Below are 113,273 nucleotides of genomic sequence, written 5' to 3' on the forward strand. Positions count from 1 at the left end.
ATGGAGTAAAGAGCGCATGAAACTGGTTACTGCGATTATCAAGCCTTTCAAACTTGATGACGTGCGCGAAGCTCTGGCCCCTTTAGGTATTCAGGGGTTAACAGTTTCTGAAGTGAAGGGCTTTGGTCGGCAACGCGGCCAGACCGAGATTTATCGTGGTGCAGAATATCGCATCAGTTTTCTGCCCAAGATCAAGGTTGAAATTGTTATCAAAGATGACATGGAAGACATGGTTGTGGAGGCCATTGCCACAGCAGCGCATACTGGCAAAATTGGTGATGGCAAAATTTTTGTAAGTGATATTTCACGCGCTGTTCGTATTCGCACCAAAGAATCTGGCGAAAGTGCTCTGTAAGCAAGTTTTCACGCGCTACGTTACTTTAAAAATACATTACTGAAGGAAAATATATTCCCTTCAGTAATGTCCTTTTGCTTCCAATCAAATAATATAATCAATTGGCGGCAGTGTCTGATCCATATTCAGGGCGGGCATGCGCCCGGTATGGCGCACACCAACCTTACGGGCTGGGTTACCTACAACCGTTGTAAAGGGCGGCACGGGTTCCAGCACAATGGAACCAGCTCCAATTTTGGCACCCTCACCAATTTCAATATTCCCCAAAACCTTGGCACCGGCACCAATCAACACGCCACGCCGCACCTTAGGGTGCCTGTCTCCAGAATGCTTGCCTGTGCCACCCAGTGTAACGTTTTGCAGAATGGAAACATCATCTTCGATAATGCAGGTTTCCCCTACAACAATGCCCGTACCGTGATCGAATAAAATACGCCGACCAAGGCGCGCTGATGGGTGAATATCGACTGCAAACAACTCCGATGCGCGGCTTTGCAGATGTAACGCCAGATGCCGCCGCCCCTCTGCCCACAACCAATGCGCCACCCGATATGTTTGAACTGCCTGATAGCCTTTAAAGAACAGAAACGGCGTTACAAAATCCGGGCAGGCGGGATCTCTTTCTCGAATCGCCAGTAGATCAGCCGCGGCGGCACATACAATATCCGGCTCTGCATCAAAGCCTTCTTTAACAAGCTCTGCCAAAGCATCGGATGCCACAGACCGATCCCCCAGCTTGCGCCCGATCAACGCCGCCAGTGCAGAAGAAAAATCTGAATGACTGCGCACGCCTGTCGCCAGCAACCCTTTCACCAACGGATCATGGCAAACACAGGCCTGCTGTGTCATCTGTTGCCACAGAACATTTAGCTGAGGTGCGCAGATTGAGCTGTCTTCATCAAAATGGCTGGCTTTGACGGCAGCCTGAGCACCGTCATGCGTTGCTGCATCCATTTTCACAATCCCATAGCGTGCTTTACAAAGGCTTTACGCAGGGCGGGCAAACGGTTTACCCCTGCAATACCCACATCACGCGCAAACCTTAAAACTGGATTATTGTTACTGAACAGCCTGTCCAGCACATCGGTTGCTGCAAGCATAAGCATGTTGGCTGGGCGGCATTCTGCCTGATAACGCGCCAGCAACTCAGGCGCTCCCAGATCTTTGCCGTGATGATGTGCTGCAATCAAAATCTTGCTTAACGCAATAATATCGCGAAAACCCAAATTAAGCCCCTGCCCGGCTATGGGATGGATACCATGCGCGGCATCTCCCACCAGAACCATGCGGGTATCCGTATAACGTTGGGCATACTGGGCAGACAGAGGATACGTCCACCGCCGCCCCACAGGCTTGACCTGCCCTAAACGATTATTGCCCATCCGGCGCTGAAGCTGCATGGCAAACACATCGTCCGGCAATGCGGCAAAACGCTCTGCCAAGCCATCATGATCGCTCCAGACAATAGCGGACATGTAAGGGTGTTCTTCATTCCCCGGCAAAGGAAGTTGCGCAAATGGTCCTGCGGGTAGGAAATGCTCAAGCGCGCTGTTATCATGCGGGAATTCATGCGCAATGGCGCAAACAATAGCCGTTTGCCCATAAGACAAGCGCGTAAGCGGAATGCCCGCCTGAGAGCGCAAACGGCTTTTACGCCCATCAGCCGCCACAATCAGCTTTGCCTTAAAACTGCGCCCGTCATGCAGGGTTACTGTTGCCCCTTCCTTATGCCGCACAATACTGGCTTCAGCCGGGGCCAGCAGTGTAATTTCTGGCGTAGTGTGCAGGCTGGCGTTTAACGCTACACGCAAAGAGCGTGCCTCAATCATCCATCCAAATGGCTGATTGGCATCTTCCCGCGTGAACTCCAGAAATAACGGCGATGCAGGCTCACCCGGCCGCCCATCCGTTACAAGAATATCCTCAATCGGGCAGGATGGCAGAGGCAGAGCCTCCCACACACCGGCTTCTTCCAGATACGCTTTGGGGCCAGCAGCAATAGCATAGGCCCGGCCATCAAAATCTGGGTCTTCCATGGGCGGCAGATCCGCCTTGTCCACCACAGCCACTTTGATACCCGCCTGCGCCAAGTGGCACGCCAAGGTTCCCCCAACTGGCCCAGCACCAATAATGCAGACATCTACATCTGAAATGGGCATCTGCGCGTGTGCTGCCGCTGCGGGCTCAGCATGGGCTGTCTGATGCATAGGTTCGTTCCTTAGCTCATAAGCGCCACACGTTTGGGGCGCATCTTCTCCAATTCAGGAACAGTCTATACACCAGCCCCCTGCTCTTGTAATGAATTTGTATCAAACAACCAAAAAAGTCATGACATTACAGGCAGTTAGGTTCTCCTGAAAATCCACATAACACCCAGCAAATCCATAATGGCTGAAGGTGCAATCTTGCCATGCGCGAAAGTCACTAGCCCGTTTTTTTGGATTCCATCATGGTTTGCCAGCTTTTTCACGCTTCATTGAACACTCTAAGGATTATTTCCCCTGCTTGAGCATCTCGACTATCTGCTGCAGCATTATGGATATGGAATTATCACCATCATTGTCATGATGGAGAGCATGGGCCTGCCCTTACCAGCGGAAACCTGCATTATCACGGCTGCGCTTTACAGCCTTAAAACCCACCATCTGGGTATTGAGGGCATTACTGCGGCTGCGATTTTGGGGGCCATTATCGGAGATAATTTCGGTTATCTAATCGGACGCCATGTTGGGCTACCGCTTTTACAGAAACATGGCGCAAAAATTGGCCTGACAGCAGATCGCCTCCTGTTAGGGGAATATCTGTTTCACCATCATGGCGATGCCATTGTTTTCTTTGGGCGCTTTATCTCTGTTGCACGCGTGTTTGTGGCATTGCTTGCAGGAGCCTGCCAATTGCGCTGGCCGCGCTTTATGCTGTTTAATGCCCTTGGCGGCACTTGCTGGGCTGGTGGCTATGCTATTGGCACGTACATTCTGGGCAATCAGATTACCAAATTGTCCGGAACAGTCGGAACATGCGTGGGCGTTATTGGGATTATCTGTATTATCGGGAGCGCCATCTTCCTTAAAAAGAACGAGAAAAAGCTTATGCAGCGCGCCCTTGCTGAAGCCAAGACAGGCCAATTCCCCCCAGCCTGAAAGGTGTATGCTGATACTACCCTAGAAAATTATAAATTTTTACCCTAAATGCCTTTGCCTCTGCACGCTTTCCAAATTCCATTGGCAAACACGTAAGGTAAAGAAAGCACACAATATGAGATGGTTTAGATCCCGCCTGATATGTCGCCTTCTTGGCCACAAATGGTCACCTTGGCAGCGTGAAAATTCATGGGGCAACAATACAGAGTTTTTGCACCGCCACTGCCTGCGACATGGATGTTTGGCTACCGAGAAAAAGGATCAGGCACAGTAGGAGGCTGGGCCTTCTGCGTTGGCGGCATGGCTTGCTAAGGCGGCGTGCATGGCAGCGGTAAAGGCCACCATGCAGGAAAAAAGAAGGTTACGCGCCATAACCCTGCGGGTGGTTTTTGCGCCAGTTAAAGGCTGTTTCCACAATCCGATCAATATCCGTAAATTCTGGCGCCCAACCTGTTGCTTCCATCAGGCGCGCTGGGCTGGCCACCAGGCTGGCCGGATCACCCGCGCGGCGTGGGCCTGCCTGCCAAGGCACTTCCAGATTGCTCACGCGGCCAACGGCATCAATAATTTCGCGGTTGGAATTGCCGCGCCCTGTGCCAACGTTAAACACCACGCTTTTATCATTCAGAAGCGGCAGCACAGCCAGATGGGCGCGCGCCAGATCTGTAACATGCACATAATCACGGATACAGGTGCCATCTGGTGTGGGGTAATCCTCACCAAACAGCGTAAGGGCTGGGCGACGCTTCAGGGCGGCATCAATAACCAGCGGGATCAGATGCGTTTCAGGGCGATGGTCTTCCCCCGCACGGCCAGCCGGATCAGCCCCAGCGGCGTTGAAATAGCGCAGGCAGGCACTTTTTAGCCCATGAATTTTGTCAGCCCAGTACAGGGCGCGTTCCACCATATATTTGCTCTCGCCATACGGAGAGCCGGGGTTGATGGGGGCATCCTCGTTAATCGGGCCTTCCCCAGCAGAACCAAACAGGTTGGCTGTGGAGGAAAACACAAAGCGTTTTACACCGTGGCGCACGCAGGCATCAATCAGCCCAAAACCATAGCCAGCATTGGCTGTCATGTACATCATGGGGTTTTGCATGCTTTCTCCTACCAAGGAGAGGGCTGCAAAATGCAGAATGCCATCCCACGTGCCGGAGGAAAGAACCTTATCCAGACAATCAATGTCTGAAATATCACCTTGCACGAAGGTCGCCTGTTCTGGCACCGCGGCGCGGTGGCCAGTGCGCAGGTTGTCCAGCACAACAACGTCGTGCCCATCATCCAGCAGGGCAAGAACAACGTGGCTGCCAACATACCCAGCGCCACCGGTTACCAGAAAACGAGCCATACTCTCTTTTCGCTCCGTGCAATGTAAAAAGTCATACCCGGTTATCTTGCTGATAAGTCCAGGAAAGAGTTCGCTTCATTTCCGCCTTCAGAACGGCTTAAGCAAACGGTCAAGATAACTTATATGCTCACTTAGTACCGTCGATATTTTCATAATGCAAAAATTGCCGCGTAATTTTCTAGAAAAATCCATTTTTCAATAAAAACTCACAGAGCATTTTCTAAGGCTTTTAGACTCTGCGATCACATGCGCAAGATGCGGTCTGTCAGACGTTTAATATCTTAACAGATTGATTTTATGGAAAAGTCTTTCTTTTGATGGCGGATGGGGTGTCCGTAATAAATTCAATCTAATACATTGATAAAACTATATAATAAAAAAATCATAATGCACATTTGCCCATAAAATTACCCACAAATTTTTAACATTTAATTCGAGGATAAAACATAACTAAATTAACTCATTGGGAACATTTGTTCACCTTCCGCCCGTTACGCCAAGGGATCAGGGATTGCATCCCGCGTGGAATCTTCTCACAAATACACACCATGCGTATTTTATCCTTGACGAATAATACATACCGTGTGTATATATATTTCATGAACAGCGCAGCACTCATTAAAGAAATGAAAAAGGCAGGATGGACAGAAATTCGAGTTCGTGGCTCTCACCACCAGTTCAGGCACCCCAATCACCCTCACACGGTCACGGTGCCCCACCCTAAAAAAGATTTAGGTAAGGGACTCGTAGCTGCCATCAAAAAACAAGCTGGGCTGAAATAGGCCCGGAAAGGAGATAAAATGCGCTATCCAATCGTAATTGAGCCGGGATCTGAAACCACATCTTACGGTGTTGTATTTCCAGACCTTCCCGGCTGCTTCTCTGCCGGTGATACATTGGATGAGGCCGTTAAAAATGCGTCTAAAGCTGCTGCGCTGTGGATTGAAGATGCATTGGATAACAGCGAAAAAGTTCCTGCGCCTTCTCCGCTAGAAAACGTGCGAGACAACCCAGAATGGAAAAACTGGATTGTTGGTTTCGCTGATGTTGATCCTATGCTGTTCGATACAACGGCGGAGCGTGTGAATATCACCCTGCCCCGGCGTGTTCTGACCCGACTAGATAGGCGCGCAAAGGAAGAAGGAGAAACACGCTCTGGATTTATTGCCCGCTTAGCTATGGGCGCATGATACGGAAAGTATTGCCAAGGGCCTCTCCGATATCTATGGCAGCCCTTGGTTAAAAAAGTGCAAAAACTATATTTTCCTGTTGACTATTAGGAACATTGTTCCTATATAAAGTTTATCAGCACAACGCTGAAAGGCGCGCCTCGGCATACGGGGGCAGGGAAAATAACATGGTCAACCATCCTAATCGTCGTCGCATTGCTCTCCACAACTATGATGTTTCCCTGGGAGATATTGTGTTCTTGGTTGAGCATATTGACCTCAATACCAACAAAACATGGCTGTCTGTCCAGAATTCCGCACCGATTGATAATGCGCGCGTTCAAAAAGAATTCGGCCCTCTTGGAACGTTCAACAACAAAACGCGCTATGCGCGGGGACGTGTTGAACTGACAAAATGGGGCGCTAAAGAAGAAACGGTGATGTTCAAGCGCGTCAAATAGCTGTTTGGCCGGAGAAATCCGGCCCTCTATCTACCTCAAGTTGCAGATATTTTTAGAAGAATAAAAATGGATTTAATCGAAATTGCGCGGGGGCTTTCCCCCGCAGACTCGCGCGCTTTATCCCGTGGCGAAAATGTGTTTGTCCCACAGATTGTAAATGGGCCAGATGAAGACATTTTGCGTCATACGCTCCGATTCGTATGCGCCACACTTAATTCCAAAGCATTTCGGCTTGCAGGCGTGCAGGAAACACTAGGCGTTATCGCAGAAAATGCGCCTCAAAACGCAGAGGCAAAGCGGGCAATGACGGCGCTACGGGCAATACTTGATTACCAAGAGGCAGAACAGACCGAGCTGGTAGCAACATTGCGCCGACTGAAAGCCGCAAAGGCACCATTGATTGACCCGGATGATTTTATCGCTGCCATGCGGGTTGGTGATAACCCCGGGAATGAAAAAATGGCGCATTGGCTAGATAAGGCATTTAGGATTGCCGACAAAAATAACGGGATCGCATGAATGGATAGCCCAACACCCGAAATGATAGCCGAGACGAGAAAAAATAAAAATCTCACACAATCAGATGCTGCCCGCCTCGTCCACGTTGCCCCCAGATCGTGGCGCATGTGGGAGGCGGGCGATAGAGCAATGCACTCAGCATTTTGGGAATTATTTTTGATGAAAACCGCGAAAGCACACACAATGACACCGATCAATATCAATGCCATAGATGCCAATCTCCTGGCGGACATTGCTGGCCAAGAAAAAGAATTTTCTGCATATCAGGTGCCTGTTGAGGGCCGAGATGTGGCCAATCAGGCCTACCAAATCGTTTTCTCCGATGCGATCCAGCGCGGCGGCATCGTGATGGTTGGATCTGGTTCCAGCGGTATGACATTTTGGACGGACGCAAATAGTGCGGATGACGTGCTGCGCCGGTATCTAGCAGATGAGATGATGGGGTAATCAGTAACAAGTACCGTTTATTTTTCGCGTGGCTGCATTTTTCCTGTTGACCAATAGGAACAATGTTCCTATATGAATGTTTATCAGCACAACGCTGAAAGGCGCGCCTCGGCATACGGGGGCAGGGAAAAGACCATGATTAAAATGAGCAAAACGGTTCGTGCAGCAATCATCACTCAGGTTTCTGACAGCGCAGAATACGACGCAAGCACGGTTCGGATCAGCAGAAACGGCGAAGTGACGGCAAAAAAAGACCAGAATAAAACATCCTCTTACGACAACGCTCGTTATCTGGTCGGATATATCGAGAACATGGTCTGAATAGATCACCCACAAATCCCGCCCGGTGGCAAACGTGCAGATGGGCGCAACGCTGACAATGCGCGCGAATATCAGAGAAAACGCAGGAAACGTTAATTTATCCCCTGATTTTCCGCCAAAAATCAGACCTCACTACCAGCATCCGCCAACCTACCGCCAGCGCGATAGTGGCGAGGAAAACTCCCCCGCCACCAACAATCATGCCGCACTCAAAGTCTGGCGTCATGCGGACTGGATAGCCGCATTATCGGCCTGACACTTGGCAAAAATGGCTTCAATATCTGCCACGCTTGGCCCAGTCTTGCTCTTGGACTGCTCCAGAGCCTCTTTCACCGTCTCGTAAACTTCCGGCCCGTATTTTTCGGCCAAACCGGCTACGGTACCGACTACACCAAGGATGGCACTGATTTCTGTTGCGTTCATGTTATTTGCTCCCGCCAAGGGCTGCGCAGGCATCCGGCGTGGTGCCGGTTTTCAGGCCTGCCCAGCAGGTTTCGAATGAAAGAAAATCGGTCTGGAGTGCGTTCACACCCGTCTGGGTGATGCTGTTGCCGTGCTCAATGGAGGCTTCCAGAGACGAAATTTCATTAAACACGGTCTGGCTTGCCCGCTTGGCAAGATCCTTTTGCGTGTCTGTTAAGGTGATGCCTGGCACGTTGCCTTTAATGGCATCGGGAATCGGCTGCGCCAGAACGTGATAGGAACTGTCCACATCGTAAACAGTCTGGTTAAACTTGGCTTGTGGCGTTGCGCCACAGGCAGCCAGAAGGGGCAGCAGCCCCAGAGCAAGGAGTGCTTTTTTCATTTCGTATCGTCTTTCGGAATGGTCACAACAGAACCCGGCCCAGCCTTGGGCGGTTCGGATTTGGAAGAAACTGCTCCGCGCAAAATAATCGCAGCATTGGCAGCCTGCTTCCAGTTGAGGGCAAGGAAGTTGATAATCCGATAAACCAGCCACAGCTTGCCGGACTGATTGGCCGGAAGTGGGATCTGCGTTGCTGCCGCCCCTGCTGCCGCAAACACAACACAGGCATAAAGCACCCATGTTGCTTCGGGCTGTGGAAGTGCCGCCACCATAGCGGGCAAGGACAGGCCAGCCGTAATGGCCTTGGCTGTTTGTGCAACAACAGTAGAGCGTTTTGGCGCTACGGGAGCGGGTGCATCAGTCATGCGACACCCCTCCTCGCAAGCTGACAGGCAGTGTGTTCACTTCCACAACGTCAATTACGAGGCTTCCGTTTGGGCTGCGGTGGATGCTGCGGCGGAGTTCTGCCAGCACGATATCTGCGGTGCGTTTTGCTATACGCTCGCATTCCGTTTCGGTGAGAAACACCGTATTTGTCCTTTCTGAGTAATCGCCATGCCAGTTGGCGCATGAGCGGCAGGAGAACCCGCCTCATGCATTGATGGCCTGCTGGAATAGAGATGTGTTTGCACTGGCATTGGCCTGCCCCAACGCCGTGTTGTAGTAATTCTTGTGATAGGCGCTGAGGGCGTCAGCATTGTTTGCATCAGGTAGCGGCGCTGGAACACGCAGGTATTTCACACGTGCCATCAAAACGGCATACCGCAGGTTCCAGACCATCACGCTCGCATCAGGCAAACCAGAGAGGCCGCACGTTGCGAGGATTTGGTTTGCGGTATCCTGTTGGTAGCGCAGGTAATTTACCCAGCAGTCGTCGTGTGTTGCGGGTTCCATTTGCGCGATACCAAGGGCAGGCCCCCTGACCTGCTCCAGCCAAGAAAGGCCGCTTTCGACAAGGCAGGTGCCGGTTAGCAAATTAACTGCCGCCTCACCGCCAAGCCCAGCCCCTGCAAGCGCAGGCCGCACGATGAGGGATTTAAACTGAGATAAGTTTAGTCCGGTCATGTCGCCTCCATTTCACGCGGGGGTAGAATGAACTGCGTTTCCTGCGGCTGCGGTGTGGGCTGTGTGGTAACATCCCACGGTTCGCGCCAGTGCAGCCATTTTACCCAGATCGTGCTGGCTACCTCCTGATCTGAGAGCAATGTGGACCCAACCGCAGCACCAAGTGTGCAGAAAATCCCCACAATAACCGCCAACTTTTTCCAACGCCGCAAACCGTCTTCTGCCAGTCTGTTTCGCTCTTCCTGCGCACCCGTATGGGCCGCCAGTTGGCGGGTAAGGTCAGAAAGCTGGATACCAATCCGATCCATTCCGGCATTTGTAGCTTGCTGGCGGGCGTTACCTTCTGCCCGCACAGCCGCAATATCTCGGCTGATGCTATCCAGCTTGCCATCTGTCACGTCCTGCCGCCTTTCTACAGCGGCAAGGCGTTCTTCGTGATCATCCAGACGTGCGTGCACGCCATCAGCAACGCTGGGGGTGCCCGCGCTCTGTTCATCTGTCATTCAATTTTCTCAGTTTTTTGCGGTTTTACCCGACAACAAGGCCGTTTTGTTTCAAAACACGACGGATTTTTGTTGCCATATCCTGCACCTCGGTCTGCGTCATAGCGCGCTGGAAACCGGCCCAGAATGAGAGTTTTGCACCCAGACATGGAGCGTTTCCATTCTGTGCATCGTATGAGCTGCCAACCAGCAGATTGGTATCAGCAACGTTATACCCCGTGCCCAGCGCGCCCGCAGACAGCGCATTGCCCGGTGCATTTGTCAGATCGTAAAACGTGAGTGTTTTTGTCGAAACTGTTTGTGTCAGCGCCAACAAAATGGGGGTTTCAGCAATGGAAACTGCGGCGGGCGGTGTGAATATTGGATGCAGCGTGCTGAATCCCGAATAAGCACCTTGCGAATATCCTTGCCACTGAAATGTATTGGCCGAGAGCGCGTTTGCCTGCACTGTCACGCCCTGCAACGTTGACCCGCCAACAATATTGCCAAACGGGATAACGCCGCACATACCTGCTGTAACCGGATTGCCCTGAGCGGTTGGAGACGTTGTAGCGTTAAAAAAATCTGGGACTACAACAGCAAACGCAGTAAAATCCGAACCGCCCGCTAGATTGCTGACAATCTCAGATTTAACGTTATCAATAACAATATTGTTTTGGTTGACAGCAATGCTGCTCTCGCCTGTAACTGTCGGCGCTTTTGCACCTGCGGCCTGATTGGTCAGGCTGCCTGTGATGCTGCCCGCGCCTGAGCGATCACCAAACACGTACCAGTCAGTAATTGTGCTATCGCCTGCGGGATCAAATCCGACTGACCCTGCAAATGATGCACCTGCAATAGTGAGAGAAAGTCCAGCCATTTTATACTCCAAAATTTGGAATTGGGTTGCGGATGCACGTGCCGTGCTGCGGATTGGACGGTACAGTCAGGAGTTTTGGCGCTGACCATTTTCCCGTCAGCACATCGGGCCATGCGCCAACGGCGTCACTGTATGAAATGCCCGCGCCCTGAGCGTCGATATAAATCCTAAACATCGTGTTCCCGGCAGCATCTTCGCCCAAAGGCATCACGCTAGGCCCCTCGACACCACTGCCCCATCCAGCCCAATCGCCTGTTGTCAGGACTGTGTATGGGCCTGTGGGTACAGATGCTGTGGCAATCTGGATCTGGCGGGCGCTTTCATCTTTGAAAAACAGAACCCAACGATCTTTGTAGTAGAGAGGAAAACTGTCGATCACATTCGAATAGTTGGTCAGCGAAATCAGAACCGGTGTTGACCAGTTAAGCAACGTTTCGTCAGTCGGGTGCATTTCGTAAATCTGACTAGCAGCCGATCCAATATCGAGATGGACTACTAGACGCAAAACGCCATCTGCTGGGTTGTGGAACCACTCGGGGGCCCATGTCTGGTGTGACGTAACACCGCCAACTGTGCAAATAACGTCAGTCACAAACGACCAGTGCCGCCCGTCTGTAGACTCATAAACGGAAAACCGATCCTGATACCCGTTGCCAAATGATCCAGCAGTGCAGGCCAGTAAAAAACGCCCATTGTGATACGTGATTGTTGGATCGCGCATTGTATGTGCGCTGTCAAAAATCAACTCTGTTGGGACATGCTGCCACTCAACGCCGTTGTCAGACGAGAGCATGACAAGCCCCTCAACACCGCCTGATTCTAGTCCCGCTTCCGTTGTCTGAAACGCGCCGTACAAAAACCGCCCGAATACAGGCTGTAACTCGTATTTGCTCTGCAACGATGCGACGACAGCATTGTATTCGCGCTGGCTCAACGCGCGTTGCCAGATGAGCAGTTCGCACAGGTCGCCGGTGAAAAAGTCAGTCAGGGCACCAGATGCATTATATGTTGCGCCAATCGTCCCAGATTTCCCACCGGGGGCTAAAACAGTTGCGGCTGGGGATTTTACACATGGGATACTGTGTGTTTTTCCGGATGCCGTGGTGACTGTATCGTTGGTATATGTTGCACCGAGCACTTGCCAATGCCCAAGAGCACCGGACACACGGCCTGCAAACTCGGTACCAGATACACTGGTGCCGACCTGATAGCCTTGCGCGCGAGAAAATCCACCGCTAACGCCCATCGGGATAAACCCACGCAATGCGTATGCCGGTGTGCCAGCAGTGGCGCTGTCGCACGCAACAATTGCAGGTTGCGCTGAGCCTGCGGTGGTTGTGTTGCGGTAAACTGCGATTACAGTGCCTGGTATAAATGGCAGCGCATGTGAGAGCGCCGATGCACCGTCAAAATGGATTGCCGGCAGATCACCGATTGCGTTTGCAATTTTGACAGGATTTCCTGCTGCAATCGTTGCATTCCACGGCGATGCCGTTTTGCTGCTCCACGACTGGACTGCGCCAGACGCTGCGCATGTTAGCCCGCTCGCTGCGTCTAGCCAGAGATCAGGGGCGGTCTCTACAATAACCGGGTCTGTGTCTGGCAGGCCGATATCGAGATATGTGCCGTCAGAGCCGACCAGCCGTAATGGCGCATCCTGATTTTCTGCGACTTGCAGAATAGAGCCATCAGGTAACGTGAGATTGAGAGCCAGCATATTGCCCGAAAAATCAATCTCAAATGCAACATTGCCGGTGTCGTCAGAGATGGAAAACCCCGTGCCGCCCGCAGATAGCCTGTGATCGCCCACCCCCAGCGCATTGATGGCCACAATTTCTTGCGCTACAGCAGCCCATCCGGCGCGGGCAAAATATACCCATTTGCCGCCCGTGAACCACGCGCCATCGCCCACTGACCACGCGGCATTGCCATCTAGGTTTGTGGTCCCGGCGACTGAAACGATATAGAGATCGCCCTCAGTCCCGGTGCTGCTGGCTAACGCGGGGGAGTTTGTCGCGGCATCCCAATAGCCGCGGTATTCCAGCGGCGCAGATCCGGACAGAGCGGCTGTCAGAAGCACTTTGGCCGCGTTAGCATCTGCCGTTACGCCTGCAACTGCGTTTTGAGCGCTGGTGGCTGTATCGTTAACACTGGATGCAATAGTTGCAACCTGCACGCCTGTTTGTGCTGCCTGTGCGGCGCTTGTCGAAGCCGCCGCTGATGCTGTCTGAGACTGATTGGCGGATGTTTCTGAGGCTGCTGCATGTGTGGCGGCCTGCGTGACATACTGGTTTAGCGCAGAGCCAGACAGCGCGTCATCCAGATCAGCCGTTTTTACAACGTCTGATGGTAGTCCGGCCTTAACAATATTGGCAGGTGTCGCAAGCTGCGCCTTGCCGCTAAATACGCCTAAAATACTGTCTTCGGCTGCGACATTTTGCGCTTCAGGCAACGCCGAAATCGGCTGGCCACTAGGCGTGGTCGCCGTTGAGTTAGTTCCTGACATGAGGATTCCGATTATTTATGCAATGAGGAGAGGCTGATCATTATCGCCAAGAAGAATTGATCCACCTGCCAACTGGATAGAATTCGGTGGTATCGGCGTTCCGTTCGACAGTGTCGGCGTTTTTTGCGGAGCGGTGGCAGAAAGCGCATTGCTAACGGGCAGCAATATACTAACCGCAGCGCGCCGCCCTTGCTGCGTTAGCAATCTAACGTTGATATTTTGTTGTGTTCCTGGCTGTCCGCTACCAATCATCAAACATGCCATGCCGTTTACTATACTAGACCACAGGCATTTTAGGTCATCAGCCTCACCAAGAGATGTGGTGATTTCAACGCTTTCGATATTTGCCAAATAATCACTTGTTCCAGACAGCCAATCACTTGGATCTAATGAATAATCTAGGTTATCTGCGCTAGTTTTTTTAGGCCAGACAAGCTGCGTAGGTGGAGAGGTAACAGCACCTCTCACCTGATCCATACTAGGTAACAGTAGTGTACGCCCAGGAGCTGGATACCAGTTTGGGGATGGAATAGGTGCGGTCATGCTGGACCAACAGCCAGAAAATTAACACTGGTTGACCCATTGGTTTGGATCTGGAACCCCGTTGCCGTCCAGCCGCTCAAAACAGAAACAGGATCATTACTCCCATTTGTGAGGCCGTGGCTGATAACAATAGTTGTTGGAGTGCCTGAAAATGCCTGCGGAAATGTTATGTCGTGCACGCCGCTGCCCTCAACTGCAACGACAAAATCCTGCATGATTTTACCTGCGGAAAGTCCGGTGACATAATTCCCTGCTGGCTGTTTTGCGCTCACCTGCGCCTGTAGATTGTTATCAGCGTTTACCCGCGCTGTAGTCTCTGCTGTTACGTCCGCATACCACGCCAATGTGCCGATTTTGGCATTGCTATTGTAGGCAAAATACGCGCGCCCATCAGACGGATTTACACATAGAGATGTACCGGAAATAGCGCCGGAGATACCAGTATTGGTGTTCGCAACATATCCCGAAAGATCAGACTGAAACGCAACAAGGCCTTTTGGCGTGGTGATGTTACCATTCCACGCAAAATACCACTGATACGTTTTGCCAGCAGAATCATAACCCGTGAGATTGAGACCGGAAGAATTACTACTACCGTCGTTAAGGACATCAGCTACAGACCATGTTCCACGGTATTTTCCGTCATCTGCGGGATTGCCAAACTCTAGGCCATTCGTCCACCCGTAATCGCCTGTATTTGCGCGCGCACCATTCCAGCCACCGTTTATACCACCGCTGAACCAACCGGAGCTATATTGCGACCCTGTAGATGTATCACCAGATTTTTTTACATAACGCCCATCAGCATCCACAGCGTTTACTAATTGGCGCTGTGACCAATCCGAAACAGCAATACCGATTACAATGCCGGTTAAAGTGCCGCCAGAAAGCGGCAAAAAAGCACTTTCTGATCCTGCCGCAATCTGACTGATGGCCTTAAATAACTGAGTATTGTCCGTTCTATCCGGCGTTAACTTTGCTCCGACGATAACATTATAAATCTCTGCCAAAATTGCGTTGTATGCATATGCAGGAAAAATCGTGCGGCCAATTAGCTGAGCTGGATTTCCATCCGTTGCCCAACCTGGCGTGCCAGTTGCGGGTGCAGTATCAGCTTTGCTGGCATCAACAGTTCCAGGAGCGATTAAAAGATCCATCGTTTACCCTGTATATTCGAAATATATGGTTGTTCCCGATTGGGATGCGCGGCGCATTTCGTATTCGAACACCGTATGATCATCAGAGGCGGGAGAATCTACAGTGATGATGTAGACAAAATTCCATCCCTCTCCCCCAAAGGAGGATCCAAATGGCATGCCAAAATAAAATGCACTGCACGGCGTAACTGTTGCGCTATATCCAAGCGTTTTTGCTAGATCCTCTAATGCAGGGATGCTTATGTTTTGGTCCCCACACAGCCGCGCCACTACCTGACCTTGCGCCTGTGCAAGCGTAGGCGTTGTAGTTTGGACAGCATCTGGCAAGCCCAGCGTTTTTTGCCATTCTGGCAGGAGTTCATCTGTTGTGGCAGGGAACGCGTCTACCAGCAGATGAGCTGACCGCTCTCCATTACGCTGGAACGTCTGCGCCCACACACCAGCCAATTTGTACAAAACGCCATCAACAGCGCGAGACCATATAGGGCCACGCGGTAGGAGAGACAGAATGGCACTGCGGAAATTCTCAACAGAGAAAATAGGAGCAGCCATGTATTAACTCTCCGTTGTCAGTGTCCCCAAAACTGGCATGGCTCCTGCTACCGTAGGAACAATGGGGCCATTGGGGCTAGTAATATCGTAAGATGCCAGGCCGATGGCTGCTATAGCCTCCTGCCAAGCGTTTTCGTGGATGGTCACACCCGGACCACTCAAACGCAAAAACATATCCTGTAGTGCAGATTTGATGAGCGCTTTATTAGCGTCGGTATTTTCATCTCCCAGATCTGAGATCACAAAATCTGTTGCCTGAGCAATGGGTGCACATACAACCACTAATGGTGTTGCAGGTTCTTTCTGCCATACAGCATTTGCTACCGTGAGCTGGTCACCTGTAGCGGTTGTGTAGCGTGTATCATTGCTGGATGCGCCGTCTGTTCCCTGCGGGAATCCACCCTCTGCGGCATTTGCATCATCCAGCATAACGTAGATAACTACAGATCCAGATCCAAACCCGTTAGGCACAACCCACGCACGAGTTACGCCAGCAACTGCTTCTGCCCATCCTTTGTAATCTGCTGCTGTGCCGTATCCACCAGGGTTCTGGTAGGCATCCAGAACGCGGGAGCGAAACTCATCCTGCGTTTCAATATCTGCCCCCCCGGTAAACGCAGTGGCTACAGTTCCTGTTGTCTGCACACCCTCAACCGGGCTGGACAGTGTTGCCAGAGATCCGGCTGCAATGTTTCCCGCAGACCCGGTGCTTGAGCACTCTGCTGGAGCAACTGTCTGCCCATTTGCGGTAACTGAGTCTGCTGTTGTTATGGCTGACAGCGCCCCGCCCAGAATAATAGTGGTTCCGGCCGGGATAATGTTGGTGCCTGTAACTGCAAATGTAACGCTGCCAGAAGCCGCTGTGGCATCTTTGAGGTAAATCCCCTTCAATGCCCCCCACGCGGCTAGATACTCATCTGTAGCTGTCCAGGGTACGGCCTGCTTGGCTATCCAATCCAGATATCCGTAATGCAGCCAGGCAAGGCCCGCCAATGCGTAGGTGATGACAGTAATAACCGAAAAACGCAGAACGGCGGAAACATTGCTGATCCCGCCGTCCAGAACATCCTGTAATGCCTGCTGGCGCAACTGCGTCAGCGTAGGCCGTGCGTATGGCATATGTTAGTTTATCCCCTCCCATGCCCACGAAAACAGAAATTCCTGCGTGGCTGTTTTTCCGGGTTCTGTAATTTTCACTGCGAACAGAAGTGCTGGAGAGTTTCCGCTGGCCCATTCTGCTGTCACGCTAATTGATTGAGCCACGCTATCTATTACAAGCCATTCAAGCGCCTCGTAACAAATAGCCTCAACCTCACGTAGCGCAGATGTTTGCCCCGCTTTAATGGTACGTGCCATTTGCCATAATCGAGATCCAATAGGCATTTCTGCATATGCATCCGCCCACCACCCACGCCGATCATCCTGATTAGATCCGGCAGCATCAGGGGCACCACGAATACCAACTGCCGCGGCATCTGTTGTAACTGTTTCCGGTGCCACGCGATCAGTAAATAAACTGACCATAACCGCAGATTTTAATGGGCTATCTAGGGCAATGTCTCCGCCCTCAATAACAAAATCACCACGGCATTGGCTTGGTATCCACCGGATTGCAATATCCATATTATCCCTCTGGTGCGCCGGTTTCCCCTGGGGCAGCCGTAACTGGGTGTTTGTGATCCGTTAGGCTGATACTGCCAGCAACAACGTCTTTTTGGCCGGTAATTGTTCCCGTGCTGGTGATATCTCCAGAAACATTCAGGCTCTCACAGGTTACGTTGATTTTATTCTGGCCTGCATCAATAGAAATACTTCCATCAGCCTTCATAATAACAGAACTGCCCATTGTAGGGCTGAAAATGCAGACCTCTCCTGATTGCAGGTTAGGAGGCGGATGCCGTTGGTCTCCTGTGGCAATCACAATGCCACGCGTTCTGTCTCCACCCTGAAACAGCACAACAGCATCACAACCTGCATTTGGCCTGCTGCGGAATCCATATTCCTGCATAAGAGGAACATCAGAGCGCATTTCACCAGCAGCTAATGCCAACTGCATGGTAGGGGTGGATTTGCTTTCATCCGTATCCGATGTCTGGCGCGCCAGCCCCAACGCCATCATCACCCGGCGACCAAGGCGTTGCAAAGGTGATGCCATCAATCCCTGCTTACAGCAGCGGTGGCTTCATTTTGCTCAGCAGGCAGAACTAGCGGCTCTGGAACAAATGCACTGGATGGCATCAGAACCATGTTGGCATGCGTGCCATCCTCCCCCTGCACCAGCTCTATTTCTCCTAGCAGCAGATCTGTACGAGTGCTGGATGCACGTGTGAGAGGTATGAGTGCATTCGGCCTCCACAGCGCCCCAGATGTATCGCGCCAACTGCTAACTGTAACCTCGGTTGCCTGAGAGCGCCCATAACGCCGCGCCACCTCCCACTGCACCCGTTTGCGGGCAATACTATAATCAGCATCTCCGAGTTCAACTGGGATGAGGAGCGGCCTATGCCGTGTTACACCCGGATCCGAAGCGCTTGCCTCAGCAGGTGCAGTTTGCGCGTGCATCTGCTGGCTCAATTTGTCTCCATCAGCGGGCGGTGTAAACAAAATGGCAGGATTCTGAATAATAGCCTGCACATCGGAAAACCGGCCTTCGAGAGATGAAAGCGAAACCATTCGTTCCATATTGACACCCTGCCGCACGCCACCGCTCACAACTGTTGTTCCCACAGGGCTAAGAACAATGGAACCATCCGGCTGATCGTAGAAAATGCAGCCAGCTAACCGGCATACACGTTCAATAACCTCGTAGGCTGTTTCCGTCAGAATAACGGAAAACTGCTGTATTTGTATGTCTCCTGCGCCGCCAACGGCGCTTACAGCCACACCAAATGGTTTGCAAACCTGCTGGGCAATGCCCAATGCTGTTGTGTTGTTCATTTGGTAAGTTGAAAACTCAGCCGAGCATTCCACCAGATCAACAGATTTGGATGCAATTGCTACACGATAAACATGCTCCTGTGGCGTTAGCTCCTCTGATACGCTCTGCACGTATCCAGTTAAAACTGTATCTCCACCAATAGACAGGACACAGGCTGCACCGGCAGGAATATCTACAGAAACCTGTTGATCTGGCTGATAGAGTGTTGTTTCCAGCATGGCTGTCCAGGGCATGATATCTACCCCCATGCGGATAGAAACTCTGTTCCAACCAGAAATCTGATACCCATTCACCGTTATGGACACAGCATTGGAGGGTGTCTGATCATACCCAACAAATTCAGATACCGTTGATAATGCAGACATCATGCAGAAAGCGCCTCAAACTGTGTGGGCATAAATGCCGGATGTATCGGATCTGCCCGCCGGATCAGATCTGACGCCCTACTGGCATCTGCATATAGCTGCTGCCCCAGAACCAATGCTGGAATTGGCGCATTACGCGTGACAGTAATCTGATCAGGCAGTTGGCTGGCACGCTGTGACAGATCTGTGGTGACCTGCACACGCAGGGAGCGAAGGGCTTGCCACATATTATCAAACCCGGCATCTGCTGCAGATGTTGCGGCATCATCCAGCAAAGTTGCTACACGCAACCGGAGATTTTCGGCTTCCTCAGCAGATGTAGGCTGCCAGTTTGCACACGCCAGCGCGATAGAGGTAAACGCCATCCAACTGCATATCTGCGCAGTAGATGTGGATGCAGTGGCAATAGCTGAACCAATGGGTGCGGATGATGGCATAACATCAATTTGATAAGTGGCCATTGGCAGCAATACGCTAATTTGCGTGCCTGGATCATTGATAGATTGACGCAACTGCTCGGCAACATCCAGCACAGCAGTAGCGAGAGAGTCTGCTGTAGTTTGCCCTTGAGCAGTTGTAATCAGGCTATCAATTTTTGTGCGGGATGCCGTTAGGTTTTGCAGGACAGAATCAACAGTTGCAGTGCTATCTATCGTTCCGGCATTACCCGCAGCATAACGCCCATTATTGCCCGGCAGCGTAGCAATAGCTGCACTATTTACGCGGGGCGAGCATATAGCTGCACTTGCTAAACTTCCCCATCTACCAACAACCCCTTGTGCCGCAGAAATAACTGGGCTGCCTACAGATAGAGATGATGACGCTGCACTGGAATATGTGCTTCCGCCAACCTGCTGCGCAACCAACGCCGCAGCGCCAATGGCTGCATCTAACGATGTTTGAATGATTGTGTTGAGATAGTTTTTCTGCTCAAGAAAATCGAAATCAACATCAATCCGGCCCATAATGCCGTCTGGTTCTATCCATGAAAAATTGCTTAATGTTACACGCAAAATTCCTAGAGTTGGATGAACCAACAAACCGGCATCAGCAGCCTCTGCAGCGTTAATCAGCACATCTCTCTGCGCTATATATTCAGACCCACATAAAAACCCACGGACATGATATATTCGGGCGCGACGGCCCAGATCTTCTGCCCACACACCATCACGGTATGGATAATCATGCACAGCCTGTTTGCGTCCGGCCTGCCCACTGCTGCCTACAACAACAAACGGTACACCCCGAAATGAGCATTGCAAATACTCCTCTGCTAAAGTGATCAGGGTGCCTGACATAGCGTTAATTCCCTATAGAGCTGTTTTCAGGATCCATGGCCCGCTGCTGTTTAACACTGGCAACATGCAGATTATCGCTGCGACTTGTTGCTTTTACCGTGGTGCCTGCTGGTGTTTTTGCAGAAATATGCAAATCAAGAAGCATTTTATCGTAGGGTGATTGCCCCTGGGGAGATGCTGATTTGGGAGCAATATCCGCCTGGAACCCAGAAATGAACCCGCGACCACGTTGGATATCACCTAGCGTTCCGTCTCCTGGTCGCAGAAAATCCGTTGTGAAGCGGCTCATTGCCTCTTCAGGACTACGAGAGGTAGCAAACCGTGCAAACTGCGATGGATAATGCTTTTTGTAATAAGCAAGGGCAGCCTGTGTTTGGGTAGGCACATCGGCACCCCACACATCTACCCCTTGCTCATTAAGAATTTCATCACGTGTGCCTTGCAGAAACTGATAAGCGCCTCGCGCAGATGAATCTGGATTAGCTGCATTTGGATCAAGATGTGATTCCGCAACACCTGCTGCGGCTGTCCCTATGATGGCATTATCATTGATCCCCATAGGATTATTCTGCCGCAAATATCCTACAAGGTTTCCACCGCGAAGCTGATCTTGTGCTGACGATCCATAACCAGGGGGATCATATCCGTACACCTTCCTGAACATCCATGCGTAACCGCTCTCAATTTGAGAGACGCCAGGAAGATTTTCTATCCAATCTCTATTTGCTGCTTGTTGATCTGGCGTTGTGCCTTGTTGAAGAGTTTTCCATGCCTGGAACGCTGTAATCAACGTCAAAACGCGGCTTAAACCGCCACGCTTGGCAATAATGCCTCCAACCGCTTTGCTAACGCCAAGAAGCCCCAATGTTAATGAGGCAATTCCAGAAATAACTGGAGCAGCCCACAAAACTGCTATGCCAATAAACGCATCTTTTGCGGCAGCTTTCCATCCTCCAAGATAGTCCACCACATCTTTGATGCGATGCATTACGCCAGAAATCTGGGATTTTATTTTATCCCAACCACCCACTTGCAGCCATTGCACCACACGCTTGACATAACCCGCAAGATCTTGCGCTATCCATTCCCGATTGGCAGCAATCCATTCTGCCATCTGATGCAGAACTGGTGTGATAACTGGCGCCAAGGTTTGGGCTATGGAATAGCCAAAACCCTCCACTGACATGGAAAGTTCTTGCTGGGACTTTTGAAGCTTAGCGGCGGCATCAGCGCCTTCCTCGTTCATCACGCCGTAGCGTTTAGCCAAGCGGATGTTGTCTTGGAATGCACGCCCTGTTTGCTGGAAGATAGGAAGCAGGCTGGCCCCTGCTTCTCCAAACAGTTTGGTGGCCGCTATTGTTTGGGCCGCTGGTGTTTTGAGAGAGCGGATGCGGGCAGCAATACGGGCAAAAATCTGATCTGGGGAAAGCTGCTTCAGCTCTTTCATGCTGATGCCCAGCGCCTGAAATTGTGCAGCAGCTTCAGGAGCAAACCCGTTTACGGCTTCCCACTTCTGGGTGGAAATTTGTCCCAGGGCACTGCTCATGGCATCGGCAGATCCACCAGAAAGCCGAGCTGCATTGCGCAGCGCCATCAGTCGGCTTGGGTTCATACCGATACTACGCGCAGTTGTGCGCAGATTAGTGCCAAAAGTAGCCCAGGCAGAAGACAGCTTGTACACACCAGCGATAGAGGATGCACTGGTTAGGATACCCATTTCAGGCACCAGACGCCCAACAGATCTAAATGCGCCCAGTGTAGAGCGCGATAGATCCGCCATGCCCTTACGCATACGCGTAACGCCGGTAATATCAAAAAACCGCTTGAGGCTACGCTGCGCATGACGCACAGGAGCCTGCAGAGAGGCTATTTTGTTATTTATCCAATCTAGTTTGCGACTTAACTTATCATTGGCGCTGAGAGTGAGACTAACGGCTGCGCCCACGGGCCATGCTCTCCTTACGCTGTTTTTCTGCTATACGATTGGCCTGCTTAACCCAGAACAGCATCTGGCTACCGCTCAGCCCCTCAACGTCAGATAGAGACCAGCCAGAGAACACGGTGCAGAGATCTGCTGTCAGTTGTTCCCAATTATCCGGCCATGCATAAAAAAACCTGTCAGATAATCCGCTGCACAAGCAAATTTACTGATCGGCATTTTAAGGACTGCGGCCTTTGGCCAGCCACTAATCCGTTCTACCAGGTCAATTTCGCCGGATATGATGCCCTCAAACGTCTGGCGTGATTCAAACGACTTGAATGCCCGGCGCTCTGCCACAACGGGTTCGCGCAGTTCCATCATGTTAAAGGATTTACCCACCGCCTCAATTCCAGGCTTAAACGTGAGCATCAGCTCTGGCGTAAAATCTGGTGTTTCATCTGGGTTACGCCGCGCATCTTCCTCAAAATGGTTAAGGAAATCTATCGCCTCGTCCAGAATATGAGACGGTAGCTGATCTACAGCCAATTTTGGCCATTTGCTGATCTGGCAAACCATATTGATTTGCGAATCATAAATACTTTCTAGCGAGGGTTTGCGACCAATAATTTTGGTAGCCGTGAGCGCATGGAATACAACGGGCTCATGCAATTCCAGGGTTTCGAATGTTTCTCCACCCTTGAGTGTAATGGGCTTTTCCAGATGAAACACACCAGGGCGTGTCTCAACGGAATCCGTATCTTCCTGAACATCGCTCACAGCGAGAAGAACATCATCATCGCTCAATGTCATCACGATACGGTATCCTCGGTTACGGTGTCACTTTCCACCCGGAATTCAAACGTGCCTTCCTGGGTGTTGACGTTGATGGCTTCAACTTGCCAGCCATTAACGCATGTAATGACTTTTCCATTCGCCTGCACTGCCACGACATTGAAACCACTTCCGCCCTGTAGGTCAGAAATGCTCACGTCACGCCGGTCTCGCAGGGTTGCCTGGATAAAACCTTGATTGGGCATGGCCGAAAAACCCTCAACGGCTGACTGCCCCTTGAGGGTTTCATTCTGGTTTCCAGAGGGCTGCCATTGCAGCTCTCCGACCACATTGAACGAAACGCCATTGATAGTAAGTGTCGCAAGACCCGCGAGGGGGCCACGATAAAGAGAACCGGACATTTTTCCCCCGCTTAGGACGTTACAAACTGGGCATCACCTGCGATAACCCAGAGCTGATCTGCAAATTTGAATGGCAGCAGCATTTTGACCACACCATTCCCGGCATTTTCAGAAACCAGATTAGCGGCGAATGTGCTGGGGTCTTGCGCCCAGAGCTGCTGACACTGCCAGTTGTAGCGGGCAGAAGCAGCTTTACCGATCAACTGCGCTGTGGTGGCTTTGGCACCAGCCGGAATTTTGCTGCCATCTGCAACCAAAATGAACCGGCTGTACAGTGATGCCAGATACGAGCGCATATCCTGCAGGCAAACTTCTGCGGTCAACAGGCGTTCAATATCCAGATAGCTATTGTCAGACACACCCGCGCTGTTTGTCTGATAGGTGGTAATCAGACGATCTGTCAGCACTGTGTTATCGTCTGCCACGGTGAAAGTGGACAGGCCATCATACAGCAGGCTGGCACGTTCATCGAACATGAAGCGCCCTGCATCCGTTGGCGGCAAAACAGAAAGAGAGAGGCCACGAACAGGCAGAGCTGGATTTTCTCGCATGGAAACTGCCGTAACGGCCATGATCTGGGCTGCCCAGATCATGGGATCAGACGGGCTATCTGAAATAGGCATAATGGTGGCATGCGAATCATTCTGCGTTATGCCGAATGCCGTTGCCTGCCCATACGTGCCACGATACGCCGTGATGTGGTGCCCGTAGAGCTGGCGCATAGGGGACCAGTTGCCACTTGTATTATCAAACAACTGCTTAAAAGTGGTCAGGCTCGCGGTATCAACATACGGATGGGCGTATAGGTCATAAACACGCTCACCCAGATTAGCCAACGCCGTAGCCAGCGTGGTGGGGTTTTGTGTGCCACCAGACATTTGAGTGATAACAACTGTCAGGCCCGCAGGAACAGACTGCCCCCCAGCGGTGCCCAACAGGCACGAACCCAACAGGATATCATTCCCCGCCAAACCCTTGTTCAGAGCTGTTGCCGTAACTATTCCATCTGCCGCGGTAACGGAAACTGGCAGCGTGGTAACAGATTTTGCCGCCGTGACGACATTAGCTGCAACAGTTGCTGCTGTATCTCCAGACGCAACGCCAACTGGGATCAGCACATCCCCAACATATAGGGGTAATGTGCCATCTGCCGTGGCTGTGCCGGTAATGGCCCATGTGCCGCTGGCAGGTTTTGCAGCAGCATCATCTGCCAGCGGCAGAACCCATAGCTCGCCCGAGCTATCCAGGGCACGGTAGGCCTTGACCATCAATGCGCACTGGGAGCCCACGCCATATTTGGCTACGGCATCTGCATATCCACCAGAAATTTCAGCCACATTTGGTGTGGCGCTGCCGGTGATGAGCATCTGAGCCACAATAATAGCGCGCCGTGCAGCGCTTGCTGTGTTGGCTGCGGAATTGTCCAGGGCAAAATAAAAACCCGGAACACGGTTATTATCTGAATAACCTGGGATTGTAATAGTCAATCACGCCCCCTTTTCTGCTGGTGCTGCAGCTAGGGTTGCCGCCGGCACATTCTGGCTGGTTTGTGGAGTAGCTTTCTGCACATCGCCACGCGCCAGCGCACGCAGCCAGAAGCTTGTGTCGGGCACGTTTTCACCTGCTGCATTCAGCAGGCGCATTGTGCCAGGACACCGGACCGATCGGCCCTGTGCCGGTTTTACAAACATAGAATATTCCTATTGAGGAAAATCAACGCGTAGGCCGGGAGCGGTGATGCCTTCTTCCGTTCCTACGAGACCAGTAATTTCTTGGAGCGCCACACCTGAAACAGGATAATCCTGCTGGTATTCCAGACCGAATGTGATTTTAACACCACCTAGATGATCCTCTGCATCATCCAGCAATCCTTGCTCCAGATTAAAATCTGTTACCTGCGATATGGATCTTTGTAGATCCTGATCGCACATCACAGACATTTCTATCTGTTCGGCAATTCGGTCCATATTCTGCTGCACCGCCTGGGGCGTGCCGCCAGAAACTTTTGCCACCACTTCAACTTTTACAATTTTATTGAAGCCTGGCTGACATCGCCCAAATGACGATCCTGCTTCGGACGGGATGGCAACAAAAATAACAGGCAGCAGTTCAGGTTTTACAGGTGCGGTGCGATGCGTAAAAACATTCTGCCCGGCATCAGTAGTCGTCCGGAGTAATTCCGCTATTTTTTCGCGGAACATGACCCGATAGAGCATTTTCACCATCCGCTTTGTTCAGCAGAATATCTGCTGCGCCATGGCTATCTGGCTGCACCTCGCGCACGCGGTATTGCTTCCCGCGTATGAGGAAAATATCGCCTTGCTGTGGCTCAGAAACAAACTGCGAGATCTGCACACCTAACCGTGCATCTGCCGTAGTGACATGCGTTGGGGAAAGTCCATCCACAATTTCAAGGGGCATGGCTTTGTAGCCGTTATCGAAAATACCGGTAACGGAAATAGGATCTGGATACAGGGAGGAAATCCACTGAACTTCCTCCCCGAACGCATTCTGGCACGGATCCAGCACCAGATTATCCCAATCTACTGGACCAACCATATCAGCCCTGTGTGGCCGGTGCTGCTTTCATGTCCGGCGCAGGGGGCATGGAAGCAGCCTGTAATGTATTGGGAGCAGGCTGCTCACCATCACGGGCAACACGGGCAATCTTGCGCGCTACCCACAGATCTGCCCGATATTTGGGGATGCTCATTTTGGTGCCCACTGGCCATGGGCGGCGACCCGTTTGCGGGTAAACAGGAATGAGCGTGACAACATCAACCATGTCACCCTTTTGCGCCGTTTTTTTGGGCTGATCAGGCGTTGTGTTCTGTTCTGTCATTTATCAGGTTCCTGTCGGTCCAGACACTGCCGCACCTGCTTCCATAACCGTTGCAGACAGGGAGCAGTTAACACGAGACGGAATGACGATTGGTGCAGACTGCATCAACAGATTGATGGTTGCAGGGTTTTCTTTGTACCAGACCTTTGGCGCGTAAGCGAGCGGGCCATACGCAAAAGCTGGATCCAGAATAAGACCAAAACCACGAGTACCTTCCAGACCAGGGCCTGTCAGAATAACCGTCCCATCCGGGATCATGGGTTCTTCTTCATCCGTATCTGGATCAACATACCAATCATTATACAGCCAAAGATTAAACTGGCCCCATTTCCCCATGTAAATGGCGCCTTTATCAACGCGGCCACCGAGATCAACATCGGAGCCACCGACCTTACCAGGCCAGATAATGGCATTCAGAACCTTGATATCGCTCTTAAACGCATTCCATGTGGAATTTGTAAACACGATATCCCGTGGTGCAAGACCACATTTCTGCAAGACCAAGGCTGCCCAGGCCGTGATGTAATCTGAAGGATAAACACCACTTTGCCCCCACTGAGCTGCACCTGTAAGCGCAATGGTAAGGGCTGGATCACGTTGGAAATCAACGACTGTGGTCGGGTAACCTTCGCCTTTAATGGTGACTGTCCCATAAACCAAGGCAGACGCGGCCATCCATTCGAGACGACGATTGATCATATCCATCTGGTCTGTCATCTCATACGCGAGATTGGCTTCCAGACGTTGTGCCGGGGTCATGGCACCCATCAACCGTTCGCCAATGTTCCGGCGCACGGGTTTCAACAGATCTGGATTACGCCAGTCTTTAACGTAAGCGGGCTTGAAGAGGTTAGTCTGCCACCGGCGACTTTCCACCATTTTCCCCTCAACCAAGGGGGAGCAGAAAGGCGACATACGCCGCTTACCAACATCGACATCAATCGCCACTTCTGGCGCATCAGATTCCACGATATTAGGGAAGAAATTGTCCAGCAAAAAGGTCTGTGCCGTTTTGGCATTTTGGACATAATAAACAAGCTCAGCTAAGCTATATGCACTGAGCAGCGGCAGAAGCGCCTGCTGCACTCCTGCTGCACCGGTTGTTCCGGACATTCAGTTTTTTCCTGAAACTATTTGGAAAACGCTATCACACGATAGCGTTGGACTCTCCGGTCTTCACAAAGATGGAGAACTGACGCAGAGCTGATTTCAGGGTATCCACCGTCCAGCTTGCATCAAAGATCATGTAATTAGAATTGAACTCGCCCATCTCATAGATGGCACCAGTTGCATCAGCAGCAGAGGCATCCACTGTATCAACTACAATGCCGCAGGGGGTCTGGGATCCATCTGTGGCTGTTTTGACGCATGGGATGTATTTGCCTGTAGCAGTTACCTGCCCAACAACTTGCCCACGCTGGAGCGTGTTGCCTGCGGCAAACGTGACTGTTTCTGTGACGAGCTTGAGGTTACCGGCAATAAGCTGATCCGGAACGAACGTAACCTGCTGTGCGCTGGGGTAAAAACCATAGCTCATCGGCTATCTCCCATACGGGCATGATTCAGGCGCACCATGCGGGCACCCGGACGTTCATCTGACTGTCCACCGCCCTGCGGATTTACGGGCGGCTGCCCTTCTGCCTGCATGCGGGTGCGCAATGCAGCATAACCTGCCTGATCTGCGGCGGGCGCAGGTTCCTGCTGTGCAGATGCTGCGGGAGCAACAGTGCGTAACAGGTTGACTGCCGCCGTACGGGTCATGCTGGTGCCAAACGCAATTTCAGCGGCAGCCGCAGGGTTGCGACCGGCAGCGGCAGAACGGAAAATGGCGGCGCACCGGCCACGTTCACGCATACGGATGGCGCGGGCCTTTGGATCTTTTTCGTCATCCTCATCATCATCGTCGGTGCCGTCAGGATCCTCACCATCCGTCTCTTCGGCACGCTTGGATTTTTTGCCCTTTTTGCCGCCCTCGCCTTCCTGATCACCCTCGCTATCAGGATCCTTGTTTTCTGGATCAGCATCAGCGGAAGGGGTGGTGCTTGCCCCCGCAACATTTGCACCCGCTCCGTGGGATGCAAGATGTGCAAATGGACTGATTGCAGAGCTGTTCATCAGCGCTGATTTTGCCATGCTCTATTTTCTCCGGTATGGAAAATTTTACTTTAGGTGCGCCAAAAAATCTAAAAAGGCGCTATCGCGTGACATGACAGCATCTGCCAAACCTGCAGATACGGCAGCCTGCCCATAAAAAAGTCCGGCTTCCATGTCCTGCACATCTTGCGCAGACAACCCACGGTTTCGTGCCACTGTTTCAAAAAACAGCTTGCCCATGCTCTCAATGTCGTTCTGGATGATTTTTCGGGCATCTTCGGACATGGGCGTGGTTGGATATGTATCCGTTTTACGCGCCCCTGTCTGAAATGTTGTGACTTTGATGCCTGTTTCGTCCAGAAATTTCGTAATATCGGCGTGGAGATAAACCACGCCAATTGATCCCACCTCACCCGTGCGCGGCAGGACAATTTTTTCGGCAGAGCAGGCCAGAGCATATGCGGCAGAGCACGCTTGCTCATCCACAATTGCGATAACTGGTTTGCTTTCACGCGCTGCGTAAATGCGGTCCCCGGTATCAAAACATCCGGCAACTGCACCGCCTGGACTGTTCACATGCAGGACAATACCGCGAACGGTTTCATCCTGCGTAGCCAAATTGATGGCGTTGCTGATATCATCGTAAAATGTTGCATTCAGCCACCAGCAGCCATTGCTGCTCCCCGGCAGCAAAATGCCGTTGATAGCAATAACGGCTATGCCAGAAACATTCTCTGTGATGCTCTGGGCTGCATAGCGGGCATTATCATCAACAGGGCCGAACAGCATTTTATCATCAGCACCGCTGGCGAGAAGGCCGCGGACTATATCCAACTTGCGGCTGGAAAGTGCGATTGGTGCCCCGATAAGCGCCTGTGTATGCGCGTATTGTTTCATTCTGCGTCTGGCTTCTTATCTGTTTTGTCTGCTGGATCTCCGCCGCTCCATTCAGGCAATGGCAAGCCACGGTCTTTGAATGCCTGCATTTCAATGGCACGCTGCGCGATATTTTCTTCCCAATCGCGCCCCTCATTTTCAGCGCATTCGTCTTCCAATGTGGACAACGCACCATCCATGCCAAGAATGGCCCCCTGACGTTCGGCAACCGGATCAATCCAGCCGCGACCAGGACCAAGCCACCGGCACCGTGCATACGCATGCCGTGCCTCTAGGAATTTGGGGGCACCTGACGGCAACGGCAGGTTGTCTGCCTCCATAGATTCTTCCAGCCATGCCAAACGCACAGGAGAGGCAAACCCAATGGAGAATTCTTCACGCCTCCGCTTCATGGTTTTCCATGCCTCAAGCAGCGCACCACGGGCCGATGAGTAATTGACATCGGACCAATCATTACTGAGCTGCATCGGGGCAAGGCCTGCGCCACTGGCGATATTGTTCAGGGTGGCTCTCTCAAACTCCCTGAAGTTGCTGGCTGGACGCGCCGCAGTGACTGTGTTGATTTTTTCTCCAGGGAACAGGATAGGCAAGCGCGAGCCCTGCATGGAGATATTATGCTGTTTGTGAAACACTCCACGCATTTCCTGGTATGCGCCTAGCGTTTCATCTCCACCCTCTAGGGCCTCCGCTGTCATGCCCTGGTCATATGGGCTTTCAATATATGCGGCGAAAATAGCGTTCAGAATGGCTGAGTCCATTTCAGCGCCATCATATTTGATCAGCATTTTCAGGCGTTGCAGGACAGGCGTGAGCATACCCGTTCCGCCTGTATGCTGGCCACCACGATGATGTTCGAAAAAATGCACAATCTGTGGACGCCCCCATGAGGTTTCACGCGGGATACGAGACCATGTTACGGCCTCGGAGGCACTATACCAGTCGCACTCATGGGCATTCCGAATGTGGTAGGCGATGGGAACGCCTGCATCATTGATCTCAACCCCATTGCGCATGTTTTTTAGATCAAACTGATTCTGTGGGTTGCTGAGCCTATCTGGGTCAATGATCTGCACCGCCGTACCATATCTGGCCCGACCTAGGCCAATATTCCCCTCTAACCACGGGATATGGGCAAGCGCATCTCCATCTACGATGAGGTGGCGAAATGCCAGATGCATTTGCTGGGAGAACGTGAGCATCCGTTCAGCATCGTTGAACCGTAACGGATCATTCGCCCATGAACGCCAGTTACTATCTACGGCACGTGCAAACTCATGCGCCCAGGTGGCATCAAACGCTGTGTTGCCGGTAATATGAGCAAGAAATCGGTAATCTGGTTTGCTGATCGGGCGTAATGTAACGCCAACAGCATTATCCAGAACACGCGTGACAGCCCCAGAGGCCCAGCCATCATTGCGCACCAGATCGCGCACACGGCTGACAATCCGGTTACGCCACGGGCTACGTTCAGTATCGGCAGAAAACAGGGGTGGGTTCCACCCCTGCATACGTTGCCCATAAATGTCCGCCGCATCATACGGGAGACCTGGCCAACCTGTGAGAGCACTAAACCCCCTGCGAGAGGGCGGGCTCTTTTTACCTGCATCGTTGCCGAACAAGCGCGCGACTGTATCGCGCAAACCCATCAGAACACGGGCCTAAGTGCGCGCCTACGTGTGCCTGGCATGCCAAGCTGGCGCTGCAACGTTTTAATCATTGCAGACAGATCACCAACATCTGCCTGACTATACGTAACAGCTCGGCTGCCATCACCCTGAGAGTAACTGACAGAGGCCACACGCTGACCACCCTGTAGAGCAATGAGAGCCATTTGACAGTTGGTAAGCGCCTGCTGCAACTGGGCCTTGCTCAGGCCCGCTAATAGGCTACTGGATGGCTCAAAATGAGCCTGCGGCAAACTATACCCAAACGGGCCATAACCACACATGCTGTTACTCCTACCCTGCAAGTTTGGCCGCGAGCCGTTCCATGCGGGTCATATTTTTCTTTGGTTCTGCGGTTTTGCTCTGTGCTGGCGTATCCGTTATCGCCATTTTCACGGGCTCTTCCGCAAAAGGATCCACCTCTTCCTGCACTGGCTCTGGTGCGGGTGGATGTTCTGTTGTTTCGGCATCCAGGGCATCGGCCCGTTTATTGAGTCTCAAGCCCATGTAGATCAGGCCACATAGGGCAGCGTAGCTATAAACCGCTATATCCAGCGCCTCATTCCGTCGCCCTGGCAGAAGCTCCCAAACACGCACGATTGTGCCATTTATGCTTTTACGCACAGACCTCTCGGAAACCAGTTGTGCGAAATAGTTTACATCCCGGTCTGCCGGGAAATGCATATAGCCAGGCGCTGGTTGGCCCGGCTCTGGTTGGGGTAGATGCAGGCGTGCCCGGATAACGTCTTTGGCAGCATTCACCCCAATAATGACCGGGCGAAAACTTGACTTGTTACGAGCGCTTGGCCGTTTGGTTGGCCATACCGGAGATCTGGCACCCCCGCGCGCAGACTCGCCCTTGATCGCCCAAATGCGACGGCCTAGCCGAGCCCGGCAGAATTCATACACCCGCTGGGTGTGGTGGCCGCCTGAATCGATACATGCCGCCATAATGGTAAACGGCCTGCCATCTGCACGGTACCATGTGCGTTTCAGCACATCGTCCACCCGCGCCCATGTTTCGGGCATTTCGGGGTCTCCATCCACCACAATAACAGCGATAGACCAGCGTTCCTCGTTACGGCCCCAGCCGACAACCTCTATTTCGATACGATCGTCCTGCGTATCTGCACCGGCTGTCAGCACCACAACACCCGAAGGGATTTCGCCTGCCCATACCTCTACACGGGCTGCCAGTGACAGCTCATTCAGAGCGCCGTCCCCCTTGTCTTCGTAAGGCAAGCCAAGGGTTGTGTTGATGAATGTCTGGCGCCGAATTGGATCCCGATAAACATCCAGCCATTCTTCCACTAGCTTCGCCCATGTGGCATTTGGAGAAAGGGAATATCCTGTCCAAATGTGGAAAGAGGCATGCCCTTTGAACGGCTTGGAAGCTATCCATTCCCCTTTCGCCACCATGTCGGCCTTTTCGGCCTCTGTGATGATGCAGCCGTTATGCCGGCACACGTAATAAGCTGTTTCCGGTAACGGCTTTCCGTTCTCGTCACAGTCCCATTTTATGCCATATGGGGTTTCCTTTTCGCCCCATTCCAGAACCTGCATATCTCCACAATGCGGACATGGAACATGAAACTGGCGGCAGTCGCCTTCCTCATAGAGTTTTTCTATTCGGCTCAGGCCGGCAACCGTAGGTGTGGATCCTGCGATGATTTTGCGGTTCCAAAATGTCTCCGAGCGTTTTGAGCCAAGAGAAATTTGATCACCCTCAGATCCAGCGCCGCCAACCGGATAACCGTCTACCTCATCAAAAATAACGATACGCACGGTAATACGGCGGAAACCACCCGGAGAGTTTGCCCCCACCAGTTTGAGAGATGAGCCATTCCGCATTGTCTTGGACAGCAGAGTGTTCTCGCCACTTTTGGCTTTGGTATCCGGAGCAATGGCCGCCAGCACAGGAGTATCCCTGAGCATGGGAGCTATTTCCGTTTTACTGTAATCCTCGGCATCAGTTTCGCGAGGCTGCACAACCAGAATGGGGCATGGATCCTGCTGCAGAAAATATCCTACCGCGTTATCTACAATCTTTGTGTAGCCAACACGTGCGGACTTCATCACGGACACTTTTTCTACGGTATCATCCGTAATCGCATCCATGATTCCGATCTGATAGACGTAGGCTTCAAATCGCCCAGTCTGCGCACTGGTCTCCCGAGAGAGCACTGCATATTCGGCTGACCATTGGCTCAACGTCAGCCGTGGTGGGGGTTTTAGGTTCTCAAGCTGCGCTCGGTCTAGGAGCTTGAGGAAAAAATTATACCCCTCTGGATAATCCGTCTGTGGGATCTGCATCCAGCGTCAGTTCCTCTAAGGCACGAAATATCAGTTTCTCCAGACGGTCCCGCAGTTCCCGCGGCGTTTTGCACCGCGCCAATGTAGGGGCTTGCTCAGCAGGGATGGCCAGGAGTTTAGTTCTAACTGTGGCAAACTTTACCCCCACAGCTTTGGCAATCAAGTCGGCATCTACAACACGCCCAGATTTTTGATCATATTCCAACTTGCGTTGCAGAGCTTTGTAATTCTGCTCAACCCGAAACGCTGTTGCCGTGGGCATGAGCCCTTTTGCCAACAGATCAGCAGCTTCTCCTTCTGCAACCCCGGTTGCATCCGGTTGCAGGTTTGGTTGCACCCCTGAACGGGTTGTCATCCATTCTTCAAAAGAAGCCAGGATTACGCGACCGCCGTCTGATTTAATCTTGCCGGCATCAATATTTTTTTTGATAGCGGGACGGCTAATGCCAGCGCGGCGCGCTGCCTCGCTCTGGCTGATCGTCGTCACTATCTCACCTGCAACTGCAACCTAAAAAAATTACCATATCTAGGGAACAAACGGGCTGGCGCAATCCCCGCGTTTCAAGGGGGCCAGGAAGGACCCAAGCCCCTAGGGGAGGGGGCACCATCCAAACGCATAGCAGCCATGCGCTTCATCGCGCCGTCCTCACGGCCCTCTGGATGGCGTCTGCCAATGCCTGACCCCCTCGGGTAGCGACGATCTCCATGCCCCTCTCCGCAAAGCCTAGGCGTTTATTGACTGGCCTGTTGGGAGCAAAGCGAAGAAGCAGCCGCCGCCTATGTTTTTCAGCCCCCTGCCCAGATCCTGCTTTACCCCGACGTTTGCGTTTCGGCTCCGGCAACCGTTGCCAGACCAGACCACGTGCCTTGTCAATATATACGTCAGTGCGAGCACTCAGGAGCGCCATAACGCGCTTGAGTGTAGCTCGTGGTATCTGCCCATATGGATCGCGCTTGATATCAACCGGCACAAACAGGTTACCCTGGTTGCCGTTGGTTGCATGCTCTCCGCCTGTCTCATACGGTTGCAGGTATCGTTCCTGAGCAGGTCGCAATGAGACAACTGCTGTCAGATCGCTTTTGGTCGCCTTCTTTTCAACCTGCGTTGCACGCAACGTAAACGGGCGCGGATGTTCGAAAATCTTGCTGAATGCATCGTTCTCACCGCGCATGATCTGAAATGCCAGATCATTCAATGCAGAGGCCTGCGCGAATGGGATTTGCTTTTGCATGTCTGATAATGCGCGCTGGGCTTCTGATGTATCCAGCTTGATATCAATATCAGCCAATTGGCAGCTTATCCATTACGCACAGCAAAGGCATGCGCAGAGCATTCCTGAGCACGCTGTTTAGCCCACACCCGAATACCAGGAAAACGTGCACGAGATGCCAGGCGCTCATAATGATCTGCTGCCCGTGCCCACACACTGTAATCAGATGTCATTTTGGTGCCGCGCGCAGGGCCATGCTTTTGTGGTCGCCGTGCGCCAACAGCCCCAGAATGGTTCATTTTTTTACGTCGCATGACATCCCCGATTTTATGATGATGGATTGCAGCCGCCGTATTTCACGGTGCTGCTCTTCTAACTGGCGAGATTTACGGCCCATTTCCCGGCGAAGTTTGAAATTCTCACGCCGCGCAGAAAGCACATCTGTCAGCCAGCGCTTCACGCCTTTGCCAGATCCAGCGATAACATTTGCCAAGACTGCTCCGGCGTTTCCCGAACATGAAGCCGCAGATACGCTTTGGTGCTGTCGATACGAATGCTGTCAGCAATCGCGTCCATGGCCTGCTTCCACTGTGGCTCGTCTATATTATGCCGGCGAAGACCAAGGATTTTCGTGACGGAAAGTTTGCCTTCTTTCCCCACATCGAACGCTTCCATCACAATGGTTTTTAGGTTCGCGTTCGCGCCCTCAGCCCACTCCTCAAAAAGCTCGTCTAGCAAACTCTTGGCAACCTGCAGTTCAGGGCCAAAGGAAATGTTCTCACCCATACAAACAGACACGCGCAACCGGCCATCGTAGCTGCTCAGCGTCGTATTGCCTTTCGGTCCACCAAGCTTGGCATGATATTTTTCATGCAGCAGAGATTGCAGCGCAGAAACCTCACTGAAACCGCGCTTCTTGAATTCTGCCAACTCTCTCGCCAGAAGATTCGCTTGCGCATGAATGGCGCGAACCAGCTCATCTTCCAGAAGATTTTGCGGCTTTACCTGCGCAAATGGAACCAGACGCCCGTAAGCATCTTTCATGTAGCCCTCGGGCACATCGTCCACGGGCTGGGGTGTGTCTGTCATGATGTCAGTCCAGATATTTTGCAGAGCCGTCACCCTCACGCACATGAGAGTAACGTGTGGTTGTGGCGAGAGAGGCATGCCCCAGCGTGGCGCAAACCACATGGGCAGGCGCATTGTTGTCCAATGCGTGCGATGCGTGGGCGTGCCGGAGCCAATGCGCTGAGACACGCGATGACAATCCGGCACGCCGTGCTGCCCGCTTCACGACACGATGCGCCGCATCTTTCGAAAGCGAGCAGCCATCATGGCCGGGGATAACAGGCGCATCTGGCCCGCTATCAACCCTGAGCGCCATAAGCTCCTTGAACAGTTTGGCAGGCACCTGCACAGGTCGCGTCTTGTTTCCCTTACCGAAAACGGAAGCAACTGCGCCCTGCTGGCGGCGCGTCAGATCTCGCCAACGCAAAGCGCAGGCCTCCGAAATGCGCAGCCCCATACGGTACAGCACATTCAGCAGCGCCCGCTTGCGTGGCTCTTCTTCACCGTCAATCAGCGCAATCACCTGCTCACGGGTGAGAATGCGCTCATGCAGCGTGTCTCTCCCTCGCGCTATGCGAAATGCAGATCCTGCATCATGAGAAAGAACGCCCGTCCCCGCGCCGTAGGAAAGCAGAGATTTAACGGCTGATAGCTTTCTTCTGCGCGTGGCATCGGAAGCATTGCCCATGCTGTCAAACCACGCCTGTAGATCTGGCAACACAATCTCGTTCAGTGATTTCCCGGCAAATGCCAGCAGGTCGCGCACGTCTCTCTCGTATGCGCGGCGCGTGTTCTCGCCACGGTTATGCAGCCACGTCCGGATGCACAGTTCATCGGCAGAAACTGGGGCGGACTTCACCGCCTCTGGCGCGGGTGATCGGTTACGATCTCCGCTAACCATTTGTTTTCCCTACATTATGTGGTGTTTTTCACCCCATTAAATCCGCAAGATAACTACACTTATCTTGCGGGTTTTAGGGGTGCTGTACGACTTATCTTGCGGGTGCCCAATACTGGGGTGCCAGATAAGTCAGCATTATCATTGCGGGTTAATCAGACGGCGCACCGCCAATTTTCCTCCCGCAACCACCCCACTTTGGGGGCCTCCAGCCGGAGCGAACTGTGCCCGCAGGAATTTGTTCGCCTGTCTGGAGCATCATCTCCCGTTGCACCGCAATTTCCACACGCAGCACATCCGCTTCGGCTGCCGGGCCAATGTCAGCAGCCATATGGCGCAATGCACTTTGCGCCACATGGGCAACACGCGCCGCGCGTGCGATGCGATTGCGCAACAGCAAACTACTACTGCCCAGATCAACATCACTGCGATGATACGGAGGATTGGTGCTGATCAACTGGACAACAATGCATTCAGGCCCATCAACACCTAAAACCAGAACCGGCTTTTTCCCGCGCAGCACAATAGAGCCCCGGCAGATACTCCGCCGCTTGGCCATATGTATGCTCGTATTGTATTCGGAAATAAAAAAAGCCGTGGCCCGGATGGGCACACGACTTCGAAGAGGATACCAGAATAGGAAGATTATTTGTGGACAGTCAAGATAATTCTAAAAAATCAATTATCGGTTTTTTTTAACCTATTTTGTTGAACCACATTTTCCCAGGCATATCTGCATACACATCTGCCAACTGCCCTAGCAGCAATTCAATAGCACCAGAGATCTGCCGCCGATCACGCTTACGCTGCCCTGCAACCTGCGAAATGCTCATATGGTCGATAAGGAAGCTATAAAGAAAATCTTCTGAACGTTTCCCCAGACATTTCACCACATATCGGCACCGATCAGCAGCAGCAATGCGGGATAAAAGTGCATATTCAGGATCAGGATTTCCTCCCTTGCTAGAGGCTTCCGGATCCTTGGCACCCATGATTCCCGTTTCATAATCCCGCGCCCACATTTGGGCTGCCGTTACCTCAGCGTCACCAATTACGCCATTGGTATGCAGTTTGTTTAACAGCCCGCATGAGCTGGCAACCTCGACTGCCGGTTTTCCTTTCTCTTCCAGCCAGATGGTTGCAACGTCACCACGCTGCTGGCGTTCCGGAAGAACTTCACCTGATAGGCCTGAATGCAATGTAAGTTTTTCAAGTGCATCAACATGTTCATCATCACTAACGTGACGGAATAGTTTGCATTCTCGCAGTGGAAAGGATTTCTCGCCTAATCCAATACCAAATACACGCATGCCATCATTATAAGCGTACTGGAAATGAAAGGCATTTGTCTTCCCTTCCCGATATGTAATCCAATCTCCTGCCCGAAACTGAATGTCGGGTCCCCTTTTTTTTGTCACGTTGCTGCCCTGCCTATTCTGGTGTACCGTCCTCGGGCATCACGTGGTTGTTCGTATGCAGCTAAACGGCGTTGCAGAGTGGTGATTTCGAGTTCAGCCTCTGCGCGCCGTTTTTGTTCCTGAGCCAGATTGGCCCGTAGCTTTTCCATTGTATCAATCGGGTTTGGCTTGCCTTCGGCCTTCAACCGCAGGTTTCTCAAAAGTTGCGTAAAACTCATGGCCACTGCTTCCACTTTTTCTTGGCCCGCTCTTGCATGCGGCCAAGTGAAAGCAGGCTACTGCACAGCAAACACACACCCAAAAATTGGATCATGGAAAAGATTAGTCCATACCAGCAGGAAGCCCCCCTTGCTTGAGCAGTCACAGATCCCAGAAGAAAGAAATTATTAAGGAATAATCCTGCCCCAACGCCAAACAATGGGAGAACCCATTTCAGATTTTTCCTATTCATGCTGATATCTCACCAACTTTAGGCAGGAACTTCACAACAGGGTCGCCTTTCCACCCGTGCTCAAAAACAAACCATGCGTAAGCAATGGCGCCACCCTTTGCAGGGATGTCTGTTCCACCCGGCGGCATGGAAATGCGTTTGCTGGACACCCACACACGCGCCAATGGCACATGCGGGAACCATTCCCCACGCTGAATGCCTTCCAGAAAGGCAAGGCGCAGCAGCACGCACACCCGGTCTTTCGTCTCATCCAAGCAAGCCATGATAAACTCCTGAGCCACTCCATACGGGGGATTGCTGACAACGCTGGTTGGCCTGAGAGCGTGTAATGATTGTTCATAATTCATGCGCGGATACATACCGTCTGCGCGGTCTCGTATATCTGCGCCCATAGCCTCAATTTCATTGCTGCACAGGGATTGAACTATGTTTCCGCCACCGCAGCACGGATCCAACACAGTTCCCACAAATGGGCGCTCCCCTTTCACCAAGGCATGCACGCACCAAGCAGGCTCAACATACCAATCATCCGTGTGTCGCTCATAACCAGAGTGCCTCATCCCACAGTCTCCATCATGGCCGGGTGATCACGGTAATAGGCGGCATAATCCTCAACGTGGCGTTTGATATCTGCTGGGGGAAAACCGTGCTTTTCTGCCTGCTCAGCAAATGCGGCATTCGTACGCCCTATGTTTCTGTCATTGAGGTGGAAAAGGCTTTTCCAGAAGCGCTGGGCTTCCTCAAGGCGTTGGGTAGCGTAGGATTTTACAGGGTCAGCCACAGTCTGTGGCTCCTGCTCCTGAGCCACTGCAAGTTTATCTCTCACATTCTGCAACTCAATCTGGCGGAAAACCTCGGCCTCAAAAACCTTGAATTTCCCCGGCTCATCGCCCCTGCCGCGCATTGTCTCAGTATGCTCACGAATAGCGGCGATGATTGTGTCAGGCTGTGCCCCAGCCTTTAGCCATTTCTTGGCAAATGAGACCGCATAACCAGCCTGATTTTGCATGCCCGTTACAGCAATCATTCGCGCTACGGTCTGCGAGACCAGCTCAGGGGAGATATCCGGGTTTGGGTTTTCGGTTTCCCCAGAAATAGAACTAGAAGAAATATTATTATCTCTCTCTAATTCTAGATCTATGGAAACCGAAGAAACCGGATTTTCAGAAACCGAAACCGAATTGGGTTTTTGGTTTGGGTTTTCGGTTTCGGTTTTTCCACCCTGAATAACAGATGCTAACGGCATATGCCGTTGCTGAGGGTTAGGCGCAGATTTTTTACCTGTGCCTGGTGGGCGGCCGCCTTTTTTACCGTTTTCACGCGCAGTAATTTGTTTACGCGTCAGCCCGTCCGGAACATCACCGTTTTCCTGCTGCTGCTGCCAATAGGCATCTGCGGCAGCTTTGCGGGCGGCCCGCTCTTCTTTGCGTAACAGCTTGTCATATAGATGTGGGCTAAACAATGCGCCCTCATCATCCCGCGCCATAAACCCGGCCTGCACAACGGCAGGCAAAACGCGGTCCAGTTCAGAACGTGGCATCCATGCCTGTGCGGCAATCTGGCTATCATCCAGAACCAGATCTCCAGCACGGAAAACCGTTGTGCGCAGCCCTTTGAGCGCATCATGCAAACTCTGCACAACACCGCGCATTTCTGCTGGCATGCTGCGCAGCATATTCCACGGGGTTAGTGTGCTACGGTCAAATTCAGCAATAACAGGCCGCATTATATTTCTCCCGGCGTGTATTGCGTATCATGGCAGCACCCGGCAGCGTGGCCTGCTGCCTGCTGCCTGCTGCCTGCTGTGCGTTGCTCAACCATGCGCGGCATCCTCCATAGGGCGCACAATGTGCGGCTTGGCAGATTTCTGAACCGCGCGGCCAAACGCTATAGCCTGCTCCAGAATACGCTGGGCATGCAGCATTTTGGGAATGATCTCGTCTGCCTCTTCCGGATCTAACTGGTTGTCTTCCAAAACCTTCATGGCCGTGGCCATTACATCCACAGATGCCATGCCAAACTGGCTCATATCCTTGCCAAAATCGCTGGTGCCAACACGTAACGGCATCAACACATAGCCCAGCGCGTGCGCCATAGATTCCAAAATGAACGGGTGCTCAGCACAGTGGTCCAGATCCACAGCCACATCCACTGGCACCACGCACGCCTTGGTGCGGTTTTGGTAATCGGAAAACTGCGTACGCCCCACGCGGGAAATACGCTCCGCAGCATCCACACCACCCACAACAGAAAGCGCCGTTTTAGTGGCCGTTTTAATGGCTGGCACAAATACAGAGGAAAACGGAGTGCTCATGCTGTAATTCCCTGCATAGGCGCAACGCGGGCGGAAACATTGCCATTCCCGCCCGTGCGCCTCACGATAGGGCTGCTAGACCTAACTATCGTGAGAACTGATGAATGAAGATTGAAATAGGAAAACCCTCTCTGCCACCCGTGACCATCACTGAAATCAAGCAGGATTTTTTGATGCGTTACGCGGGCACAAAGGGCGAGAGCGAACGCCGAATCACTATGAATGGGCTGAAAGGCGAGCAACTTCCGGATGGGAGCATCCGCATCCTGAGCATTAACGCCTACTGCCATGAGCGCAAAATGGCGCGCACATTCAAAATGAGCAGCGTGAAAGAACTTGTTGTTCCTGAAACCGGAGAAGTCGTAACAAATCTTCTGGAGTGGCTGAAAGCCAATGCGCCCTAACCGAACCACATTCGGCTGATAGGAAATATGGCGTGCAGCATGGTTGTTCGTATGGGATACGATCATGCCGCAGCCTCCTTACCATTCTGGAGGGCATCTACAGCGCAGGCGGGAATATTGTCATTCCCGCCCGTGCGCCTCACGATAGGGTTGCTAGACCTAACTATCGTGAGAACTGATAAATGATTTTTCTCTGTGTCGTAGCTGTGCTGGGGATGATTGCCTTGGCTGGCATTTGGTGGATAGGCATAATCCTGTACGCAATTGTTTCCACCCTGTTCGGTAAGGAGGAAACGCATCCCCAGGCCAAGATAACAGTCACCCACAACCAGCCTGCGGCAACTAATCAAGAAGATACGCAAACCCTGCCGCTCAAGCCATCTCGGATTATTATCCACTATCAGGATGGAAAAAATGAGGAGACAGAACGCACTATTCGTCCGGAACACATTGAATACCGGATGCGGCGAAATGGAATGCCAGATATTCTGTATCTCACAGCCTATTGCGAATTGCGCAAACGGCCCCGCACCTTCCGTGTGGATAGGATAGAAGCCGCCTATGATGCTGATACAGGAGAGGTGATTCGCAACGTGCCTGCGGCCTTGTGGCGCCAAACGGGAAAGATGTTGAATATCTAAACCCAGAGTAGCCCGAACCACATTCGGCTGACAGGAAATATGGCGTGCGGCATGGTTGTTCGTATGAGATACGATCATGCCGCATCTACTTTGCATTCTCGGCCATCGAACAAGTCAGGCCGCAGCTTTCTCGGAGCTATCCCACATACAGCAGCAACTGTTTGCAGATGCCGCTTAGGCACACGCTTCCATTGAGCCACCGCTGCAGTGGACAAGCCGCATGCTTTGGAAATCCGCTTATTTGCGCCCCGCCGCATCATGATCTCATTCAGGATGGCATCTCTCATGTTTATTTCCTTACCGCTGCTAAGGTTTGTATGCAACAGAAATAAGGTTCCGATGCCCTGCGTGCATGGCATCAGACAATCATGAGCACGAAACCCAGCAAAAAGCTGCCCCCAACCTCTAAAGCAATCGCTATGGGGCAGCGAATGAGAACACAAAGAGAACTTTTAGGGTTTACTCAGGCAAAACTTGCAAGCATTATTGGCGTTTCAGAGAACGCCATAACACAATATGAATCCGGGCGTTCCTCTCCTAGGAGGGAGCGTTTAGCAGCGCTTGCACAAGCATTGGGAAAGTCCATAGGATGGCTATTAACCGGCAACGAGCCAGAAGAGGAAGTGAAAGCGCAGACCGTTGCGGAAAAAGACATCCTCAAGGCAGTTCGCGATTTACCCCCAGAACAGCAGGACTTTATCCTGAAAATGGTTCAAGGCTTAAAAAAATAACTTAGTAGCGGTAAGTTTTTTCTTGCCCCAAAACATTACCGCTACTAAGGTTTCTCCATCACAACTCGTGGTGGAGAAACAACATGCCGCCTACACAGGCACAGCAAACAGATCGGTACCAGTTCTCAGCAGATGAGATCCGGAATATCGAAAGTATTGTCCGGCGCGTAGTTAATGGCTCTAAGGCCTCTAGCGTAGCCTCCCGCAACAATATTTACGATAAAACCAAGCGTTTGCTGCGTGTATGCCATGCCCGCGTGTGCCAGCTAGATCTGGCAGCCATGGTTGATGCAGATCTCCAGATAGTTCTGGAGGATCTGGGCACCCTGCGGCGCAACCTAAACCCCGCTACAGCGCATATAGATTACGGCACGCGCCTGCACTTTGCCCTCAACACGGCTTACCGCAGTAAAAGGCAGGCAGCATGAACGCTATCCCCTGCCCAGCACATCGCATCCCTTGCCAGATCTTTAACGTGCCAAAGCACAAGATCATTCTCATTCGTGCGCAGGCAGATGCTCTTCTTGCCCATGCGCATTCTCTGGAATCCTTCCGCCGCGCATGTGCCGATAGCAACAATTCATACGGCGCAGAGGCATGGGCTTACCTTGCTGGCCAAGCACGCCTGCAAGCCGAGCTGCTCTACACCCGCGCTAATATCATCGAAAGCTACATCAAATGACCAACCAAACATTCCAAGCTGCCCGCACACAGTTGGAGCAGCTCATCCACAACAATGTGGGAGGACAGGAAAAGCTGACCATGCTTGCCCTGGTAAAAGATATGGCAACCGCAATGGAAGCCGAGCAGGACATTGCAGATGCCGCCTGCCGCATAGGCTACGCCAAACGCCGCACACCCCTAGCACGCGTGCAGGATTTCATTCTGGGTGAAGTGAGGGCTGCATGATGACAAATAAAGAAAAAGCGCTTTTTGATCTGGATCGCACATATGCTGAGTTCAAAAAACTTATCCAGTCTGCCCCTGAAAACGCTCGGTTCAGCGTGGCCGCAGTTGCCACAGAAATAGAAGATGGTGGCTATAGACCTACCATATCTATATTTGGAGATACACCCGGCGATATTGTTTTGGCTGCTGCAACTGTATTTGGTTTTTCTTCTGGCCTGTCTACACAATTCAAAAATCCAGAGGATTTTGTAGAGATTGTAAATTCTGGAATTCAATGTGGAACAGGCGAATTTTCTAACAGAAAGGTGGATGCGCCATGCTCCGCAACCAAACACTAGGCTGCCACCATGCACAACCCTGCCCCCACCCAGCGTCTAGTTATTCTGTGGTTTGTTCTGTCGGTTATCGGCATATGCGGAAATACGTTCTTATGGCTGCACAGATAGATCTGGAGCAGATCCTCGGCACCTACGCACCACCACCACAGGTAGAAGCGCCAAAACGCATCAGGAATGATAAATGCTTGGGATTTCGCATCCGCCAACGCCGCCACGAACTGCGCATGAGCTTGGAACAGCTAGGCCACGCCATAGGCTGCACCTACCAGCAGATACAGAAGTATGAAACCGGCAAAAACGCCATAAAGGCAACACTTCTGCCTACATTCGCCACTGCACTGGACGTACCACTGACATGGTTTTTTGAGGGATTAGAGGCATGAGCACAACAGAAGCCACAGAAAAATTCCTGACCCGCAAAGAGGTTCTGGAAACCGTAAAGGTGGGCACTTCCACCCTGTACCGCTGGATGGAACAAAACCGCTTCCCGCGCCCCCTCAAATTTACAGCAGGTTGCGTGCGCTGGAAGGAAAGCGCCGTAAAAAACTGGATTTCTGCACAAGAAGAAATGAGGGCAGTGGCATGACCGAAAAAAACTATCTGCGGAACGATCTAGACACACACGTCATGACCGAAAGCAGAAGCCGCAGCTTCAACTTCCGCAGAGCAGATGGCTCCAGTTTTTACTTTTTCAAAATAACATGGAGCGCAGGTGTTATCAGCATTACAGGCGATATGGGAGAACTGATGCTTGAGCACTGGAATGCCATGCCTACGTTTGAAAGCGCAGTGCGCTGGGCAGCTAATGCAGAACTTCAATATCTTCTAGGCAAGAGCAATGTATCAGAAGAATATGATGGTGAAGAAACAGCAAGAGACATTATTAGACATGCCAATCATGAAGTAATAGAAGCGCTAAATGGACAATTCTGGGGCAGAGAGCGCCGCAGTGATGGCATGCGCCAGATTGCGCAAAAAATCAGAAAAGGGATGTTAGAAAAGGAAGATTTAGAGGATTACGATATCTATTCGTTTTCCAAGAATGCAAGAGAAACCATTCCCACATATTGTGACATTCCAGAACGATACTGGGGATTTTGTGAAGTGTGGAATGGCTGGATAGAACTGTGGAAAGCGCTGGAAGACTTTGGGCGGTTTCGTGAATGGTCAGATGACAGCTTAAAAAACATCCTCAATTCGTCATATCGCAGGGAAATGCGAAAGGCCGTAGAAGAAGCCTGCTCCACAGAGATGGGCGCCATAGATCTGTTTAACCACACAGATTATGACGACTACCCAATTAGGCGCGACTATTCATTTACAAATTATCGCCTAGTAGCCGCCATACGCTGGGCATGCCAGCGTTTAATTGCTGCGGATGTTGTGCCTGCTGAAAGGAAAGCAGCATGACCGCCCCCACAAACTGGCCTGACCCAAATCGCCCCGGCGTTCCGATGTTCCCTGAGCGGGATGGGTGGCATTGGCTGTCAAACGGGCCGAATGACAGCCCATTCCCAGCAGAATGGACCCATGAAGATTACTGCGATGCAGAAACCGAATGGTTTTGGGATATGGGCGAAGAGCGAGAAGATGCCAATGAAATGAAGGGGATTTATTATCATGGCCCATGTCAGCTTCCCGGCGCAGAGGATAAAGCCACTCGCATTGCCCTAAACAATATCCGCACCCTCACGGAACAGGCGCGAAAGAATATCGCGGTAACGTTAGGCGCACGGAAGATGGCAAAGGCAATTTTCCCCACCCTCGCTGAGATTGACAGGCAAGTTGACGCTGTTCGCGCACGGAATAGCGGGAACACCCGCGCAGGAGAGAAGGCGTGAAACATGAAAAATATTGCCGCGGCTGCGGATCATCAGAAACAAATCGGATTGCCGCTCTTGCACGCGGAGCAGTGAATTGCTGCCCAGACCGGGGCATAAATGACGTAATCGAAAATAAGCACGGCATACCCGCTACATCTGCTGACCCGGAGACGTGGAAAAATGACTGATACCAACTGGCCCGACCCAAATCGCCCCGGTGTGCCGATGTTCCATGAGCGGGATGGGTGGCATGTCATGGAGGGTAGAGTAGCAGGACAGACTGCCCTTACTCACTGGAACGGCAGAGAGTGGGGCGGCGGAGAACAGGTGCGCGCCCTCAATACCTCGCCAGAATGGTACCGATATGTTGGCCCCGTCCTTACCCCCACGCAGATAAACGAGATGCTGGCGGCGGAGCGGGAGCGCATCAAAAGTATGGTTGTTCGCGCGTGCAATGCGGGAAATATTATCAATGTTTTACAACGGGACATGCTTATCGCGGGCATAGACTCAGAAACGGCCATCCGCAACCTAGGAGCCGCGTCATGACATCTCGCGAATACGCCGAATATCAACGGCTCATGGATCTGCCATTTGAGCTGCGCACCGATGAAACCGAAGGAAAATTGGCGCATTTTTTAGACTATTTTGATGGTTTGCGTGATGATTTTCCTCCGTGTGAAGGATCCGCAACCGACACGGAGACAGCGCCATGATCTATTTTCTGTGGACATGGTACGCCACCGCACTGTGGATTTTAGCGGCGGTTATAGACGATAAAGCGGAAATGAAAGCAGCATTTATAGGGGTAATATTGGGGCCATTTCTTTTTCCCGTGGTTTGCATATTACACGTATATATCAGCGAAAAACGCAAATGGGAAATCAGTAATTGGTATCGTGATAATTGGCCTCCAAGAGAATATGAAATCCTAACAGGAGAAACCGCGCCATGAGAACGAGAGAGGAGCAGATTAACGAACTCGTTGACGCACTAAAAAAGCCTGTGTGTCGCCCAGATTATTCCATAGAAATCCTAAAAATGTGGATAGAATCACATATCAGAGAAGCAGAACTACGCATACGAACGGAGATCGGGCGCGATAGTGAGCGGTTGGATTTTCTGGGTAGTGGTTGTTGCGATGTGCGGTTTAGAGCAGAGCCAATCGCAGACACCGGAGATGCAGATACCTATTGCGATATTATAGAGCACTACATGGCCGATCCAAAAGAACGCGTTATCGGTAGTTCTGACACAATCAGGGCAGCCATCGACGCAGCGCGGAAGGTGGGGTAATGGCAAATCCTGACCTATTCGGTTTCAAAAAACCCAGAGCGCCACGCCGTTTTTTAGCTCATATGATTGATGTGGGGATTGGTGATTGCATTCCCCACGACAGAAATATGACGCAGATTGCTCAGTTCAAATGCCATAAATGCGGCTGGGAAAGCGATTGGGTATGGATGGAAAATGTCACAGCCGTAAAGCGCGGCATACCTTGCGAAAACTGCAATCAGGAAAATAAAAATGACTGACCCACGGATTGAGGCGGCAGTTGAAGCCGCGTGGAGCAATACATTCCAATTTAAAGAGGGCATATCTTTCCCCCAATATCAAAACAAAAGTCCAGAGGCTGCCGCAGAGTTTCACAAAGCGATTACGCTCGCCCTCGCAGCAGCAGACGCAGCGGCTTGGAGGCCGATTGAGACGGCTCCACAGGACGGAACTGTTATTGAGATATTCCAAGGGAATCATGATGGATGGCAGGGAATAGGAATTGCAACTGCCCAATACTGGAGCGCAGAAAAATTAGCGGAGCTAGACGGCTCATCTAATCCAGATGATTACGAAGGGGGATGGTTTCTGGCTACTAATTACTGGGGTGCCGCATCAGACGAAACGCGTCCATGGTTGTGGCGACCGCTCATGCCGCCACGGCTAGACCAGCAAGAATCGGCTCTGCAACAATTGTCTCAATCATATCGGATTGATCCTTACCCTAAACAAGCAGAAGATCTGCCAATATGACATACATTGCTGCTTCATGGATACTATTAGGCATAGCACAAGTATTTATCATTCTAGTTTATGAAAGAACTATGTGCTGGAAAGATGTGGCCGAAATGATAATTGCAATTGCAACAGGTCCGTTTCTTTTCCCAATTAGATTTTTACTTTCCTCCTATTCAAATCATAGACAAAGAAAAATGTTGGAATTTTACAACAATCAATCAGACTCAAAATTTCGGTGATAATATTTGCACATATAGGTTCTGGGCAGCTATCATCAGATCTTAACGGGCCTTCTGTGGGCAGAAACCAATTCATCAACGGTTTTCTGCCCATCTAGTATAAGGCGACTCCATATAGAAGCTAACTCTCGTCGCCTATCAATATATAATGCACGGTTATACGCCGCCGCCACTTTGTCCTTAGATGCATGCGCCAGCATTAACTCAATCACATCATGGTCTAAGGGGAATCGCTCATTCATGTTGCTGGAAAATGTGGAGCGGAATCCATGCGGGACATGCCGCCCATGATATCCAGCACGATTGATCAAATACCCAATTGCATTCTCACTCATAGGCAGTTTAGGGCGTCTGGTATTTGGAAATAAATGAGGCCAACGGCTTGAAAATGGTCTCACAGCCTGAACTACAGCTACGGCCTGCGGGGACAAGGGCACAATATGCTCCCGGCTCATTTTCATGCGTTCCGCAGGGATAACCCAAACAGGATCCTGCGAATCCAATCCGTGAAACTCATCCCACATTGCTGCTCGCACCTCACCCGGTCGCACAGCCGTCAGATACAATAGCCGAAATGCCAGCAACGTAACAGGATGCGCCACGCAACTTTCTACGTGCGCAATCATCTCACGCGCCTGCTCTAGGTCGGTGATGGCAGGCTGCCGGTTGCGTATTACAGGGCGCAAAGCAGGTTTAACAATTCCGGCCGGATCCGTATCAGCTCTCTCTGTTGCTATGGCATGCACAAAAACATCGCTCATACGCTGGCGGATCCTGTGCGCTGTTTCTATGGCTCCTCGATCCTCAATGCCTTTTAATATATGCAGCACAACCCGAGGTGTAATTTGCCCTGGCGGCAAATGTCCTATGTGCGGAAATACATCGCGCTCTAGGCTGTGGATTACATCGTGAGCATGCCGAGGACGCCACAAATCTTTTCTCTGCTCGTACCACTCCCTAGCAACTGCCTCAAAGTTGTCTTTCTGTTGGGGCTCAGCCAACAGGTGAGTAATTTTCCCCGCCTTATTCGGGTCTATCCCCTGCCGAAGCAAATCTTTAGCATTGTCACGCAGCATGCGTGCCTCACGCAAGCCTACAGATGGATATGGCCCCAACGTAAGTGTTTGTTCTTTCCCATCAATCCGGTAACGCAAGCGCCAGAACTTCTTTCCGGTAGGCATTACATGCACAAACAGCCCCTCACTATCCGAAAGGCGATATGCCCTCTCTTCTGCTTTGGCTGTCTTGACCTTGGTATCTGTCAGCATGATCGCGTTACCCACACATCCCGAAAATCTTACCCACACGTTACCCACATTTACGTGGGAATGGTTGGAATAAAAAGAGAACGATTGGGAACACAAAAACCCTATACACGGCAGTTTTGCAAGGGTTTTGGGAATGATTGGTAACTATTGAGAAGCGTGGTTGGCGGATGGGGTGGGATTCGAACCCACGGTACGGTTCCCCGCACGCTGGTTTTCAAGACCAGTTCCTTAAACCACTCGGACACCCATCCTCATGTCATCCATCTGAGGACCTGCCGCCTTATAAACAGGATATGGCCACCCTGTCCAGCGGGAGAAAACACGATATATCAAGTGCAGCAAACTTGCTCTTCGTGCGTCAGGCTTGTACAAGCCCCATCCTTAATAGACATTCCTTTCAGGGACGAATTATGAAACAGCAGGCAAACCTGATCCGCGCCGGTCAGGTGATTGAGCATGATGGCCGCCGCTGGACGGTGCTGAAGCAGCAGATCATCACCCCCGGCAAGGGCGGAGCCTTTATTCAGGTTGAAATGCGCGACCTGAAAACCGGCAATAAAACCAACGAACGCTGGCGGACCGCTGATAGCGTTGAACGCCTGATGACGGAAGACAAGGAATACCTGTATTCCTACACCGATGGCGAACTGCTGGTTCTGATGGACCCAGAAACCTATGACCAACTGACAGTTCCTGTGGATCTTCTGGGTGATCAGGCCCCGTTCATTCAGGATAACATGACCATCAACCTGCATCTGGTTGAAGGTGACCCGGTGGGTATTGATCTGCCACCGCAGGTTACGCTGGAAGTTGTGGAAGCAGATCCGGTTGTAAAAGGCCAGACAGCCTCTTCCTCCTACAAACCTGCAAAACTTTCCAATGGTGTAAAAACCATGGTGCCGCCCTTTATTGAATCGGGTGAACGTATTGTGGTTCGGACGGAAGACGGTTCCTACGTCGAACGCGCCAAAGACTAATCCCTTCCGTTTTTCTCTCCAGAGCAGGACAAAACTACAGTGGCCATGCGTCTCTCCCCCGTCATGATGGTGATGCAAACAGCAGCCCAGAAGGCAGCCAAGCGTCTCCTGCGCGATTTTAATGAAGTCGAGCAGCTTCAAGTCAGCATCAAAGGGCCGGGAGACTTTGTTTCCCAAGCTGATCTGCGCGCAGAACAGACCCTGCGGGAAGAGCTTGAACGCGCCCGCCCCGGCTATGCCTTCTTTATGGAAGAATCCGGTAAATCTGGCAGCGATAACTGGACATGGCGTTGGGTGGTAGATCCGCTGGATGGCACCACCAACTTCCTGCATGGTATTCCGCACTGGGCTATTTCCATTGGCTTGCAGCGCCGCCTGCCAGATGGGCGTATCGAACTGGCAGCAGGGCTGGTTTATAACCCGGCTGCGGGTGAAATGTTCTGGGCAGAAAAAGGCACCGGCGCCTATCTGAACGAACGGCGTATCCGTGTATCCGCACGGCGTGACATGCAGGAATCTCTGTTTGCTACTGGCATTCCATTCGCCAAAGTGCCTGCGCGTATGCGTCTGCCATTTGCGCGCGTGCTGGGTTCTCTTATGCCGCGCGTAGCCGGTGTGCGTCGCTTCGGTGCCGCAGCGCTGGATCTGGCATGGGTAGCTGCCGGGCGTTACGAAGGTTACTGGGAATTCGGCATTAAACCGTGGGATTGTGCTGCTGGCGCCCTTATCGTGCGTGAAGCTGGCGGCCAGGCAACAGACCCCGCAGGCGTTGATCTGGATGATCTACCTGATGATGTCATGATTGTTGCGGGTAACGGCAATCTGCACAGCAAACTTCTGGAAGTGGTGGCAGATAGCCTTAAAGACGGCAACTAACTTTTCTGCCCCAGATTACCACCTAAAAAGCCTGCCTCATTCTGATGAGGTGGGCTTTTTTGTTCTTCATATGTTGCTTTTTGATTTCTAGCTCTGGCATTCCGCGCCGGAATGGATCATCTAGTATTTATCATGCAGACATCCTTCCCCTCCGCTTACGATGCCCCAGCACTGGTTGCATATAAGGGAGCCTATTCCCTTCTTACGGAAGATGGAGAGGTTCTCCATTTGTCTGCGCAGGATGTTAAGCAAAACCTGCAAAACATGCCTTGCCCGCTTGTTATCCATGCGCCCGCACTGGCGCGGCGGCTAGATTTACCCCATCCGGGGCAGCCTGCCCCGTGGCTGGATCTGTTAGAACTGTTTGCCTTTGTGCACCCAGCCACATCTGTTGCCCCTACCCCACGCGGGTTAGCACTGGCCTTGGGAATGCAAGATGAGGATATAGGCGCCGCAGAAGCCGATCTACTCCCTCGCCTTCTTTCTCTACTGCTCACCAATCTGGCGCGCCAGAACAATGGTACAACAGCAGAACATCTTGCTGCCCTGACTTTACGGCTTGGCCAAGCAGGATGGATCTGGAGCGGTACAGTTGCCGAAACCTTAGGGCTGCATGAAAAACTAACGCCGCAAGGCAAATTGCCCGAAACCATGCTGCAACCAGGGGATGCGCTGCGTATCTGGCGTTTTTTGCCAAAATGGGAGGAAACGCCTCTTCCCCCGCCTCCTGCGTCTCACCCTATTTCCCCTGTAGAGGCGCGCGAGCAGCTTACCAAGATGCTGGGCGAAGATGCCGAAATCCGCACTGGGCAAGCCGACTTTGCATCCGTTGCCACAGGGGCTTTTGAGCCACGTAATGTGCGTGGAGACCCCGCCATTGTGCTGGCAGAAGCTGGTACAGGAACAGGCAAAACCTTAGGTTACATTGCCCCTGCCAGCCTTTGGGCCGAGCGGAATAAAGGGGCCGTTTGGGTCAGCACCTATACGCGCCACCTGCAACGCCAGATTGAACAAGAAACTCGCAGGCTCTACCCGGATCAAACCACACACCGGCAGCGCGTTGTATTGCGCAAAGGGCGGGAAAACTATCTGTGCCTGCTGAATATGGAAGAAGCTGTTAATACTGCATCCTCTCGCCCTGCGGGTATTACCATTGCCCTTATCATGCTGGCCCGCTGGGGCTTAGCCACCGCAGACGGAGACCTATTTGGAGGAGACTTGCCCGGCTGGTTTGGGGATCTGTTCGGCCAAGGGAATCTGATAGGCGTAGCAGACAGACGCGGCGAATGTATTCACGGTGCATGTGCCCATTACCAGCATTGTTTTGTTGAACATTCCATCCGCCGCGCGCGCGAAGCAGATCTGGTGATTGCCAACCACGCTCTCGTTATGGCGCAGGCCGCCTACGCACAGGCTGGCATGAGCGATGATGCCGATGAAACGGATGATCCCTCGGCTCCATCCCGCTATGTATTTGATGAAGGCCACCATCTAGCCGATGCCGCAGATAGTGCCTTTTCGGCCGAGCTTTCCGGGCTGGAAGCAGCCGAGTTACGGCGTTGGCTCCTAGGTGCAGAAGGTAGGCGCTCCCGCGCGCGCGGCTTAAAACGGCGCTTGGATGATCTGGTTGTGGGCCACCCAAAACTAGAAACACCTTTGGAAGCCGCCCTTATGGCAGCAACAGCACTTCCTGCTCCCGGCTGGTCTTCACGCTTAGGGCAAGAACAGGCGGATGAACCCCCGCCGCCTGAACCTCCAGAAGATATCGGGCTCTTTCCGCTTGAACCAGAAGCGCCTCAACCGGTTTTGGAAAACCCCACAGAAGTTTTTCTGCGGCTCCTGCGCCAACAAGCGCTTGCCAGAACACAGGAAGGTGGAAAACAGCACGTTTATGCAGCCCTTGAATGTGATCTGCACCCTTTGGTGCCAGACTTGGCAGAAGCCGGACATCTTCTGGCCCGCGCCTTAACGCGCCTTGTTGAACCTTTACGCACCTTGGTGGAACGCCTGCACGCCCGCCTGGAAGAAGATGCCGAAACGCTGGATTCCACAACACGCGGGCGCATAGAGGCCATGACACGCGCCTTGCGCCGTAGGGCTATCTCTCGGCTAGATGCGTGGATTGCCATGCTGAGCGCACTAGACACACCACCTGAGCCCGATACCACCCCTTCGCACGTGCACTTCATCCGGGTTGAGCGGCGCGAAAAACAGAGAATGGGGGAGCAGGATGTGGGCCTCTATCGCCACTGGCTAGACCCCACCATTCCATTTGCTGGCATCATGGCCATACCTGCGCAGGGTATGCTGATTACATCTGCCACCTTACGTGATCAGCAGACCAATGAACCGGATAGCGATAACGCAGAACAGGCGTGGGAAGCCGCTGAAGCACGCACTGGGGCCAATCACTTCCCCTCCCCACCTCTGCGTGCCAGCTTGGCCAGCCCGTTTGATTATGCCCGCCAGACACGCGCCTATATTGTAACAGACATAGACAACAGCAGCATTGTGGATCTGGCAGCCGCATTTCGCACGCTTTTCTTGGCATCCGGCGGTGGGGGATTGGGGCTTTTCACGGCCATTTCCCGTTTGCGCGGTGTGTACGATCGCATTGCCCCAACATTGGAAGAAAACGGTCTCCCGCTCTACGCCCAGCATGTAGATGCGATGGACAACAATACGTTGGTAGATATTTTCCGTACAGAAGAACACGCTTGCCTGTTAGGCACTGATGCCATGCGAGATGGTGTAGATGTGCCCGGCAATGCGCTACGACTGGTAGTTTTTGAACGTGTGCCGTGGCCGCGGCCAGATATTCTGCACCGTGAACGCCGTATTCACCTTTCTGGAGGTGACCCGAAATCTTTTGATGAACGAATTGCACGCCTGAGGTTACGTCAGGCCTTTGGTCGGCTTATTCGCCGCCAGTCTGATCGGGGGGTATTTGTCCTGTTAGACAGGCGCACCCCTACCCGCTTGCTCAGCGCGTTTCCCGAAGGCGTAGAAGTTCGTCGCCTTGGGTTGGCAGACACAGCACGGGAACTTGCTGCCTTTTTAGCAGATACAGAAAGGGCCGATCAAAACTGATCGGCCCTACCTGAAAAATCAATCTACTTTCAGATTGGTTGCAGCCTGCTTGCCGCGTTCTTCAACCAGATCGAAAGAAACTTTCTGTCCGTCATTCAGGCCACGCAAACCCGCTGCCTGCACTGCGGTAATATGTACGAACACATCTTTACCGCCATCATCTGGGGCAATAAAGCCATAACCCTTGGTGGCGTTAAACCATTTTACTGTACCGGTCGGCATGAGCGGGATAGTCCTTGTTCTTCTCAACGTTTTGTCCTGCTGCACACCGTGTGCGGTTCAGGATATACCCCATCCCCCCATGACCAGCCACAATTGTCAATCATAATTCGATAATAGGCCATGACGAGGACAGGAAAATAACACTACGGATTCATATTGCTTTTCAGGAAATTAATGCTGCGTTCCTGCGCTTCCTGATAAGCTTTGGCATTAAAAGAGCTTCTTTCTGGGCAACCAAAGCCGTGCCCTGCATCGTCGTACACGTAAAGTTCAACTTCCGGGCGCGCCTGTCGAATGGCTGCAATATCAGTATGCGGAATACTTGTATCCTGTTCACCGAAATGCAGCTCTACGGGGCAACGCGGAGTCTCATTCCGGCTGGCGGCAATACCTGCCCCATACCAGCCAACAGCGGCTGCAAAGTCATCCGTTCTACATGCAGCTTCCCACGCCAATGTACCACCCCAGCAATAGCCGATAATGCCCACCTTACGCGGCTTGAACACTGAGGCGGCTGCCTGAATATCCAACAGTGTTTTAGCAAGCGGAATTTGCGCCCGCAGCGCCTTACCTTTTTCCACGCTTGCTGTGGAATAATCCAGCTCTACCCCACGTTGCACGCGGTCAAACAAAGCTGGCGCAATAACGTGGAATCCGGCCTTGGCAAAGTTTTCGCAAACCTGCCGGATATGGTGGTTCACCCCAAAAATTTCCTGAAGCACCACGAGTGTGTAAGGATGATGGCTACCTTCGGTTTCCCACGCGGAAAATTCATGTCCATCCGCAGCCTGAAGTGTAGTGATATGACCCATGCGAGCACCTCCTATCTGCTCTTACGTTACAGCAAAAAGAAACTTTATCCACATTCCTTGACTCTGCCTTTGGCCAGACCTATCTCCTTTTCTGGCACTCCCGGGGTGGGAGTGCTAACGTAACGCGGCGTTATGTTACGCGCGACAAAGTGGATGGGGCTGCTTTCTGTTAAGGGCACCATCCCAAAAATGAATGTGGAGCGATCCATAATGACGAAGTTTCGTCCCTTACACGACCGGGTAGTTGTCCGTCGCCTTGAAGGCGAACAGAAGACCGCTGGCGGAATCATTATTCCTGACACAGCGCAGGAAAAGCCTATGGAAGGCGAAGTGGTTGCAGTTGGTCCGGGTGCCCGGAATGAACAGGGCCAGATTGTGGCGCTTGATGTTAAGGCTGGTGACCGTGTCCTGTTTGGCAAATGGTCCGGCACAGAAGTGAAGATCGATGGCGAAGAGCTGCTGATCATGAAGGAAAGCGACATCATGGGCGTGGTAACCGCCTGATTTTGCGCTGATCCACATTATTTAATTTCAGAACGATCTTCACAGGAGAAATTCAATGGCTGCCAAAGACGTAAAGTTTGGTGCAGACGCACGCCAGCGTATGCTGCGCGGTGTGGATATTCTGGCTGACGCTGTAAAGGTAACGCTGGGCCCCAAAGGCCGTAACGTGGTGCTGGACAAGAGCTTCGGCGCTCCCCGCATCACCAAGGACGGTGTTTCCGTTGCCAAGGAAATCGAACTGGCTGACAAGTTCGAAAACATGGGCGCTCAGATGCTGCGTGAAGTTGCATCTAAAACCAATGACATTGCGGGTGACGGCACCACAACGGCTACGGTTCTGGCTCAGGCTATCGTGCGTGAAGGCCACAAGGCTGTTGCCGCTGGCATGAACCCAATGGATCTGAAGCGCGGGATCGACAAGGCTGTTGCCGTTGTTATCGAAGAGCTGAAGAAGAACGCCAAGAAAGTTACCACCCCGGCGGAAACCGCTCAGGTTGGTACGATTTCTGCAAACGGTGAATCTGAAATCGGTCAGATGATCTCCGAAGCCATGCAGAAAGTTGGCTCCGAAGGCGTGATCACGGTTGAAGAAGCCAAGCACTTCCAGACAGAACTGGATGTTGTTGAAGGCATGCAGTTTGACCGCGGCTACATCTCTCCGTACTTCGTGACGAACCCGGAAAAGATGACAGCGGATCTGGAAAACCCCTACATCCTGATCCATGAAAAGAAGCTGTCTTCCCTGCAGCCCATGCTGCCGCTGCTGGAATCCGTTGTTCAGTCCGGCCGTCCGCTGCTGATTATTGCAGAAGACGTTGACGGTGAAGCTCTGGCAACTCTGGTTGTTAACAAGCTGCGCGGTGGCCTGAAAATTGCTGCTGTTAAGGCTCCGGGCTTTGGTGATCGCCGCAAGGCTATGCTGGAAGACATTGCTATCCTTACGGGTGGTCAGGTCATCAGCGAAGATCTGGGCATCAAGCTGGAAACCGTTACCCTGAACATGCTTGGCACCGCCAAGAAAGTGCACATCGACAAAGAAAACACCACCATTGTTGATGGCGCTGGCAAAGCCGATGACATTAAGGGCCGTGTTAAGCAGATTCGTGCGCAGATCGAAGAAACGTCTTCCGACTACGATCGTGAAAAGCTGCAGGAACGTCTGGCCAAACTGGCTGGCGGTGTTGCCGTGATCCGCGTTGGTGGTTCCACCGAAGTGGAAGTGAAAGAACGCAAAGACCGCGTTGACGATGCCCTGCACGCAACCCGCGCTGCTGTGGAAGAAGGCATTGTTCCTGGTGGTGGCACGGCTCTGGCCCGCGCTACGCTGAAGCTGGAAGGTCTGCACTACCACAATGATGACCAGCGCGTTGGTGGTGACATCATCCGCCGCGCACTGCAGGCTCCTCTGCGCCAGATCGCTCACAACGCTGGTGAAGACGGCGCTGTGATCGCAAACAAGGTGCTGGAAAATAACGACTACAACTTCGGGTTCGACGCTCAGGCTGGCGAATACAAGAACCTGGTTGAAGCCGGTATTATTGACCCGGCCAAGGTTGTCCGCACGGCTCTGCAGGATGCAGCATCTGTTGCTGGCCTGCTGATCACCACGGAAGCCATGGTTGCAGAACGCCCGGAAAAGAAAGCCGCTCCGGCTGGCGGCCCTGACATGGGTGGCATGGGCGGTATGGACTTCTAAGTCTTACATTATAACTAAGAAGTCTTTTAAACTGCCTGACGGGTGGAGGGATTATATCCCTTCACCCGTTTTTATTTGCATACGGCTATAATTAAACCCAGTGTTTTGATAAAAAGTATTGGATGCTATAAAACTGCGTAAAGATTTTCACGGGCAACTACTTTTAGTACCCCATTCGTCAGGTGCAGGCAAAAATGCTGGAAACAAAAACTTTTCGTGGGTTACCTTTTTCATTATCTCCAGCGCTCACAGAAAAAGTTTGGAATTTCCGATCAGAGTCCACGCAGATCCAGCAACTTTTTCTAAGCCCTTCAGGACGTATAAAAGAACCCGACAGCTCCAACGCATGGTTATGGAGGATTGAAAACCATCAGCTCCTTATCCTTGCAAACGATGGAGATCTTGCATGGCAGTCAACTGGCATGGAATATCGGGATGATGGAAGATTAGTTATTTTTCTCGAAACCCCAAAGCACGACCTTTGCGCCATTTTAGAAGAGCAAGCACCTTCATCTAAGCCTCTCCTCCCCGAAAAAACTACGGATTCTGCTCTTCCCACACAAAGCATGGAATCTACAGAATTAGAGGATTCTGAATTTATATTCCCCAGCAATCTAGAAATTGTTCCTACAAAAGTGAAAAAAGTGCTGATTATAGGTTCCAGTATCGGTGCTTTATGCCATGAACAACTCACACAACAATATCTAGATATTCGGTTTGATTTTATACCCTATGAATTTGTATCTCCGCTGCCTACAGCCTTACCTATTCCGTTAGAAGATTATGATTTTGTATATCTCCAGCCTTCTTTGCGCTCTATTTTAGGTGATGATATTATTTGGGGTGCGCGTTTTAATACGCCAAATTTTGCACAGAATATTCTAACGAATGCTCAAGAGACACTTAAAAACTTTATTCAGCATGTTCTGGATTATGCCGCTTTATCCGACACACCTTTGTTGGTTTCAAACTTCCTAACTCCGCAGATCCCTCCCCGGCCTTTTTCGCGGGATCGCGGCGTTGATATGTCTGTATCCACCATTATTCAAACACTAAATATTCTACTTTCTACAGAATTAGATAATCATCCCTTAATAAAAATTTTGGATATAGAAGCAGTCACTTCCATTGTTGGTAAACGTTATATTCAAGATGATACAATATATTTTAACACCCATAATGGGATCATCTTTCAGGATTGGGATGATTTTGGCCCCTTTGAACAAGGCGGCCCTCTCCCAGATCTGCAAACAATTTATCCCAATAAACATAACACTATAGGAACACTCCTTTTCCGGCAGATGATATGGGGGCTGCGCACCCTATGCCAGACTGACTGCGTTAAAACAGTTATCTTCAGTCTAGATAATACGATATGGCGCGGAAAACTCTCAGAGGATGCTTCTGGCGGCCAAACTTTGCCCATGCCAAGGCAAGATGGCTGGCCAATGGGTATATGGGAAGCAATCCAGTATTTGCGGGGGCGTGGCATAAAGGTTTGTCTTTACGCAGACGGGAATGAGGCAGACATACAAGCTCAATGGGATAAAATCATTGAACCCAAATTTTTGGCTTTAGAAGATTTTGATTACGTTGCCATTAATTCTGCCCCCATAAGCAATATTATACCTGATATCTGCTCAAAATTTTCTGTACAGTCGGCAGAAATTGTTTTGGTTGATGCTTCCGCCATACGTAGAGCAGCTATTACAGAAACTTTTCCTGACATACGCACCATAGGAAAAAACCCTTATCTTACGAGGCGTATCCTGCTTTGGGCAGCAGAAACACAGGCAAATTTCAAACAAACTTTGCCCCATAAAACAGAAAAACTAGAAACACCACCAGCACCTTCTGCTGTAATGCAGGCTCCAGCCAGCAATTTTACACCACAATCACTAAAAATGTTGCAGTTTATGGAATGCAAGGTTTCCCCGCATAAAATTATTTCATCCGATGATAAGCTTTTAGAAAGCCTGCCTTCTTTAATTAAAAACTCCCTTACATCGAAGGCAGAAGATGTAAATATTACTCAGGAAACTGTAAATTCTTTTACATCCATAGACTCAAAAAAAATGCTCTTAATCTTCTCAGTAAAAGACAGATTTGCTGATTACGGCCCTTCTGCGGCCATTTTTATTGATGATCATGCTATAAATCGTTTCATTTTATCTGCACGCGTACATGGAATGGGCACTGAAAACTTTATGCTTTCTGAGGCTGCACAACTTATTCGCAATCAGTTTGGTGAAGGCGATATTACAATCTCCCTCCCCATCACATCCAATATTTCCTTATTCCGAAATATGTACGCGCAAGCAGGTTTCCTGCCCAAAGACCATAAAGATGGTACTGAGGTATTTTATTTACCTGCAGGCCTATTACCCCCTACAAGCCCGCATGTTTCTTAAAATAAAAACTCAATATTAGATAACGTCTGTTTATCTTATAGAGAAAATTCACGGATCAAGGCTAAAAAGCGTTGCATCTTTTTCGGGTTCGGTAAACAACAAAAGAACCATGTGAAACAGGAGTTTGAGGAGGTATTAGTAAAATGAAAAGACTAATTATGGATTTGGATGACACTCTAACGCTTACAGATGCATCAAAGTCCTACTCTGAAAAAAAACCTAATATTGAAGTTGTTGAAAAGCTACGCGAATACAAGCAGGCAGGTTTTGAAATTGTCATTCAAACTGCTCGTAATGTACGTACCTATAACGGTAATGTAGGTAAAATAAATGCAAACACGTTGCCCGTTATCATAGACTGGCTGCGCAAGCATGATATCCCTTTTGATGAAATCTATGTCGGCAAGCCATGGTGCGGCACTGAAGGCTTCTATGTAGATGATAAAGCTATCCGTCCTGATGAATTTTTGAAATATTCCTCCGAAGAAATCAGGAAACTCCTGAACATCGACAATTAACCGATGGAATATCCATGACGTCTTTTTCCCTCATCCTGTCTGGTGCATATGTTGACCAGGAATTGGCCATTGAATTTGGCCGTATTCCCCCTTCCTTTCTACCTATAGGTGTTACACGTCTTTACGAAACCCAGATTAAAGCATTGTCTAAACTGGGTTCTGTCTATTTGACACTGCCTGAAGATTTTAATGTTCCGCATTATGACATGCAACGATTAGAAGAGTTGGGCGCAATTATTGTGCGTGTTCCCAGCCATCTGTCGTTAGGCAATTCCATCATCTATGCACTGAACTACATTGAAACTTCAGCTGAAACCTTGCATCTACTCCACGGTGATACGCTTGTAGAAGGATTAGACCTTGAACAGGTTGATGCCTTGGCAGTGCACCATGAAAGTGATGATTATGCTTGGGCTTCTGTTAGCATCCAAAAAGACAATACTGTCTCAGACTTGCAGGCAATCCAGTTAGAAGCAACCCCACCACAACCCCAGCATATTATTTGTGGTTACTTCTGTTTTTCCAAATCTCGCCATCTTGTACGGGCGCTTACGCGCGCCGGAGGAAGCTTTATTAAAGGTATCGCCTTATACGCAAAGGAACATACCTTAAAAGCCATTTACCCTGAGAAATGGTACGATTTTGGGCACCTGCAAACCTACTTCCGCTCACGCCGCAGTGTCACAACACAACGCGCATTCAATTCTCTCTACATTGATGATCGCATTGTGCGCAAATCCAGTGATGACCGTAAAAAAATGCATGATGAAGCCACATGGCTCCAGAATGTACCGGCGGATATTAAACCATTTACAGCACGTCTTTTAGATACGTCTGAAAACTCTTACACAATAGAATACGAATACGCGCCAACCTTGTCGGAATTGTTTGTTTTTTCCAGCATAGGCAAAGCTACATGGGAAAGTATTCTAGAATCATGCTTTGAATTTCTTTCCATTTGCCAAAAGCATTCTACGCCTGGAATCAAAGGCAATGATATTCTCAAGCGCCTTGCAACAGACAAAACCTATGATCGCATTGCCCAGTATTCTCAAGTAACAGGGTTTGATATTAATCATCCACTGATGCTAGATGGTAAAAAATTACCCTCTCTTAAACAAATTGCAGATGAAATGATCAGCAATATTGATCTTTCGTCTGATCGTAATGCATCTATTATGCATGGAGATTTCTGCCTTAGTAATATTCTTTACAACTCCCGTGCACGCCGTATTTGTACAATTGATCCGCGCGGTTATATTCCTGTTACTGGCTCAAGCATTTTCGGCGACATTCGATATGACTTTGCCAAACTATGGCACTCATTCGGAGGGCTATATGACCTGATTATTGCAGGCCATTATCTTTTTGAGGCTGAAACTCCTTATAATTTCAGCATCTCCTTCCCATCAGGACCGCATCATGAATGGGTGCAAGCTGATTTCTTGCGCAGGCTCCCTAACAACATAAGTAAAACTGAAGTCAATTCTTTAACTGTTTTGTTGTTTATCAGCATGCTGCCACTACATGCAGACAGACCAGATAGGCAAAAAGCTTTTATCGCCAATGCAGCCCGTCTTTATCAGCTTATATAAGGAGTTTTGTCCATGATTGTTATACCTATGGCAGGTCTATCCCGTCGATTTACAGAAGCTGGGTATAAATTACCTAAATATATGCTGCCTGTCGGCGATAATACTGTTTTTTCTCTTGCTGTTGGAAGCTTTAAAAATTACTTTGCACAAGAAAAATTTGTTTTTATTGCACGCGATGTAGAAGATACAAAAAACTTTATTGCCAAAGAATGCCAAAAAATGGGCATTAAGAACTTTGAAACAATCATTCTTGATGCCCCCACAAAAGGACAAGCAGAAACAGTTGAGCTGGGCATTGTAGGGAGCCAGTATCCTTTAGAAACCCCGCTCACTATTTTCAATATTGACACATTCCGCAAAAATTTCTCTTTTCCTTCTGAACCTTGGTTTGCTCATTCAGACGGCTATCTGGAAGTATTTAAAGGAACCGGACAAAATTGGTCTTATGTTGGTCCAGAAAAAAATAGTAGTGAACCGCGAGTTATTCGCACAACAGAAAAAAATCCAATATCTGACCTATGTTGCGATGGTTTGTACTACTTTGCACGTGCCTCTGATTTCCTATGGGCGCTAGAGGAAGAAAAAAAAGTTCCTTCTATGCCTGAACTTTATATTGCTCCACTTTATAATCATCTTATTAAACGCGGATCTTCTATTCATTATGAAATAGTCGATAAAAATGATATCATATTTTGTGGGGTTCCCAAAGAATATGATGATGTCCTAAAAAATATCTCTTCTTAAAAATATTCTATTTTACTCCAATCAGTAGTAATATTATAAATAAATATTACTACTGATTGATGAATTTTATTAACCATCGAAAATAATTTGCTATGTTGCCGATTATAGTTATGGCATAAACAGGCCCTAGCGGAACGGCATTGATTTTCGTAATATCCCACAGAGAAAATGATAAAGGCAAGTATGATGGATTACGAAGAAGTTCTAAAAAATCGACAAGAGGTTCTAGATCTTGTTAACGCAGGAAACATACAAGAAGCTTTTTCTCGGTTAATTGAATGCTCTTATACTTGCCCTGAAGATAATAGCCAGCACTCTGCAGCCATTAAAGCTATTCAGGAGCAAATCATTGAAGGCCTTATCCGCCTAACGTCAGACCAAAACTATCGTGAAATTTTCATTATTCTCAATCGCCTCATAAGCTTTTTTGGCCTTAGTCATCGTCTTTGCCTCGAAATCGGGCTTCTTAATCTATCACGCAAGATTGACCTGGATTTCCAGATACAGTTTTTAAAAAGTTTACCACCAGAAATACTTAATGATCCCATTATCCAGATAATCCAAGCAGAAACATTGCGCTTGACGAATAATCCTGCCGCAGCCTGCACAATTTATAATTCCCTCCCCCCGCGTGAAAGTTGGTGGCCCTTTGACCCTTTGTGGGAAAGTCTGACACAAGGGCTTACGAAATATTTACTGGAAATCAATACAAAGTTTCTTCACAGGCAGGCAACAAATTCTACAGGATGGCATATGGAACCTCATGCCCTTAACGCTCTCATCGCAGGCCTTATTCGACCCAATTCTGGAAATGCTAACGATTTCCGACACCACATCGAAAGAATTATGTGGCATACCCCCGTCCCGAACACGGATGTTGGTGGTTTAACTGTTGCATTTCTTGCTACGCATATCACGGACTTGGACCCTGACAGAGCTGCCATAGTCTTTCATTTGGCCGTCTCCTTTGAGAAGCGGCATGAAATTGATCTTATCCTACAAAAAGAAGAATTTATTGTTACAAAACTTGCTTATCATCCGCTTTTTATAAAATATTTTGATATTTTTTCTCAGAAAAACCTTTCTTACCGAGATAAATTTAATGATATTCTTGATATATTCCTCAAATCTTCTTTCTGCAAAAATTTTGTAGAAGGAGATATGAAAGCTTTTAACTTTAGCGCCTTGTTCAGCACGAATGTATGGGCAACAGAAGTTCTTTCTCGCTACAGGAAACGCCTGCCCCTACAAAGTATTCGGGGGGTGCCATTCCTTGCGCAACCACGCCATGCCATTTTTCCTAAAGTAGGGGGAGAAAACCACCTCTTTATTGGTATCTTTGGCCAAATGCGTGATCCACGTGGCAGCTTTTCCAAAGTTATGGAATATCTCTACAAAGATACACAAGATTGGCGGGCTAAAGGCAAAACGGTTAGCATCGGCATTTCCACGTGGGATCAGACGGGGCAGAAAAAGATTGAAGATGGAAGCCCTACAAGCGAATTTGCTCATCGGGTTCCTGAACCTATCAAGAAAATTCTAACCGAACATCATATCCATACTCTGGCAGAGCTCCGTAATCTTCTACCATCCACGGCAGAAGCCATTCAGAAAGCGTCTTATTCTAATGAAACTGTAAGTCTGGAACTTCTTCACGAAATTGCCCAAAGTTGCGGTTTTGATAGTTCTGATATTTTCATTAATATCTCTACAGAAAACCAATATATGGATGATATCGGACGTGAGTTCCGTGCATTTTACAAAAATGCTGGCTCGGGCGTGGAAAATCAGGCGCGTATGTGGCACCGTATTGCGGGTTTATATGATCTGACACACCAAGCTACAGAACGAAAAGGTGCGGCTATAGGCACAATGGCACTTATACGTCCTGATGTGCTATTCGAGAATTCTTCCATTTCCAATCTGGCAACAACCACTGCTGCTGAAACATCAGCGCCTACAGCGGTATGTGACTTTGATCCACAAGCATGCTGGATTGAAGGGGTAGGAGACCGTTACTTCGCGGGGAGCGCTCAGGCCGTAGCAAGAGCTTTTGATGCCAAAGACCTGATCCTACAAATTATTCGGGATCCCGCATTGTCGGAACTCTATCATGATCGGCCTTTCTGGCACCGTTTTGCACAGACCGTTTTTTACGAAAGCAATGTGTTCTTGCAAAGCTCCACCGCCATTCATATGCGCTTTCTAAGACAGAATATTGATCTTAATGTTCTGAAAGCCGCTTTAAAAGCCGATTACGAGCAGACGACAAATGAAAGCATAAAAAAACTTATCCAAGACCACATATAAGTTACTTTATATAGTTGTTCTAGGCAGATCAAAATATTCTACCTAGAACAACTATTTATTGAATTTTTTCTAGATGGATATTCATATGACCCAAAATATATCTTTATCCTTAAATTCATTACTTGAAAAAAATTCACAAACATCATCACAATCTAAAAAAACTCTCCAAATTCCATCGGAATCTTCTATTCTTGAAAGTACGCATGGAAGTGGTTTGGGCTCTGTAAACTGCCTTATTTTGCAAGGAAATGCCAAGGTTCAGAACTGTCGGCGTAAAGGTATTCATCCAACCCATTTAGCGCCACCATCCATGTTTTCAGCTACGGTGAGACCAGAACATCTTACAGCTTTCCATAAAGCTTGTCGGGAAAAACAAGCAACCGTTATGGTTATGGGAGATAGTATATTTGCAACCGCAAGTGATATGGTTTGCCATACAGAGAATGCTACTTACGCATGGCTGGAAACACTCCAACAACAACTTCCACATGTAAGATTTACATTTATCAATGCGGCTGCGGGGGGACGATCTTGGAAGGATATGAACTCACAAGCTACTCCAGCACCAGAATGGATAAATCCACCACCAAGCATGAATTGGAAAGAAGCTGTCCGACACTATCAGCCCGATCTGCTTCTTCTGCATAGTGGCGGCAATGACGTTGGAAGCTTTAACCCCCTTGATGTGAAAGAATTAATCGCTTTCTTTTTAAGCGCCCCTAAACCACCATCAATTATTTTAGGCTTAACGCATCATCCTTCCCAAGCATCCACCATTAATGGTTATGCGACACAAGAATATCAGGAAGGTCTGGACGGAATTATCAAGTGGTTGCGCACATATGCGCAACGAGAGGGATTTGGTTATCTGGATTTTCACCGTTGGCATAGCATGCGGCGTGATGGATTTGACCCCTGTGAACTCACTCTTACGCGTGTGCACCCCGAAGAAGGGTCCGGCCTCTCATCCTTTGGCTCTTACATTTCGGAAACTCCGCATAATAATTGGGATTTCCCTACCTGCGAAAACAAACATCATATTGCTGCCAATAATTGTACAGATTTTGCGCTTGCATTCGAATTAGAAAAAAAGCCTGCTTTCCTTTCTCTCAATCTCAGTTCTGGATATTCCAGCGCATTTCATCCACCTTACTCTAATAAACTGCATGTCTTTTTTGACGATGACAGCGGTTGTATTGCTTATTCTTGGAGTGATGGCACACACCCGGATGAAGATAAAAAGCGAATAACAAATATTCCTATTCCATCTTTCCCTGCTCTTTTTAATATTATGGTTAAGGGAAGCCGCCTTGTCTTTTCAATATGGGTGCCTCTTTCGCATACAAACTGGCAACCAGAACATCTCAACACCCTAGGCACAGGTTATCAATATGTTTGCGATGAAACTATAATTAGATTTGGAAGTCCCTTCACCCCTCGCCTAGAATGGGCTGGCTACAATAGATTGCGCATTTTTAATCTCTGCGTTGCCAATGCTTCTGTGGTGAGTGAAAATGCAGTCAGAAATATGCCAGATCGCACAGATAATGATTTGTATGAACACACCTACGCAGCCGGAGGTTCTGGGCATTATCATATGAATGCTTATGGCGTGCGAGATATTCTTACCCCAGTATTTAGAGCGCAAAATTGGGGCGAAAATGGCTTTCCAACATAGCAATTTAAATATTCACTTCGAATAGTAAAAAATTCTTATTTTTTATAAAAGGATACCATCATGAATATCAAAAATTCTCTTATCTCTATGAGCGCTCTTTTATTTCCTTCTGTTGGATTTGCACAAACAGTCTCGCATTCCGTTTCAGAATATTCAACAACGTCTATTGTGCCCTGTATATGGGTAAAAGATGCCACAGGCAGTGGATGGCAAATTGGTGATATAGCAACCGTTTATAATGATGGCTCTGTTATAGAAATTACAAAAGTTAACAAAAACGGATCTATTGCAGATTTTATTGTAAAGAAATATGCAAAAAATCTCAAAAACTACCAGGGGAAGCAGTATTGGAGCCCTAATCCTCATGCTCAAAATGATGCAGATCCGCTCCATAAAGCAGCGTGTTTTCGTGTAAACACAACTTCTCTCAATGTCCTTTCTGCAGAAACGTCTCAAAGTATAATGACTGACGTAAAAACTTCTGCAAAACAAAAAAATATCCAAACACTATTTGATCTCGTCTTTTCCTCACCTTCTCCATATTTTTATTTAGATAAAACATTAAGCTATTCTTTTGAAAACGGCCCTCCCCTTACACTTCCCAATTATCTAGATAAATCAACAACGCCCTATACATCAGCATCTGCCGTCATCAACATGATAGAGGCAGATACTTCCATGTTTCCTCAAGCCACGTTCTCAGGTCTTTCCTTTCCATACGCTGGAGACAGTTTTCCCACTCTAAGTGTTCCTCCGCGGGATTTACCAACTCTGACACTAGGCCGTATTGATCAAGGTCGTGTTGACAATACAGCACCTTCTTTCTCGATTAATTACGTAAATAATGATCCAGTTCATGGTAGAAATTCCATAGACCATATTAATAAACGTAATATTGATATTAATACGATTATTACCCCACAGGCGATTTCTTCAACGCGCAGCTTAAGCAACTTTCTTGAAGATGATGGAATGCAAGGATACGGACAGCAAAACTATGCTTTCCAAAATGTTTTACACAAAAAAGGCTTGAGCTGGTCTTGGGCGACAGCTGAGGAACTAGATGAAACCCAAGGGCTCGATTATACTTACGGAGATCGCAATGCTCCATCATTCGGGCAGCTTTCAACTGTAGAATTTGTAGCAGAACACAACTTAAATGCTGTTGGTTATGATTTGGCTGCCACGAGCTATGATGCACAAACAGCGCACCGCATCAATCAACTCGCATCCAATGGCCTTTGGGAACAATATGTGCCGTTCTGGAAACCAGATACCCCCTTCGCCCCTCACCAGATGATTCGTGTTGTAGATCCACGTTCCGGCATGCAACATCTATTTGTAAGTGACCAAGGCGGCACAAGTGGCGGGATTTTGCCTCGTTTTGAATTTACTGGAACACGCAAGATTAACGACGCATCGGTTAAATGGTTATACCTTGGTCCATTAAAAGCACAAATCGGCCTTGCCTTTTCAGCTTCATCTAATTGTCATATCCCTACATATCCTGAGAACTACAACGGAAATAAAGTACCTGCCTGCTCAGAAATTGGCGCCGCTTTTGCTGCTCCTGCACATATTTATAATACGGTTTTTGATGCTTCCGCTTCTGTATTCGTTCAACCCGGCATTCACTCATGGGCTCGAACTCAAGCAGACACTTATCTAGATTTGACCGCAGATAGTACTTCTTCTGGTCTTAATAAACACATTTTGGGCTATGACAGCAAAGAGCATGCCTTGCAATATCGTGTAAAAACAGAAGAAAATAATAAAACTCAAAATAATAATCCAATATTTTCTGTAAAAGACACTGGTGAATTAACTACTCAGTCTTTAACTACAAAACATGATGCAAATATCAATGGCAAAGTCACCATTGGGGACACCCTTAAACTACCATCCAAGAGCAAAGAGGAAATAAAACAAATTACATCAGCAAAACCTGGAGAAATTATTTACGATACAACAGATGATGCCCCGGTAATTTACACAAAACACGGCTGGAAGATTATTCCATTAATAAGTCTGAAATAATACGATCCATGTTATTAAAATATTAAATAATCTGCGTGACAATATCATGGGAGGTTACTTATGCTCTATCTTGCATACTTGGTATAGTACCTCCTTTATGATCAATACCCATCCTGCTTTTTAGTGTATAAATAGTGTTGTTTACAATTGCTGAAAACATTTTATAATCGAAAAAGGTAGAAATCTTTCCTTATAGAGAATCTTATATGCTTACTCCAATAAATGAAATTCTAACCATTGAACAATTAACCGGTCATTCTTGGGCTTGGGGGCCAGCCAACCATCCTGTGCAATCTACCACATTTGGATTTGCCCCAGATGGCCTTATTACAGGGTGGGAAAATCATCCCCAAGAAATAAGCTGGAAACTTGATAATGATGGCTTAAAAATATTTTCTGCGGAAGGCAAGTGTTCTTGGATATTTAATATAGCCGATAAATTAGGAGACGAAATTCGCCTATTTGGCAGTTGCCAGCAATCAGGCTTTCAATATCTGGTTTATCAGCTCATTGCGCCGTTGGCCCTTCCCAAAGCTAAGGAAGAAGGCATCCGCTTGGTTATCTGGGATCTAGATGACACCTTCTGGACCGGTACTTTGTCTGAAGGTGAAATTACCCAAATTCCAGAAAACATTAATATTGTAAAAGAATTAAACCGCAGGGGGATTGTAAACGCCATCTGCTCTCGGAATGATTTTTCGGATGTAGAAAGCAAGTTAAAAGAACTTGGTGTTTGGGACGAATTTGTCTTCCCGCGCATTGAATGGGGGCCTAAAGGCCCGCTAATTAAGGACATTGTTGAGCAAATTCAGCTACGTCCCGCCAGCGTTTTATTTATTGATGATAATGTCACAAACCTTAATGAAGCCCTGCACTTTGTTCCGAGCATTAACGTAGCTGAACCAACCATCATCCCTACCTTATTGGCAGACCCCAAGTTTAAAGGTAAGCCCGACCCAACTTGCAAACGCCTTCAACAGTATCGTGTGCTGGAAGCAAAGCAGAAAGATAAGTCTGCTATGGGTGGCGATAACATCAGCTTTTTGCGCGATAGTAATATCCGCATTAGTTTCCATACGGATATTGAACAGCAATTCCCGCGTATTCATGACCTTGTAAACCGCACAAATCAGCTGAATTTTACAAAAAAGCGCTGGCCGGAAGATATTGAAGAAGCGCGAAAAGTTTTTGAAGCTGAATTACAGGAAGAGTTCAATAGCAACGTAGGTTACGTAAAAGTATCTGATGCTTATGGTAACTATGGAATTTGCGGTTTCTATTTCATTCAGCGTGATACTTGTAAGCACTTCCTGTTCTCATGCCGCACCATGAATATGGGCGTGGAGCAAGCTGGAGACCCGCAAAAACCGGGTAATTTCTGGCGAAGCGGGCTGGCTTGATGACGTTGAGGTGTTGCGGGGCGCACCAAGGGTATCGTTCGGACCGATTTCCACGATGCCCGGAGTTGATTCCGCCGGTTTTGCCGACTTGCAGACAGAGTCAGCCTGCGGTTTCTAGACGCTCGTGGAAGATCAGCCGATTAAAGTTGTAGGCCAGGTTGCAAAGGGTCAGTTTCGCCTCAGCGCGGGCGAGGCCGATGGTGCGGATGAACAGGTTGAACCGGTTCTTCTGATGCGCGAAGACATGCTCAACATGCGCACGGATCGAGGATTTGGCGGCATTGGCCCTCGCGGTTGCCTTCGACATCGGCTTGCCCATGGGTTTGCGCCGATGAATACGGGACGTGAGCATCTGGTCCGACAGCCACTTCTCGTTGCGCCTGGATCGATAGGCACTGTCTGCCCAGACCTCTGAACTGGTATTGTCCGTGCTGACGACCTGCCGGAGAAGACGTCCGTCCGGCGTTGACGCCGAAGTCACCGCCATGCCCCGGATGAAGCCGAAGCGTCGGTCGATGCTGATGTGGGATTTGTAGCCGAAGACCGGCAGGGCGATCATGGGGAGTGGCGTCCCATCTGCCCGATACCGGACTTTTCCGCCGACCTTGATGGTCCAGCGCGCGTCGGTATCCTTCTGTGCTGCCTTGTTCGGCTCGTCCGGCCAAATGTCTCTGGCGCTCTTGCCCGACTTTATCGCTTCGCGTTCGCCCTCGGTGTTCCGCTGTCTTGGCGCAGGCACCAGCGAGGCGTCCACGATCTGCCCGGACATTGGAATGTAGCCCTTGTTCTGGAGTTGCCAGTCAAAGGCCTTCATCACCCGCCTGAGCGTTCCCGTCTCGGTCAGGCGATTGCGAAAATGCCGGATCGTGTTCTCGTCCGGCGTTCGATCCCCAAGCGACAGCCCCAGAAAGCGCAGCCAACTCAGCCGATCGCGGATCATGAACTCCATCCGGGCGTCTGACAGATTATGCTGCGCCTGCAGGATCAGGGCCTTGAACATCATCACCGGATCGAATGGTGGGCGGCCGCCTTTGCGACCATCGCCATACCCAAGCCCTTCGACCAGCCACGCCCGGAAATACTCGAAATCCACCGTCTCCTGCAAAACCTCAAGCGGATCGCCCTCTTTGCTCAATGCATTAAGGTGATCGCTCAAACTGAACAGGGACTTGGGATCCATAGCAGGCCTCCGTGATCGCGTAACTTCAATGAATCACCATAGCCGTCCAAATGCTACCAGTTTTTGCGGGTCTCCAGCTGTATGGCAAAAACTTGGACGCAAACATATTGATATCCAAGGTAAAGTAGCTAGCCGCCTAGATATGCCTCTGGTTGATTGGGTAAGCTTTGTACCTGATATTGACAATGCAGATAACAGTATAGCTGGCGCAGCATCGCGGCCTACAGTGTGTTTGCGTGGCGCTTGTGATATGATGATGACAGCGCACTTCCTGCGGACAGATGTAGAAACCAAAGAAGAATTCAATTACCCGTATGAAGGCTGGGAAATTGCGACGACCCTACGTTCTGCGCTTGTCAATGAAGCACTGGAACGTCCGATCAACCGCCAAATTATTGCGGCACTTCCTGGTATTCCTGAAAATAGGTTTGCCACTGCCGCTTGGGATGAAACGGCGGATGTTTATGTATTTACATTTGGCCAAGAAACTTTTCATGGGCTCTACCGTTCTAAAACCACAGGCATGACTATCCCTATGGGAACTTACGCGCTCCCATATTACTTGCCCGGCGGCCCGTTTGAGAAGTTCGATTACACCACCGTTCCTTATGAGGAAATTCAGGACAAACTTCCCAACACGACCAGGGACCAGTGGAACTTTTTTAGATCAGAATTTTCATTTGTTGGTGGCTTTAACAAAGATATCTTTGTTAAAGACTTGAGAACTCTATTCAGCCGCCTAAAACGTGCTGGAAAGACCATTATCATTGTTGGCCTAAACAGCCGAGTGGGACGAGACTTGGGTATTCTTTCTGCTTTTGGTCAGATTAACGAACTGACACTACCTGTGGCCCGCGAATTTGGGGTTGATTTCCTGGATGCGCATCAATTTGTGAAATCTGAAAATGATCTGGCAAAAGACGGAAGTTTTGGCGGTTCTCATTATGAGCGCCGAGTATATAAACAAATATCTGATGCCATTTTGAGTATTGTGCACGACAAAATCAAAAATATGAAAACCATTTCCTCTTACTAAGTAAACACAACACTCCTTGCCTGATGATTATTACTTCAGGCAAGAAGTGCTTTGTATTTATAAATACTATTTAAAATATATTCCTTCAGCTTAGGACTGATAGCCTGAACATGACGCTGAGGCATTTGCCGTAGCGTCTTACGATGCGTCTCCAGCCCTACAATCTGCCGAACATAGTCTCAATACAATTTCGACGTTTGTATTTTTGCTTGTCGTATCTGCGGTTCAGCTATCCATGCTGAAAGCACCGTCCATCATCCGCACAAAAATCCTCATGGCTCCGCAATGCTGCCAGCAGTTGCAGAGTGTTTTGTGTGGCCCATATTCTCGTAATGCATCCCGCCAGCGCAGACCATTCCGATTGGCAAAATGATACCACTCAGCACGCGCGACCTGCCGTGGCTCTTTGACACAAAGAAGCGCAGAGATCCGCCTATTTGTCCGTCCGCCCGTAAAGGTCGCTCATCCTTCAACCTCCCACAAAGCCTGAAACAGCTTTGCCTACTCAAAATATCAATGGGTTCTGAGCCGACGTAATACATGGCTGTCCAACAGGATATTCAAAACTTACGATGATATTGTTGATATCTGCTGTCATGCTGGAACCAACTCATCAAGCGGCCAAGGCGTATTCTATCACTCAGCTTACATAACTAGGCCCATGGGACATAGTTAAAGACAGAATTATTATAATCTGCCTTACCCTAATTTTAATCCGGTAAAAATCTATCCGGTAAAAATGAATCTACCTTGAATATTGTTCCGGATAAGATATGATTAAATTCTTACGTTAACCAAACATAGCGCCAAAACAATATATCTGGAGACTGTCATCAACATGCCGGGGCAATATGTCACTATGACAGCAAAAAAACACATAAACCCATTGGCCAAAATGGTCACTCTTATTGGGGGCGGTATCCTCTTCCACGTTGGTGCTACATCCAGTTACGCGGCAGATACCCTTCCCTCTATCGACACCGGTGATACAGCATGGATGTTGGTCAGCACCGCCCTTGTGCTGATGATGACAATCCCTGGTCTGGCCCTGTTTTATGCGGGCATGGTGCGTAAGAAAAACGTGCTGGCAACGCTTATGCAATCCTTTGCTCTGTGCTGCATTATCTCCATTGTGTGGATGGTAGCTGGATACTCCCTTGCCTTCACTACAGGCACCCCTTGGATTGGCGGCTTTGGCCGCATGTTTCTGAATGGCATTGGCGCCAACATTCACAACGGCGCGGATATTGGTTTCACGCTTGGCGCAGATTCTCCCAACGCCACAACCATGACCATTCCTGAGAGCATCTTCATGATGTTCCAGATGACATTCGCCATCATCACCCCGGCCCTGATCTCTGGTGCATATGCTGAACGCATGAAGTTCAGCGCCATGTGCGTGTTCTCCATCATCTGGTCTCTGATTGTATATGCTCCTATCGCGCATTGGGTCTGGAGCCCTATTGGTTGGCTGGGTGGCCTTGGCACGGCAGATTTCGCTGGTGGTACAGTCGTGCATATCAATGCGGGTGTTGCCGGTTTGGTGTGTGCTCTGGTGCTTGGCCGCCGTAAAGGTTACGGGCAGGATGATCTCTCCCCCTTCAACCTGACATATGCCGTTATTGGCGCTTCTCTACTGTGGGTTGGTTGGTTTGGCTTCAACGCTGGTTCTGCTGTGGGCGCTAATGGGCGCGCAGGTATGGCCATGGCTGCCACCCAGATTGCTGCTGCTGGTGCTGGTGTCTCCTGGATGTTGGTTGAATGGCTGCGCTCCGGCAAACCCACTGTACTGGGTGTCATTTCTGGTGCTGTAGGTGGTCTGGTGGCTATTACGCCGGCTGCTGGCTTTGTTCTGCCGGGTAGCGCCCTGATTATCGGTCTGATTACTGGCGTTGTCTGCTACTGGGGCGCCACATCCCTGAAGCACATGATGGGATATGACGATAGCTTGGATGCCTTTGGCGTGCATGGTGTAGGCGGTATTGTTGGCGCCCTGCTAACTGGCCTGTTCGCTTATGGCCCGCTTTCTGCAACGGATTCAAATCCCTCCGGCATTACGGGTTCTGTGCATCAGCTTATTGTTCAGTCAGAAGCTGTGCTCGTCACCATTGTATGGTGTGCGGTTGTGTCCTTCATCATCCTAAAAGTGGTTGATCTGGTTATCGGCCTACGCGTTACACCGGATGAAGAACTGGAAGGTCTGGATATGTCCCTGCATGGAGAACGCATTAACGACTGATCCTTCTGCAAGCACACTTTAATTCTAGCTTTTATACAAAGCCCTCTCCCAACTATTCGGGAGGGGGGTTTTTGTTTTTCTCATAAAAATATCATCACCCATTCATTTCAACGCCACAGTTTGCGATAATATTTTTTGGGAATAAAAAACGGCATCGGGTCGTTTTTTGATTCGTCCCTTTGCATGAGGTTTTATTTTATGAACTTTTCTGCACGTACTGGCTTGGCTGCGTTACTACTTGGTTGCGCAACTGCTCTTTCCGCTCCTAGCGCCCATGCACTGACGGCTAAGGAATGCCACGCAAAATTCAAAGAAGCCAAAGCGGAAAACACGCTTAACGGCCAGACATTTAAAGCATTTAAGGCTGCCAACTGTGATGCCACCACGGCAGAGGCTGCTCCAGCTGCAGCCAACAAACCGGCAGAAACCACACCAGAAGCTACCAAACCGGCTGCGCCTACTGCTGTAAGTGCTTCTGGTGCAACCTTCCCTTCTGCGGTCGATCCTCAGTATTCCAAGCTCAGCGCGGGTAAGGCCCGTATGAAAACCTGCCTGGATCAGTACCACACCAACAAATCCAGCAATGCCAATGGCAACATGAAATGGATTCAAAAAGGTGGCGGCTATTACAGCGAATGCAACAAGCGCCTGAAAGGCGAATAATCTAAAAGTTTGAGGCAGGAGAAATCATCTTCTGCCTCTCTTTTTTATATTAACGGCGTACCTGCTGTGCTGGCATCACATACAGCGTATGTGTGCGGTAAGATATCCAGACACGATGCGCGGCAAACCAATCTGATCCTAAAAGCATATCTACAGTATCATGCACGGGGGCAACTGTAAGAACCGGAGATTTTTCCTGTTCCTGCCCAATCTGAAACAAATGAAACTTATGCCAGTGATAAATCTGCTGGTGCCCATCTACTCCGGTTGTCATCCCACCCGGATCAGCCGCCAAGGCTTGGCGGGAAACACCAATACGCTCAGCCGCACCAATTGAGACAATGCGAGATCGCGCCCCACTATCCACCAGTGCCTTAAGCTTTGTGCCGTCTAGTGTAACTTCCGCCACCACCCGCTGGCCTGCTGCCTGTAACGGCACTGCCCGATAAATGTAACGCCATCCTTCTGGGCCATTGCAATCTGCTGAAGTGGCAGACCAGAAAGACAGCGTCCCGCCCGCCACATTAAATTCCACATCATAGCGAGAGAGCAGATCCCCTCCCATAAGGCCCTCTACTTCAGGCTCAGTTTGTGGAACTGCGGGTAATGTATCTACCGGAATGGAAACAGGCCCAAACTCGACATTCTGCACACGAAAGGATTTTACAATCGCATTGGGTACAATCCGCCCTATTCCCCCAGTGCCCCGCACAACCGTGTGCACGCTTTTATCCCGCTGGGCGGCGAAAAGTGAGGCAGCCTCTGGTGAAATAAGGCTTCCCTCCGAACCTGTATCTACAATCATGCTGACAGCATGCCCATTAACGCTTACAGGAATGTTTAGAAAACCCTGATCATTCCGTAACGCGACACGCGCTACCAGTTTATGGCACCAATCTGCCGCATAAGCTGAAGAAATACCACCAAACGGCACACTGGCCCCGCCACCTATTATTAAGGCGCAAGCAACTATTTGGCGTTTCATGCCAGCTCCCGCGCAAAACGGTCTGTCGCATTCAGCAACGCCGTTAAAATACCGGGCTCGAACAACGCATGGCCTGCGGCGTCAATCAATTGGAAATCGGCTTCCGGCCATGCTTTATGCAAATCCCACGCTGTGCGTACTGGCGTTGCCATATCGTAGCGCCCTTGCACAATCACTGTAGGAATATGGCGAATACGCCCTACATCCTGAATAAGCTGGCCCTCTTCCAACCAGCCCCCATGCACGAAGTAATGGTTTTCAATACGAGAGAAAGCCAGCGCGTAATCAGCCTCATCATGCTGCGTTTCCATTTCCGGGCACGGCAACAAGGTTAATGTGCGCCCTTCCCACAAGCTCCAAGCCCGAGCAGCTTCCAAACGAACGGCAGGATTATCTGATGTCAGACGCTTGCGGTATGCAGCCATCATGTCCCCCCGCTCTGCGGGCGGAATAGGTGCTAGAAAATCTTCCCACTTATCGGGGAAAAGCCAAGAGGCGCCTTCCTGATAATACCACAGCAATTCGGCACGCCGCAGGGTAAAGATACCGCGCAGCATCAGCGCAGTTACGCGGTTCGGATGTGTTTCGGCATAAGCCAGTGCAAGCGTAGAACCCCATGAGCCACCAAATACAGCCCATTTTTCTATCCCGCACATTTCTCTCAGACGCTCAATATCCGCAACCAGATGCCACGTTGTGTTTGCTTCCAACGAAGCATGAGGAAGCGAACGGCCACATCCACGCTGATCAAACAGCACAATACGGTAACGCGCCGGGTCAAACAGCCGCCGTTGAGAAGGTGAGCAACCCCCACCTGGGCCACCATGCAAAAATACAACCGGCACACCATCGGGGTTGCCACACTGCTCCCAATAAATCTGATGCCCTTCCCCCGTATCCAGATAACCATGAGCATAGGGTTCGATTTCGGGCCACGGTGCACGCAACGCCTGTATCATGCCGGTGTGTTCCTTATTTTGCATTCTGGGCTCATTGTGCACGCGGATGCGCCTGCGTCCAGACATCCAGCAAGCGGGCCTCATCTGCCAGTGTGTAACGCTGTGTGGTGGAAAGGCTGGCATGCCCAAGCAATTCCTGAATAACACGCAAATCTGCCCCGCCTTCCATCAGATGGGTTGCAAAAGAATGGCGCAAAGCATGCGGCGTTACGTAATCTGGCAAGCCAGAAAGATGCCGCCATTCTCGCATGGCTTTTTGGGCTATGGCGGGCTGGAGCCGCTTGCCTCTTATCCCTACAAAAAGCGGTGCATCTGGGGTTGGGGCTGGGTGGCGCCCGCGCCATGCTTCCAGCGCTTGCTGCACAACAGGCAGCACCGGCACAAGCCGTTCCTTGCCGCCTTTACCCAAAATACGCAGCACGTTACTGCTGCGCATTACGTCCAGATCTGCAATATTCAGGTTCAAGGCCTCGGAAATACGCAAACCGCATCCATATAAAAGTAGAAACAAAGCCGCATCTCGCTGCTGTTCCATGGGCGTATGCGCCAGATCAGAAATATCTTCTGGAGCCGCCAAGGCCTGATCTTTAGCCAAAGGCCGCGGCAGAGGCTTTTTGGTGCGCGGTGTGCTGAGCAACTGGATAGCCGGGTTTTCCACCCCTTGCCTGCGGGCCAGATACTTAAAGAAAGACCGCACAGCAGAAACACGGCGTGCACGTGTGCGGGTAGCCTGATCTGATGATGTTTTGCGGGCTGTTGGTTTACTGGCCTCGGCTTGCTCATAAGCCAGCCATGCACGAAAATCCCGCAAGCTGATTAAACCCAAGCCGACCATATCTGGCAAACCATCCAGATGGGTGGTCATAAACCCTAAAAAACGGGCCAGATCGCCTTGGTAAGCTTCAATTGTCAGGGGAGATGCCTGCTTTTCTACAGCCATCCACTCCAGAAATTTCTGAACAGCTTCTTCAGCAGTCATGATCTTCCTCTATCGGGCAGAAAGCTTTGTACGCTTTTTCTCCCCTGTTCTTTCCCTGTAGGCAGCATTACAACCGAATCCTGATGGCGCAGAAACCTTTTTCCCATATACCTTTGCAGGATTCTGGCAACTTAACGGCCAGCACTTCTGGCACTACACGCATTTCCGTGCTGCTCCCCATGCCTTTTGCTGGGCCTTTTGATTACCGCGCACCAGTAGATATGGATCTGCAACCCGGTGATATCGTTGTCGCCCCCCTGGGTAAGCGGCAGGAAACCGGCGTGGTGTGGGATACAACATCTTCGCTCCCTGCCGATCTGGCCCCACCGGCCACAGAAAAAAAGGTAGATGCGGCCCGCCTGCGTCCGGTTGTCTGTCGGCTGGATCTGCCTCCACTATCCGCTGAATTGCGCCAATTCATAGATTGGGTTGCTGCTTACACCCTCACCCCTCCGGGTATGGTGCTGGCCATGACCTTACGGCTGCATATGCGGGCAGCCCCTACCCCTACTATGGGGTGGGCTTTGGCAGAAAATCCTGATTTGGAGGCTTTACGCCTTACGCCTGCACGCCAAAAAGTGTTGGACCTTCTTGCTGATGGGAACCATCGCACCACCACAGATATTACCAATGCCACAGGTGTAAGTGCTGGTGTAGTGAAGGGACTTGCCAATACAGGCGTGCTGCGCCCTGTTTCCTTGGGGCCAGAACGCCCGTTTGGCCACCCCGATGCGCATTATAACCCGCCTATCCTAGAAGGTGAGCAACAGAGCGCAGCTATGGCTCTGCGCCAAACTGTTACGGAAAACCGTTTTTCCGTAACCCTGCTGGAAGGGGTGACTGGCTCTGGTAAAACAGAAATCTATCTGGAAGCCATTGCAGCCTGTCTGGAACAGGGCAAACAAGCCCTTATTCTTCTGCCCGAAATTGCACTTTCCGCCCAATGGATGGAACGTTTTTCCCGCCGCTTTGGTGTGCAACCTGCTGTATGGCACTCCGAAATTGGGCAACGCGCACGTAGGCTCACCTGGCTTGGCGCAGCAGATGGCTCTGCCTCTGTGATAGTCGGCGCTCGTTCTGCTTTATTTCTGCCCTTCCATAACCTCGGCCTGATTATTGTAGATGAAGAGCACGAAGCCCTGTTCAAGCAGGAAGAAGGCGTTATCTACAATGCCCGCGATATGGCCGTAGTGCGAGGGCGGCTGGCACGTTTTCCGGTTGTTGTGGTTTCCGCCACGCCTAGCTTGGAAACACTGGCAAATGTAGAAGCTGGCCGGTATCGGCATCTGGTTCTACCCACCCGGCACGGAGGAGCAGAACTGCCAGAAACCCGCGTGCTGGATTTGCGCGACCATCCCCCACCCAGAGGGCTTTTTCTCTCACCCGAGCTGGTGGAAGATATTGGCGCCACGCTGGAACGGCAGGAGCAGGTTATGCTGTTTCTCAACCGGCGCGGCTATGCTCCCCTTACCCTTTGCCGATCCTGCGGGCACCGTATGGAGTGCCCGCATTGCACGGCATGGCTGGTGGAACACCGCAACCGCAAGGTGCTCTCCTGCCATTATTGCGATCATACAGAACCTATGCCCCCCGCATGCCCGCAATGTGGATCAGACCACAGCCTGACCGCCATAGGCCCCGGTATTGAGCGGATTACGGAAGAAGCCCGACAGTTGTTCCCCGATGCGCGCTTGCTGGTGATGTCTAGCGATACGCTTGGAGGCCCAGCCGCCACAGCGGAAGCCGTGGCCAAAATCTCGCGCCGGGAAGTGGATCTGATTATCGGAACACAGATTGTTGCCAAAGGATGGCACTTTCCGCACCTCACTCTTGTTGGGGTAGTGGATGCAGACCTTGGGCTTGGTGGGGCAGACCTACGGGCTGGGGAACGCACCATTCAGCTTTTGCATCAGGTGGCGGGGCGAGCAGGCCGTGCATCCTCACCCGGTCGGGTTATTCTGCAAAGCTATACACCAGAACACCCGGTAATGCAGGCGCTGCTTTCGGGGGATTTTGATGCCTTTATGCAGCAAGAAGCTGCACAGCGTAAGCCGGGTTTTTGGCCCCCTTACGGGCGGTTGGCTGCCTTAATTGTAAGTGCAGATACACCTGTTGCCGCAGATGAAGCCGCAGCCCAACTGGGCCGCACCGCCCCTTATGGAGAAGGCATACAGGTGCTTGGCCCTGCCCCAGCCCCGCTGGCTGTATTACGCGGGCGGCACCGTAGGCGGCTGCTATTGCGCACGCACCGCAATATTGCGGTACAGCCTATCCTGCGCCGCTGGCTAGGCATGGTAAATCTGGCCAGAAACGCCAAAGTGGACGTGGATATAGACCCCGTTTCTTTTCTCTAACGTTTCTGAGCGCTTCGCCTAAAAAAGCTTACTTTTTTGCTGTTGCGGTATCGTTTGCAGGCTTAGCGGTGCTTGTCAGCACTGTGGAAATTGTGCTGCGCAGCACCATAACACGCACGTTTGGCGCGATTTCCACTTCCACTTCTTCCGAATCATCCTTGGAACGCTGCACAATACCCACAACGCCACCTGCCGTTACAATCCGGTCTCCACGGCGGAGGGCCTTCAGTTCTGCTTTAAGCTGCTTTTGCTGCTTTTGCTGAGGGCGGATGAGCAAAAAATACATAATCACAAAAACGGCCACAAACGGCAGGAAGGACATCAGGCTAGAGCCCCCACCGGCACCTCCGACACTCTGGGCATAGGCGGCGGGAATAAGGAAATTGGACATCAAGCAGACTTTCCTGAAAGGCGTGTTGCGAAAACAGAGAAAGTGACCATAATTTTCAATCCTCGTGCGTCAAGCACCTGCGCGGATGAAAACGCCTTCCGCCCGTATTTTATAACCAATATCGGCGACAAACAGGATAGATACCCAGATGGACACACCAACACTCCCTGTTCTGGAACGCATTGCCTCTGCTCTGGAGCGGCTTTCTCCTCCCCCCGCCACGCTGGAAGGCGTGGATAAAGCCGATGCCTTTGTCTGGCTGCCAGAACGTGGGCGCCTTCTGCCTGTTCCGCATGTTGCACACGTACCGGTTGATCTGCTGTGCGGGGTGGATCTGCAACGCAAGATCCTGATTGAAAATACAGAGCACTTTGCCCGTGGCCTACCTGCCAACAACGCCATGCTCTGGGGTGCGCGCGGCATGGGCAAATCCTCACTGGTGAAAGGCGCGCATGCCTTGGCCAATCAGGTTGATGGCAAACCGTGCGCCCCCGGCAAGGGCGCTATTGCTCTGATTGAAATCCAGCGTGAAGATCTGGCAACCCTGCCACTGCTGCTCAGCCTGCTGCGGGAAAACCTGCGCCGCTTTATTCTGTTCTGCGATGATCTGTCCTTTGAAAAGGAAGACCGGGATTACAAGGCTCTTAAATCTGTTCTGGATGGTGGTATTGCCGGGCGGCCAGAAAATGTTCTGTTCTATGCAACCTCCAACCGCCGCCACCTGATGCCGCGCGATATGATTGAAAATGAACGCGCAACCGCTATTAATCCCTCCGAAGCAACAGAAGAAAAAGTCTCGCTTTCAGACCGGTTTGGCCTGTGGCTTGGTTTTTATGCTTGTGAACAGGATACGTTTGCAGACATGGTGCGGAGCTATGCGCGTGAACGTAATCTGACCATTGATGATGAGAACCTGATGGCCCGTGCCAATGAGTGGGCGATTACACGCGGAAGCCGCTCTGGACGGGTAGCTTTCCAGTTTATTGAGGACCTGACGGCAGAGCTTACAGAACATTAATTTCTGTCAGCTATGCGCTCCTGTCTTGCTTCTTGCGTCACGATGAGTTGAGATAGCATTCGCAACAGCGGCATCAAAACGGCGCCGCACAGGTATTCTTTGTGATTTGAGGCGAAATGGATCAGACCGCTCAGACCGATTCCTCCACCCCTGCACTGGCTGTTGAAGCCAGAAAGGGTAAAATAGATCTGCGGCGCGTCAGATCCAATCCAGACTACTGGTACCCTGTTGCATGGTCGCGGGAGCTAAAACCCGGCAAAACCATTGGCACGCGTTATGCTGGCATGCCTATTGCCTTGGTGCGCCCGGATGAAGGCCCTGTATTTGCGCTGGAAGACCGCTGCGCCCACCGGCAGGTGCCGCTTAGCAAAGGCACGGTGGAAGGTGCCTCGGTTAAATGCTGCTATCATGGCTGGGCCTATGGCCGCTCTGGCCGGTGCATTGATGTGCCTTATCTGGGCAAAGGCAAGCTTCCTAACGGGGTGCGTACATTCCCCTGCCGGGAACAGGACGGCATGATCTTTGTTTTCCCCGGTGATCCGGAAAAAGCAGACACCGTGCCCCTGCCTACACATTTGGCACGCGCCAGCAACCCAGCTTACAAAACCCGCTACTTTGGCACCACCATTGGTTGCCACTACAGCTTCATGCATGAAAATCTGATGGATATGAATCATCAGTTCATGCACTCCAAACAAATGGGGCAGATGAAACCCCGTTTTCTGGGCCAAAAGCGTGAGCCAAAGCTAGTGGAAGCCCGTTATAGCTTTGCCCGCACTGGCGGCAAACAGCCTTTTGGTGAAGCGCTGATTTTTGGTGAACGCCGCGATTCTTCGGAAAAATTCCAGCATCGCGATGTCATGACCATTCGTACGGAATATCCGTATCAAACCTTGCGTATCCAAACCGGAGATGAAGACCCGGTAATGGATTTGTGGATTGTTTATGTACCGCAAAGCGCAGATGAGCTGACCAACCGCACCTTTGGCCTGCTGTCCGTTAAACGGCCTAAAATAGGTGGGTTGCTGGATATTGCATGGCCTTTCCTTGTTGCCTTTACCAACCGCATTTTTGCCGAAGACCGTGAGATTGTGGAACTGGAGCAAAATGCATGGCGCGAACTGGGCGGTGACCACAACGTAGAGGTTTTTCCCGTTATTAACGCCCTGCGTGAACTTCTGACCGAATGCGGTATTCCCCCAGAACCAGCGCAAACACCTCAACCCAATGCCTGATACTGCCCCGACCGAACTGGAAGCCCCACCCTATCACCTGCGCCCACTTTGCGCGCAGGATGCTCCTGCCCTCCATCATCTGGTGAATGATTGGGAAGTGGTGCGGATGCTCAGCCGCCTGCCTTTTCCCTACCCGCGTGAACTGGCCGATAGCTGGATAGCTTCCACGCAGCAGATGCAGCAAAAGGGTGAAGGATATCATTTTGCCATTCTGGATAAGGATGGCACTTTTATTGGTTGTATTGGCTTGGGTATTCAAACCCCAGCCAATTCTGCACGCATTGGGGTGCTGGGCTATTGGATTGGCCGCCCCTATTGGGGGCAAGGCATTGCAACATGTGCAGCAGCACGCATCACCAGTTGGGCGCTGGCGCATCTGGAAATTTCCTGCATCCGCGCAAATGTAGCGGTTGATAATATTGCCTCTGCCCGCGTGCTGGAGCACATCGGTTTTCAGCAAATCGGAACAGACAAACAAGTTTTTGCCTCCCGCGGCAGCGAACAACCTATGCTGGTTTTTGAAACCACGCGCCATATGCAGGATGCACGCCGCGGCTCTGCATCCGCCACCACATCATCAGCCCCCAAAAAGCTGGTTCTGGTTTCCGCCGCAGCACTTATTGATACACAAGGCCATATTTTGCTTGCCCGCCGTCCGGAAGGAAAAAGCATGGCGGGCCTGTGGGAATTTCCGGGTGGCAAAATAGAAGCAGGCGAAACACCAGAAGCCGCTTTGGTGCGCGAACTGCATGAAGAGCTGGGGCTTGATATGTCCCGCGCCTGTTTGGCGCCGTTTACCTTTGCATCCCATTCTTACCCGACATTTAATTTGCTCATGCCGCTTTATGTGTGTCGGCGCTGGCAAGGTACACCTATCCCTAAGGAAGGGCAGAAACTGGCATGGGTTGCGCCGCAAGACCTGCGCAAATACCCTATGCCCGAAGCAGATCTACCGTTTATTCCGCTGCTTCAGGCTTTGCTTTAAACATTCAGGAATAGATTGGGCCTTCTCTATTGGCCCTCTGTAATGCCTACTCCCGGCTATACAAATCCTGCACACGCACAATATCGTCCTCCCCCAGATAGGGGCCAGACTGCACTTCTATCAGCGTAAGGGGGATACGGCCGGGGTTTTCAAGGCGGTGCAACATACCCAGCGGCAAGTAAACGCTTTCATTTTCCCGTACGAGAATTTCCTCATCTCCTCGGGTTACAAGAGCTGTGCCTTCCACCACCACCCAGTGCTCCGAGCGATGGAAATGCTTTTGCAAGGAAAGTTTCTGCGCCGGGTTCACCACAATACGCTTAACCTGAAAACGATCCCCTTGGGTAAGACCCTCGTAAAACCCCCACGGCCTATATGTGCGCGCATGGTGCGTTGCCTCTGTGCGGCCTTCTGATTTCAGACGCTCAACAATGTTTTTAACATCCTGCGCCCGATCCTTCCGGGCAACCATAACGGCATCCTGCGTTACCACAATGGTCAGATTTTCAACACCAAGCGCAACGGTTAGGGTGCCATCTGTACGGATGTAGGAATCATGCACATCCTCCAGCATCACATTGCCATAAACTGCGTTGGCGTTTTTGTCTTTCGTGCTGAGTTCCCACAGGGAATCCCAGCTTCCGATATCGGACCACCCAAAATCGGCGGGCACCACAGCCGCTTTATCCGTGCGTTCCGCAACTGCATAATCCACTGAAATATCAGGAGATTTTTTAAAACTTTCCACGTCCAGACGTTCAAAATCCATATCTGTCTGGCGTTTTTCTACAGCTTGGCGCACGCATTCGTATAATTCGGGTTCGTATTTTTGAAGCTCATGCAAAAACGTGCACGCACGGGCAACAAACATGCCCGAATTCCACAAATACTTGCCACTCTCTAAAAAATGGTGCGCTGTTTGCGCATCCGGCTTTTCAACAAACCGAGCTACACGGCACACGCCAGAAAGGCCGGAAAGAGGCGCTCCTTCCTCTATATATCCATACCCTGTTTCCGGACGGGAGGGCTTCATGCCAAACGTGACGACATATCCGGCTTGGGCTGCCTGAACAGCACTTTCCAGCGCCTTATACAAACACTGCGTATCCGTTATAGCGGCATCTGCCGCCATAACCCACAACACGGCATTCGGGTCTTTTTCCGCTGCCAAAAAAGCAGCCGCCGCAATGGCTGGGGCAGAATTACGGCCAACAGGTTCTAGCACAATACGAGCATCTTGCACGCCCACATCCCGCAGTTGTTCTGCTATAATAAAACGGTGCTCGGCATTGCAGATCACAACCGGCCCGCACAATTTGGCGGCTACGCCACGCAGAGCTGTTTCCTGTAACAAGGTTTTTTCTGTCAGCAATGGCCAAAACTGTTTGGGATAACTTCCGCGAGAAACTGGCCACAGACGGCTGCCTGAACCACCAGAAAGAATAACAGGCACAACCTCCTGCCCATTGGCTACATGCACAGAAGTGGCTGTTTCTTTCTTAGCGGACATGCATAAATCCATCAGATTTTTGAAATATTCGTCCAAGTTAAATCACCGCAAGCCTGTTTTGTGAAGGCTGCATGCACAGAACTTGACGATAGCGGATATCCGGGCTTACCCTGCTTGCCAGCAAGGTGTTGAGCCCTGCCCTCGTGATTTGTAAGGCCGGCTTGCGGCGAGGTAAAAGAAACGCGCTAAAGAGGCTCTGACACGGCATTTAGCCGGCTGTCATGGTTTCCACGGTCAATTTAAGAGATTGAGCTGCTTTGGCAGGCACATATGGGCCTGTCTGCTGCTTGGTCTGACACGCCAGAACCGGATACAAAGACCCATGAGTGACAACAAGATTGCATTTTCTGAAGCGTGGCGCCCCGCAACCCGTCAGCTCCATGCTGGTGTGGAACGCACGGAATATGGTGAAACCAGTGAAGCCGTGTTTCTGACCTCCGGCTTTGTTTACGATAATGCCGAACAAGCTGCCCGCACCTTCCGTGGTGAGGAAGACCACTATCAGTATAGCCGCTTTGGCAACCCTACAGTTGCAGCTTTGGAACGCCGGCTGGCAGATCTGGAAGGCGCAGAAGCCTGCGTAGCAACGGCTACTGGCATGGGTGCTGTATCCTCCGCCCTGCTAAGCCACGTTAAAGCCGGGGACCGAGTGGTAGCTTCTCGCGCACTGTTTGGCTCCTGCCACTGGATTGTTGCCAACCTTCTGCCCCGTTATGGCGTAGAAACCGTTTTTGTAGATGGCTGTAATCTGGACGAATGGGCAAAGGCACTTTCCAAGCCCACCGCCGCCGTACTGCTGGAAAGCCCATCCAACCCCATGCTTGATATTCTGGATATCCAAGCCATTTCAGATCTCGCCCACAAGGCAGGCGCGATTGTGGTGGTGGATAACGTGTTTGCTTCCCCTGTTTTCCAAAAGCCTCTCCAGTTGGGCGCGGATGTTGTTGTCTATTCCTGCACCAAGCATATTGATGGCCAAGGCCGCGTGCTCGGCGGTGCCGTGCTTGGCCGGAAAGACTGGATTACAGAAACACTTCAGCCTTTTACCCGTAATACGGGCAACGCGCTTTCTCCTTTCAACGCATGGGTCATGCTCAAGGGGCTGGAAACACTTTCCCTGCGCGTCAACGCCATGGCAGCCAATGCCGCAGCCGTTGCTGATTATCTGGCATCTGCCCCCGGTATTGTAAGCGTGCGCTATCCGGGCCGGGCCGATCATCCGCAGTATGAACTGGCTAAACGCCAGATGAGCGGCAGCGGAAGCCTGATTGCCTTTGAAGTAAAGGGCGGCCAGAAAGGCGCGTTTGCGTTCATGGATGCCTTGAAGCTGATTGCCATTTCCAACAATCTTGGAGATGCACGCTCTCTGGTCACACACCCTGCCACAACCACACATTCCAAAGTGGGTGCAGAAGACCGCGCAGTGTTGGGCATTACGGATGGCGCCATTCGCTTTTCCGTTGGGCTGGAAGACAGCGCAGATCTGATAGATGATCTCGCCCGCGGTGTTGCTGCCCTTCAGGCTCTTTAAACAATACCAGCATTTTCCCTCCCCTCCGCCGTAACAGGATCGGGAGGGAGAATGCTTGGCATAACAGATGGGTTCGTGATAGGTGCAACCACCATCCCGTACCATAAACAGGATATTCCATGCCCGACTGGGCCACTTCTCCCCTTTTGCAAGATCCAGAAGAAGCCATGAACGAGCTATTCTCCTCACTGCCCGTCTATGAGGCCGTTACGGAGCATGTGCGCGTACAGGTACAGGTGTTCTGGCTGCCAGATCAATCCGAACCAGATGAGCATTCCTACTGCTGGGCCTATCGTATCCGTATTGGCAATGATGGTACCCAGCCTGTGCAACTTCTGGAACGTACATGGCACATTACGGATACAGCCGGGCACACAGAATATGTGCACGGTTCTGGCGTAGTGGGAGAACTGCCGGTTATTCAGCCCGGTGCGCTTTATGAATATACCTCCGGGGCATCCCTTACCACGCCGGGCGGATTTATGAGCGGACACTACCTGATGCAGGATAAAAGCAGCGGCAGACGGTTTGATGTCAGCATTCCTGCTTTTAGCTTGGACAGTCCTTTTCTGCTCCGCCAGATTCACTAATCCGCCCCATTCATATCCCTATTTTTTCTGGAGTGTGGCATGAGCGTGCCTCCGTCTGATACATCTAAGCGCCCAACACAAGCAGAAGCAGAACAGGCTGTACGCACCCTGTTGCGCTGGGCTGGCGATAATCCGGATCGTGAAGGCCTGCACGATACCCCCGCCCGTGTTGCCCGCGCTTACACCGAATTTTTCTGCGGGTATGAAATTGACCCCGCAGCCCTGTTACGCCGCACCTTTTCCGAAGTGGAAGGGTATGATGAAATTGTGCTGCTGCGTGATATTCGCTTTGAAAGCCACTGCGAGCATCATTTAGCCCCCATTATTGGGCGGGCACATGTTGCCTATCTGCCGCGCCAGCGCGTTGTAGGTATTTCCAAACTGGCACGCGTGGTGGATGCCTATGCCAAGCGTCTGCAAATTCAGGAACGGCTCACGGCACAGATCGCCAATACCATCAATGATGAATTGGAACCGCACGGGGTTGCCGTTATTATTGAATCTGCCCACGAATGCATGACAACACGCGGTGTGCATAAACCCGGTGTTTCCATGGTAACCAGTACTATGCTGGGCGTTTTTCGGGAAAATTCAGACACACGGCGTGAACTCATGGCAATGCTGAACCGCCCAGCCGTCTGCGAATACTAAAAAAGACTTCTCTCCCACTATAAAATAGATGGGAGAGAAAAGACTTTGGGCCTTAAATACTTACGTTTGCACCCAGTACCTTAAGAAACTGAGCCAGCCACGCTGGGTGCGCGGGCCATGCGGGCGCTGTTACAAGCTCCCCATCCGTTACGGCTTCCGTTACCGGAATATCAGCGTAAGTGCCGCCAGCCAGTTCCACATCTGGGCGGCAGGCTGGGTAAGCTGAAACTTCACGCCCCTTGATAATACCCGCAGCGGCTAAAAGCTGTGCCCCATGGCAAATTGCGGCAATAGGCCTATCGGAAAACGCTTTTACAATTTCCAATACCCGCGCATTCAGACGCAGATATTCAGGCGCACGCCCACCAGGAATAATCAGCCCCAGATATTCATCCGTATCAATGGCATCAAAGTCTGCATTGAGCACAAAAGCATGGCCGGGCTTTTCGCTATATGTCTGCGCACCTTCAAAATCATGAATGGCCGTCAGCACCTTATCGCCCGCTTTTTTGCCGGGGCAGACCACGTCCACCTTATACCCCACCATCAGCAGGGCCTGATAAGGCACCATAATTTCATAGTCTTCTACGTAATCACCTGCCAGCATCAGCAGTTTGACATCATCAGTCATGATGACCGTTCCCTTTCAAGCCTTCGCGCAAACGCGGCATCAACTCCACAAAGTTACAAGGGCGGTGGCGGCTATCAAGCTGGAAAACCAGAATGTCATCCCACCCATCCTTCACAGCCCCCGTAGAACCTGGCAGCGCAAACAGATACGTGCCACCAGCCACACCAGCCAACGCACGAGACTGAATGGTGGATGTACCGATCTTGCGATAAGACAGCATACGGAACAGCTCGCCAAAGCCTTCAATGCGTTTTTCCAACACGCTTTCAAAAGCCTCTGGTGTCACATCACGGCCAGTTACGCCTGTGCCGCCATTTGTAATAACAACATCCACCTGCGGATCAGCAATCCATTTGCGCAGTTGTGTGGCTATCTTGTCTGCATCGTCCGAGATAATGGCCCGATCAGCCAGCACATGGCCCGCACCTTCAAGCCGCGCAACAAGCGCTGCCCCAGAGGTATCTGTTTCTAGCGTGCGCGAATCCGAAACGGTAAGCACTGCAATACGAACAGGAAGAAACGGCAGGTTGGTATCGATTTTAGACATTGAGAGAATCTTATCTCCATAATTCTGATGCAGAACTGCACCATATGGCCGTAATAATGGCCTATTTTTATATAAAAAATCCATTAAACTGCACAACAGCGTCTACAATCGCATAAAAATTGCTTTAGAAAACGGGAACCGCAGTATCCCGAAACCCAAGGCCACACTTTTTTCTGCTGAAATATGAGGTGGCCGAAAGAAATAAAAATCAAGGGAACATGATTAAACGCCTTCACCTCCATTTTCCTTTTCGCGCTTTATGGCTGACCTGCCTGCTTATTCTGTCTTTTTTTGTTGTTTTACCTGCGCATGCACAGTTGCTGACAGGTGGAAACAGCGCCGTGGGCCTTTGGCCCAGCTTGCAGGTAGATAACGAAGCCGATCAGGTAGAAGATCCCGGCCCGCTTTTTTCTGCACCCTATGGCAAGGATCATTTTTTTGGAAACTGGTGGGGCGCGCAGCCTTGGCTGCTCAACCACGGCATTCATATTCTGGCAGATGTGCATGAAGAACTTGCAGGCAACTTTAGGGGCGGCCGCAGAAAAGGTGTGGATAATGCCGGACAGGTGGGTGTGGAGCTTGATGTAGACTGGGGCAAACTCACCAATGCCGACATCATGAAAGGGTTCTGGACCCACATGATGGTGGTAAACGGGCATGGCCGTAACCTGAGCACAGATTACATTGGGGATTCACTCGGCGGCGTGCAGCAGATTTATGGTGCACGTGGTAACGTGGTGGCCCATCTTGTTTACCTGTATGGTGAACATGCTTTTCTGCACAACCATATCGATATCAGCGCTGGCTGGATTCCGGTTGGCAGCTTTTTTGCCGCCTCCCCGCTGTTTTGTATGTACATGAACGTTGCCATGTGCGGGAACCCAGCCCCCACCAAATACACAGAAGGCGCACGAGACTGGCCGTCTGGTAACCTCGGCTTTGTTGCGCGCGTTATGCCCACAAAACAAACCTATATTATGGCAGGCCTGTTTGCTGTTTCCCCCCATGCTTATAACGGCGGCATTTCTGGCTGGGCTTGGGCGCAGGATGGGTTGGGCAAGTTTTCCTCCCCAGTTGAAATTGGCTGGCTGCCTTCTTTCGGGCGCAACCATCTGGTGGGCCACTATAAGGCTGGGTTTGGCTACGATAACTCCAAATACAAAAATCTGCTGAATGACGTAAACGGCAATGCATGGGTGCAAACCGGCGCACAACCGCAATACGAGGCAGGCCGCGCAAGTGCATGGTTTATGGCTGACCAGATGCTGATGCGGAATGGTGATGGCCCAACCAATGGCCTAATCGCACTGGCCGGTTGGATGTGGTCTGATGGTAAAACCACAGCCATGTCTCACCACGTATGGGCCGGTATGACAGAAACTGGCGCAGCATGGGGCCGCCCCAATGATAGCGTTGGCGCCATGTTCCAGTGGATGACTATGAGCCGCGCCTCTGTTCTGCAACAGGAAGCTGCATTAGCTGCTGGCGTGCCCTTCCCCGATAACCAGTGGGGCAAGGTGTGGGGTATTCAAACCCACGAAAACATCTACGAAGTGTTTTATAACGCACACGTTGCCAATGGCATGTCTTTGCAGCCGGACTTCCAGTATATCAACCGCCCCGGTGGTTCCACCGTGTTCCATGATGCTGCCGTTATGGCCCTTCAGTTCAACGTGGTGATGTAAAACTTTCTTGCGGGCGCAGGCTTAACATCCTGCCCCGCAATGGCGCGAACAGTTCCGCATGGCATGTGAGAATAAGAATCTGAAAGCGCTTTGCGGCTTCTGCCAGCACATCAAACAAACGTTCCAGCCGCATTGAATCTGCAAAACTCAGCGCATCATCCAGCACCAAAATAGCTGGAACACCGCGTGCATGCAGCATTTCAGCAAACCCCAAACGCACCAGAACAGCTATCTGCTCGCGCGTGCCATCAGAAAGATCTGCCACATCTTCCCGCTGAGTGCGCGAAAGGGCAGCTACTCCAAAATCTGCATTCATTTCCAGTGCAGCGCCAGGAAACAGAGCTGAAAATGCAGGCTGCATGGTTTTCACCAGCGGCCCCATATAGCGTGCTGTTTGCTCCTGCTCCGCCTTGCTTAAAACCTGATCCAGCAAAACAAGGGCAGATCTATCTCGCGTGCAGGCGGCCTCTTCCATATTCAAGCGCTGCTGGTGCCGGTCTGCCTCTGCTATGCGCTCATCCAGCCCTTCACCTTCCGCGCCACGCACACGGGTTTCGCGTTCACGTATATCTTCACGCAGCCGGGCTATGGTTTCGCCATCCGTTTTCTGGGCCTGTTCACGCCGTTGAATACCACTTTCCACTAGGCTAAGAGGCTGTTCTTTCTGGCGTGCCTGCTCACAATGCTCCAAGGCGGCTTGTGCTGCTTGCTGCTCCTGCTGGCAGGCCTGCTTGCGTTGGACTAATGCTGCATCGGGCTCACGCTCCTGCCAGAGCGCCAGTTCACGCTGCACACGGGCTAGCCCGGATACCTGCTGCTGTTGTGCCGCACTGGCTTTATCCAACGCCGTTTTGGCTGTTATCAACACCTGTTGCGCATCACGCTCTTTTTCTCGCGCTTGATCTACCGCTACGGCTGCATCCTGCTCCTGCTGCACGGCTTCATCTGGCTGACAATTAAGATCACATTCCTCAGCACTTCCGATCTGGCTGGCCAGATTTTGCGCCAAGGCCTGTTTTTTCTGTGTGCATGCTGCTTCTTCTCTAGCCAGAACCTGCCGCAATTCCAACAGAACCTGATCAGGGGATGCGCTCTTTTTATTGGGCACTGTAGCAGCAAAAACGGCCTTAGCTTCCTTAAACTGACGTTCCGCCAAGCAGCGCTTTTCGTAATGTTGCTCGGCTTCTTCTGCATTTTGGCAACCAGCCTGTTGCAAAATATCTGCTAATGCTGCTTGGGCTGTCTGAAGAGCCTGCTGCAATTCAACCGTATTTCCCCCAACCGAAGGGGTAATAATAAACCGGCCAATACCTTCAATCTGAAGTTCAGCAGGAGCATGCAGCAGGCTTTTACCAGATGCGCAGACTTGACCATTTAACAGAACATGTTGGGAAGCTTGCGGCAGCAAATCCATTTCCAGCACAGTGGCTTGCGCTTGCAACTGTTGTTCCAGCGTTGCCACTTTCTGGGCGGCTTTACGCACGCGCTGGATTTTGGCTTCGTCCATAGGCAACGCATCAAAAACGGCCTGCGCCTGTTCTATTTGGACAAAAGTTTCCTGCACATGCTTTAGGTTTTCACGCTGGCGCAAAAGTGCTGCTTCCATGTGCAGCACTTCGCGCTGCTGCATGCCATGATGCAAAACAGCACGCCGCACCTGATGGCGCTGTACTGCCTTAAGGCATTCAGCCTGAGCAGCCTGATACCGCAAATTGGCAACTTTTTCGTGTTCTGCCAGTTCTGCAAGATCTTGTTTACTGTCCGAAATGAGTTGCTCTAACCGCGCGCATTCGGCCCGGTGCTCTTGCCGCCGTTCCTCTTCATCTCGAATATTCTGCAACTGCTGCACTGCTGCGGCTTTTCTGGCCTGCGCGGCTTTTTCCTCTGCGTCCAAGTTTCGCAGGCGGTCTCGTACGGCCCGCAGTTTATGTAGTTCTTGTTCTTCCTGTTTTTGCCGTTCTGGGTTTTCCTGCTCACGTAACATACGGCGTGTTTGTTCTAGTAAAACCAGATCTTCTTCCAGCGCAGCACGCTTGGCATGCAGGCTTTTCAACGTTTCTGCTGCTTTGGCCTGATCTTCCAGAAGCTGCTTATAACGCCCTGTGGGTTTTCCTGTAGTGGCGGTTTGTAACTGCCCCAACCGGGCCTTTACACGCTCCAGCATAGCCCCCGCTGTAGCAATACCGGTAACTTCCTGAATACCTTGTTCCAAACAGTTCTGAATACTGGAGCGGCCTGCATTGTTCAGAACGGGTGCAGCAAAACTTTCCCCTTGGCGTACTAAAAGAGCATTCCACAAACCTGTTGCTTCGCTTTTGCCGTTTTTCTCCAACTCCAGCAGAGCATTCAGGCGTTCTTCTGCTGTATCCCCATCAAAACGCTCCTGCCCCAGATTAAGACGCGCAAACGCGCCCTTCATGAAGCGTTTTTCCAACCAGCAGGACTGACCACTCCATTCAAACCCGACGCCAATATGGGGCGCACCGCCGCCATAGGGCTGCATGTCTTTTACAGATTGGGCTTTGGAACCATGGCGTAGGGTTAGTGCTGCCCGTAGAGCCATCAACAATGTAGATTTACCGGCCTCATTCGGGGCGACCAGCACATTCAGCCCATCGCCCAACCCTTCCAGACGCACTGGTGATGTAAACCGACGCACACATTCAAGCTGGATATCTGTTAGAATCATGCTGCGGCACCTTCTACTTCGTGCCAGAACAGGAACAGCCTTTGCAGGGCCTCCCTTGCCACGGCACCTTCCTCCCCCCCCCGCTCAACCATTTGTAGCAGTTCTTGGGCAGCCACCTTTACCGTTGCTGAGGCTTCAAGCCGCTCCATATCCTGTGCGCCTGCAACCAGTTGGGGAGCGCCGGTTATACGTAAACACGCCACCGCACTTTGTAAGCGCGAGAGAATAACACTTTCGTATTTACGCAAATCATCCACACCCAGCAGGCCAGAAACTTCCAGCCATGCCATAACAACACTAGGATTATCCGGATTTATACTTCTTACACGGGCTTCCAATGCTTCAATATCTTCACCATTGGTCAGCACAATATCTTCCAGTTTGCGCCAGAGATACTTACCCGTTCGATGCCGAGAAATAACAGGTTGAGCACATGGACCATCTACTGACACAACCAGCGTTTCTCCGCCGCCTGCGCCACCTGTTACAAAACGGTCTGTTTCCGGGGTGCCAGAATAACAGGTGTGCGCATCAATCTGGCAAAAGCCGTGCCAATCTCCCAACCCCAGATAGGCAAGCCCAGCCTGCTTTGCCCGATCCAGCGCAATAGGGTTATGCTCGGCTTCCTGTCCATTACTAAACCCGACAACAGATCCATGCGCCAATCCAATGCGCAAGGCTTCTGGCGGGGTGGCCGCATCATTCATATAATCGGTGAGATCAGAAAGCGTATGCCGCCGCTTGAGCACAGCAGGCAGCAACCACGCATTATATGTTTTATCTATTTCCACCGCTTGTGGGCATGTATGCAGATGCACATTGTCTGGCACCGCATCTTCACGCCTTAAACGTGCCCACACACCCTCTGCCGTATCCGCATCATGGTTACCGGGAATAAGATGCCACTGCACATCGGGAAACTGCCGCATCCGCTCCATGGGTTGATGCAATGTGCGTCTTTCTGGTGTTTCGTGCTCATAAATATCGCCCGCCACCAATACGCAGGTCACCCCTTCCTGCCGCGCCAAAGCGCCAATCGTGCGCACAACATCTACACGCGCGGCCTGTAACGCACCCAGTGTATCATCATCTGCAAAACTAAATGTCTTGCCGATCTGCCAATCTGATGTGTGGATAAATTTCATGAATTCTGGCGCACTCCATCACGCAACTGGCAGAAAAATTTCACTTTTCCATGACATACCCAGATCGTGAGCAGCCATCCCTTAACCTCACTTCATCTTATCATTAGGTTAGATATAATTCACACCCTCGCCATCTGGCCTGACCCGCGTTAAGCGCAACCCCCCTCATCACTCATGGCATCACGCCAAAGATTATATTTTATTTTAAGAAGCATGCTGATACTGCGAGATTCGCTCTCACCCACCTTGTCTGGCCGGAAATGGCATGCCCCCTAATATGAAGCAAAGAGGTTAAAGACAGAGCAGACATGACAACAGAAACACCGGCAGCATTCCGTATGGGATCTTGGAAGACACTGTTTCTTCCCCTGCCACGCAGCATCTTCGCACATGGCTGGTTTCTGTTTTGTCTGCGCACGTGGCTGTCTGCTGTTCTGGCGCTTGCCACAGCTTTCTGGCTCCAGCTTTCCTCCCCCGGTTCTGCTGCTGTTACTGTTATGATCTTGGCGCAGCCCACACGTGGGCAGGTGCTCTCCAAAGCCCTTTACCGGCTGGCTGGCACAATTATTGGGGCATTTGTCGCGCTGTTTTTAACCGCCTGCTTTAATCAAGAACGTGGGGTTTTTCTGGGCGGCGTGGCGCTATGGCTAACGTTATGCACCATTATGGGCACATTGGAGCGAGACTTCCGTGCCTATGCAGCCATGCTTTCTGGCTACACCGTAGCCATTGTGGGCATTAGCTGTATTGATAACCCGGCTTCTATTTTTGATGTCACCGTTAACCGTGTGTCGGCCATTGTCGTTGGCATTGCAGCCACCGCTGCCATTAACGATGTATTTGGGTCTCCCACCGCGTTTGAAAAACTGGCAGCCAATCTGCGCCGCACGGGTGAAATGGTGCAACGTATTGCGCGTGATGCCATAGCAGGCCACGGCGTACCAGATGACATGACATGCGCGGGGCTGGCTGGCGAAATTATTGCCCTGACATCTCAGGTTTCCTTTGCCAAAACCGAGCTTGCTGATGCCAAGCTGCGCCTTGCAGGTGCGCGCTCCGCCATGGTGGCCTTGCTGGAAATGCTAACCTGTAGCCGTGCCATTGCCAATGTGCTGCGCCGGGGCAACATCTCTGGCCCCATACTCAAACATATTCGCACATCATTTGGAGATGGCACTCCGGTAGAATCTCCCCTTCAAGCTGTGCATGATCTGGAAGATCTGGCCAAGGAAGCCCACGCAGAGGAAGCATCTCTTGGCCCAACGCTGGATGAAGCGTGGCTGATTGAACGTTCCATGGCGCTTCTGTCCGATGCGCGTTGGGCAGCAGATGGCATAGATGCGCTCCAACATGGGCAACGTGCTCGCACACAGGCGCCAGAACTCAAGATTGATCAGCATCATGATGTTATTGCGGCCCTACTCAATGGCTTGCGCACCCTGATTGGATTTTCCGTTGCGGCCGGGCTGTGCATTATCTCTGATATTCCCGCCACTTACAGCGCGCTGTCTCAGGTTGCCATTATCCTCACCTTGGCCGCCACCACTTACAATGCGCGCGGTTTTGGTATGGGTGCCCTTATAGGTACGCCTTTGGCTATTGCCGTGGCCGCAGTGCTGAACTTTGGAGTGCTGCCCCACGGTGCAGACATGCCTTTTCTGGCAATGGCTATTCTCCCCATTATCTTTGGCGGTTGCTTACTGCTGATGAACCCCAAAACAGCCACTATCGGGTTTAACGCGGGTGTCTTTTTCTTTGTGATTTTGGGAGTGGCGAACCAACAGAACTATGAACCCTCTGCGTTTATAGACCGCAACGTGTTGTACCTGTTTGCAGCCATTATTATCTTTATCTCACTGGTGCTGTTGTTGCCCCCTTCTGCCACAGGTAGGCGCTTCCGAGTTGGCATTACCATCGGGCACGATTTGCTGCTTCAGTTTGAAGGGCATGGCGAACAAGCCGGTTCCGCCCTTATCAGCCGCCATTATGATCGGCTCTGCCGCATTCTGGAATGGAACCGCTACCTGCCTAACAACAAGGCAAAACAGCGCGTTTTCTCCCGCCTTGCCAGTTTAGATGAACTGAACGTGGAACTGGCCCGCGCACGCCGCCATTTGCAACGCGCCGCCACTATTCCCGCCATTCGGCTGGATGCGGAATCCGCCTACCGCGCCACCATTATCTACAACGTGGATTCAGCACTTTACCGCATGAAGCGCAAAGCCCGCGTTCTGCTTGATCACTCCATCAACCTGCCACATGGCCAGATGGCTACAGCCCTTGCTGCCGTATCCGCCATGGTTGGCGCCATACATTTGCTGGAACACAACCGTTCCGCTTTGCATCTGTATGATCTTGTTCCTGTGCCAGATCAGCAATGGAAGGCCCGCTAACATGGAATTACGCCCTGTTCTGGATATAGGCGGGCTGCTTGTTTCGTCCTTTGTTGTCCATGCCGGATTGGCTATTGCCACCCTGCTGGCTCTTAACCCGGTTCTATCCAAAGTACGTGCCCGCCGCGTGGTATGGAACCTGCCTCTGGCTGAATTTGGCATTCTTATATGCCTTATCGGCCTTTACACTATTTTGTTGTGAAAGGGCTTTCCGACCGTGTTTGAGCGCGCCCGCCGCGTCCTGCAGTTTATCACAACGGTGACCATTCTTGCCATTGCGGCCGTTGTTTGCTTTGTACTGTGGGATTATTACACAGCCGCCCCCTGGACCCGAAACGGACAAGTGCGTGTACAGGTTGCAGATATTGCCCCTCGTGTTTCAGGCCAGATTATTGCTGTGCGCGTAAGAGATAACCAGTTCGTTCATGCCGGAGATATTCTGTACGAAATTGATCCGTTTGACTTCAAGGTAGCGCTGGCCACAGCAACGGCTGTTGTCAACCAGCGCAAGGCGGATATGGCGCTGAAAGATACGCAGGAGTTTCGGCGTGATAGGCTGACAGATGCTGCGGCCTCCCGCGAAGAAAAACAGGTTTATCAAGCCACGGCAGACATTGCCAAAGCTGCTTATGCGCAGGCATTGGCCAATCTTTCCCAAGCCAAAATCAACCTTGATCGTACGTATGTGCGCAGCACGGTAACAGGTTACGTCAATAACCTCATCATGCGTGTGGGTGATTACGCAACAGCAGGCAAATCCAATATTGAGGTTATTGATGCCTCATCCTACTGGGTGGATGGATATTTTGAGGAAACAAAAATTCGCTCCATTCACGTTGGGGATCGGGTACGCTTGGATCTGATGGGGTATCGGGAGCCTATGTGGGGCCATGTTGTCAGCCTTACGCGCGGCATTGCAACCGCCAACGCAGCCACAGCAACGCAGGGCCTGCCATCGGTCGATCCGGTTTATACATGGGTGCGTCTGGCGCAGCGTATTCCTGTGCGTGTGCAGATAGACAGTATTCCCCCCGGCACCCAGTTGGCTGCTGGCATGACCAGCACGGTGACTGTTGTGGGCAGCAAAGGCAAACGCGCGCATGATACACTCACCGAAGCACTGGATCGTATGCACGATGCCTTAATGGGCGGCACTGGCGGCAGTGGGCTGCGCCATTAAAACAGATAGACGCACCTCTCTGGCACTGGCAAAAAGAAGACATGCTGTATTCTTTTTTTCGTTCAGAACTTTGCGCTGCAATGGCTCTTTGCTTGACGGTTTTTCTGCCCTCTACTGCCTGTGGGGCAGAAAAAACCAGAACCCCGGCACTCAATATTGCAGCGCCCTGTCTGAACAGCCTGCATATCCGCGCCCAAAAAGGCGTAACGCAGCCTGAACCAGCAAATGGCCAATGGCCAGCAGGCCTACAGCTTGCCACCAACTCTGATGGCAGCCTGTCTCTTGCAGGGCAAAACTGTCAGGCAGATACCAATCTTACGCTCACCACCCCCCCCAATATGCCGTTGGTTATTACCAGCACAGGCAGAACAGCCATTCAGGTGGATGACCGTAAAGGCCCTGTTTTTCTGCAGGCTGGCAGCGGAGCCGTAACACTAGGGCGCACTGCGGAACTGAATGTTACTTCTGATTCCACTGGCGCTATCACCATTCCTGTATTGGCTGACTCTGCACGTTTGCGTTCCACACTTTCTGCCCCGTTCATGATCGGGAAGGTGCAAGCTCCTGCTCTGGCGGTTTATATTGGCGGCTCTGCTGCCTTTACGGCCCAGCAAGGCATACTGGAGGCGTTGGAAATCACCTCTAACAGCACGGCAGACGCTGTATTTCACGGTGAAACATCCGTGGCGGCCCTGCATGTTGAAAATGCAGGCAATATTTTAGTGGATAAAGCCACCGGCACCTTAGCCACAGAGCGTGATGGCAAAGGGAAAATTGTTGTAACCTCAACCCAAGGCAACCACTAGCCCGTATTCTGCGCTGTAAATGCGGATCGAGCATGGTCTTTCCATATGAAAGCCCTTAAAACGTCGGTGCACTTTTAACCGATATATCAAGGACTCTCTAAATGTCTGATACCCTGCCCGACCGCCTTTCCGTAAACCCGGAAAGCCCTTTTTATAATGAAGACCTGCTGGCCCGGGGCATTGGCGTGCGCTTTAAAGGCGTAGAAAAAACAAACGTTGAAGAATATTGCATCAGCGAAGGTTGGGTACGTGTGGCCGTGGGCAAAACGGTAGATCGGCGTGGCAACCCCCTTACCATGAAGCTAAGCGGCCCGGTTGAAGTGTGGGTCAAGGACTGACCTGCCCTCCACACATATCCCAAATACAATTAAATACTTTATTAAATTGTAGATGTTTGGGATAGTACACCCACGTCAACGTGAGATTCAGGGAGACTTCCATGACTCAAACAGAAAACTCCACAACACCAGATCTACGCTACACTGTTGTTGTCGTGGGTGGTGGATCTGCTGGCATTGCCGTAGCAGCCCGCCTACTGCGTGAACGGGCCACACTGGATATTGCCATTATAGACCCCGCAACCACCCACGCCTATCAGCCCGGCTGGACACTGGTTGGCGCAGGCGTCATGAAGCTGCGGAGCACGCTGGATCAGGAAGGTGGCGTTATCCCCAAAGGCTGCACCTGGTTGCGTGCTGCGGCGGCATCCTTCCAGCCAGATAATAACATGCTTACGCTGGAAGATGGCCGCACCGTTGCTTACAACCGCCTGATTGTTTGCCCCGGCCTCCAGTTGGATTGGGATAAGATTGAAGGGCTAACAGATACGCTGGGCCGCAATGGCGTGTGCAGTAACTATTCCAAAGATACTGTGGAATATACATGGACATGCATCCAATCCCTTTCCGGTGGCACGGCACTGTTCACCCAGCCGCCCATGCCTATCAAATGCGCTGGCGCGCCACAGAAAATTGCCTATCTGGCATCTGATTACTGGCGCAAGCAAGGCACACTTAACCGCACCAATGTAGATTTCTGCATGACAGGTGATGCGCTGTTTGGCGTGGCTTACTATCGCCCCGGTTTGCAGGAAGCCGTAGATTATTATGGCATTAACGTGCTGTACAAGCATACACTGGTTGCCGTAAACGGGCCGGAACACAAGGCAACCTTTGCTGTTACCGGGCCAGATGGAAAAGTTACAAATGTGGTGAAAGAGTTTGACATGCTGCATGTCACCCCACCACAGAGCGCTCCAGACTTCATCAAAAAAAGTCCGTTGGCGAATGAAGGTGGCTGGTTGGATGTAGACCCCAGCACGCTCCAGCATGCCAAGTATCCTTCCATCTTTGGTATAGGCGATGTTATCGGCACATCCAACGCCAAAACCATGGCCGCTGCGCGTGCGCAAACCCCAGTGGTAACAGCAAACGTTCTGGCATCTCTGGATGGCAAACCGCTAACAGGCAGCTACGATGGATACGGCGCCTGCCCGCTAACAGTTGCTTACGGCAAGATTATTCTGGCGGAATTCCTGTATGGCGGCAAACCTGCCCCCAGCTTCCCTTACGATCAGCGCAAGCCTAGCCGCTTTGCATGGTTCCTTAAGACAACCGTATTCCCACGTGTTTACTGGGATATGATGTTGAAAGGGCGGGATATTGAAATGCCGCACCATCCGGAATGGGTGAAGAAATAAGTTCCGGTCTTTCTGATCCCCCTTTTCAGAAAGCAGACATAAAAAAAAGCCTCCCGATATTTTCGGGAGGCTTTTTTATTACCTCACTCTTATACCTGCTTTTTATCAGGCCTCATCTATCGGCCGCTTGGGTAGTAGGGCTGGCACAAACACAAGTGTTGCCAACAATGTGCACCCTAAAGAAAGCAACAGCAAGCGCCCCATACTTGCTGTGCCCGGATGGTGAGAAAGCGCCAGAGAACCAAAAGCTGTACCCGTTGTCAGGGCAGAAAACAGCACGGCACGTGCAGTGGGCGAAGCCAGCGGATATTTCACACCATCCCGCCAGTTCATGACAAAATAGATATTGAAGGAAACCCCAACCCCTAGCAGCAGGGGCAATGCAATAATGTTTGCAAAGTTTAGGGTTTCAGGCAGCAGCACAATCAAAATAACTGTCATCAAAGCAGAAAGCAGCAACGGTGCCAGCACCAGCGCCATATCCTTAACGCGGCGCAGGGCCAGCATCAGAATAACGGCAATCATAACAATAGCTGCGCCTGCGGCCTGTTCAAACGCCTTCACAATAGAACGTGCGCTTTCCACAATATCAACCGCTGTGCCAGCCATTTGTGGCTCTACTTTCTGGAGAGAACCCACAAATTTACGCAGCGCGCCAGAATTGGACATCACTCCCTTAGGATGCACTTCCACCAAGGCACGGCCATCTGGCAGCAAGTAATCATCTGCAATTTCAGCAGGCACATCCTTGATGCTTACAGGCGTTGCCTGAAGCATGGTGCGCAACTGATCCAGCTCTGTCGGCAAAAAGCGCACCAATGCGGTGTTAGCAGCCTGCACTGTGGCATCTGGAGCTTCTGCCAGCTTGGCCAGAGCAGCCTGAATACGGCGTAACGGATCTTGAGCAGGCAGTTTATCCAGCACAGCAGCCAAAGCAACAGACGTATCATGTGCTGATTTACGCAGATCATCCGCTGTGGGAGCAGCTTTAGGCTGTGGCACAATAAGAGTTGGTAACAGAATAGAAGCCGCATCCTGAATAAGAGCCAGTTTCTGCTGCTGTTGGGTTGGCACAAAGGAGCCCAACCACATCACATCATTCACATCTGGCATATTAGACAAGCGTGTTGTTTCTTTTTCTGCATCAGCAAGGGAATGCACCAGCAATTCTGCACTATAAGGAGATGTCTGCGGGTTGTTGATCAGCAGTTTAAGGGCGCGCATCCCTTCCGAGTTCGGATTTTTGGTATGCAGCGGGTCACCATCAAACTGTAGGCTGGGTACTAGCGCCAAGCCCACCAAAGCCACCAGTGCAAAAAAGCCCAAAAGCAGCTTGCGCATATGGCGGATTTTAATGTCCACCGGCTTCATGAACGCATAGCCCATGCTTGGACAGTTGAGCGGCGGATGGCAGATTTTTAGCAGTGAAGGCAAAAGCGTGGTGGTGCAGATAAACGCAACCAACATGCCAATACCAGCAATAAGACCAAGCTGCGCAACACCCAGAAAAGCTGTGGGCGTAAAGGCCAGAAACCCTGCGGATGTTGCCAAGGCAGCTACAAGAATCTGATGCCCGGTTTCTTCACCCGTAAGGCGCAGCGCTTCAAACATGCCTTCTTCGCCCGTGTGTGTGGGTGTTTGAGCCCGAAAGCGCACAGAAAACTGAATGGCAAAGTCCACCGCAATGCCAACAAACAGAATAGCAAATGCCACGGAAATCAGGTTAAGCGTACCAACAGCTACAGCGGCAAATCCGGTGGTAAGCAACAAGCCCACAACAAGTGTGACCACAATAGGCAGCACCACACGCCATGTTCTAACAGCAAGCGTAAGCCACAAGGTAACAAGCGCTAGAGACCCCAGAAGCCCTGCCACCATGCCTTCTGCCACGGTTGCAAACTCTTCATCATCTAGCTGCACCTGCCCGGTTAGATAAACCTTGGCGTGCCCATTTTTAACAAATTCCAGAGAACTGATAGCCTGCCGCATGGCATCTGCGGAGGCACCACCCGGCTGAAAAGACCCATAATCCAATATCGGTTTGGTGATAACGAACTGATAATTTCCAGCCAGATCAGAAAGTTTGCCGCCCAAAAGCTGCTGCCATGACATAGCCTCGGCATGCCCTGCCACGGCTTGTTCCAGCGTATTGGCAAAACCGGACAAAGGCGCCTGAAAGCCAGACAGATTGGCCTGATCCTGCTTTACGCCCTCTGCCATAAGGGAAAGAGCACCAAACAGCCCTCGTGCTGAAGGATCTTGCGATAACGCCGCCAGAAATGGCTGCGCCGCAATTGTATCATTCAGCACCTGAGAAAGCGGCTGCGGCTCCAGAAACATCAAGCCGTTGCGTAGCAGATACGGGTTGGCATCTGGCCTATGCGCAAAGGAAAAGTGTTTATGATCGGCACTTATCTTGGCGGCCAGCTCCCGCGCGGTTTCCTGTCCTTCTTCAGGCATTTTAGCCTGAATGACAGCTACCAGAAGGTTTTCCTTCTGGGGGAATAAGCGCCCCATTTCATCGGAACGCTGCTTCCACTCTAAACGAGGAGAAAGCATTTTGCTGGTATCTGTCGTTACTCCCAGACGGGTCATGCCAGCGTAAACGCCTGCCCCCGAAAGCACGAGAAACAACGCCACAACAGCCCAGGCATGGCGGGCGCAAAACGCAATGAAACGACCTATGGGTGCAAACAGCATGATGAACGACAGGATCCCAAAATAATCACAGCCCCAGCAGAAGGGGCTGTCATGGTTTGCCCAACCCCCCAGCCAGAAGCAAGTGATGATGTAAGCAGGGCTCTGTTTTCCTTTTTACAGACCCGTGCGGGAAAAGGGCATTTTACGCAGGCGCTCGGCATAAAGGCGCCATGTATGCTCAAGCCATTGCCACAATATAAGAGAGGGCAAACCCCAAGCAATTTCACGCAAACGTTTGATAAGAGAAAGCGCGATGGCAACTGCAGGCGGCATGCCAAAAAGGCTACCAACCATAATGTAGCCCCCTTCTGACACACCAAGGGCCCCGGGTACGGCAAACCCGGCTGATTTAGCTGCTTCTCCCACACCTTCGATCACAAATCCGGTAGCAAGAGAGCACCCATGCCCCATGAAGTGCAGAATCAGCCACACCTCAACGGCCCCCAAAGCCCACGCACAAAACTGCAATATCAGACCACTAACCGCATTGCGGCCTGATTTATACAGCGCGAGCACTTCCTTATTAAGGCCGCGAATACCATCAACACCGCTCCACCCCAGATGAGCAGCTATGCGGATAAGCAATTTTTCTATGAAAGCCACGGCCCCAAGCCACTGGCTGATAAATACGCCGCCGCCAATAGCCAAAAGCACCAATGCGCTTTCCAGCAATCGGTCTGTAACGGCGGAGCGCTTGACCAAGAACAGCAACATGACCAAGCCACTGAGGGTAAACACCACTTGGCTGAGCAACTCTATTGTCAGATCACAAATTGTCGCGGCAGCCGCATGTTTTAGGCCCAAGCCACGCCGTGCGAGCAAGCGGGAGGACATCACCTCCCCACCAACCTGTGCAACTGGGAGAAGGTTATTTATGCCCTCTCGCACACAGCGGAGCATGAAATAGGCTCTTAATGGCAGAACCGGGCCAAAAGTCTGGCCCGCAATAGTGCGCCAAGCGGAAGCAGAAAGAAAAACCTGTACGCTATGAAAAGCAATAACAGCTAAAATGCCCCAACCGCCTGTCATAACAAGAGAAAAAATGGAGGACACCCCAAACTGGGCCAGCATCCATACGGTCAACCCCAAACCGAAAATCCCGGCAATGAGAGTGACCCGCTTCATGCTCCCTCCATCCTTTTTCTGGCTTGGCTTTTACACTTTCGGTTGGTGCAGCCTAACACACCTCATTTATTCAGCCTTTGATCTGGCGCAGCAAGGCCAGAGATTCCACACACGCCGCAGCGGCTTCGCGCCCTTTGTTATGGATATCATCCGCAGAACGTACCTGCGCCTGCTCTTCTGTATAAGTTGTCAGCACACCAAAGGCGATAGGCGTTTCTGTGGCCAAAGATGCCTGAAGAATACCCATTGTGGCGCCCAGGCTAATAAATTCAAAATGCGCTGTATCCCCTTTTACCACGCACCCAAGGCAGATAACGCCTTCATAGTTGCCTGTTTTGGCGAGTGTCTGTGCCAGAAGTGGCATTTCAAAGGCACCGGGCGCAGCAAATACATCACCATCTTTCACGGCAATGTTATGTTCTGCCAGCCAAGCCACTGCGCCATCACGCAGGCCACCTGTCACAGTTTCATTAAATCGGCTGACAATAATAGCCAAACGCGGCGCAGGAGAAAGCGCCTTGAGATCCGGCAAGGAAACGGGGGAACGTGTACCCATCAGTTAAACACCTTTAATAACTCACTTATGTAAAAATCAGACAACCGCATCCGGTTCGGCATCAACGGCAATAAACTGCCCAAGATGATGCCCCATGCGCCGGCGTTTGGCTTCCAGATAGGCACGATTATGCGCGGTAGGTGGAATTTCCAGCCCAATCCGGCGGCGCACCATAAACCCGCGTGCTTCCAGTGCGCGCACTTTATCTGGGTTGTTCGTCAGCAAATCCAATTCGCCCATGCCAAGGCTGCGCAATACGCCAGAGGCTGCGCGCCAATCTCTGGCATCTGTTGCAAAACCAAGCCGATGGTTGGCATCCACCGTATCTAGCCCGGCATCCTGTAGTTCATAGGCCCGGATTTTGTTGACCAACCCGATACCACGCCCTTCGTGCCCGCGCACATAGACCAGCACGCCACATTCCGCCTGCCCTATGGCCCGCAACGCTGCATGCAACTGTGCCCCACAATCGCACCGCAGGGAGCCAAGAGCATCACCTGTCACGCACTCAGAATGCAAACGCACCAGCGGCACAGCACCGCTGCGGCGCACATCCCCTTTTACCAAGGCAACATGCTCCACGCCGTTTTCATCCTGAAAAGCATGGATGATCAAATCGTCCCCACCGTAAGCACTGGGTAAGGATGCCTGCGCCAGATCTGGCACCGCAGGCTCTGGCGCAGTTTCCGGATTTGCTTCGGCGGCCTGCGCAGCCAAGGATGACAAACCGTGTGCTTTAATCCACGTTACCAGCTCTGCAATAGAGACAATCGGCAGATCATGCTGGCGGGCAAACACTTCTAACTGAGGACGGCGCGCCATGGTGCCATCTTCATTCAGAATTTCACAGATAACGGCAGCTGGCTTTAACCCGGCCAAACGCAGCAGATCTATTGATCCCTCGGTATGCCCAATACGTTCCAGCACCCCACCTGGGGCGGCCCGCAGTGGAAAGATATGGCCCGGTGTGGCGATATCTGCTGGCGTTGCGTTTTCTGATGCCGCGACACGCACAGTATGCGCCCTGTCTGGCGCAGAAATGCCGGTGCTAACGCCTTCCTTCGCCTCAATAGAGACCGTAAACGCCGTGCCGTACTGAGCGGTATTGTCGCTTTGCCGCACCATCATGGCCAGACCGAGGCGATCCACCTGTTTTGGCGTAAGTGGCAGGCACACAAGGCCACGCGCATGGGTGATCATGAAGTTCATGGCTTCTGGCGTCATAAACTCAGCGGCCATGACCAGATCGCCTTCGTTTTCACGATCTTCATCATCCACCATAATGACCATCCGGCCAGCACGCACGGCTTCAACCGCCTGCAAAAGCCTTGCCGATGCCTTAGCTGCCACAGGAGCTGCTGTTTTTACTTGGTCCGGCATTGTGCCTCCACGTATTTGGCAATGATATCCACTTCCACATTCACGGCATCACCCACCTTCAATGTGCCGAGCGTGGTGTGCTCCCATGTGTGCGGAATAATCATCAGTTCGATGGGAAAGGTCTCGCCATTTGGCTCACCCACTTCGTTCAACGTCAGGCTAATGCCCGCAAGTGCCACAGACCCTTTAGCCACCATGTAGCGCCGTAGCTGGGCTGGCACTTCAAACACCACGCGCCGCGCATCGCCAAACTGCGTACATTCTGTAAACCGCGCCACGGCATCCACATGGCCTTGCACAATATGGCCAGAAAGACGTGTAGCGGGGGTAACGGCACGTTCCAGATTGATCTGGTGCCCGACTTTAAGCGCGCCCAACGTGGTGCAATCCAGTGTCTCGCTGCTTACAAAAAAGCGAACAAGGCCAGTTGTCGAAGGCGCGACTGCCGTTAAACACACACCATTTACGGCTATACTTTCACCCTCCGCCACATCATGCAGCCCGGTTTCCACTTCCAGCATAAGAGACTGGGGGCTGTGCTCCGCCTTAACCACATGACCGAGAGATTCTATGATACCGGAAAACATACCTGCTCCTGCGCACACCGCATCCATTCAGGAAACAAAGAAAGAGGTGTGACATCATGTTGAGTTGAAACAGCAAGATGATCCTGCCCTGAAGCATCCTGAAGGATGGTCAGCCAATCATCCCACAAATTATGGGTTTTAAGGGCCTCCAGCAGAGTTGGCCCGGCTTCTACCAGCACCCACAGCGCATCACTTTGCGCCAGAATATATGGCAGTTGTGCAATATCAGGGCAGAAGCTTACATCGAACGCGGCTGAAACACTGGCCAGCCACTCAGCCGGAGCATGTTTTTCCTGGCCACATACCACCAACAGGCGGCGGCGTTCAGGGTGATCTTCAACATGCCGAACAGTTAGCGTGGGCCTATCAGCCAGCACGGTGCCTGTGCCTGTTACAATACCATCTGTTACGCGCCGCAAAGCATGTGCCAGACGGAGGGATGCAGGGGTTGTAAAGGTTTTTTGCCCTTGGGGTGGCACCATGGACCCTTTGCTATCCAGCGCCTGTTTAACGGTTATCCAAGGCCGCCCATGTGTCATGCGCCAAGCAAATGGTGCCAGCAACGCACGGCAACGTGCATATGTGCCCGCAGCATTCATGCACTGCCACAAGCGGTTAACCGTAATACCTTCATGCTCCAAACGTGCGGCACCCCCGCCCTGCACGTGTGGATTAGGATCTGCACAGCCAATCCAGACAGTTTTTACTGGGGTAGAAAGCAGTGCTTCCGTACATGGGGGGGTGCGACCGGTATGATTACAAGGCTCCAGCGTGACAACAGCGGTATCAATCCGCTCCACCAACCCAAGAGCACGCGCCTGCTCTACAGCCAGTCTTTCTGCATGTGCGGTGCCTGCCTGATGATGTGCGGCCACAACCAACACATCTCCTTGCGCATCCAATAACACACACCCTACTGGCGGGTTGGGGGCTGTGCGCCCTACAAAACTCCACGCCTCAGCCACGGCGAGATGAAACGCCGCACCAATGCGTTCTGGCATGATCTGTCGGGAAATCTGTGAAAAGCTGTTCACCCTGTTTCTGCCCGCGTTCTCATAAACCAGACGGACTCAGGGCGTAAGATAGCCTTGCACGCACGTCATTCTGAACGAATCACGATCACGCACCAGTCTTTCTGTTCTCTTCCATCCGGACTATCACCGTCGGCCCCGGAATTGCACCGGATCTGCTGACCCCGCCAGAAGCGAGCGCTCGCGGGCTTACAACGCTTTGCGCTGCTTACCGCCGGTAGGGATTTGCACCCTGCCCTGAGAACATCACACCCACAACATGCGAGTGATAACAAGTATGATGGCCCTGCATTTTCTCTTATGCAAGAGCAAATGCCTTCACAGTTTGTTAAAAACCGCCTCTACCTTGCCCAAATGTTTCGGGAAAGTTATGATGCCGCCATATCTATCTAAACTAGGTAAAAGGAACTTATTGCTCCTTAAACCCGGTCATTCTGATAGCAATCTATGGCAGGTTTTTATGGCATATCCACAGGCACGTGCGTTTTGCATCATACGCAGGCAGACGAAACAACTTTAACCTGTATGCCCTTCATATCAGATCTGCACCACAGATTCCGCATGCCGTTTTTGGCTATGCGTTGCCTTTCCTTACAGCCACAGCGGAATACGGAGCACTATCTGCCCCTGTTTCTGCCAGCCAACATGGATTTACCATGAGCATACCCGACCAGAAGCAAACATCTGCTTCTTCTACACCACCCTATTCTGGCCTGGCTGGCTGGATTAACAGACGCCTTCCGGTCATTTCTGCCTTTCGGGCTGAATATGTTGATTTCCGTGTGCCGCGCAATCTGAATGGCTGGTGGAATTTTGGGGCCATTCTTACGCTTGTTCTGGGGCTGATGCTGGCCAGTGGCATTTTTCTTGCCATGAACTATACCCCCACAGATGCAGGGGCTTTTCTTTCTGTTGAAGCTATAGAACGCCAGCTTTCTGGCGGATGGCTTTTACGTGCCATGCATATGACAGGCGCAAACCTGTTTCTGGCTGCTTTGTATTTGCATCTGTTCCGTGGGCTTTATTATGGATCTTACAAAGCCCCGCGTGAACTGCTGTGGTTAACCGGCCTTGTACTGATGCTGATGGTTATGGCCACCGCTTTTGCAGGCTATCTGCTGCCGTGGGGCCAAATGTCCTACTGGGGCGCAGATGTAATTACCAAGGCCGTTGGCGCCATACCGGGTATTGGCCCAACGCTAGAACACATCATGACAGGCAGCGACCATCTAGGAGACATCTTCCTCCATCGTTTTTTTGTGCTGCATTTTGTTTTGGCATTTCTGATTGTTGGGGTTGTAGGCATACACGTAGCGGCTGTGCACGTTTCTGGATCCAACAACCCAACTGGGGTTGAGCCACGCACCCCCAAAGATACGGTGCCGTTTTACCCATACTATATCAGCAAAGATCTGGTTGGCCTTATTCTGTTTGCCATGGTGTTTGCGGCCCTGATGTTCTTCTGGCCCAATATGCTGATTGAACCAGACAACTACACCCCGGCCGACCCTATGCACACGCCTGCGGACATTGAGCCTGAATGGTATTTCCTGCCGTTTTACGGGCTGCTGCAATCTGTGCCATCCAAATTTGGCGGGCTGGTTGCGGCCGCTGGTTCTCTGCTGGTTTTGTTTGCTTTACCGTGGCTTGACCGCTCCCCCGTGCGCTCCATGCGTTTCCGCCCCCTGTGCCGTATTGGGCTGTTGGGCGTTGTATGTGCATTTATTGTGCTGGCAGATGCGGGCAAACACCACGCACAAGGTGGCTGGCTGATTGCCGCCCGTTTGGCCGGGCTTTACTATTTTGGGTATTTTCTTGTGTTCCTTCCCCTTGTGTCCCGCACGGAAAAAACGCGCCCTCTCCCTTCCTCCATTGCTGCATCACAGGGAGACGCCTAATGCGTAAGCATGTTTTTGCAGGCTCCTTACTGGCAGCATTTACGCTTGCAACGCCCACACTGGCCAACACATCGGATAATAAAGCCCCGCCTCATCAGAAATGGAGCTTTGAGGGTGCCACCGGCACCTATGATAAAGCCAGCCTGCAACGCGGCTTTCTGGTGTATGATCATGTGTGCGCCAGTTGCCACGGCATGCGCAGTCTGACATATCGAGATCTGGAAGGCATTGGGCTAAGTGATCAGGCAATTACAGACCTTGCCCATAGCAAGCAGATTCCCGGCCCGGTTGGCATCTCCGGCATGCCCACAATGCGCCCCGGCTTGCCGGATGATCACTTCCGGTCCCCCTTCCCCAATGATGCAGCGGCAGCCGCTGTTATGGGTGGGGTTGCGCCTCCAGATCAATCTCGCTTGGCTGCTGTGCACCCTGGTGGCGCAGACTGGCTTTACGCCTTTCTGACAGGCTACCGCATGCCCCCGCCCGCTGATGCCCCTATTGTGCCGGGCAAATTCTATAATGATTGGGCAGAAGGCCATATGATTGGTATGCCACCGCCGTTGATGAACGGTGCCATTCAATACCCTGATGGCACACCGGCAACTGTGGAGCAGCAAGCCAAAGATATCACCACTTTCTTGGTCTGGGCCGCAGATCCGCACCGTAATGAGCGCCACCATATTGGCAAAGGGGTTCTGGCTTATCTGGCTGTTCTGCTTGTTCTGGCTATCGCATGGAAGCGGAAAATCTGGAAAAACCTGAAATCGCACGGATAAACGGAAAGCACGAACAGCATGACACGCGAAACCGAAGAAACCGCAGCAACAGAACAAGCCCCCGGACGCCGTGACTTTTTGGGAATTGTAACCACGGCTGGCACAGTGACAGGCTTGGCAGCCTGTGCTGTTCCGTTTGTGCAAAGCCTGAAGCCGCAAGACAGCGCATCCGCCCATCTGCCTGTGGATGTTGATATTTCCAAACTTACCCCCGGCCAACAGATGACAGTTGTGTGGCAGGGCAAGCCTGTGTTCATCATGCGCCGCACACCAGAAGAAATTGCTGCACTGCAAGACCACGCGCTGGCCGAAAAACTACGGGATGCAGAGTCTGCTGCAAACCAGCAGCCCGCTTACGCCCGCAACTGGCATCGCTCTCTTGTGCCAGAATATGGTGTTTACGTGGGTATTTGCACGCATTTGGGCTGCGTACCGGGCCTTAACCAACCTACAGGCAACACGGCTGATACATGTGGCGGCTATGGCTGCCCCTGCCACGGGTCAAAATTTGATCTGGCAGGCCGCGTTTATAAAGGCGCACCGGCTCCGTATAATTTGCCTGTGCCGCCTTATTCCATGCCCTCACCAACCAGTATCCGGCTGGGAGAAAACCCCAAGGGGCAAAATTTCGATTTCTCAACAATCGAACAGATCTAAACACCTACTACAAACGCCGCACTCACCCTGCGGCGTTTTTTATATCTGCGTAGTAGGCTCACCTCACTCTTGGAGTGTGAGATGAATTGCCAAAATGCACTCTTATCGAGAGAATGGAAAACCGCCAATCTAAATTGTGTTTTTCAACCATCTTGATTGCAAGGGTATAAATAAATGTCTGATATTGTGGTGGTTTATCATTCTGGGTTTGGCCACACGCGCAGAGTAGCAGAATACGTTGCCAAAGGTGCTAACGCTGCAATTCTGGAAATTGATCAAAATGGTGATCTGCCAGAAAACGGCTGGGAAGCTTTAAACAAAGCCAAAACCATTGTGTTTGGTTCCCCCACCTATATGGGCAATGCCAGTTGGCAGTTTAAGAAATTTGCAGATGCTACATCCCGCATCTGGTTCAATCGTGGGTGGCAGAACAAACTGTTTGCCGGATTTACAAACAGCGCCAGCCCGGTGGGGGATAAAGGATGCACTATGGCATGGTTTCAGGTTCTGGCGGCGCAGCACGGTGGCATCTGGATCAGCCTAGACCTGCTGCCTTCCAACACAAAAGCCGCTACAAAAGCCGATATCAACGTGCTGGGTGGTGCCGCCGGCCTGCTGGTGCAAAGCCCATCTGATGCTAGTGTAGATGAAATTCCGAGCGGTGATCTGGATACAGCCACCACTTACGGCACACGCATTGCCGAGGTAACTGCGCGCTTTAGATAACAAGCATTTAGCCAGCATGTTTCCTGCCCCCGAATAGCAGACATGCTGGCTATACCTTTTTCAGCCAGCCCCTCAAACGCTAAAATACCCCCAGTATCTACCGCAAACGGGGACGTAATGGCTGTTTCTTGGGGGGATTTTCAGGCTATCATCCAGCTTTCTGCGGGGCTGAATGTTGCTATTCTCAGCTTTGTGGATATCAGCATCCCTGCCATTAAGGAACGCCGCCGTGTGTTTTCCAAAGCACGGCAGGAGTTGGAAATCTACCGCAAGAACCCACACAAAGTAACAACAGAAGATAAAGCAGCCCATGCAGGCGCGGTGGGTGAAATAGACCGCCAGCTTTTTGACCTATGGCGTGAGACATCAGAGTTTGAAACCGTGGAAGATTCCATGATTAAAACAACGGGTGTTTTTGGCTTTATTGGTGCAATCGTGAGCATAAGCTTGTTGTGGTATTCTGGCCTGCATTACGATGATCCAATGCGAACATCTGGAGAGTTGCTAACGTTACTTTCCTTCCTCTCCTTGGCTGCGGCGTTTTTCATTAACTTTCTTACTGCGTTCAAGGCCGCTCATTATACAAAACGCTGCAATGACCTGCGCCAACAAATGCGGCAAAAATTATAACTGCCAATCCTACGCCACGGGTAAATAACATTCATTATTTCTTTTTTATTTCTTTATCGGAATGTTTCTGCCTAAACTACCAAACACTTTGGCCATGTAACAGCCGCACTGAAGGGACATCCCCCTCCATGACGACGCTTCCTAAAAAACAGAAAGTTCTGCTGCTTCTCTCTGCTTCTTCACTGTTGTTTCCGGTTTTGCATAAAACTGCACATGCGCAGGTTCTGCCCTTTACAAGCCTGAAAACCAGCAGTT

Annotated in this window: 127 protein-coding genes, 1 tRNA gene, 2 pseudogenes and 2 riboswitches (1 of these 132 running past the window's edge); of the genes and pseudogenes, 62 read left to right on the plus strand and 68 right to left on the minus strand. The window is 51.2% G+C overall.

Features of this window, described 5'->3' with window-relative positions; translation table 11 throughout:
• Positions 1–16 precede the first annotated feature (16 nt).
• Entirely contained in the window at positions 17–355 is a 339-nt protein-coding gene (locus WG31_RS09120) for a P-II family nitrogen regulator (protein WP_003625731.1), read from the plus strand.
• An 84-nt stretch (positions 356–439) separates the two neighbouring features.
• On the opposite strand, the gene cysE is transcribed toward WG31_RS09120, so the two are convergent.
• Positions 440–1,309, minus strand: a complete 870-nt coding sequence (cysE, locus tag WG31_RS09125) for a serine O-acetyltransferase (RefSeq protein WP_003625733.1) — start codon at positions 1,307–1,309, stop codon at positions 440–442.
• Positions 1,310–1,311: 2 nt separating this feature from the next.
• Positions 1,312–2,562, minus strand: coding sequence for a UbiH/UbiF/VisC/COQ6 family ubiquinone biosynthesis hydroxylase (locus WG31_RS09130; RefSeq protein ID WP_081461448.1), 1,251 nt, complete (start codon positions 2,560–2,562; stop codon positions 1,312–1,314).
• Between the two features lie 357 nt (positions 2,563–2,919).
• On the opposite strand from WG31_RS09130, the gene WG31_RS09135 reads away from it, so the two are divergent.
• The gene (locus WG31_RS09135) at positions 2,920–3,495 is read left to right on the plus strand and encodes a DedA family protein (protein ID WP_006116445.1); all 576 of its coding nucleotides are present in this window, start codon (positions 2,920–2,922) and stop codon (positions 3,493–3,495) included.
• Between the two features lie 361 nt (positions 3,496–3,856).
• Here the strand turns inward: WG31_RS09135 and galE are convergent, their stop codons facing one another.
• Positions 3,857–4,843, minus strand: coding sequence for a UDP-glucose 4-epimerase GalE (gene galE / locus WG31_RS09140; RefSeq protein ID WP_006116444.1), 987 nt, complete (start codon positions 4,841–4,843; stop codon positions 3,857–3,859).
• 626 nt (positions 4,844–5,469) lie between these two features.
• Here galE and WG31_RS15020 point away from each other — a divergent pair.
• The 6 genes from WG31_RS15020 to WG31_RS09165 all read left to right on the plus strand — a co-directional run bounded on the left by WG31_RS15020 (position 5,470) and on the right by WG31_RS09165 (position 7,760).
• Positions 5,470–5,625 (plus strand): type II toxin-antitoxin system HicA family toxin, encoded by a 156-nt coding sequence (locus WG31_RS15020; RefSeq protein ID WP_408736581.1) that lies wholly within the window; start codon positions 5,470–5,472, stop codon positions 5,623–5,625.
• Between the two features lie 18 nt (positions 5,626–5,643).
• Complete coding sequence (locus WG31_RS09145) at positions 5,644–6,033, plus strand: type II toxin-antitoxin system HicB family antitoxin (RefSeq protein ID WP_063354311.1); 390 nt, start codon at positions 5,644–5,646, stop codon at positions 6,031–6,033.
• A 167-nt stretch (positions 6,034–6,200) separates the two neighbouring features.
• Positions 6,201–6,473: a hypothetical protein gene (locus WG31_RS09150; RefSeq protein ID WP_063354312.1), complete on the plus strand. Its 273-nt coding sequence runs from the start codon at positions 6,201–6,203 to the stop codon at positions 6,471–6,473.
• Between the two features lie 66 nt (positions 6,474–6,539).
• Positions 6,540–6,992 carry a hypothetical protein gene (locus WG31_RS09155; protein ID WP_063354313.1) on the plus strand — a complete coding sequence of 151 codons (453 nt, stop codon included), beginning with the start codon at positions 6,540–6,542 and terminating at the stop codon, positions 6,990–6,992.
• Complete coding sequence (locus tag WG31_RS15915; protein ID WP_209439338.1) at positions 6,993–7,439, plus strand: helix-turn-helix domain-containing protein; 447 nt, start codon at positions 6,993–6,995, stop codon at positions 7,437–7,439.
• Positions 7,440–7,511: 72 nt separating this feature from the next.
• Positions 7,512–7,760, plus strand: a complete 249-nt coding sequence (locus tag WG31_RS09165; RefSeq protein WP_063354315.1) for a hypothetical protein — start codon at positions 7,512–7,514, stop codon at positions 7,758–7,760.
• Between the two features lie 222 nt (positions 7,761–7,982).
• Here the strand turns inward: WG31_RS09165 and WG31_RS09170 are convergent, their stop codons facing one another.
• The 43 genes from WG31_RS09170 to WG31_RS09370 form a co-directional block, all read right to left on the minus strand.
• Positions 7,983–8,183 (minus strand): hypothetical protein, encoded by a 201-nt coding sequence (locus WG31_RS09170; protein WP_063354316.1) that lies wholly within the window; start codon positions 8,181–8,183, stop codon positions 7,983–7,985.
• Between the two features lies 1 nt (position 8,184).
• Positions 8,185–8,565, minus strand: coding sequence for a hypothetical protein (locus tag WG31_RS09175; RefSeq protein ID WP_063354317.1), 381 nt, complete (start codon positions 8,563–8,565; stop codon positions 8,185–8,187).
• On the minus strand, positions 8,562–8,930 hold the full coding sequence (locus tag WG31_RS09180) for a hypothetical protein (protein ID WP_063354318.1): 369 nt from the start codon (positions 8,928–8,930) through the stop codon (positions 8,562–8,564). The genes WG31_RS09175 and WG31_RS09180 overlap by 4 nt, the downstream gene beginning before the upstream one ends.
• A complete protein-coding gene (locus WG31_RS15820; protein ID WP_167348734.1) occupies positions 8,923–9,093 on the minus strand; it encodes a hypothetical protein in 171 nt (56 codons plus the stop codon). The genes WG31_RS09180 and WG31_RS15820 overlap by 8 nt, the downstream gene beginning before the upstream one ends.
• Before the next feature lie 63 nt (positions 9,094–9,156).
• Positions 9,157–9,630 (minus strand): hypothetical protein, encoded by a 474-nt coding sequence (locus tag WG31_RS09185; protein ID WP_063354319.1) that lies wholly within the window; start codon positions 9,628–9,630, stop codon positions 9,157–9,159.
• Positions 9,627–10,133 (minus strand): hypothetical protein, encoded by a 507-nt coding sequence (locus tag WG31_RS09190; protein WP_063354320.1) that lies wholly within the window; start codon positions 10,131–10,133, stop codon positions 9,627–9,629. The genes WG31_RS09185 and WG31_RS09190 overlap by 4 nt, the downstream gene beginning before the upstream one ends.
• 25 nt (positions 10,134–10,158) lie before the next feature.
• The gene (locus tag WG31_RS09195; protein ID WP_063354321.1) at positions 10,159–10,992 is read right to left on the minus strand and encodes a hypothetical protein; all 834 of its coding nucleotides are present in this window, start codon (positions 10,990–10,992) and stop codon (positions 10,159–10,161) included.
• Position 10,993: 1 nt separating this feature from the next.
• Complete coding sequence (locus WG31_RS09200; protein WP_157884516.1) at positions 10,994–13,498, minus strand: glycoside hydrolase family protein; 2,505 nt, start codon at positions 13,496–13,498, stop codon at positions 10,994–10,996.
• Between the two features lie 15 nt (positions 13,499–13,513).
• Positions 13,514–14,041 carry a phage fiber-tail adaptor protein gene (locus WG31_RS09205; protein WP_063354323.1) on the minus strand — a complete coding sequence of 176 codons (528 nt, stop codon included), beginning with the start codon at positions 14,039–14,041 and terminating at the stop codon, positions 13,514–13,516.
• Positions 14,038–15,198, minus strand: a complete 1,161-nt coding sequence (locus tag WG31_RS15920) for a hypothetical protein (RefSeq protein ID WP_063354324.1) — start codon at positions 15,196–15,198, stop codon at positions 14,038–14,040. Before WG31_RS15920 ends, WG31_RS09205 begins: the two co-directional genes overlap by 4 nt.
• A gap of 3 nt (positions 15,199–15,201) precedes the next feature.
• The gene (locus WG31_RS09215) at positions 15,202–15,750 is read right to left on the minus strand and encodes a putative phage tail protein (protein WP_063354325.1); all 549 of its coding nucleotides are present in this window, start codon (positions 15,748–15,750) and stop codon (positions 15,202–15,204) included.
• Positions 15,751–15,753: 3 nt separating this feature from the next.
• Positions 15,754–16,869: a baseplate J/gp47 family protein gene (locus WG31_RS09220; protein ID WP_063354326.1), complete on the minus strand. Its 1,116-nt coding sequence runs from the start codon at positions 16,867–16,869 to the stop codon at positions 15,754–15,756.
• A gap of 3 nt (positions 16,870–16,872) precedes the next feature.
• Positions 16,873–17,373 (minus strand): phage GP46 family protein, encoded by a 501-nt coding sequence (locus WG31_RS09225; protein ID WP_063354327.1) that lies wholly within the window; start codon positions 17,371–17,373, stop codon positions 16,873–16,875.
• Position 17,374: 1 nt separating this feature from the next.
• Positions 17,375–17,905: a phage baseplate assembly protein domain-containing protein gene (locus WG31_RS09230; RefSeq protein WP_063354328.1), complete on the minus strand. Its 531-nt coding sequence runs from the start codon at positions 17,903–17,905 to the stop codon at positions 17,375–17,377.
• On the minus strand, positions 17,905–19,056 hold the full coding sequence (locus WG31_RS09235; protein WP_063354329.1) for a phage baseplate assembly protein: 1,152 nt from the start codon (positions 19,054–19,056) through the stop codon (positions 17,905–17,907). Before WG31_RS09235 ends, WG31_RS09230 begins: the two co-directional genes overlap by 1 nt.
• A complete protein-coding gene (locus WG31_RS09240; protein WP_063354330.1) occupies positions 19,053–20,351 on the minus strand; it encodes a DNA circularization protein in 1,299 nt (432 codons plus the stop codon). The genes WG31_RS09235 and WG31_RS09240 overlap by 4 nt, the downstream gene beginning before the upstream one ends.
• 4 nt (positions 20,352–20,355) lie before the next feature.
• Entirely contained in the window at positions 20,356–22,296 is a 1,941-nt protein-coding gene (locus WG31_RS09245; RefSeq protein ID WP_063354331.1) for a phage tail tip lysozyme, read from the minus strand.
• On the minus strand, positions 22,280–22,411 hold the full coding sequence (locus WG31_RS16185) for a hypothetical protein (RefSeq protein WP_280790746.1): 132 nt from the start codon (positions 22,409–22,411) through the stop codon (positions 22,280–22,282). Before WG31_RS16185 ends, WG31_RS09245 begins: the two co-directional genes overlap by 17 nt.
• A gap of 17 nt (positions 22,412–22,428) precedes the next feature.
• The gene (locus WG31_RS09250) at positions 22,429–23,082 is read right to left on the minus strand and encodes a phage tail assembly protein (RefSeq protein WP_063354332.1); all 654 of its coding nucleotides are present in this window, start codon (positions 23,080–23,082) and stop codon (positions 22,429–22,431) included.
• Entirely contained in the window at positions 23,082–23,465 is a 384-nt protein-coding gene (locus WG31_RS09255) for a phage tail tube protein (protein ID WP_063354333.1), read from the minus strand. The genes WG31_RS09250 and WG31_RS09255 overlap by 1 nt, the downstream gene beginning before the upstream one ends.
• 11 nt (positions 23,466–23,476) lie before the next feature.
• Entirely contained in the window at positions 23,477–24,952 is a 1,476-nt protein-coding gene (locus WG31_RS09260) for a phage tail sheath subtilisin-like domain-containing protein (RefSeq protein ID WP_063354334.1), read from the minus strand.
• Positions 24,953–25,108 (minus strand): DUF2635 domain-containing protein, encoded by a 156-nt coding sequence (locus WG31_RS09265; RefSeq protein WP_245191490.1) that lies wholly within the window; start codon positions 25,106–25,108, stop codon positions 24,953–24,955.
• A 57-nt stretch (positions 25,109–25,165) separates the two neighbouring features.
• On the minus strand, positions 25,166–25,666 hold the full coding sequence (locus WG31_RS09270) for a hypothetical protein (RefSeq protein WP_063354336.1): 501 nt from the start codon (positions 25,664–25,666) through the stop codon (positions 25,166–25,168).
• Positions 25,623–26,024: a head-tail joining protein gene (locus tag WG31_RS09275; protein WP_063354337.1), complete on the minus strand. Its 402-nt coding sequence runs from the start codon at positions 26,022–26,024 to the stop codon at positions 25,623–25,625. Before WG31_RS09275 ends, WG31_RS09270 begins: the two co-directional genes overlap by 44 nt.
• A gap of 1 nt (position 26,025) precedes the next feature.
• Positions 26,026–26,307, minus strand: coding sequence for a hypothetical protein (locus tag WG31_RS09280; protein WP_063354338.1), 282 nt, complete (start codon positions 26,305–26,307; stop codon positions 26,026–26,028).
• Between the two features lie 3 nt (positions 26,308–26,310).
• The gene (locus WG31_RS09285; protein WP_209439339.1) at positions 26,311–27,420 is read right to left on the minus strand and encodes a major capsid protein; all 1,110 of its coding nucleotides are present in this window, start codon (positions 27,418–27,420) and stop codon (positions 26,311–26,313) included.
• A 34-nt stretch (positions 27,421–27,454) separates the two neighbouring features.
• Positions 27,455–27,844, minus strand: a complete 390-nt coding sequence (locus tag WG31_RS09290) for a head decoration protein (RefSeq protein ID WP_063354339.1) — start codon at positions 27,842–27,844, stop codon at positions 27,455–27,457.
• A complete protein-coding gene (locus tag WG31_RS09295) occupies positions 27,841–28,440 on the minus strand; it encodes a hypothetical protein (protein ID WP_063354340.1) in 600 nt (199 codons plus the stop codon). The genes WG31_RS09290 and WG31_RS09295 overlap by 4 nt, the downstream gene beginning before the upstream one ends.
• Positions 28,441–28,467: 27 nt before the next feature.
• A complete protein-coding gene (locus WG31_RS09300) occupies positions 28,468–29,298 on the minus strand; it encodes a S49 family peptidase (protein WP_063354341.1) in 831 nt (276 codons plus the stop codon).
• On the minus strand, positions 29,295–30,944 hold the full coding sequence (locus tag WG31_RS09305) for a phage portal protein (RefSeq protein ID WP_063354342.1): 1,650 nt from the start codon (positions 30,942–30,944) through the stop codon (positions 29,295–29,297). The genes WG31_RS09300 and WG31_RS09305 overlap by 4 nt, the downstream gene beginning before the upstream one ends.
• Positions 30,944–31,246, minus strand: coding sequence for a gpW family head-tail joining protein (gene gpW, locus WG31_RS09310; RefSeq protein WP_063354343.1), 303 nt, complete (start codon positions 31,244–31,246; stop codon positions 30,944–30,946). The genes WG31_RS09305 and gpW overlap by 1 nt, the downstream gene beginning before the upstream one ends.
• A 10-nt stretch (positions 31,247–31,256) precedes the next feature.
• Positions 31,257–33,275: a phage terminase large subunit family protein gene (locus tag WG31_RS09315; RefSeq protein ID WP_063354344.1), complete on the minus strand. Its 2,019-nt coding sequence runs from the start codon at positions 33,273–33,275 to the stop codon at positions 31,257–31,259.
• Positions 33,238–33,762, minus strand: a complete 525-nt coding sequence (locus tag WG31_RS09320; RefSeq protein WP_063354345.1) for a hypothetical protein — start codon at positions 33,760–33,762, stop codon at positions 33,238–33,240. Before WG31_RS09320 ends, WG31_RS09315 begins: the two co-directional genes overlap by 38 nt.
• 145 nt (positions 33,763–33,907) lie before the next feature.
• Positions 33,908–34,564: a hypothetical protein gene (locus WG31_RS09325; protein WP_063354346.1), complete on the minus strand. Its 657-nt coding sequence runs from the start codon at positions 34,562–34,564 to the stop codon at positions 33,908–33,910.
• A gap of 8 nt (positions 34,565–34,572) precedes the next feature.
• Positions 34,573–34,800, minus strand: a complete 228-nt coding sequence (locus WG31_RS09330) for a hypothetical protein (protein WP_157884519.1) — start codon at positions 34,798–34,800, stop codon at positions 34,573–34,575.
• 142 nt (positions 34,801–34,942) lie between these two features.
• Positions 34,943–35,575, minus strand: coding sequence for a DUF3164 family protein (locus WG31_RS09335; RefSeq protein ID WP_063354348.1), 633 nt, complete (start codon positions 35,573–35,575; stop codon positions 34,943–34,945).
• Between the two features lie 4 nt (positions 35,576–35,579).
• Positions 35,580–36,455: a tyrosine-type recombinase/integrase gene (locus WG31_RS09340; protein WP_063354349.1), complete on the minus strand. Its 876-nt coding sequence runs from the start codon at positions 36,453–36,455 to the stop codon at positions 35,580–35,582.
• Between the two features lie 148 nt (positions 36,456–36,603).
• Positions 36,604–37,011 carry a hypothetical protein gene (locus tag WG31_RS09345; RefSeq protein WP_063354350.1) on the minus strand — a complete coding sequence of 136 codons (408 nt, stop codon included), beginning with the start codon at positions 37,009–37,011 and terminating at the stop codon, positions 36,604–36,606.
• Positions 37,012–37,147: 136 nt separating this feature from the next.
• Positions 37,148–37,870, minus strand: a complete 723-nt coding sequence (locus WG31_RS16060) for a hypothetical protein (RefSeq protein ID WP_245191491.1) — start codon at positions 37,868–37,870, stop codon at positions 37,148–37,150.
• On the minus strand, positions 37,867–38,088 hold the full coding sequence (locus WG31_RS09355) for a hypothetical protein (RefSeq protein WP_063354941.1): 222 nt from the start codon (positions 38,086–38,088) through the stop codon (positions 37,867–37,869). Before WG31_RS09355 ends, WG31_RS16060 begins: the two co-directional genes overlap by 4 nt.
• A gap of 229 nt (positions 38,089–38,317) precedes the next feature.
• Positions 38,318–38,881, minus strand: coding sequence for a TRM11 family methyltransferase (locus WG31_RS09360; protein ID WP_063354351.1), 564 nt, complete (start codon positions 38,879–38,881; stop codon positions 38,318–38,320).
• A complete protein-coding gene (locus tag WG31_RS09365; protein ID WP_082823182.1) occupies positions 38,878–40,047 on the minus strand; it encodes a hypothetical protein in 1,170 nt (389 codons plus the stop codon). Before WG31_RS09365 ends, WG31_RS09360 begins: the two co-directional genes overlap by 4 nt.
• Positions 40,048–40,134: 87 nt before the next feature.
• Complete coding sequence (locus tag WG31_RS09370) at positions 40,135–40,635, minus strand: hypothetical protein (RefSeq protein WP_063354353.1); 501 nt, start codon at positions 40,633–40,635, stop codon at positions 40,135–40,137.
• Positions 40,636–40,739: 104 nt separating this feature from the next.
• Here WG31_RS09370 and WG31_RS09375 point away from each other — a divergent pair, with 104 nt between their 5' ends.
• A complete protein-coding gene (locus tag WG31_RS09375; protein ID WP_063354354.1) occupies positions 40,740–41,039 on the plus strand; it encodes a hypothetical protein in 300 nt (99 codons plus the stop codon).
• A gap of 182 nt (positions 41,040–41,221) precedes the next feature.
• The gene (locus tag WG31_RS09380) at positions 41,222–41,680 is read left to right on the plus strand and encodes a helix-turn-helix transcriptional regulator (RefSeq protein WP_063354355.1); all 459 of its coding nucleotides are present in this window, start codon (positions 41,222–41,224) and stop codon (positions 41,678–41,680) included.
• A 74-nt stretch (positions 41,681–41,754) separates the two neighbouring features.
• Here WG31_RS09380 and WG31_RS09385 read toward each other — a convergent pair whose 3' ends face one another.
• Positions 41,755–41,967 carry a hypothetical protein gene (locus WG31_RS09385; RefSeq protein WP_157884521.1) on the minus strand — a complete coding sequence of 71 codons (213 nt, stop codon included), beginning with the start codon at positions 41,965–41,967 and terminating at the stop codon, positions 41,755–41,757.
• Between the two features lie 81 nt (positions 41,968–42,048).
• On the opposite strand from WG31_RS09385, the gene WG31_RS09390 reads away from it, so the two are divergent.
• The 15 genes from WG31_RS09390 (at position 42,049) to WG31_RS09455 (ending at position 47,509) form a co-directional block, all read left to right on the plus strand.
• A complete protein-coding gene (locus WG31_RS09390; protein ID WP_063354356.1) occupies positions 42,049–42,411 on the plus strand; it encodes a helix-turn-helix domain-containing protein in 363 nt (120 codons plus the stop codon).
• An 83-nt stretch (positions 42,412–42,494) separates the two neighbouring features.
• On the plus strand, positions 42,495–42,839 hold the full coding sequence (locus WG31_RS09395) for a hypothetical protein (protein ID WP_063354357.1): 345 nt from the start codon (positions 42,495–42,497) through the stop codon (positions 42,837–42,839).
• Positions 42,836–43,093: a hypothetical protein gene (locus tag WG31_RS09400; RefSeq protein ID WP_063354358.1), complete on the plus strand. Its 258-nt coding sequence runs from the start codon at positions 42,836–42,838 to the stop codon at positions 43,091–43,093. The genes WG31_RS09395 and WG31_RS09400 overlap by 4 nt, the downstream gene beginning before the upstream one ends.
• Positions 43,090–43,320, plus strand: a complete 231-nt coding sequence (locus WG31_RS09405) for a hypothetical protein (protein ID WP_063354359.1) — start codon at positions 43,090–43,092, stop codon at positions 43,318–43,320. The genes WG31_RS09400 and WG31_RS09405 overlap by 4 nt, the downstream gene beginning before the upstream one ends.
• Complete coding sequence (locus WG31_RS09410; RefSeq protein WP_063354360.1) at positions 43,317–43,658, plus strand: hypothetical protein; 342 nt, start codon at positions 43,317–43,319, stop codon at positions 43,656–43,658. The genes WG31_RS09405 and WG31_RS09410 overlap by 4 nt, the downstream gene beginning before the upstream one ends.
• Before the next feature lie 92 nt (positions 43,659–43,750).
• Positions 43,751–44,041: a helix-turn-helix domain-containing protein gene (locus WG31_RS09415; protein ID WP_245191492.1), complete on the plus strand. Its 291-nt coding sequence runs from the start codon at positions 43,751–43,753 to the stop codon at positions 44,039–44,041.
• Complete coding sequence (locus WG31_RS09420; protein ID WP_063354362.1) at positions 44,038–44,244, plus strand: helix-turn-helix transcriptional regulator; 207 nt, start codon at positions 44,038–44,040, stop codon at positions 44,242–44,244. Before WG31_RS09415 ends, WG31_RS09420 begins: the two co-directional genes overlap by 4 nt.
• A complete protein-coding gene (locus WG31_RS09425) occupies positions 44,241–45,068 on the plus strand; it encodes a hypothetical protein (RefSeq protein WP_063354363.1) in 828 nt (275 codons plus the stop codon). The genes WG31_RS09420 and WG31_RS09425 overlap by 4 nt, the downstream gene beginning before the upstream one ends.
• Positions 45,065–45,499 (plus strand): hypothetical protein, encoded by a 435-nt coding sequence (locus WG31_RS09430; protein ID WP_063354364.1) that lies wholly within the window; start codon positions 45,065–45,067, stop codon positions 45,497–45,499. The genes WG31_RS09425 and WG31_RS09430 overlap by 4 nt, the downstream gene beginning before the upstream one ends.
• Before the next feature lie 162 nt (positions 45,500–45,661).
• On the plus strand, positions 45,662–46,030 hold the full coding sequence (locus WG31_RS09435; RefSeq protein WP_063354365.1) for a hypothetical protein: 369 nt from the start codon (positions 45,662–45,664) through the stop codon (positions 46,028–46,030).
• Entirely contained in the window at positions 46,027–46,197 is a 171-nt protein-coding gene (locus WG31_RS15535) for a hypothetical protein (protein ID WP_157884522.1), read from the plus strand. The genes WG31_RS09435 and WG31_RS15535 overlap by 4 nt, the downstream gene beginning before the upstream one ends.
• Positions 46,194–46,436 (plus strand): hypothetical protein, encoded by a 243-nt coding sequence (locus tag WG31_RS09440; protein ID WP_063354366.1) that lies wholly within the window; start codon positions 46,194–46,196, stop codon positions 46,434–46,436. The genes WG31_RS15535 and WG31_RS09440 overlap by 4 nt, the downstream gene beginning before the upstream one ends.
• Positions 46,433–46,777, plus strand: coding sequence for a hypothetical protein (locus tag WG31_RS09445; RefSeq protein WP_063354367.1), 345 nt, complete (start codon positions 46,433–46,435; stop codon positions 46,775–46,777). The genes WG31_RS09440 and WG31_RS09445 overlap by 4 nt, the downstream gene beginning before the upstream one ends.
• Positions 46,777–47,016, plus strand: coding sequence for a hypothetical protein (locus WG31_RS09450; RefSeq protein ID WP_063354368.1), 240 nt, complete (start codon positions 46,777–46,779; stop codon positions 47,014–47,016). Before WG31_RS09445 ends, WG31_RS09450 begins: the two co-directional genes overlap by 1 nt.
• A complete protein-coding gene (locus WG31_RS09455; protein ID WP_063354369.1) occupies positions 47,009–47,509 on the plus strand; it encodes a hypothetical protein in 501 nt (166 codons plus the stop codon). The genes WG31_RS09450 and WG31_RS09455 overlap by 8 nt, the downstream gene beginning before the upstream one ends.
• 259 nt (positions 47,510–47,768) lie before the next feature.
• Here WG31_RS09455 and WG31_RS09465 read toward each other — a convergent pair whose 3' ends face one another.
• Positions 47,769–49,001 carry a tyrosine-type recombinase/integrase gene (locus WG31_RS09465; RefSeq protein WP_063354371.1) on the minus strand — a complete coding sequence of 411 codons (1,233 nt, stop codon included), beginning with the start codon at positions 48,999–49,001 and terminating at the stop codon, positions 47,769–47,771.
• Between the two features lie 161 nt (positions 49,002–49,162).
• Positions 49,163–49,252, minus strand: a tRNA-Ser gene (locus tag WG31_RS09470).
• Between the two features lie 159 nt (positions 49,253–49,411).
• Here WG31_RS09470 and efp point away from each other — a divergent pair.
• The 3 genes from efp (at position 49,412) to WG31_RS09485 (ending at position 53,944) form a co-directional block, all read left to right on the plus strand.
• Entirely contained in the window at positions 49,412–49,978 is a 567-nt protein-coding gene (efp, locus tag WG31_RS09475) for an elongation factor P (RefSeq protein WP_003625750.1), read from the plus strand.
• A 45-nt stretch (positions 49,979–50,023) separates the two neighbouring features.
• Positions 50,024–50,854, plus strand: coding sequence for an inositol monophosphatase family protein (locus WG31_RS09480; RefSeq protein WP_081461451.1), 831 nt, complete (start codon positions 50,024–50,026; stop codon positions 50,852–50,854).
• Between the two features lie 111 nt (positions 50,855–50,965).
• On the plus strand, positions 50,966–53,944 hold the full coding sequence (locus WG31_RS09485) for an ATP-dependent DNA helicase (RefSeq protein WP_193562053.1): 2,979 nt from the start codon (positions 50,966–50,968) through the stop codon (positions 53,942–53,944).
• 18 nt (positions 53,945–53,962) lie between these two features.
• Here the strand turns inward: WG31_RS09485 and WG31_RS09490 are convergent, their stop codons facing one another.
• Positions 53,963–54,166, minus strand: coding sequence for a cold-shock protein (locus WG31_RS09490; protein ID WP_003625755.1), 204 nt, complete (start codon positions 54,164–54,166; stop codon positions 53,963–53,965).
• 143 nt (positions 54,167–54,309) lie between these two features.
• Positions 54,310–54,978 carry a dienelactone hydrolase family protein gene (locus WG31_RS09495; RefSeq protein WP_063354372.1) on the minus strand — a complete coding sequence of 223 codons (669 nt, stop codon included), beginning with the start codon at positions 54,976–54,978 and terminating at the stop codon, positions 54,310–54,312.
• Between the two features lie 210 nt (positions 54,979–55,188).
• Between WG31_RS09495 and groES the strand changes: the two genes are divergently transcribed.
• From groES to WG31_RS09545, 10 genes are all read left to right on the plus strand, one after another.
• Positions 55,189–55,482, plus strand: a complete 294-nt coding sequence (gene groES / locus WG31_RS09500) for a co-chaperone GroES (protein WP_026019247.1) — start codon at positions 55,189–55,191, stop codon at positions 55,480–55,482.
• 55 nt (positions 55,483–55,537) lie between these two features.
• On the plus strand, positions 55,538–57,178 hold the full coding sequence (gene groL / locus WG31_RS09505) for a chaperonin GroEL (RefSeq protein ID WP_006116437.1): 1,641 nt from the start codon (positions 55,538–55,540) through the stop codon (positions 57,176–57,178).
• Between the two features lie 194 nt (positions 57,179–57,372).
• Positions 57,373–59,589 (plus strand): hypothetical protein, encoded by a 2,217-nt coding sequence (locus WG31_RS09510; protein WP_063354373.1) that lies wholly within the window; start codon positions 57,373–57,375, stop codon positions 59,587–59,589.
• Between the two features lie 143 nt (positions 59,590–59,732).
• Positions 59,733–60,107 carry an HAD family hydrolase gene (locus WG31_RS09515; RefSeq protein ID WP_006116435.1) on the plus strand — a complete coding sequence of 125 codons (375 nt, stop codon included), beginning with the start codon at positions 59,733–59,735 and terminating at the stop codon, positions 60,105–60,107.
• Positions 60,108–60,121: 14 nt separating this feature from the next.
• On the plus strand, positions 60,122–61,702 hold the full coding sequence (locus WG31_RS09520) for a hypothetical protein (protein WP_063354374.1): 1,581 nt from the start codon (positions 60,122–60,124) through the stop codon (positions 61,700–61,702).
• A 12-nt stretch (positions 61,703–61,714) separates the two neighbouring features.
• Entirely contained in the window at positions 61,715–62,446 is a 732-nt protein-coding gene (locus tag WG31_RS09525; RefSeq protein ID WP_063354375.1) for a glycosyltransferase family 2 protein, read from the plus strand.
• A gap of 183 nt (positions 62,447–62,629) precedes the next feature.
• Complete coding sequence (locus WG31_RS09530) at positions 62,630–64,756, plus strand: hypothetical protein (RefSeq protein WP_245191493.1); 2,127 nt, start codon at positions 62,630–62,632, stop codon at positions 64,754–64,756.
• An 85-nt stretch (positions 64,757–64,841) separates the two neighbouring features.
• Entirely contained in the window at positions 64,842–66,434 is a 1,593-nt protein-coding gene (locus WG31_RS09535; RefSeq protein ID WP_245191494.1) for an SGNH/GDSL hydrolase family protein, read from the plus strand.
• 60 nt (positions 66,435–66,494) lie between these two features.
• The gene (locus WG31_RS09540; protein ID WP_063354377.1) at positions 66,495–68,471 is read left to right on the plus strand and encodes a hypothetical protein; all 1,977 of its coding nucleotides are present in this window, start codon (positions 66,495–66,497) and stop codon (positions 68,469–68,471) included.
• A 206-nt stretch (positions 68,472–68,677) separates the two neighbouring features.
• On the plus strand, positions 68,678–69,871 hold the full coding sequence (locus WG31_RS09545; protein WP_245191495.1) for an HAD-IIIC family phosphatase: 1,194 nt from the start codon (positions 68,678–68,680) through the stop codon (positions 69,869–69,871).
• Positions 69,872–69,971: 100 nt separating this feature from the next.
• Here WG31_RS09545 and WG31_RS09550 read toward each other — a convergent pair whose 3' ends face one another.
• The gene (locus WG31_RS09550) at positions 69,972–71,051 is read right to left on the minus strand and encodes an IS5/IS1182 family transposase (RefSeq protein ID WP_063354378.1); all 1,080 of its coding nucleotides are present in this window, start codon (positions 71,049–71,051) and stop codon (positions 69,972–69,974) included.
• Positions 71,052–71,079: 28 nt separating this feature from the next.
• On the opposite strand from WG31_RS09550, the gene WG31_RS09555 reads away from it, so the two are divergent.
• Positions 71,080–72,087 carry a hypothetical protein gene (locus WG31_RS09555; protein WP_209439340.1) on the plus strand — a complete coding sequence of 336 codons (1,008 nt, stop codon included), beginning with the start codon at positions 71,080–71,082 and terminating at the stop codon, positions 72,085–72,087.
• Between the two features lie 246 nt (positions 72,088–72,333).
• Here WG31_RS09555 and WG31_RS16065 read toward each other — a convergent pair.
• A pseudogene (locus tag WG31_RS16065) lies at positions 72,334–72,553 on the minus strand (IS5/IS1182 family transposase); the annotation flags it as partial.
• A gap of 7 nt (positions 72,554–72,560) precedes the next feature.
• Here WG31_RS16065 and WG31_RS16070 point away from each other — a divergent pair.
• From WG31_RS16070 to WG31_RS09565, 3 genes and pseudogenes are all read left to right on the plus strand, one after another.
• Positions 72,561–72,744 (plus strand): annotated as a pseudogene (locus WG31_RS16070) (IS630 family transposase); the annotation flags it as partial.
• Positions 72,745–72,982: 238 nt separating this feature from the next.
• Positions 72,983–74,326, plus strand: a complete 1,344-nt coding sequence (locus WG31_RS09560) for an ammonium transporter (RefSeq protein WP_063354945.1) — start codon at positions 72,983–72,985, stop codon at positions 74,324–74,326.
• 135 nt (positions 74,327–74,461) lie between these two features.
• The gene (locus WG31_RS09565) at positions 74,462–74,989 is read left to right on the plus strand and encodes a hypothetical protein (RefSeq protein ID WP_006116427.1); all 528 of its coding nucleotides are present in this window, start codon (positions 74,462–74,464) and stop codon (positions 74,987–74,989) included.
• 49 nt (positions 74,990–75,038) lie between these two features.
• On the opposite strand, the gene WG31_RS09570 is transcribed toward WG31_RS09565, so the two are convergent.
• Genes WG31_RS09570 through WG31_RS09580 form a run of 3 tightly spaced genes read right to left on the minus strand, consistent with a single transcriptional unit; the run spans position 75,039 to position 77,912 of the window.
• Positions 75,039–75,974 (minus strand): retroviral-like aspartic protease family protein, encoded by a 936-nt coding sequence (locus tag WG31_RS09570; RefSeq protein WP_063354379.1) that lies wholly within the window; start codon positions 75,972–75,974, stop codon positions 75,039–75,041.
• A complete protein-coding gene (gene pip / locus WG31_RS09575) occupies positions 75,971–76,957 on the minus strand; it encodes a prolyl aminopeptidase (protein WP_063354380.1) in 987 nt (328 codons plus the stop codon). The genes WG31_RS09570 and pip overlap by 4 nt, the downstream gene beginning before the upstream one ends.
• A gap of 7 nt (positions 76,958–76,964) precedes the next feature.
• Complete coding sequence (locus tag WG31_RS09580) at positions 76,965–77,912, minus strand: tyrosine recombinase XerC (protein WP_063354381.1); 948 nt, start codon at positions 77,910–77,912, stop codon at positions 76,965–76,967.
• 83 nt (positions 77,913–77,995) lie between these two features.
• Here WG31_RS09580 and WG31_RS09585 point away from each other — a divergent pair, with 83 nt between their 5' ends.
• Positions 77,996–80,266 carry a primosomal protein N' gene (locus WG31_RS09585; RefSeq protein ID WP_063354382.1) on the plus strand — a complete coding sequence of 757 codons (2,271 nt, stop codon included), beginning with the start codon at positions 77,996–77,998 and terminating at the stop codon, positions 80,264–80,266.
• A gap of 28 nt (positions 80,267–80,294) precedes the next feature.
• On the opposite strand, the gene yajC is transcribed toward WG31_RS09585, so the two are convergent.
• Positions 80,295–80,660, minus strand: coding sequence for a preprotein translocase subunit YajC (yajC, locus tag WG31_RS09590; protein ID WP_209439341.1), 366 nt, complete (start codon positions 80,658–80,660; stop codon positions 80,295–80,297).
• A 145-nt stretch (positions 80,661–80,805) separates the two neighbouring features.
• Between yajC and WG31_RS09595 the strand changes: the two genes are divergently transcribed.
• The 3 genes from WG31_RS09595 (at position 80,806) to mutT (ending at position 83,895) form a co-directional block, all read left to right on the plus strand.
• Positions 80,806–81,675, plus strand: coding sequence for an ATP-binding protein (locus WG31_RS09595; protein ID WP_063354384.1), 870 nt, complete (start codon positions 80,806–80,808; stop codon positions 81,673–81,675).
• A gap of 116 nt (positions 81,676–81,791) precedes the next feature.
• Positions 81,792–82,910, plus strand: coding sequence for an aromatic ring-hydroxylating oxygenase subunit alpha (locus tag WG31_RS09600; protein ID WP_063354385.1), 1,119 nt, complete (start codon positions 81,792–81,794; stop codon positions 82,908–82,910).
• Complete coding sequence (mutT, locus tag WG31_RS16190; RefSeq protein ID WP_063354386.1) at positions 82,903–83,895, plus strand: 8-oxo-dGTP diphosphatase MutT; 993 nt, start codon at positions 82,903–82,905, stop codon at positions 83,893–83,895. The genes WG31_RS09600 and mutT overlap by 8 nt, the downstream gene beginning before the upstream one ends.
• A 46-nt stretch (positions 83,896–83,941) precedes the next feature.
• Here the strand turns inward: mutT and WG31_RS09610 are convergent, their stop codons facing one another.
• Entirely contained in the window at positions 83,942–85,441 is a 1,500-nt protein-coding gene (locus WG31_RS09610; protein WP_082823185.1) for a mannose-1-phosphate guanylyltransferase/mannose-6-phosphate isomerase, read from the minus strand.
• A gap of 94 nt (positions 85,442–85,535) precedes the next feature.
• Positions 85,536–85,615: riboswitch (SAM riboswitch) on the plus strand.
• A gap of 112 nt (positions 85,616–85,727) precedes the next feature.
• On the opposite strand from WG31_RS09610, the gene metZ reads away from it, so the two are divergent.
• From metZ to folE, 3 genes are all read left to right on the plus strand, one after another.
• Entirely contained in the window at positions 85,728–86,936 is a 1,209-nt protein-coding gene (metZ, locus tag WG31_RS09615; RefSeq protein ID WP_063354388.1) for an O-succinylhomoserine sulfhydrylase, read from the plus strand.
• Between the two features lie 119 nt (positions 86,937–87,055).
• Positions 87,056–87,526 (plus strand): Co2+/Mg2+ efflux protein ApaG, encoded by a 471-nt coding sequence (apaG, locus tag WG31_RS09620; RefSeq protein WP_006116417.1) that lies wholly within the window; start codon positions 87,056–87,058, stop codon positions 87,524–87,526.
• Positions 87,527–87,565: 39 nt separating this feature from the next.
• Positions 87,566–88,177: a GTP cyclohydrolase I FolE gene (gene folE, locus WG31_RS09625; protein ID WP_006116416.1), complete on the plus strand. Its 612-nt coding sequence runs from the start codon at positions 87,566–87,568 to the stop codon at positions 88,175–88,177.
• A 52-nt stretch (positions 88,178–88,229) separates the two neighbouring features.
• On the opposite strand, the gene WG31_RS09630 is transcribed toward folE, so the two are convergent.
• Positions 88,230–88,808 (minus strand): DJ-1/PfpI family protein, encoded by a 579-nt coding sequence (locus WG31_RS09630; protein WP_006116415.1) that lies wholly within the window; start codon positions 88,806–88,808, stop codon positions 88,230–88,232.
• Positions 88,801–89,439 carry a molybdenum cofactor biosynthesis protein B gene (gene moaB, locus WG31_RS09635; RefSeq protein ID WP_193562055.1) on the minus strand — a complete coding sequence of 213 codons (639 nt, stop codon included), beginning with the start codon at positions 89,437–89,439 and terminating at the stop codon, positions 88,801–88,803. The genes WG31_RS09630 and moaB overlap by 8 nt, the downstream gene beginning before the upstream one ends.
• Before the next feature lie 134 nt (positions 89,440–89,573).
• Here moaB and WG31_RS09640 point away from each other — a divergent pair, with 134 nt between their 5' ends.
• Positions 89,574–91,040: a carbohydrate porin gene (locus WG31_RS09640; protein WP_063354390.1), complete on the plus strand. Its 1,467-nt coding sequence runs from the start codon at positions 89,574–89,576 to the stop codon at positions 91,038–91,040.
• On the opposite strand, the gene WG31_RS09645 is transcribed toward WG31_RS09640, so the two are convergent.
• Both WG31_RS09645 and WG31_RS09650 read right to left on the minus strand, forming a co-directional pair.
• Positions 91,024–93,729 carry an AAA family ATPase gene (locus WG31_RS09645; protein ID WP_063354391.1) on the minus strand — a complete coding sequence of 902 codons (2,706 nt, stop codon included), beginning with the start codon at positions 93,727–93,729 and terminating at the stop codon, positions 91,024–91,026. The genes WG31_RS09640 and WG31_RS09645 overlap by 17 nt on opposite strands.
• Complete coding sequence (locus WG31_RS09650; RefSeq protein ID WP_063354392.1) at positions 93,726–94,874, minus strand: metallophosphoesterase family protein; 1,149 nt, start codon at positions 94,872–94,874, stop codon at positions 93,726–93,728. The genes WG31_RS09645 and WG31_RS09650 overlap by 4 nt, the downstream gene beginning before the upstream one ends.
• Positions 94,875–95,182: 308 nt before the next feature.
• Between WG31_RS09650 and WG31_RS09655 the strand changes: the two genes are divergently transcribed.
• The 6 genes from WG31_RS09655 to WG31_RS09680 all read left to right on the plus strand — a co-directional run bounded on the left by WG31_RS09655 (position 95,183) and on the right by WG31_RS09680 (position 100,952).
• On the plus strand, positions 95,183–97,267 hold the full coding sequence (locus WG31_RS09655; protein ID WP_063354393.1) for an FUSC family protein: 2,085 nt from the start codon (positions 95,183–95,185) through the stop codon (positions 97,265–97,267).
• Between the two features lies 1 nt (position 97,268).
• Positions 97,269–97,469: a DUF1656 domain-containing protein gene (locus WG31_RS09660; RefSeq protein WP_003624554.1), complete on the plus strand. Its 201-nt coding sequence runs from the start codon at positions 97,269–97,271 to the stop codon at positions 97,467–97,469.
• A gap of 15 nt (positions 97,470–97,484) precedes the next feature.
• On the plus strand, positions 97,485–98,447 hold the full coding sequence (locus WG31_RS09665; protein ID WP_006116409.1) for an efflux RND transporter periplasmic adaptor subunit: 963 nt from the start codon (positions 97,485–97,487) through the stop codon (positions 98,445–98,447).
• 41 nt (positions 98,448–98,488) lie between these two features.
• A complete protein-coding gene (locus WG31_RS09670; RefSeq protein WP_063354394.1) occupies positions 98,489–99,253 on the plus strand; it encodes a hypothetical protein in 765 nt (254 codons plus the stop codon).
• A gap of 101 nt (positions 99,254–99,354) precedes the next feature.
• Complete coding sequence (locus tag WG31_RS09675) at positions 99,355–99,591, plus strand: DUF3297 family protein (RefSeq protein WP_003624557.1); 237 nt, start codon at positions 99,355–99,357, stop codon at positions 99,589–99,591.
• Positions 99,592–99,692: 101 nt separating this feature from the next.
• Positions 99,693–100,952 (plus strand): NAD(P)/FAD-dependent oxidoreductase, encoded by a 1,260-nt coding sequence (locus WG31_RS09680; RefSeq protein WP_063354395.1) that lies wholly within the window; start codon positions 99,693–99,695, stop codon positions 100,950–100,952.
• Positions 100,953–101,057: 105 nt separating this feature from the next.
• Here the strand turns inward: WG31_RS09680 and WG31_RS09685 are convergent, their stop codons facing one another.
• The 6 genes from WG31_RS09685 to ribD form a co-directional block, all read right to left on the minus strand.
• Positions 101,058–103,652 (minus strand): MMPL family transporter, encoded by a 2,595-nt coding sequence (locus WG31_RS09685; RefSeq protein WP_063354396.1) that lies wholly within the window; start codon positions 103,650–103,652, stop codon positions 101,058–101,060.
• 114 nt (positions 103,653–103,766) lie between these two features.
• A complete protein-coding gene (locus tag WG31_RS09690; protein WP_063354397.1) occupies positions 103,767–104,777 on the minus strand; it encodes a lysylphosphatidylglycerol synthase domain-containing protein in 1,011 nt (336 codons plus the stop codon).
• A 70-nt stretch (positions 104,778–104,847) separates the two neighbouring features.
• On the minus strand, positions 104,848–105,333 hold the full coding sequence (gene ribH, locus WG31_RS09695; protein ID WP_006116404.1) for a 6,7-dimethyl-8-ribityllumazine synthase: 486 nt from the start codon (positions 105,331–105,333) through the stop codon (positions 104,848–104,850).
• A 36-nt stretch (positions 105,334–105,369) separates the two neighbouring features.
• Positions 105,370–106,683 carry a 3,4-dihydroxy-2-butanone-4-phosphate synthase gene (gene ribB / locus WG31_RS09700; RefSeq protein ID WP_082823239.1) on the minus strand — a complete coding sequence of 438 codons (1,314 nt, stop codon included), beginning with the start codon at positions 106,681–106,683 and terminating at the stop codon, positions 105,370–105,372.
• A 14-nt stretch (positions 106,684–106,697) separates the two neighbouring features.
• Positions 106,698–107,300 (minus strand): riboflavin synthase, encoded by a 603-nt coding sequence (locus WG31_RS09705; RefSeq protein WP_063354399.1) that lies wholly within the window; start codon positions 107,298–107,300, stop codon positions 106,698–106,700.
• Positions 107,282–108,334: a bifunctional diaminohydroxyphosphoribosylaminopyrimidine deaminase/5-amino-6-(5-phosphoribosylamino)uracil reductase RibD gene (gene ribD / locus WG31_RS09710; RefSeq protein WP_082823186.1), complete on the minus strand. Its 1,053-nt coding sequence runs from the start codon at positions 108,332–108,334 to the stop codon at positions 107,282–107,284. Before ribD ends, WG31_RS09705 begins: the two co-directional genes overlap by 19 nt.
• Before the next feature lie 99 nt (positions 108,335–108,433).
• A riboswitch (FMN riboswitch) is annotated at positions 108,434–108,580 on the minus strand.
• A 230-nt stretch (positions 108,581–108,810) separates the two neighbouring features.
• On the opposite strand from ribD, the gene WG31_RS09715 reads away from it, so the two are divergent.
• From WG31_RS09715 to WG31_RS09740, 6 genes are all read left to right on the plus strand, one after another.
• Complete coding sequence (locus tag WG31_RS09715; protein WP_006116400.1) at positions 108,811–110,229, plus strand: cytochrome b; 1,419 nt, start codon at positions 108,811–108,813, stop codon at positions 110,227–110,229.
• On the plus strand, positions 110,229–111,005 hold the full coding sequence (locus WG31_RS09720; protein WP_006116399.1) for a cytochrome c1: 777 nt from the start codon (positions 110,229–110,231) through the stop codon (positions 111,003–111,005). The genes WG31_RS09715 and WG31_RS09720 overlap by 1 nt, the downstream gene beginning before the upstream one ends.
• Before the next feature lie 18 nt (positions 111,006–111,023).
• Positions 111,024–111,662 (plus strand): ubiquinol-cytochrome c reductase iron-sulfur subunit, encoded by a 639-nt coding sequence (gene petA, locus WG31_RS09725; RefSeq protein ID WP_006116398.1) that lies wholly within the window; start codon positions 111,024–111,026, stop codon positions 111,660–111,662.
• 174 nt (positions 111,663–111,836) lie between these two features.
• Positions 111,837–112,388 carry a flavodoxin family protein gene (locus tag WG31_RS09730; RefSeq protein WP_006116397.1) on the plus strand — a complete coding sequence of 184 codons (552 nt, stop codon included), beginning with the start codon at positions 111,837–111,839 and terminating at the stop codon, positions 112,386–112,388.
• A gap of 42 nt (positions 112,389–112,430) precedes the next feature.
• The gene (locus WG31_RS09735) at positions 112,431–113,018 is read left to right on the plus strand and encodes a hypothetical protein (RefSeq protein WP_209439342.1); all 588 of its coding nucleotides are present in this window, start codon (positions 112,431–112,433) and stop codon (positions 113,016–113,018) included.
• 128 nt (positions 113,019–113,146) lie between these two features.
• Positions 113,147–113,273: the 5' portion of an outer membrane beta-barrel protein gene (locus WG31_RS09740; protein ID WP_063354400.1), read on the plus strand. It continues 1,190 nt past the right edge of the window; 127 of the gene's 1,317 nt are visible here — the first part of the coding sequence; it begins with the start codon at positions 113,147–113,149; its stop codon lies beyond the right edge, outside the window.

This window comes from Acetobacter oryzifermentans (assembly GCF_001628715.1).
Lineage (GTDB): Bacteria > Pseudomonadota > Alphaproteobacteria > Acetobacterales > Acetobacteraceae > Acetobacter > Acetobacter oryzifermentans.

Coding starts and splice junctions, on each gene's coding strand:
- WG31_RS09120 (WP_003625731.1), top strand. CDS start 17: ATGAAACTGGTTACTGCGATTATCAAGCCTTTCAAACTTGATGACGTG.
- cysE (WP_003625733.1), bottom strand. CDS start 1,309: ATGGATGCAGCAACGCATGACGGTGCTCAGGCTGCCGTCAAAGCCAGC.
- WG31_RS09130 (WP_081461448.1), bottom strand. CDS start 2,562: ATGCATCAGACAGCCCATGCTGAGCCCGCAGCGGCAGCACACGCGCAG.
- WG31_RS09135 (WP_006116445.1), top strand. CDS start 2,920: ATGATGGAGAGCATGGGCCTGCCCTTACCAGCGGAAACCTGCATTATC.
- galE (WP_006116444.1), bottom strand. CDS start 4,843: ATGGCTCGTTTTCTGGTAACCGGTGGCGCTGGGTATGTTGGCAGCCAC.
- WG31_RS15020 (WP_408736581.1), top strand. CDS start 5,470: ATGAAAAAGGCAGGATGGACAGAAATTCGAGTTCGTGGCTCTCACCAC.
- WG31_RS09145 (WP_063354311.1), top strand. CDS start 5,644: ATGCGCTATCCAATCGTAATTGAGCCGGGATCTGAAACCACATCTTAC.
- WG31_RS09150 (WP_063354312.1), top strand. CDS start 6,201: ATGGTCAACCATCCTAATCGTCGTCGCATTGCTCTCCACAACTATGAT.
- WG31_RS09155 (WP_063354313.1), top strand. CDS start 6,540: ATGGATTTAATCGAAATTGCGCGGGGGCTTTCCCCCGCAGACTCGCGC.
- WG31_RS15915 (WP_209439338.1), top strand. CDS start 6,993: ATGGATAGCCCAACACCCGAAATGATAGCCGAGACGAGAAAAAATAAA.
- WG31_RS09165 (WP_063354315.1), top strand. CDS start 7,512: ATGAATGTTTATCAGCACAACGCTGAAAGGCGCGCCTCGGCATACGGG.
- WG31_RS09170 (WP_063354316.1), bottom strand. CDS start 8,183: ATGAACGCAACAGAAATCAGTGCCATCCTTGGTGTAGTCGGTACCGTA.
- WG31_RS09175 (WP_063354317.1), bottom strand. CDS start 8,565: ATGAAAAAAGCACTCCTTGCTCTGGGGCTGCTGCCCCTTCTGGCTGCC.
- WG31_RS09180 (WP_063354318.1), bottom strand. CDS start 8,930: ATGACTGATGCACCCGCTCCCGTAGCGCCAAAACGCTCTACTGTTGTT.
- WG31_RS09185 (WP_063354319.1), bottom strand. CDS start 9,630: ATGACCGGACTAAACTTATCTCAGTTTAAATCCCTCATCGTGCGGCCT.
- WG31_RS09190 (WP_063354320.1), bottom strand. CDS start 10,133: ATGACAGATGAACAGAGCGCGGGCACCCCCAGCGTTGCTGATGGCGTG.
- WG31_RS09195 (WP_063354321.1), bottom strand. CDS start 10,992: ATGGCTGGACTTTCTCTCACTATTGCAGGTGCATCATTTGCAGGGTCA.
- WG31_RS09200 (WP_157884516.1), bottom strand. CDS start 13,498: ATGTCAGGAACTAACTCAACGGCGACCACGCCTAGTGGCCAGCCGATT.
- WG31_RS09205 (WP_063354323.1), bottom strand. CDS start 14,041: ATGACCGCACCTATTCCATCCCCAAACTGGTATCCAGCTCCTGGGCGT.
- WG31_RS15920 (WP_063354324.1), bottom strand. CDS start 15,198: ATGGATCTTTTAATCGCTCCTGGAACTGTTGATGCCAGCAAAGCTGAT.
- WG31_RS09215 (WP_063354325.1), bottom strand. CDS start 15,750: ATGGCTGCTCCTATTTTCTCTGTTGAGAATTTCCGCAGTGCCATTCTG.
- WG31_RS09220 (WP_063354326.1), bottom strand. CDS start 16,869: ATGCCATACGCACGGCCTACGCTGACGCAGTTGCGCCAGCAGGCATTA.
- WG31_RS09225 (WP_063354327.1), bottom strand. CDS start 17,373: ATGGATATTGCAATCCGGTGGATACCAAGCCAATGCCGTGGTGATTTT.
- WG31_RS09230 (WP_063354328.1), bottom strand. CDS start 17,905: ATGGCATCACCTTTGCAACGCCTTGGTCGCCGGGTGATGATGGCGTTG.
- WG31_RS09235 (WP_063354329.1), bottom strand. CDS start 19,056: ATGATGTCTGCATTATCAACGGTATCTGAATTTGTTGGGTATGATCAG.
- WG31_RS09240 (WP_063354330.1), bottom strand. CDS start 20,351: ATGTCAGGCACCCTGATCACTTTAGCAGAGGAGTATTTGCAATGCTCA.
- WG31_RS09250 (WP_063354332.1), bottom strand. CDS start 23,082: ATGACATTGAGCGATGATGATGTTCTTCTCGCTGTGAGCGATGTTCAG.
- WG31_RS09255 (WP_063354333.1), bottom strand. CDS start 23,465: ATGTCCGGTTCTCTTTATCGTGGCCCCCTCGCGGGTCTTGCGACACTT.
- WG31_RS09265 (WP_245191490.1), bottom strand. CDS start 25,108: ATGCGCCTGCTGAATGCAGCAGGTGAAAACGTGCCCGACACAAGCTTC.
- WG31_RS09270 (WP_063354336.1), bottom strand. CDS start 25,666: ATGTTCCGCGAAAAAATAGCGGAATTACTCCGGACGACTACTGATGCC.
- WG31_RS09275 (WP_063354337.1), bottom strand. CDS start 26,024: ATGGTTGGTCCAGTAGATTGGGATAATCTGGTGCTGGATCCGTGCCAG.
- WG31_RS09280 (WP_063354338.1), bottom strand. CDS start 26,307: ATGACAGAACAGAACACAACGCCTGATCAGCCCAAAAAAACGGCGCAA.
- WG31_RS09285 (WP_209439339.1), bottom strand. CDS start 27,420: ATGTCCGGAACAACCGGTGCAGCAGGAGTGCAGCAGGCGCTTCTGCCG.
- WG31_RS09290 (WP_063354339.1), bottom strand. CDS start 27,844: ATGAGCTATGGTTTTTACCCCAGCGCACAGCAGGTTACGTTCGTTCCG.
- WG31_RS09295 (WP_063354340.1), bottom strand. CDS start 28,440: ATGGCAAAATCAGCGCTGATGAACAGCTCTGCAATCAGTCCATTTGCA.
- WG31_RS09300 (WP_063354341.1), bottom strand. CDS start 29,298: ATGAAACAATACGCGCATACACAGGCGCTTATCGGGGCACCAATCGCA.
- WG31_RS09305 (WP_063354342.1), bottom strand. CDS start 30,944: ATGGGTTTGCGCGATACAGTCGCGCGCTTGTTCGGCAACGATGCAGGT.
- gpW (WP_063354343.1), bottom strand. CDS start 31,246: ATGTGTGGTTATGGCCCGTTTGGGTATAGTTTGCCGCAGGCTCATTTT.
- WG31_RS09315 (WP_063354344.1), bottom strand. CDS start 33,275: ATGCAGATCCCACAGACGGATTATCCAGAGGGGTATAATTTTTTCCTC.
- WG31_RS09330 (WP_157884519.1), bottom strand. CDS start 34,800: ATGCGACGTAAAAAAATGAACCATTCTGGGGCTGTTGGCGCACGGCGA.
- WG31_RS09335 (WP_063354348.1), bottom strand. CDS start 35,575: ATGACAGACACACCCCAGCCCGTGGACGATGTGCCCGAGGGCTACATG.
- WG31_RS09340 (WP_063354349.1), bottom strand. CDS start 36,455: ATGGTTAGCGGAGATCGTAACCGATCACCCGCGCCAGAGGCGGTGAAG.
- WG31_RS09345 (WP_063354350.1), bottom strand. CDS start 37,011: ATGGCCAAGCGGCGGAGTATCTGCCGGGGCTCTATTGTGCTGCGCGGG.
- WG31_RS09355 (WP_063354941.1), bottom strand. CDS start 38,088: ATGAGTTTTACGCAACTTTTGAGAAACCTGCGGTTGAAGGCCGAAGGC.
- WG31_RS09360 (WP_063354351.1), bottom strand. CDS start 38,881: ATGAGGCACTCTGGTTATGAGCGACACACGGATGATTGGTATGTTGAG.
- WG31_RS09365 (WP_082823182.1), bottom strand. CDS start 40,047: ATGCGGCCTGTTATTGCTGAATTTGACCGTAGCACACTAACCCCGTGG.
- WG31_RS09370 (WP_063354353.1), bottom strand. CDS start 40,635: ATGAGCACTCCGTTTTCCTCTGTATTTGTGCCAGCCATTAAAACGGCC.
- WG31_RS09375 (WP_063354354.1), top strand. CDS start 40,740: ATGAAGATTGAAATAGGAAAACCCTCTCTGCCACCCGTGACCATCACT.
- WG31_RS09380 (WP_063354355.1), top strand. CDS start 41,222: ATGATTTTTCTCTGTGTCGTAGCTGTGCTGGGGATGATTGCCTTGGCT.
- WG31_RS09385 (WP_157884521.1), bottom strand. CDS start 41,967: ATGAGAGATGCCATCCTGAATGAGATCATGATGCGGCGGGGCGCAAAT.
- WG31_RS09390 (WP_063354356.1), top strand. CDS start 42,049: ATGAGCACGAAACCCAGCAAAAAGCTGCCCCCAACCTCTAAAGCAATC.
- WG31_RS09395 (WP_063354357.1), top strand. CDS start 42,495: ATGCCGCCTACACAGGCACAGCAAACAGATCGGTACCAGTTCTCAGCA.
- WG31_RS09400 (WP_063354358.1), top strand. CDS start 42,836: ATGAACGCTATCCCCTGCCCAGCACATCGCATCCCTTGCCAGATCTTT.
- WG31_RS09405 (WP_063354359.1), top strand. CDS start 43,090: ATGACCAACCAAACATTCCAAGCTGCCCGCACACAGTTGGAGCAGCTC.
- WG31_RS09410 (WP_063354360.1), top strand. CDS start 43,317: ATGATGACAAATAAAGAAAAAGCGCTTTTTGATCTGGATCGCACATAT.
- WG31_RS09415 (WP_245191492.1), top strand. CDS start 43,751: ATGGCTGCACAGATAGATCTGGAGCAGATCCTCGGCACCTACGCACCA.
- WG31_RS09420 (WP_063354362.1), top strand. CDS start 44,038: ATGAGCACAACAGAAGCCACAGAAAAATTCCTGACCCGCAAAGAGGTT.
- WG31_RS09425 (WP_063354363.1), top strand. CDS start 44,241: ATGACCGAAAAAAACTATCTGCGGAACGATCTAGACACACACGTCATG.
- WG31_RS09430 (WP_063354364.1), top strand. CDS start 45,065: ATGACCGCCCCCACAAACTGGCCTGACCCAAATCGCCCCGGCGTTCCG.
- WG31_RS09435 (WP_063354365.1), top strand. CDS start 45,662: ATGACTGATACCAACTGGCCCGACCCAAATCGCCCCGGTGTGCCGATG.
- WG31_RS15535 (WP_157884522.1), top strand. CDS start 46,027: ATGACATCTCGCGAATACGCCGAATATCAACGGCTCATGGATCTGCCA.
- WG31_RS09440 (WP_063354366.1), top strand. CDS start 46,194: ATGATCTATTTTCTGTGGACATGGTACGCCACCGCACTGTGGATTTTA.
- WG31_RS09445 (WP_063354367.1), top strand. CDS start 46,433: ATGAGAACGAGAGAGGAGCAGATTAACGAACTCGTTGACGCACTAAAA.
- WG31_RS09450 (WP_063354368.1), top strand. CDS start 46,777: ATGGCAAATCCTGACCTATTCGGTTTCAAAAAACCCAGAGCGCCACGC.
- WG31_RS09455 (WP_063354369.1), top strand. CDS start 47,009: ATGACTGACCCACGGATTGAGGCGGCAGTTGAAGCCGCGTGGAGCAAT.
- WG31_RS09465 (WP_063354371.1), bottom strand. CDS start 49,001: ATGCTGACAGATACCAAGGTCAAGACAGCCAAAGCAGAAGAGAGGGCA.
- efp (WP_003625750.1), top strand. CDS start 49,412: ATGAAACAGCAGGCAAACCTGATCCGCGCCGGTCAGGTGATTGAGCAT.
- WG31_RS09480 (WP_081461451.1), top strand. CDS start 50,024: ATGCGTCTCTCCCCCGTCATGATGGTGATGCAAACAGCAGCCCAGAAG.
- WG31_RS09485 (WP_193562053.1), top strand. CDS start 50,966: ATGGATCATCTAGTATTTATCATGCAGACATCCTTCCCCTCCGCTTAC.
- WG31_RS09490 (WP_003625755.1), bottom strand. CDS start 54,166: ATGCCGACCGGTACAGTAAAATGGTTTAACGCCACCAAGGGTTATGGC.
- WG31_RS09495 (WP_063354372.1), bottom strand. CDS start 54,978: ATGGGTCATATCACTACACTTCAGGCTGCGGATGGACATGAATTTTCC.
- groES (WP_026019247.1), top strand. CDS start 55,189: ATGACGAAGTTTCGTCCCTTACACGACCGGGTAGTTGTCCGTCGCCTT.
- groL (WP_006116437.1), top strand. CDS start 55,538: ATGGCTGCCAAAGACGTAAAGTTTGGTGCAGACGCACGCCAGCGTATG.
- WG31_RS09510 (WP_063354373.1), top strand. CDS start 57,373: ATGCTGGAAACAAAAACTTTTCGTGGGTTACCTTTTTCATTATCTCCA.
- WG31_RS09515 (WP_006116435.1), top strand. CDS start 59,733: ATGAAAAGACTAATTATGGATTTGGATGACACTCTAACGCTTACAGAT.
- WG31_RS09520 (WP_063354374.1), top strand. CDS start 60,122: ATGACGTCTTTTTCCCTCATCCTGTCTGGTGCATATGTTGACCAGGAA.
- WG31_RS09525 (WP_063354375.1), top strand. CDS start 61,715: ATGATTGTTATACCTATGGCAGGTCTATCCCGTCGATTTACAGAAGCT.
- WG31_RS09530 (WP_245191493.1), top strand. CDS start 62,630: ATGATGGATTACGAAGAAGTTCTAAAAAATCGACAAGAGGTTCTAGAT.
- WG31_RS09535 (WP_245191494.1), top strand. CDS start 64,842: ATGACCCAAAATATATCTTTATCCTTAAATTCATTACTTGAAAAAAAT.
- WG31_RS09540 (WP_063354377.1), top strand. CDS start 66,495: ATGAATATCAAAAATTCTCTTATCTCTATGAGCGCTCTTTTATTTCCT.
- WG31_RS09545 (WP_245191495.1), top strand. CDS start 68,678: ATGCTTACTCCAATAAATGAAATTCTAACCATTGAACAATTAACCGGT.
- WG31_RS09550 (WP_063354378.1), bottom strand. CDS start 71,051: ATGGATCCCAAGTCCCTGTTCAGTTTGAGCGATCACCTTAATGCATTG.
- WG31_RS09555 (WP_209439340.1), top strand. CDS start 71,080: ATGAATCACCATAGCCGTCCAAATGCTACCAGTTTTTGCGGGTCTCCA.
- WG31_RS09560 (WP_063354945.1), top strand. CDS start 72,983: ATGGTCACTCTTATTGGGGGCGGTATCCTCTTCCACGTTGGTGCTACA.
- WG31_RS09570 (WP_063354379.1), bottom strand. CDS start 75,974: ATGAAACGCCAAATAGTTGCTTGCGCCTTAATAATAGGTGGCGGGGCC.
- pip (WP_063354380.1), bottom strand. CDS start 76,957: ATGCAAAATAAGGAACACACCGGCATGATACAGGCGTTGCGTGCACCG.
- WG31_RS09580 (WP_063354381.1), bottom strand. CDS start 77,912: ATGACTGCTGAAGAAGCTGTTCAGAAATTTCTGGAGTGGATGGCTGTA.
- WG31_RS09585 (WP_063354382.1), top strand. CDS start 77,996: ATGGCGCAGAAACCTTTTTCCCATATACCTTTGCAGGATTCTGGCAAC.
- WG31_RS09595 (WP_063354384.1), top strand. CDS start 80,806: ATGGACACACCAACACTCCCTGTTCTGGAACGCATTGCCTCTGCTCTG.
- WG31_RS09600 (WP_063354385.1), top strand. CDS start 81,792: ATGGATCAGACCGCTCAGACCGATTCCTCCACCCCTGCACTGGCTGTT.
- mutT (WP_063354386.1), top strand. CDS start 82,903: ATGCCTGATACTGCCCCGACCGAACTGGAAGCCCCACCCTATCACCTG.
- metZ (WP_063354388.1), top strand. CDS start 85,728: ATGAGTGACAACAAGATTGCATTTTCTGAAGCGTGGCGCCCCGCAACC.
- apaG (WP_006116417.1), top strand. CDS start 87,056: ATGCCCGACTGGGCCACTTCTCCCCTTTTGCAAGATCCAGAAGAAGCC.
- folE (WP_006116416.1), top strand. CDS start 87,566: ATGAGCGTGCCTCCGTCTGATACATCTAAGCGCCCAACACAAGCAGAA.
- WG31_RS09630 (WP_006116415.1), bottom strand. CDS start 88,808: ATGACTGATGATGTCAAACTGCTGATGCTGGCAGGTGATTACGTAGAA.
- moaB (WP_193562055.1), bottom strand. CDS start 89,439: ATGGATTTTTTATATAAAAATAGGCCATTATTACGGCCATATGGTGCA.
- WG31_RS09640 (WP_063354390.1), top strand. CDS start 89,574: ATGATTAAACGCCTTCACCTCCATTTTCCTTTTCGCGCTTTATGGCTG.
- WG31_RS09645 (WP_063354391.1), bottom strand. CDS start 93,729: ATGATTCTAACAGATATCCAGCTTGAATGTGTGCGTCGGTTTACATCA.
- WG31_RS09650 (WP_063354392.1), bottom strand. CDS start 94,874: ATGAAATTTATCCACACATCAGATTGGCAGATCGGCAAGACATTTAGT.
- WG31_RS09655 (WP_063354393.1), top strand. CDS start 95,183: ATGACAACAGAAACACCGGCAGCATTCCGTATGGGATCTTGGAAGACA.
- WG31_RS09660 (WP_003624554.1), top strand. CDS start 97,269: ATGGAATTACGCCCTGTTCTGGATATAGGCGGGCTGCTTGTTTCGTCC.
- WG31_RS09670 (WP_063354394.1), top strand. CDS start 98,489: ATGCTGTATTCTTTTTTTCGTTCAGAACTTTGCGCTGCAATGGCTCTT.
- WG31_RS09675 (WP_003624557.1), top strand. CDS start 99,355: ATGTCTGATACCCTGCCCGACCGCCTTTCCGTAAACCCGGAAAGCCCT.
- WG31_RS09680 (WP_063354395.1), top strand. CDS start 99,693: ATGACTCAAACAGAAAACTCCACAACACCAGATCTACGCTACACTGTT.
- WG31_RS09685 (WP_063354396.1), bottom strand. CDS start 103,652: ATGCTGTTTGCACCCATAGGTCGTTTCATTGCGTTTTGCGCCCGCCAT.
- WG31_RS09690 (WP_063354397.1), bottom strand. CDS start 104,777: ATGAAGCGGGTCACTCTCATTGCCGGGATTTTCGGTTTGGGGTTGACC.
- ribH (WP_006116404.1), bottom strand. CDS start 105,333: ATGGGTACACGTTCCCCCGTTTCCTTGCCGGATCTCAAGGCGCTTTCT.
- WG31_RS09705 (WP_063354399.1), bottom strand. CDS start 107,300: ATGTTTTCCGGTATCATAGAATCTCTCGGTCATGTGGTTAAGGCGGAG.
- WG31_RS09720 (WP_006116399.1), top strand. CDS start 110,229: ATGCGTAAGCATGTTTTTGCAGGCTCCTTACTGGCAGCATTTACGCTT.
- petA (WP_006116398.1), top strand. CDS start 111,024: ATGACACGCGAAACCGAAGAAACCGCAGCAACAGAACAAGCCCCCGGA.
- WG31_RS09730 (WP_006116397.1), top strand. CDS start 111,837: ATGTCTGATATTGTGGTGGTTTATCATTCTGGGTTTGGCCACACGCGC.
- WG31_RS09735 (WP_209439342.1), top strand. CDS start 112,431: ATGCTGGCTATACCTTTTTCAGCCAGCCCCTCAAACGCTAAAATACCC.